Origin of the sequence: Leisingera sp. UBA4491 (genome assembly GCF_002388965.1) — a bacterium.
In the GTDB taxonomy this organism is placed as follows: Bacteria; Pseudomonadota; Alphaproteobacteria; order Rhodobacterales; family Rhodobacteraceae; genus Leisingera; species Leisingera aquaemixtae.
Genome location: NZ_DGNN01000028.1, coordinates 54,804 through 167,333 on the forward strand (window position 1 = coordinate 54,804; position 112,530 = coordinate 167,333).

General features: G+C 65.0%; 106 protein-coding genes, 1 tRNA gene and 1 riboswitch (2 of these 108 running past the window's edge). Of the genes, 35 read left to right on the forward strand and 72 right to left on the reverse strand.

The genetic code is table 11. The features are described 5' to 3' along the window. The 4 genes in view from B2P87_RS16600 to B2P87_RS16615 are tightly spaced (at most 17 nt apart) and all read left to right on the forward strand, a layout consistent with a single transcriptional unit that may run on beyond the window. A protein-coding gene (locus B2P87_RS16600; protein ID WP_058286349.1) for a hypothetical protein crosses the window boundary here: on the forward strand, positions 1-108 show its final stretch. The gene continues 429 nt to the left of window position 1, outside the view; 108 of the gene's 537 nt are visible here — the last part of the coding sequence; the start codon falls outside the window, past its left edge; it ends in the stop codon at positions 106-108. Continuing rightward, complete coding sequence (gene mrdA, locus B2P87_RS16605; RefSeq protein WP_141889480.1) at positions 108-2,054, forward strand: penicillin-binding protein 2; 1,947 nt, start codon at positions 108-110, stop codon at positions 2,052-2,054. Before B2P87_RS16600 ends, mrdA begins: the two co-directional genes overlap by 1 nt. Beyond that, positions 2,051-3,202: a rod shape-determining protein RodA gene (gene rodA / locus B2P87_RS16610; protein WP_058286347.1), complete on the forward strand. Its 1,152-nt coding sequence runs from the start codon at positions 2,051-2,053 to the stop codon at positions 3,200-3,202. Before mrdA ends, rodA begins: the two co-directional genes overlap by 4 nt. Before the next feature lie 17 nt (positions 3,203-3,219). After that, positions 3,220-4,152 carry a 2-hydroxyacid dehydrogenase gene (locus tag B2P87_RS16615; RefSeq protein WP_141889479.1) on the forward strand — a complete coding sequence of 311 codons (933 nt, stop codon included), beginning with the start codon at positions 3,220-3,222 and terminating at the stop codon, positions 4,150-4,152. Between the two features lie 117 nt (positions 4,153-4,269). Here B2P87_RS16615 and B2P87_RS16620 read toward each other — a convergent pair whose 3' ends face one another. The 7 genes from B2P87_RS16620 to B2P87_RS16650 all read right to left on the reverse strand — a co-directional run bounded on the left by B2P87_RS16620 (position 4,270) and on the right by B2P87_RS16650 (position 11,438). Next, on the reverse strand, positions 4,270-6,285 hold the full coding sequence (locus tag B2P87_RS16620) for a M3 family metallopeptidase (protein WP_141889478.1): 2,016 nt from the start codon (positions 6,283-6,285) through the stop codon (positions 4,270-4,272). A gap of 108 nt (positions 6,286-6,393) precedes the next feature. After that, positions 6,394-6,744 (reverse strand): hypothetical protein, encoded by a 351-nt coding sequence (locus tag B2P87_RS16625; protein WP_141889477.1) that lies wholly within the window; start codon positions 6,742-6,744, stop codon positions 6,394-6,396. 21 nt (positions 6,745-6,765) lie between these two features. Further along, a complete protein-coding gene (locus tag B2P87_RS16630; RefSeq protein ID WP_141889476.1) occupies positions 6,766-7,815 on the reverse strand; it encodes a HesA/MoeB/ThiF family protein in 1,050 nt (349 codons plus the stop codon). After that, positions 7,815-8,270 carry a dUTP diphosphatase gene (dut, locus tag B2P87_RS16635; RefSeq protein WP_141889475.1) on the reverse strand — a complete coding sequence of 152 codons (456 nt, stop codon included), beginning with the start codon at positions 8,268-8,270 and terminating at the stop codon, positions 7,815-7,817. The genes B2P87_RS16630 and dut overlap by 1 nt, the downstream gene beginning before the upstream one ends. Before the next feature lie 37 nt (positions 8,271-8,307). Continuing rightward, on the reverse strand, positions 8,308-9,504 hold the full coding sequence (coaBC, locus tag B2P87_RS16640) for a bifunctional phosphopantothenoylcysteine decarboxylase/phosphopantothenate--cysteine ligase CoaBC (RefSeq protein WP_141889474.1): 1,197 nt from the start codon (positions 9,502-9,504) through the stop codon (positions 8,308-8,310). A gap of 222 nt (positions 9,505-9,726) precedes the next feature. After that, a complete protein-coding gene (locus tag B2P87_RS16645) occupies positions 9,727-10,563 on the reverse strand; it encodes a ChaN family lipoprotein (RefSeq protein WP_141889473.1) in 837 nt (278 codons plus the stop codon). Then, a complete protein-coding gene (locus B2P87_RS16650) occupies positions 10,560-11,438 on the reverse strand; it encodes an RNA polymerase factor sigma-32 (RefSeq protein ID WP_141889472.1) in 879 nt (292 codons plus the stop codon). Before B2P87_RS16650 ends, B2P87_RS16645 begins: the two co-directional genes overlap by 4 nt. A 275-nt stretch (positions 11,439-11,713) precedes the next feature. On the opposite strand from B2P87_RS16650, the gene cobU reads away from it, so the two are divergent. The 4 genes from cobU to B2P87_RS16670 all read left to right on the forward strand — a co-directional run bounded on the left by cobU (position 11,714) and on the right by B2P87_RS16670 (position 15,174). Then, the gene (cobU, locus tag B2P87_RS16655; RefSeq protein ID WP_286852976.1) at positions 11,714-12,232 is read left to right on the forward strand and encodes a bifunctional adenosylcobinamide kinase/adenosylcobinamide-phosphate guanylyltransferase; all 519 of its coding nucleotides are present in this window, start codon (positions 11,714-11,716) and stop codon (positions 12,230-12,232) included. Beyond that, a complete protein-coding gene (locus B2P87_RS16660) occupies positions 12,229-12,810 on the forward strand; it encodes a histidine phosphatase family protein (protein ID WP_141889470.1) in 582 nt (193 codons plus the stop codon). The genes cobU and B2P87_RS16660 overlap by 4 nt, the downstream gene beginning before the upstream one ends. Before the next feature lie 58 nt (positions 12,811-12,868). Continuing rightward, a complete protein-coding gene (locus tag B2P87_RS16665; RefSeq protein WP_141889469.1) occupies positions 12,869-13,552 on the forward strand; it encodes a glutathione S-transferase in 684 nt (227 codons plus the stop codon). 113 nt (positions 13,553-13,665) lie between these two features. Beyond that, positions 13,666-15,174, forward strand: coding sequence for a YifB family Mg chelatase-like AAA ATPase (locus B2P87_RS16670; RefSeq protein WP_141889468.1), 1,509 nt, complete (start codon positions 13,666-13,668; stop codon positions 15,172-15,174). Here the strand turns inward: B2P87_RS16670 and B2P87_RS16675 are convergent. The 4 genes from B2P87_RS16675 to rsmI all read right to left on the reverse strand — a co-directional run bounded on the left by B2P87_RS16675 (position 15,163) and on the right by rsmI (position 18,313). Next, entirely contained in the window at positions 15,163-16,071 is a 909-nt protein-coding gene (locus tag B2P87_RS16675; RefSeq protein WP_141889467.1) for an alpha/beta hydrolase fold domain-containing protein, read from the reverse strand. The genes B2P87_RS16670 and B2P87_RS16675 overlap by 12 nt on opposite strands. After that, positions 16,071-17,006 (reverse strand): glutathione synthase, encoded by a 936-nt coding sequence (gene gshB / locus B2P87_RS16680; RefSeq protein WP_058286334.1) that lies wholly within the window; start codon positions 17,004-17,006, stop codon positions 16,071-16,073. The genes B2P87_RS16675 and gshB overlap by 1 nt, the downstream gene beginning before the upstream one ends. 71 nt (positions 17,007-17,077) lie before the next feature. After that, the gene (locus B2P87_RS16685; RefSeq protein WP_058286333.1) at positions 17,078-17,452 is read right to left on the reverse strand and encodes a YraN family protein; all 375 of its coding nucleotides are present in this window, start codon (positions 17,450-17,452) and stop codon (positions 17,078-17,080) included. A gap of 3 nt (positions 17,453-17,455) precedes the next feature. Further along, entirely contained in the window at positions 17,456-18,313 is an 858-nt protein-coding gene (rsmI, locus tag B2P87_RS16690) for a 16S rRNA (cytidine(1402)-2'-O)-methyltransferase (RefSeq protein ID WP_141889466.1), read from the reverse strand. Positions 18,314-18,400: 87 nt separating this feature from the next. On the opposite strand from rsmI, the gene B2P87_RS16695 reads away from it, so the two are divergent. From B2P87_RS16695 to B2P87_RS16715, 5 genes are all read left to right on the forward strand, one after another. After that, positions 18,401-19,567 carry an ABC transporter substrate-binding protein gene (locus B2P87_RS16695; RefSeq protein WP_141889465.1) on the forward strand — a complete coding sequence of 389 codons (1,167 nt, stop codon included), beginning with the start codon at positions 18,401-18,403 and terminating at the stop codon, positions 19,565-19,567. Further along, a complete protein-coding gene (locus B2P87_RS16700) occupies positions 19,527-22,367 on the forward strand; it encodes a [protein-PII] uridylyltransferase (protein WP_141889464.1) in 2,841 nt (946 codons plus the stop codon). Before B2P87_RS16695 ends, B2P87_RS16700 begins: the two co-directional genes overlap by 41 nt. Then, positions 22,364-23,914 carry a murein biosynthesis integral membrane protein MurJ gene (murJ, locus tag B2P87_RS16705; RefSeq protein ID WP_141889463.1) on the forward strand — a complete coding sequence of 517 codons (1,551 nt, stop codon included), beginning with the start codon at positions 22,364-22,366 and terminating at the stop codon, positions 23,912-23,914. Before B2P87_RS16700 ends, murJ begins: the two co-directional genes overlap by 4 nt. After that, entirely contained in the window at positions 23,911-24,498 is a 588-nt protein-coding gene (locus B2P87_RS16710; protein WP_141889462.1) for a Crp/Fnr family transcriptional regulator, read from the forward strand. The genes murJ and B2P87_RS16710 overlap by 4 nt, the downstream gene beginning before the upstream one ends. An 88-nt stretch (positions 24,499-24,586) precedes the next feature. Beyond that, on the forward strand, positions 24,587-24,784 hold the full coding sequence (locus tag B2P87_RS16715; protein ID WP_141889461.1) for a YgaP family membrane protein: 198 nt from the start codon (positions 24,587-24,589) through the stop codon (positions 24,782-24,784). 128 nt (positions 24,785-24,912) lie between these two features. On the opposite strand, the gene B2P87_RS16720 is transcribed toward B2P87_RS16715, so the two are convergent. Next, positions 24,913-25,599 (reverse strand): rhomboid family intramembrane serine protease, encoded by a 687-nt coding sequence (locus tag B2P87_RS16720; RefSeq protein ID WP_141889460.1) that lies wholly within the window; start codon positions 25,597-25,599, stop codon positions 24,913-24,915. Between the two features lie 100 nt (positions 25,600-25,699). On the opposite strand from B2P87_RS16720, the gene trpS reads away from it, so the two are divergent. After that, positions 25,700-26,728 carry a tryptophan--tRNA ligase gene (trpS, locus tag B2P87_RS16725; RefSeq protein WP_058286326.1) on the forward strand — a complete coding sequence of 343 codons (1,029 nt, stop codon included), beginning with the start codon at positions 25,700-25,702 and terminating at the stop codon, positions 26,726-26,728. A gap of 144 nt (positions 26,729-26,872) precedes the next feature. After that, entirely contained in the window at positions 26,873-28,909 is a 2,037-nt protein-coding gene (locus B2P87_RS16730) for an OmpA family protein (RefSeq protein ID WP_141889459.1), read from the forward strand. Between the two features lie 57 nt (positions 28,910-28,966). Here the strand turns inward: B2P87_RS16730 and B2P87_RS16735 are convergent, their stop codons facing one another. The 5 genes from B2P87_RS16735 to paaG are packed head-to-tail and all read right to left on the reverse strand — an operon-like array spanning position 28,967 to position 32,388. Next, positions 28,967-29,179 (reverse strand): hypothetical protein, encoded by a 213-nt coding sequence (locus tag B2P87_RS16735; protein ID WP_141889458.1) that lies wholly within the window; start codon positions 29,177-29,179, stop codon positions 28,967-28,969. Positions 29,180-29,236: 57 nt separating this feature from the next. Then, the gene (locus tag B2P87_RS16740; RefSeq protein ID WP_141889457.1) at positions 29,237-29,833 is read right to left on the reverse strand and encodes a TetR/AcrR family transcriptional regulator; all 597 of its coding nucleotides are present in this window, start codon (positions 29,831-29,833) and stop codon (positions 29,237-29,239) included. A gap of 16 nt (positions 29,834-29,849) precedes the next feature. Further along, complete coding sequence (paaK, locus tag B2P87_RS16745; protein WP_141889456.1) at positions 29,850-31,160, reverse strand: phenylacetate--CoA ligase PaaK; 1,311 nt, start codon at positions 31,158-31,160, stop codon at positions 29,850-29,852. Positions 31,161-31,174: 14 nt separating this feature from the next. Further along, the gene (gene paaI, locus B2P87_RS16750; RefSeq protein ID WP_141889455.1) at positions 31,175-31,600 is read right to left on the reverse strand and encodes a hydroxyphenylacetyl-CoA thioesterase PaaI; all 426 of its coding nucleotides are present in this window, start codon (positions 31,598-31,600) and stop codon (positions 31,175-31,177) included. A gap of 2 nt (positions 31,601-31,602) precedes the next feature. Then, a complete protein-coding gene (gene paaG / locus B2P87_RS16755) occupies positions 31,603-32,388 on the reverse strand; it encodes a 2-(1,2-epoxy-1,2-dihydrophenyl)acetyl-CoA isomerase PaaG (protein ID WP_141889454.1) in 786 nt (261 codons plus the stop codon). A 126-nt stretch (positions 32,389-32,514) separates the two neighbouring features. Between paaG and paaZ the strand changes: the two genes are divergently transcribed. From paaZ to B2P87_RS16770, 3 genes are all read left to right on the forward strand, one after another. After that, the gene (gene paaZ, locus B2P87_RS16760) at positions 32,515-34,545 is read left to right on the forward strand and encodes a phenylacetic acid degradation bifunctional protein PaaZ (protein ID WP_141889453.1); all 2,031 of its coding nucleotides are present in this window, start codon (positions 32,515-32,517) and stop codon (positions 34,543-34,545) included. An 83-nt stretch (positions 34,546-34,628) separates the two neighbouring features. Beyond that, positions 34,629-35,429, forward strand: coding sequence for a PaaX family transcriptional regulator C-terminal domain-containing protein (locus B2P87_RS16765; protein ID WP_141889452.1), 801 nt, complete (start codon positions 34,629-34,631; stop codon positions 35,427-35,429). A 191-nt stretch (positions 35,430-35,620) separates the two neighbouring features. After that, positions 35,621-35,697: transfer RNA gene (locus tag B2P87_RS16770), tRNA-Met, on the forward strand. Between the two features lie 534 nt (positions 35,698-36,231). On the opposite strand, the gene B2P87_RS16775 is transcribed toward B2P87_RS16770, so the two are convergent. From B2P87_RS16775 to B2P87_RS16815, 10 genes are all read right to left on the reverse strand, one after another. After that, positions 36,232-37,041, reverse strand: coding sequence for a hypothetical protein (locus B2P87_RS16775; protein WP_141889451.1), 810 nt, complete (start codon positions 37,039-37,041; stop codon positions 36,232-36,234). A gap of 122 nt (positions 37,042-37,163) precedes the next feature. Then, positions 37,164-37,517: a helix-turn-helix domain-containing protein gene (locus tag B2P87_RS16780; protein WP_141889450.1), complete on the reverse strand. Its 354-nt coding sequence runs from the start codon at positions 37,515-37,517 to the stop codon at positions 37,164-37,166. Positions 37,518-37,752: 235 nt separating this feature from the next. After that, complete coding sequence (locus B2P87_RS16785) at positions 37,753-38,115, reverse strand: helix-turn-helix domain-containing protein (protein ID WP_141889449.1); 363 nt, start codon at positions 38,113-38,115, stop codon at positions 37,753-37,755. Then, the gene (locus B2P87_RS16790; RefSeq protein ID WP_141889448.1) at positions 38,112-38,522 is read right to left on the reverse strand and encodes a hypothetical protein; all 411 of its coding nucleotides are present in this window, start codon (positions 38,520-38,522) and stop codon (positions 38,112-38,114) included. The genes B2P87_RS16785 and B2P87_RS16790 overlap by 4 nt, the downstream gene beginning before the upstream one ends. Further along, the gene (locus B2P87_RS16795; RefSeq protein ID WP_141889447.1) at positions 38,515-39,537 is read right to left on the reverse strand and encodes a phage portal protein; all 1,023 of its coding nucleotides are present in this window, start codon (positions 39,535-39,537) and stop codon (positions 38,515-38,517) included. Before B2P87_RS16795 ends, B2P87_RS16790 begins: the two co-directional genes overlap by 8 nt. Beyond that, positions 39,537-39,989: a hypothetical protein gene (locus tag B2P87_RS16800; protein WP_141889446.1), complete on the reverse strand. Its 453-nt coding sequence runs from the start codon at positions 39,987-39,989 to the stop codon at positions 39,537-39,539. The genes B2P87_RS16795 and B2P87_RS16800 overlap by 1 nt, the downstream gene beginning before the upstream one ends. A 98-nt stretch (positions 39,990-40,087) precedes the next feature. Beyond that, entirely contained in the window at positions 40,088-40,576 is a 489-nt protein-coding gene (locus B2P87_RS16805) for an HK97 family phage prohead protease (protein ID WP_167510230.1), read from the reverse strand. Positions 40,577-40,674: 98 nt separating this feature from the next. Beyond that, positions 40,675-41,934 carry a phage major capsid protein gene (locus B2P87_RS16810; protein ID WP_141889444.1) on the reverse strand — a complete coding sequence of 420 codons (1,260 nt, stop codon included), beginning with the start codon at positions 41,932-41,934 and terminating at the stop codon, positions 40,675-40,677. Beyond that, positions 41,928-42,317, reverse strand: a complete 390-nt coding sequence (locus B2P87_RS20065; RefSeq protein WP_141889443.1) for an HNH endonuclease — start codon at positions 42,315-42,317, stop codon at positions 41,928-41,930. The genes B2P87_RS16810 and B2P87_RS20065 overlap by 7 nt, the downstream gene beginning before the upstream one ends. Continuing rightward, positions 42,314-43,864 (reverse strand): terminase TerL endonuclease subunit, encoded by a 1,551-nt coding sequence (locus B2P87_RS16815; RefSeq protein ID WP_141889442.1) that lies wholly within the window; start codon positions 43,862-43,864, stop codon positions 42,314-42,316. Before B2P87_RS16815 ends, B2P87_RS20065 begins: the two co-directional genes overlap by 4 nt. A gap of 242 nt (positions 43,865-44,106) precedes the next feature. Here B2P87_RS16815 and B2P87_RS16820 point away from each other — a divergent pair, with 242 nt between their 5' ends. Continuing rightward, positions 44,107-44,994 carry a hypothetical protein gene (locus B2P87_RS16820; RefSeq protein WP_141889441.1) on the forward strand — a complete coding sequence of 296 codons (888 nt, stop codon included), beginning with the start codon at positions 44,107-44,109 and terminating at the stop codon, positions 44,992-44,994. Here B2P87_RS16820 and B2P87_RS16825 read toward each other — a convergent pair. From B2P87_RS16825 to B2P87_RS16875, 11 genes are all read right to left on the reverse strand, one after another. Further along, complete coding sequence (locus tag B2P87_RS16825) at positions 44,991-46,202, reverse strand: tyrosine-type recombinase/integrase (RefSeq protein WP_141889440.1); 1,212 nt, start codon at positions 46,200-46,202, stop codon at positions 44,991-44,993. The genes B2P87_RS16820 and B2P87_RS16825 overlap by 4 nt on opposite strands. Positions 46,203-46,584: 382 nt before the next feature. After that, positions 46,585-48,126, reverse strand: coding sequence for a catalase (locus B2P87_RS16830; protein WP_141889439.1), 1,542 nt, complete (start codon positions 48,124-48,126; stop codon positions 46,585-46,587). 114 nt (positions 48,127-48,240) lie between these two features. After that, a complete protein-coding gene (locus B2P87_RS16835) occupies positions 48,241-49,188 on the reverse strand; it encodes a YihY/virulence factor BrkB family protein (RefSeq protein ID WP_141889438.1) in 948 nt (315 codons plus the stop codon). 64 nt (positions 49,189-49,252) lie between these two features. Beyond that, positions 49,253-50,398: a DUF3618 domain-containing protein gene (locus B2P87_RS16840; protein ID WP_058286315.1), complete on the reverse strand. Its 1,146-nt coding sequence runs from the start codon at positions 50,396-50,398 to the stop codon at positions 49,253-49,255. Then, the gene (locus B2P87_RS16845; protein WP_058286314.1) at positions 50,388-50,801 is read right to left on the reverse strand and encodes a phage holin family protein; all 414 of its coding nucleotides are present in this window, start codon (positions 50,799-50,801) and stop codon (positions 50,388-50,390) included. Before B2P87_RS16845 ends, B2P87_RS16840 begins: the two co-directional genes overlap by 11 nt. Then, on the reverse strand, positions 50,798-51,304 hold the full coding sequence (locus tag B2P87_RS16850; protein ID WP_141889437.1) for a hypothetical protein: 507 nt from the start codon (positions 51,302-51,304) through the stop codon (positions 50,798-50,800). Before B2P87_RS16850 ends, B2P87_RS16845 begins: the two co-directional genes overlap by 4 nt. A 278-nt stretch (positions 51,305-51,582) precedes the next feature. Further along, positions 51,583-52,557: a C45 family autoproteolytic acyltransferase/hydolase gene (locus B2P87_RS16855; protein WP_244270207.1), complete on the reverse strand. Its 975-nt coding sequence runs from the start codon at positions 52,555-52,557 to the stop codon at positions 51,583-51,585. A gap of 15 nt (positions 52,558-52,572) precedes the next feature. Further along, positions 52,573-54,033: a biotin carboxylase gene (locus B2P87_RS16860; protein ID WP_141889436.1), complete on the reverse strand. Its 1,461-nt coding sequence runs from the start codon at positions 54,031-54,033 to the stop codon at positions 52,573-52,575. Positions 54,034-54,048: 15 nt separating this feature from the next. Beyond that, positions 54,049-56,811, reverse strand: coding sequence for an ornithine decarboxylase (locus tag B2P87_RS16865; protein ID WP_058286311.1), 2,763 nt, complete (start codon positions 56,809-56,811; stop codon positions 54,049-54,051). A gap of 66 nt (positions 56,812-56,877) precedes the next feature. Then, positions 56,878-57,831 carry a carbon-nitrogen hydrolase family protein gene (locus tag B2P87_RS16870; RefSeq protein WP_141889435.1) on the reverse strand — a complete coding sequence of 318 codons (954 nt, stop codon included), beginning with the start codon at positions 57,829-57,831 and terminating at the stop codon, positions 56,878-56,880. 131 nt (positions 57,832-57,962) lie between these two features. Next, positions 57,963-58,526 carry a TetR/AcrR family transcriptional regulator gene (locus B2P87_RS16875; RefSeq protein WP_141889434.1) on the reverse strand — a complete coding sequence of 188 codons (564 nt, stop codon included), beginning with the start codon at positions 58,524-58,526 and terminating at the stop codon, positions 57,963-57,965. Between the two features lie 207 nt (positions 58,527-58,733). Here B2P87_RS16875 and B2P87_RS16880 point away from each other — a divergent pair, with 207 nt between their 5' ends. Continuing rightward, positions 58,734-59,207, forward strand: coding sequence for a DUF1348 family protein (locus tag B2P87_RS16880; RefSeq protein WP_141889433.1), 474 nt, complete (start codon positions 58,734-58,736; stop codon positions 59,205-59,207). Between the two features lie 63 nt (positions 59,208-59,270). Here B2P87_RS16880 and B2P87_RS16885 read toward each other — a convergent pair whose 3' ends face one another. The 3 genes from B2P87_RS16885 to B2P87_RS16895 all read right to left on the reverse strand — a co-directional run bounded on the left by B2P87_RS16885 (position 59,271) and on the right by B2P87_RS16895 (position 64,424). Further along, positions 59,271-60,254 carry a GlxA family transcriptional regulator gene (locus tag B2P87_RS16885; RefSeq protein ID WP_167510229.1) on the reverse strand — a complete coding sequence of 328 codons (984 nt, stop codon included), beginning with the start codon at positions 60,252-60,254 and terminating at the stop codon, positions 59,271-59,273. Between the two features lie 22 nt (positions 60,255-60,276). Further along, a complete protein-coding gene (locus B2P87_RS16890; protein WP_208764515.1) occupies positions 60,277-62,751 on the reverse strand; it encodes a GcvT family protein in 2,475 nt (824 codons plus the stop codon). Between the two features lie 152 nt (positions 62,752-62,903). Then, the gene (locus B2P87_RS16895) at positions 62,904-64,424 is read right to left on the reverse strand and encodes a trimethylamine methyltransferase family protein (protein WP_141889431.1); all 1,521 of its coding nucleotides are present in this window, start codon (positions 64,422-64,424) and stop codon (positions 62,904-62,906) included. 94 nt (positions 64,425-64,518) lie between these two features. On the opposite strand from B2P87_RS16895, the gene B2P87_RS16900 reads away from it, so the two are divergent. Next, positions 64,519-65,433, forward strand: a complete 915-nt coding sequence (locus B2P87_RS16900; RefSeq protein WP_141889430.1) for a LysR substrate-binding domain-containing protein — start codon at positions 64,519-64,521, stop codon at positions 65,431-65,433. 1 nt (position 65,434) lies between these two features. On the opposite strand, the gene B2P87_RS16905 is transcribed toward B2P87_RS16900, so the two are convergent. The 4 genes from B2P87_RS16905 to B2P87_RS16920 form a co-directional block, all read right to left on the reverse strand. Next, positions 65,435-66,295, reverse strand: a complete 861-nt coding sequence (locus B2P87_RS16905) for a metal ABC transporter permease (protein WP_141889429.1) — start codon at positions 66,293-66,295, stop codon at positions 65,435-65,437. Continuing rightward, the gene (locus tag B2P87_RS16910) at positions 66,295-67,173 is read right to left on the reverse strand and encodes a metal ABC transporter permease (protein WP_141892016.1); all 879 of its coding nucleotides are present in this window, start codon (positions 67,171-67,173) and stop codon (positions 66,295-66,297) included. Before B2P87_RS16910 ends, B2P87_RS16905 begins: the two co-directional genes overlap by 1 nt. Further along, entirely contained in the window at positions 67,173-68,090 is a 918-nt protein-coding gene (locus tag B2P87_RS16915) for a manganese/iron ABC transporter ATP-binding protein (RefSeq protein ID WP_276509274.1), read from the reverse strand. Before B2P87_RS16915 ends, B2P87_RS16910 begins: the two co-directional genes overlap by 1 nt. 99 nt (positions 68,091-68,189) lie before the next feature. Next, positions 68,190-69,092, reverse strand: a complete 903-nt coding sequence (locus tag B2P87_RS16920; RefSeq protein WP_058286302.1) for a metal ABC transporter substrate-binding protein — start codon at positions 69,090-69,092, stop codon at positions 68,190-68,192. Positions 69,093-69,373: 281 nt separating this feature from the next. On the opposite strand from B2P87_RS16920, the gene B2P87_RS16925 reads away from it, so the two are divergent. Both B2P87_RS16925 and B2P87_RS16930 read left to right on the forward strand, forming a co-directional pair. Continuing rightward, positions 69,374-69,778, forward strand: a complete 405-nt coding sequence (locus B2P87_RS16925) for a hypothetical protein (protein ID WP_141889428.1) — start codon at positions 69,374-69,376, stop codon at positions 69,776-69,778. A 27-nt stretch (positions 69,779-69,805) separates the two neighbouring features. After that, the gene (locus tag B2P87_RS16930) at positions 69,806-73,174 is read left to right on the forward strand and encodes a M10 family metallopeptidase (RefSeq protein ID WP_141889427.1); all 3,369 of its coding nucleotides are present in this window, start codon (positions 69,806-69,808) and stop codon (positions 73,172-73,174) included. A 73-nt stretch (positions 73,175-73,247) separates the two neighbouring features. On the opposite strand, the gene B2P87_RS16935 is transcribed toward B2P87_RS16930, so the two are convergent. The 6 genes from B2P87_RS16935 to B2P87_RS16960 form a co-directional block, all read right to left on the reverse strand. Next, the gene (locus B2P87_RS16935; RefSeq protein WP_141889426.1) at positions 73,248-74,819 is read right to left on the reverse strand and encodes an alkaline phosphatase family protein; all 1,572 of its coding nucleotides are present in this window, start codon (positions 74,817-74,819) and stop codon (positions 73,248-73,250) included. A gap of 140 nt (positions 74,820-74,959) precedes the next feature. After that, positions 74,960-75,718 (reverse strand): maleate cis-trans isomerase family protein, encoded by a 759-nt coding sequence (locus B2P87_RS16940; RefSeq protein WP_141889425.1) that lies wholly within the window; start codon positions 75,716-75,718, stop codon positions 74,960-74,962. Between the two features lie 15 nt (positions 75,719-75,733). Next, positions 75,734-76,900 (reverse strand): M24 family metallopeptidase, encoded by a 1,167-nt coding sequence (locus B2P87_RS16945; RefSeq protein ID WP_141889424.1) that lies wholly within the window; start codon positions 76,898-76,900, stop codon positions 75,734-75,736. After that, positions 76,893-78,083, reverse strand: coding sequence for a diaminopropionate ammonia-lyase (locus tag B2P87_RS16950; protein WP_141889423.1), 1,191 nt, complete (start codon positions 78,081-78,083; stop codon positions 76,893-76,895). The genes B2P87_RS16945 and B2P87_RS16950 overlap by 8 nt, the downstream gene beginning before the upstream one ends. Positions 78,084-78,085: 2 nt before the next feature. After that, positions 78,086-79,231 carry an amidohydrolase gene (locus tag B2P87_RS16955; protein WP_141889422.1) on the reverse strand — a complete coding sequence of 382 codons (1,146 nt, stop codon included), beginning with the start codon at positions 79,229-79,231 and terminating at the stop codon, positions 78,086-78,088. Between the two features lie 168 nt (positions 79,232-79,399). Beyond that, positions 79,400-79,933 (reverse strand): hypothetical protein, encoded by a 534-nt coding sequence (locus B2P87_RS16960; protein WP_141889421.1) that lies wholly within the window; start codon positions 79,931-79,933, stop codon positions 79,400-79,402. Positions 79,934-80,170: 237 nt separating this feature from the next. On the opposite strand from B2P87_RS16960, the gene B2P87_RS16965 reads away from it, so the two are divergent. Further along, positions 80,171-80,650, forward strand: coding sequence for a YHS domain-containing (seleno)protein (locus B2P87_RS16965; protein WP_141889420.1), 480 nt, complete (start codon positions 80,171-80,173; stop codon positions 80,648-80,650). Positions 80,651-80,736: 86 nt separating this feature from the next. Here B2P87_RS16965 and B2P87_RS16970 read toward each other — a convergent pair whose 3' ends face one another. The 12 genes from B2P87_RS16970 to miaB form a co-directional block, all read right to left on the reverse strand. Continuing rightward, complete coding sequence (locus tag B2P87_RS16970) at positions 80,737-81,360, reverse strand: (d)CMP kinase (RefSeq protein WP_141889419.1); 624 nt, start codon at positions 81,358-81,360, stop codon at positions 80,737-80,739. Further along, positions 81,357-82,703 (reverse strand): 3-phosphoshikimate 1-carboxyvinyltransferase, encoded by a 1,347-nt coding sequence (gene aroA, locus B2P87_RS16975; RefSeq protein WP_141889418.1) that lies wholly within the window; start codon positions 82,701-82,703, stop codon positions 81,357-81,359. Before aroA ends, B2P87_RS16970 begins: the two co-directional genes overlap by 4 nt. Positions 82,704-82,789: 86 nt before the next feature. Beyond that, positions 82,790-83,566, reverse strand: a complete 777-nt coding sequence (trmB, locus tag B2P87_RS16980; protein WP_141889417.1) for a tRNA (guanine(46)-N(7))-methyltransferase TrmB — start codon at positions 83,564-83,566, stop codon at positions 82,790-82,792. 81 nt (positions 83,567-83,647) lie between these two features. Continuing rightward, positions 83,648-84,313: a hypothetical protein gene (locus B2P87_RS16985; RefSeq protein ID WP_141889416.1), complete on the reverse strand. Its 666-nt coding sequence runs from the start codon at positions 84,311-84,313 to the stop codon at positions 83,648-83,650. A 204-nt stretch (positions 84,314-84,517) separates the two neighbouring features. Continuing rightward, positions 84,518-85,699, reverse strand: coding sequence for a methionine adenosyltransferase (gene metK / locus B2P87_RS16990; protein WP_141889415.1), 1,182 nt, complete (start codon positions 85,697-85,699; stop codon positions 84,518-84,520). 7 nt (positions 85,700-85,706) lie between these two features. Further along, a riboswitch (SAM-SAH riboswitch) is annotated at positions 85,707-85,756 on the reverse strand. A gap of 61 nt (positions 85,757-85,817) precedes the next feature. Further along, positions 85,818-87,317 carry an apolipoprotein N-acyltransferase gene (lnt, locus tag B2P87_RS16995; RefSeq protein ID WP_141889414.1) on the reverse strand — a complete coding sequence of 500 codons (1,500 nt, stop codon included), beginning with the start codon at positions 87,315-87,317 and terminating at the stop codon, positions 85,818-85,820. Next, complete coding sequence (locus B2P87_RS17000) at positions 87,314-88,213, reverse strand: hemolysin family protein (protein WP_141889413.1); 900 nt, start codon at positions 88,211-88,213, stop codon at positions 87,314-87,316. Before B2P87_RS17000 ends, lnt begins: the two co-directional genes overlap by 4 nt. A 22-nt stretch (positions 88,214-88,235) precedes the next feature. After that, the gene (gene ybeY / locus B2P87_RS17005) at positions 88,236-88,748 is read right to left on the reverse strand and encodes an rRNA maturation RNase YbeY (protein WP_141889412.1); all 513 of its coding nucleotides are present in this window, start codon (positions 88,746-88,748) and stop codon (positions 88,236-88,238) included. Between the two features lie 68 nt (positions 88,749-88,816). Continuing rightward, a complete protein-coding gene (locus B2P87_RS17010; protein ID WP_141889411.1) occupies positions 88,817-89,827 on the reverse strand; it encodes a PhoH family protein in 1,011 nt (336 codons plus the stop codon). 144 nt (positions 89,828-89,971) lie between these two features. Beyond that, a complete protein-coding gene (locus B2P87_RS17015) occupies positions 89,972-90,277 on the reverse strand; it encodes a hypothetical protein (RefSeq protein WP_141889410.1) in 306 nt (101 codons plus the stop codon). Between the two features lie 13 nt (positions 90,278-90,290). Continuing rightward, positions 90,291-90,869: an OmpA family protein gene (locus B2P87_RS17020; protein WP_141889409.1), complete on the reverse strand. Its 579-nt coding sequence runs from the start codon at positions 90,867-90,869 to the stop codon at positions 90,291-90,293. 277 nt (positions 90,870-91,146) lie between these two features. Next, positions 91,147-92,469 carry a tRNA (N6-isopentenyl adenosine(37)-C2)-methylthiotransferase MiaB gene (gene miaB / locus B2P87_RS17025; protein ID WP_141889408.1) on the reverse strand — a complete coding sequence of 441 codons (1,323 nt, stop codon included), beginning with the start codon at positions 92,467-92,469 and terminating at the stop codon, positions 91,147-91,149. Between the two features lie 126 nt (positions 92,470-92,595). Between miaB and B2P87_RS17030 the strand changes: the two genes are divergently transcribed. Both B2P87_RS17030 and B2P87_RS17035 read left to right on the forward strand, forming a co-directional pair. After that, complete coding sequence (locus tag B2P87_RS17030; protein ID WP_141889407.1) at positions 92,596-93,465, forward strand: glycosyltransferase family 2 protein; 870 nt, start codon at positions 92,596-92,598, stop codon at positions 93,463-93,465. Between the two features lie 127 nt (positions 93,466-93,592). Beyond that, positions 93,593-94,297, forward strand: coding sequence for a GntR family transcriptional regulator (locus B2P87_RS17035; RefSeq protein ID WP_244940768.1), 705 nt, complete (start codon positions 93,593-93,595; stop codon positions 94,295-94,297). 75 nt (positions 94,298-94,372) lie between these two features. Here B2P87_RS17035 and B2P87_RS17040 read toward each other — a convergent pair whose 3' ends face one another. Further along, on the reverse strand, positions 94,373-95,746 hold the full coding sequence (locus tag B2P87_RS17040) for an ammonium transporter (protein WP_141889405.1): 1,374 nt from the start codon (positions 95,744-95,746) through the stop codon (positions 94,373-94,375). A gap of 378 nt (positions 95,747-96,124) precedes the next feature. After that, positions 96,125-96,841 (reverse strand): SDR family NAD(P)-dependent oxidoreductase, encoded by a 717-nt coding sequence (locus B2P87_RS17045; RefSeq protein ID WP_141889404.1) that lies wholly within the window; start codon positions 96,839-96,841, stop codon positions 96,125-96,127. Between the two features lie 220 nt (positions 96,842-97,061). On the opposite strand from B2P87_RS17045, the gene B2P87_RS17050 reads away from it, so the two are divergent. Next, positions 97,062-97,616, forward strand: a complete 555-nt coding sequence (locus tag B2P87_RS17050; protein WP_141889403.1) for a sigma-70 family RNA polymerase sigma factor — start codon at positions 97,062-97,064, stop codon at positions 97,614-97,616. Next, the gene (locus B2P87_RS17055) at positions 97,617-98,252 is read left to right on the forward strand and encodes a ChrR family anti-sigma-E factor (RefSeq protein ID WP_141889402.1); all 636 of its coding nucleotides are present in this window, start codon (positions 97,617-97,619) and stop codon (positions 98,250-98,252) included. It abuts the gene before it with no gap. Positions 98,253-98,292: 40 nt separating this feature from the next. On the opposite strand, the gene B2P87_RS17060 is transcribed toward B2P87_RS17055, so the two are convergent. Then, a complete protein-coding gene (locus B2P87_RS17060) occupies positions 98,293-99,018 on the reverse strand; it encodes an SDR family NAD(P)-dependent oxidoreductase (RefSeq protein ID WP_141889401.1) in 726 nt (241 codons plus the stop codon). After that, positions 99,015-99,785 (reverse strand): DUF1365 domain-containing protein, encoded by a 771-nt coding sequence (locus tag B2P87_RS17065; RefSeq protein ID WP_141889400.1) that lies wholly within the window; start codon positions 99,783-99,785, stop codon positions 99,015-99,017. The genes B2P87_RS17060 and B2P87_RS17065 overlap by 4 nt, the downstream gene beginning before the upstream one ends. A 124-nt stretch (positions 99,786-99,909) precedes the next feature. Between B2P87_RS17065 and B2P87_RS17070 the strand changes: the two genes are divergently transcribed. From B2P87_RS17070 to B2P87_RS17095, 6 genes are read left to right on the forward strand one after another with little or no spacing between them, the layout of a single operon-like run. Next, on the forward strand, positions 99,910-101,259 hold the full coding sequence (locus B2P87_RS17070; protein ID WP_141889399.1) for an NAD(P)/FAD-dependent oxidoreductase: 1,350 nt from the start codon (positions 99,910-99,912) through the stop codon (positions 101,257-101,259). Further along, on the forward strand, positions 101,198-102,355 hold the full coding sequence (locus tag B2P87_RS17075; protein ID WP_141889398.1) for an SAM-dependent methyltransferase: 1,158 nt from the start codon (positions 101,198-101,200) through the stop codon (positions 102,353-102,355). Before B2P87_RS17070 ends, B2P87_RS17075 begins: the two co-directional genes overlap by 62 nt. Next, positions 102,348-102,839, forward strand: a complete 492-nt coding sequence (locus B2P87_RS17080) for a hypothetical protein (RefSeq protein ID WP_141889397.1) — start codon at positions 102,348-102,350, stop codon at positions 102,837-102,839. The genes B2P87_RS17075 and B2P87_RS17080 overlap by 8 nt, the downstream gene beginning before the upstream one ends. Positions 102,840-102,841: 2 nt before the next feature. Then, positions 102,842-104,068 carry an MFS transporter gene (locus tag B2P87_RS17085; protein ID WP_141889396.1) on the forward strand — a complete coding sequence of 409 codons (1,227 nt, stop codon included), beginning with the start codon at positions 102,842-102,844 and terminating at the stop codon, positions 104,066-104,068. Continuing rightward, positions 104,065-104,613 (forward strand): DUF3833 family protein, encoded by a 549-nt coding sequence (locus B2P87_RS17090; RefSeq protein WP_141889395.1) that lies wholly within the window; start codon positions 104,065-104,067, stop codon positions 104,611-104,613. The genes B2P87_RS17085 and B2P87_RS17090 overlap by 4 nt, the downstream gene beginning before the upstream one ends. A gap of 19 nt (positions 104,614-104,632) precedes the next feature. After that, complete coding sequence (locus B2P87_RS17095) at positions 104,633-106,180, forward strand: cryptochrome/photolyase family protein (protein ID WP_141889394.1); 1,548 nt, start codon at positions 104,633-104,635, stop codon at positions 106,178-106,180. Between the two features lie 36 nt (positions 106,181-106,216). On the opposite strand, the gene phnY is transcribed toward B2P87_RS17095, so the two are convergent. Genes phnY through B2P87_RS17110 form a run of 3 tightly spaced genes read right to left on the reverse strand, consistent with a single transcriptional unit; the run spans position 106,217 to position 110,149 of the window. Further along, positions 106,217-107,665: a phosphonoacetaldehyde dehydrogenase gene (gene phnY / locus B2P87_RS17100; RefSeq protein ID WP_141889393.1), complete on the reverse strand. Its 1,449-nt coding sequence runs from the start codon at positions 107,663-107,665 to the stop codon at positions 106,217-106,219. A gap of 16 nt (positions 107,666-107,681) precedes the next feature. Beyond that, entirely contained in the window at positions 107,682-108,941 is a 1,260-nt protein-coding gene (gene phnA, locus B2P87_RS17105; RefSeq protein ID WP_141889392.1) for a phosphonoacetate hydrolase, read from the reverse strand. Between the two features lie 20 nt (positions 108,942-108,961). Continuing rightward, positions 108,962-110,149: a 2-aminoethylphosphonate--pyruvate transaminase gene (locus B2P87_RS17110; protein ID WP_141889391.1), complete on the reverse strand. Its 1,188-nt coding sequence runs from the start codon at positions 110,147-110,149 to the stop codon at positions 108,962-108,964. Positions 110,150-110,262: 113 nt separating this feature from the next. Between B2P87_RS17110 and B2P87_RS17115 the strand changes: the two genes are divergently transcribed. Further along, positions 110,263-111,159, forward strand: coding sequence for a LysR substrate-binding domain-containing protein (locus B2P87_RS17115; RefSeq protein WP_141889390.1), 897 nt, complete (start codon positions 110,263-110,265; stop codon positions 111,157-111,159). An 80-nt stretch (positions 111,160-111,239) separates the two neighbouring features. On the opposite strand, the gene B2P87_RS17120 is transcribed toward B2P87_RS17115, so the two are convergent. After that, the gene (locus B2P87_RS17120) at positions 111,240-112,274 is read right to left on the reverse strand and encodes an ABC transporter substrate-binding protein (RefSeq protein ID WP_141889389.1); all 1,035 of its coding nucleotides are present in this window, start codon (positions 112,272-112,274) and stop codon (positions 111,240-111,242) included. After that, on the reverse strand, positions 112,244-112,530 hold the 3' portion of the coding sequence (locus B2P87_RS17125) for a sensor histidine kinase (protein WP_141889388.1). 1,099 nt of this gene lie beyond the right edge of the window; 287 of the gene's 1,386 nt are visible here — the last part of the coding sequence; the start codon falls outside the window, past its right edge; the stop codon is at positions 112,244-112,246. Before B2P87_RS17125 ends, B2P87_RS17120 begins: the two co-directional genes overlap by 31 nt.

Consider the following 112,530-nt stretch of genomic DNA (forward strand, 5'->3'; position numbering starts at 1 on the left):
GTGGTGATGACCATCGCCGCCTATCCGCTGGCAGTTTGGGCCAGCCAGTCTATTCTGGGGGTGCGCAAACTGTCCCCGTCCGAAGCCGAAGCCCTGGTGAGCCGCTGATGAAACGCAATCCCAAGGATCTGGATGCCGCACACGGCAAGATGACCCGGCGGGCGCTGTTCCTGGGCGGGCTGCAGCTGGCCTTTGCCGGCGGCCTGGCGGCCCGGATGCGCTACCTGCAGGTGGATCAGGCCGATGAGTTCCGCCTGCTGGCGGAGGAAAACCGCATCAACATCCGCCTGCTGCCGCCCGCGCGCGGCCAGATATTCGACCGCAACGGGCTGATCGTCGCGCAGAACTCGCCGTCTTACCGGATCACCGTGGTGCCGGAGGATGCGGGCGACGTTGAGGCGGTGATTGCCAAGCTCTCCAGCCTGGTGCCGCTGGACCCGGAGGACCTGGAGCGCGCCCGCACCGAGATGCGCCGCTCGCCACCGTTCCTGCCGATCACCCTCGCCGACCAGATCGGATGGGAGGATATCTCCAAAGTCGCCGTGAACGCCCCCGCCCTGCCCGGCGTCACGCCCGAGGTGGGCCTGACGCGGGTCTATCCGCAGCTGGACGATTTCGCCCATGTGGTGGGCTATGTCGGCCCCGTGTCCGACTATGACCTGAGCAAGATGGAAGACCCCGAGCCGGTGCTGATGATCCCGCGCTTCCAGATCGGCAAGGTGGGCTTTGAGGCCCGGCGCGAGGATGTGCTGCGCGGCAAGGCCGGGGCCAAGCGGGTCGAGGTGAACGCCACCGGCCGGGTGATGCGCGAGCTGGACCGGCGCGAGGGGATCTCCGGCGCCGACATGCAGCTGACCATTGACGCGGAACTGCAGAATTATGTGCAGGCGCGGCTGGGCCGGGAAAGCGCTGCCGCGGTGGTGATCGACTGCGAGGACGGGGACATCCGCGCGATCTGCTCCTCGCCCAGTTTCGACCCCAACCTGTTCGTGCGCGGCATCTCGGTTGCCGACTACCGGATGCTGACAGAGGACAAGTACCGCCCGCTGTCCAACAAGACCGTGCAGGGCACCTATCCGCCCGGCTCCACCTTCAAGATGATCACCGCGCTGGCGGCGCTGGAAAACGGCGTGATCGGGCCGGAGGAAACCGTCTGGTGCCCCGGCTACCTCAAGGTTGCCGGCCGCCGCTTCCACTGCTGGAAACGCGCAGGCCATGGGCATGTGGATCTGAACACCTCGCTGAAACGGTCCTGCGACGTCTATTATTACGACGTGGCGATCAAGACCGGGATCGACAAGATCTCCGAGATGGCCAACATGTTCGGCCTGGGCATCAAGCACGAGCTGCCGATGTCGGCGGTGGCCCAGGGGATCACCCCGACCAAGGAGTGGAAGGCCAGCTCCTATGGCAAGGACTGGCTGATCGGCGATACCGCGAACTCCTCCATCGGCCAGGGCTACATGCTTGCGTCGCCCTTGCAGCTGGCGGTCATGACCGCACGGATTGCCACCGGGCGCAGCGTGACGCCGCGGCTGTTGAAGTCGCTGGACGGCGTGGAACAGCCGAGCGGCGCAGGCGAGCCCCTGGCGGTCAGCGGGAACAGCCTGCGCATGGTGCGGCGCGGCATGCATTCGGTCAGCAATGACCGCCGCGGCACCGCCTACCGCTCCCGCATCATCGGCGATGGCATGCAGATGGCCGGCAAGACCGGCACCAGCCAGGTCCGCAACATCACCGCCGCCGAACGCGCGGCCGGTGTGATCCGCAACGAGGACCTGCCGTGGGAACGGCGCGACCATGCGCTGTTTGTCTGCTTTGCGCCCTATGACAAGCCCAAATACGCGGTTGCGGTGGTGGTCGAACACGGCGGCGGCGGCTCCAAGGCGGCGGCTCCGGTGGCACGCGACGTGCTGCTGCAGGCGCTTTACAACGGCACCCCGCCGCTGGAGGCCTACCCCAACGCCGACCGCAGCCGCATCAAGGCGCAGCAGGAGCGGCTGGAGCGCGAGCGCGTCAAGCGGCCGCTGGGCAGCAGGAGCAGCCGGGCATGAGCTATCTTGAGTACCACGCCAAATCGACCCCCACGGGGCTGCGCAAGATCCTGCACCTCAACTGGGGGCTGACGCTGCTGCTGATCACGGTCGCCAGTGTCGGCTTCCTGATGCTCTATTCGGTGGCGGGCGGCTCCTTCAGCCCGTGGGTGGAGCCGCAGGTCAAGCGGTTTGCCCTCGGCCTTGCGGCCATGTTCGTGGTGGCGATGATCCCGATCTGGTTCTGGCGCAACATCTCGGTGGTGGCCTATCTGGGGTCGCTGGCGCTGCTGGTCGCGGTGGAGCTGTTCGGCACCGTCGGGATGGGCGCGCAGCGCTGGATCGACATCGGCTTCATGCGGCTGCAGCCGTCGGAAGTCACCAAGATCGCGCTGGTGATGCTGCTGGCCGCCTATTACGACTGGCTGCCGCCCGAAAAGACCTCCCGCCCCTTGTGGGTGCTGCTGCCGGTGGCGCTGATCTTGCTGCCCACCGCACTGGTGCTGAAACAGCCGGACCTTGGCACCTCGATCCTGCTGATGGCGGCAGGCGGCGGGGTGATGTTCCTGGCGGGCGTGCACTGGGCCTATTTCGTGGCGGTGATTGCCGCCGGCGTGGGGCTGGTCAGCACCGTGTTCCAAAGCCGCGGCACCGACTGGCAGCTGCTGAAGGATTATCAGTTCCGCCGCATCGACACCTTTCTGGACCCCTCGCAGGACCCCTTGGGCGCGGGCTATCACATCACCCAGTCCAAGATCGCGCTCGGCTCCGGCGGCTGGTCGGGGCGCGGGTTCATGCAAGGCACCCAGTCGCGGCTGAACTTCCTGCCGGAAAAGCACACCGACTTCATCTTCACCACCCTGGCAGAGGAGTTCGGCTTTATCGGCGGTGTGACCCTCTTGGTCATCTACATGCTGATCATCCTGTTCTGCATCGCCTCGGCGATTGCTGCCAAGGACCGGTTCTCGTCGCTGGTGATCATGGGCATTGCCATCACCTTCTTCCTATTCTTTGCGGTGAACATGTCGATGGTGATGGGGCTGGCGCCGGTGGTTGGCGTGCCGCTGCCGATGGTGTCTTATGGCGGCTCGGCGATGCTGGTGCTCCTGGGCGCCTTCGGCATCGTGCAAAGCGCCCATATCCACCGCCCGCGGCAATCGCCGCGCTAGAACGTCAGGGAGACCTCATGACCGCCAATGTCCTGTTTGCAGGCCGCGCCGATGGCTGGCCAACCTATGAGCCGCTGCTGAAAGCGGAGCTTGCCCGGCGGGGCGTGGAGGCAGATCTGCGCACCGGCTTCGCGCCAGAAGACGTGGATTACATCGTCTACGCCCCCAGCGGGCCGGTCAGCGATTTCACCCCCTTTACCCGGCTGAAGGCGGTGCTGAGCATGTGGGCCGGCGTTGAGAAAATCGTGCCTGTTGTGCCCGCTTCCGTGCCGCTCACCCGGATGGTGGACAGCGGGCTGGAACAGGGGATGACCGAATGGGTGGCTGGCCACACGCTACGCTATCACCTGGGCATGGACCTCCATATCCGCGGGCTGAACGGGCGCTGGCACCGGCATGTCCCGCCGCTGGCCAAGGACCGGCACGTCACGGTTCTGGGCCTCGGCGCCCTGGGCACCGCCGCGGCCAAGGCGCTGGCGGCGCTGGGGTTCCAGGTCTCCGGCTGGAGCCGCACCCAAAAGGAGATCGAAGGCATCACCTGCCACGCGGGCCCGGAGGGGCTGAAGGTTGCGCTGCGACAGGCTGAGATCGTGATCCTGCTGCTGCCCGACACCCCCGCCACCGAAAACACGCTGAATGCCGAGACACTGGCCCTGCTGCCCAAGGGCGCAAAAGTCATCAACCCGGGCCGCGGGCCGCTGATTGACGACGCGGCGCTGCTGGCGGCACTGGACAGCGGCCAGGTCGGCCACGCGACGCTGGATGTGTTCCGCGTTGAGCCGCTGCCGCCGGAGCACCCCTATTGGGCGCATCCCAATGTCACGGTCACGCCGCATATCGCCTCGGAAACCCGTGAAAGCACCGCGGCCGAAGTCATTGCGGAAAACATCCGCCGCGCGGAGGCCGGCGAGCCGCTCTTGCACCTCGTCGACCGCAGCCTCGGCTACTGAACGGACAAGAGCGGACTGGCGCCCGCTCTTTCATCTTTCCTGAAATACTCAAGTCCCGCTGCCCGGCAGGCGGCTTTGCCGTCGGAAGGGGAGGCAGCGCCCGCAAGGGCGCTTTCCTTACTCCGCAGCCAGCCCGCGGCCTTTCAGCAGTGCCTCCACGCCCGGAAGCCGCCCGCGGAAGGCAACATACAGCTCCGCCGGATCCGCAGAGCCGCCGGTGGAGAGAATATGTTCCTCCAGCGCCCTGGCGCGTTCGGCATCAAAGGCTCCGCCTGCCTCCTTGAAGGCGGCAAAGGCATCAGCGTCCATCACCTCCGACCACATGTAGCTGTAATAACCCGCGGAATAGCCGTCGCCCGAGAACACATGCGCGAAATGCGGCGTCGCGTGGCGCATGGTGATCGCGTGCGGCATGCCGAGTGCCGCAAGCACTTCGTTTTGCTTTTCCATCGGGTCGGACGGCGCCGGACCGTCATGGAAGGCAAGGTCCACCAGCGCAGAGGCGGTATATTCCACCGTCTGAAAGCCCATGTCGAAATTGGACGCCCCCAGCACTTTCTCCAGCATCTCCTGCGGCATCGGCGCGCCGGTTTCCGCGTGGGTGGCAAACTCCTGCAGCACCTCCGGCACCTCCAGCCAATGCTCATACAGCTGGCTGGGCAGTTCGACAAAATCGCGCGCCACCGAGGTGCCCGAAATGCTCTCATAGGTCACATCGGACAGCATCTGATGCAGCGCATGGCCGAACTCATGGAACAGGGTGCGGGCATCGTCCCAGGACAGCAGCGCCGGGTCGCCCTTGGCGAAGTTGCAGACGTTGATCACCACCGGGGCCTGCACATCCGGGAACTTGGCCTGCTGCCGCATGGCTGAACACCAGGCGCCGGAACGCTTGGAGCTGCGGGCAAAGTAGTCGCCGATGAAAACCGCCACATGCCGGCCGTCCCGCGTCACCTCCCAGGCGCGGCAGTCCGGATGGTAGAGCGGCACGTCCAGCGGTGTGAACTCCAGCCCGAACAGCCGGTTTGCGCAGGCAAAGGAGGCCTCGATCATCCGGTCGAGCTGCAGATAGGGTTTCAGCTCCGCCTCATCCAGATCATGCTCCGCCTTGCGGCGCTTCCCGGCGTAGTAGCGCCAGTCCCAGGGCTCGAGATCGCCGTTGATTCCATCGGCCTGCATCATCCCGGTCAGCACCGCGGCGTCTTTCTCGGCCCGGGCCTTGGCCGCCTCCCAGACTTCCATCAGCAGCCCGCGCACCGCCTCAGGCGTTTTGGCCATTTCGGTTTCCAGCTTGTAGGCGGCGAAATTTTCATACCCCAACAGCTGCGCCCGCTCCTCGCGCAATTGCAGGATCTCGGCGGCAATGGCGCGGTTGTCGGTTGCGCCGCCGTTGGCCCCGCGGGCGGCCCAGGCGTTGAACGCTTTCTCGCGCAGGTCGCGGCGCGGCGAGAACTGCAGGAAGGGCGTGATCAGCGAGCGCGACAGGGTGACAACCGGGCCGCCCGCGCCCTTCTCCTCGCCAGCCGTGCGCGCGGCCTTGACCACAAACTCCGGCAGGCCTTCCAGATCGTCCTCGGACAGCTCCATGAACCAGTCGCGCTCATCCGCCAGCAGGTTCTGGGTGAACTGGGTGCCCAAGGTCGCCAGCCGCCCCTTGATCTCCTGCATCCGGGTGTCGGCCGCGCCCTCCAGTGCCGCGCCGCCGCGGACAAAGCCGCGGTGGGTCAGCATCAGGACGCGCTGCTGCTCCTCGGTTAGATCCAGCTCCTCCCGCTGGTCCCAAACCGCCTTCACCCGGGCATACAGCGCCTTATTGGCGGTGATTGCCGAGAAATGCGCCGCGAGTTTCGGGGAGAACTCCCGCTGCAGCTCCTGCCGCTTGGGGTTGCTGTCGGCACCGGCCACGGTGAAGAAGACGCCCAGCACCTGCTCCAGTGCGCGGCAGGGCGTTTCCAGCGCCTCGATCACATTGGCAAAGCCGGGCGGCTCGGCGCTATTGGCGATGGCGCCGATCTGTTCCTTATGCGCCGCCAGCGCCTGCTCCAGCGCGGGGGCGAAATCATCATCGGAAATGCTGTTGAACGGGGCAATTTCAAACGGCGTGTCCCAGCGGGACAAAAGCGGGTTGGACATATGCGGGTCTCCTTTGCAGGCGACGCTAGCGGTAAAGACGGGGGGCCGCAATCACGCTCAGGCGGGGTGCGCGGGCCGGGCCGGCGTATCCGGGTCCGGCTGCCCGGATCAGCCGCCGGCCCCGAGGCTGTGCGCCAATTCAGCCGGGATAATCCGGATCGGAACGCCCGCGATATTGGCCGCGCGGGCGATGCGCCACTCAAAGCGGCCCAAGGTGCCGTCGGTATCAATCAGCGCAACCACCGCTTCCTTGCCGGTGATTTCCGCCGCGAACAGCGCCTGCTGAATGCTGTCCAGGCTACTGCGCTTGTCGAGACCGAATTCAATGACGCGGTTGCGGTTTTCGCAATCGGTCCGGATGGATGCCGCCCCGCCGGGATAGGTGAACTGATGCACCGTCTCCGGCTGGCCGCCGAACAGGGCGCCGCACAGCAGCGCGATGTAGTAGGCTTCATTCATGGAAGGTTCCGGGCGGCCAGGTCAGCTCTGTCCGGGACCGCTGCAGACCGGGCAGCCCTCGCGCCGCGACAGGCGGATCTTGCGCGTCTCGCCATAGAGCCCGTCGTAGATCAGCATTTCCCCCCGCAGCACCTGGCCCGCGCCGGTGATCTGCTTGACCGCCTCGACCGCCATCATCGCCCCGACAACCCCCGGCAGCGGGCCGGCCACCCCGGCCTCGGAGCAGCTGGGTGCCAGACCGGCCGCAGGCGCCTCCGGGAAAATGCACTGGTAGCACGGACCGTCCTGGGCCGGGTGAAACACGCTCAGCTGCCCCTCCCACTGCGACAGCGCGCCTGAGATCAGCGGCTTGCCCAGCGTCACGGCGGTGCGGTTGGCCAGATAACGGGTCTCAAAATTGTCGGTGCCGTCGAGGATCAGATCATATTCGGCAAACAGCTCCGCCGCGATGTCATCGCTCAGGCGGCGGTTGTAGGGGCGCACCTCCGCATAGGGGTTCTGCGCCTCCATCGCGGCCTGGGCAGAGAACACCTTGGGCGTGCCGATGTCCTTGTCCCGGTGAATCACCTGGCGCTGTAAATTGGCGTTGTCGACCACGTCATCATCAATCACCCCGATGGTGCCAACACCGGCGGCGGCCAGATACTGCAGCGCAGGCGCGCCCAGACCGCCTGCGCCGATCACCAGCACCTTGGCCTGTTTCAGCCGTTTCTGCCCCGGCCCGCCCAGCTCGCGCAGGACGATATGGCGGGCATAGCGGTCAAGCTCGCTTTCGGTGAAGGTTCCTGCGGGCTGGGTCATCTGCGTGTCCTGGGGCTGGGCGCGGGTCTTCAAAGCCGCCACGATACGCGCATAGAAACCGGCCACAAGGGCAAAGCCGCCCAGCATCAGCCAAGGCGCGGCTGAACCGCCGGTGCCTTCGCGCAAGGGATGCCCGTCCGGCAGGGTCAGCTGCACTGCTAGCACGGCGGTGAACAGCACCGCCAGCAGCCCAAGGCGCAGGTTGCGCGGCAGGCCCAGGAACCGCCCGCCCCACCAGATCAGCGCCGCCAGGATCAGGATCCGCAGCATCAGGCCTGCCCGGTCGAGCCAAAGCCGCCCGCCCCGCGGGGCGTTGCGGACAGCGCCTCCGCCCGTTCAAACCGCGCCTGCAGGACCGGCGCCACCACCATTTGCGCAATGCGGTCGCCATGCGCGATCTGAAACGGCTCCTGCCCCGCGTTCAGCAAAATCACCCCCAAGGGCCCGCGATAATCGCTGTCGATGGTGCCCGGCGTGTTGGGCAGCGTGATCCCGTGTTTCAGCGCCAGCCCGGAACGCGGCCGGATCTGCACCTCATAGCCTGCCGGGATCTCCACACGCAGCCCGGTGGGCACCAGCGTGCGCTCCCCCGGCTGCAGCACCAGAAAGCCGCGGTCCGGCAGGTTGGCCCGCACATCAGCCCCCGCCGCACCGGCAGTCTCATAGGAAGGCAGCGGCACATCCCGGTCCGCAGCTTCCTCATGGATCACACGGATCGTGACCATCCCCGCTCCCCCTTCATCTTTCCAAAAATACTCAAAATCACCCGGCCAGCGCCGCGGCAATCCGCTCTGCCAGTTTGCGGGCGACCTCATCCTTGGCCATGCGCGGCCATTCCTCGGCGCCGCCGTCAGAGATCAGGATCACCGCGTTTTCGCTGCCCCCCATGATGCCGGTCGCGGGCGAGACGTCATTGGCGACGATCCAGTCGCAGCCCTTGCGCTTGCGCTTGGCGGAGGCGTTTTCGACCACATCGTTGGTTTCCGCGGCGAAGCCGACCACCAGTCCGGGACGGCCTTCGCTCATCTGCGAGACGGTCTTCAGGATGTCGGGGTTTTCCGCGAACTCCAGAACCGGCAGCCCGTCCTTGGATTTCTTCAGCTTGCGGTCCGAGGCGCTGGCCACCCGCCAGTCCGCCACCGCAGCGGCAAAGACCCCGGCGTCTGCGGGCAGCGCCGCCTGCACTGCGGCCGCCATCTCACGGGCGCTTTCCACTGGCACCACCTGTACCCCCTCAGGGGGCCGGACCGCTGCCGGGCCCGTGATGAACACCACCTCCGCGCCCAGATCGCGCAGAGCACGGGCCACCGCCGCCCCCTGCGCCCCGGAGGAGTGGTTGGCGATGTAGCGCACCGGGTCGATCGGCTCATGCGTGGGGCCGGAAGTGACCAGAATGCGCTTGCCCTTCAACGGCCCATCCGAGAGCTTGGCCGCAATGGCGGACAGGATCTCCTCCGGTTCCGCCATCCGTCCTGGGCCGAATTCGCCACAGGCCATGCTGCCCTCGTTGGGGCCCACAAGGGACACACCGTCGCCTTTCAGGATCTCAAGATTGCGCCGGGTGGCCGGGTGCTCCCACATCCGCACGTTCATCGCGGGCGCCAGCAGCACCGGCGTGTCGGTGGCCAGCAGCAGGGTAGAGGCAAGGTCGTTTGCATGGCCTTGCGCCATCTTGGCCATCAGATCCGCGGTGGCCGGCGCCACCACCAGCAGATCGGCGCTGCGCGACAGCTGGATATGGCCCATCTCGGCCTCTGCGGTCAGGTCGAACAGCTCCTGATGCACAGGCGTTCCGGCCAGGGCCGACACCGACAGGGGCGTCACGAATTCGGCACCGGATTTGGTCAGCACCGGCGTCACCCGGGCGCCTTGATCCTGCAGGCGGCGGATCAGTTCCAGCGATTTATAGGCCGCGATGCCGCCGCCGATGATCAGAAGAATATGTTTGCCAGCCAGCATTTGCGCGTCCTCGCCCGGTTTGCCGCGACTGTACTGCGCCGAAAGGGAAGTGTGAAACGGTTTTCCCGGCCCGGCGCGCCGTCCCAAGGGCAGAGGCAATGGCTCCCGCCCCCGCGCGGCACGGGCCTGCGGCCCCTGCCGCTGGCGGCGTTGGGCCGGGCGCCGCGCTGCGCACGGCGCGGTCCGGGGCAAACGCACCGCCGGCCGCTTGCGCAGGACGACTCAGTTGCTGTTCTGAAACGCCAGACAGGGATCGGGACGCTCTGCCGCCGGTGCATCCAGCACCAGATCGAAACTGCCGCTGATCTGCCCGTCCTCCGACTGGCCCAGGCTGCGGATCCGGGCCTCGGGGCGGGCCTTGGCAAGGTACACCGCCATTCCGCGGTCCGCGCGGGCGTGGCCATTGCCGGTGATGACTGCCACCGGGCCGCCGGTCTCTGCCAGCGCCCGGTCCGCGGCAGCGGCCAGACTGGCGTCGCGCAGGCGCTGGATGTCCACCAGAACCGGCAGCATCTCGGCCGGCATCGCGTTGCAGTGACTGGCCAGCTGATCCCCCTCGCGCGCCGCCTGTTCGGCAGCGGGCAGCGGCTGATCCAGGCCAAAGCGCGCGGCGGCCTCTGCACCGAAATAGGCGGCGGCACCCTGCTCCAGCGCCCGGGCAGCCTCTGCCCGCGGCACCAGCGCCCCGTACTGGCGGGCGCCCTGGGCGGCCGCAAAGACCGGCGCATAAAGGGAAAACTCCGGCCAGCCGGACTGCGCCCAGTCCAAGGCTTGCGCAACCTGCTCCGCATCCGCCAGCGTTGCCGGGTTCAGGCTCTCTGCCTGCTCTGCCGTGATCATCTCCCAGACCACGGCCTTGGGCTGCAGCTCTGCCAGCAGCGCAGCCTGCCGCTGGTGATGCACCGCGTTGTCATGCACCTCGCCGAGGATCGCCACATCTGCGCCGCGCAGCAGTCCGGCCGCCGCCGCCAGATCGCCGGCGCGGGCGCCAGACAGGCCAAGCGCCGCCAGAACGGCGGCGCTTGCCAAAGTTTTCAGGACAGTCAGCCGCTTTCTCATGAAAGCAGTTTCTGCACCTCCCGCGATTGGCTTTCAAGGCTCTTGCGCATCTTCTGGAACGCACCGGCCTCCAGCTGCCGCACCCGCTCCTTGGAGAGGCCCAGCTCCGTGCCGAGGCTTTCCAGCGTGCGCGGACGGTCGCGCAGCTTGCGCTCGGTGATGATAAAGCGCTCGCGGTCGTTCAGCGCCTGCAGCGCCGTGACCAGCCACTTGCGCAGCTGGCGGCGGTCGTGCCGCTCCTGCACCAGATCTTCGGCTTGCGAGGCATCATCCTCCAGCGCGTCGATCCATTCGCGGCCCTCCTCGTCGGTGGACTGCACCGCGTTCAAAGAGAAGTCAGCCCCCGACAGGCGCCCCTCCATCATCTCCACATCGCGCAGCGGCACACCGATCTCGGTGGCGATCTTCTGATGCAGCTGGTGCTGATCCAGCGGCACGCCCGAAGACCGCGCCTCACGCTCCAGCTGCGCCTGCACCCGGCGCATGTTGAAAAACAGCGACTTCTGCGACGAGGTCGAGCCGGTGCGCACCATCGACCAGTTGCGCATCACGTAATCCTGGATCGACGCCTTGATCCACCACACCGCATAGGTGGAGAACCGCACGCCGCGGTCCGGATCGAACTTGTCTGCCGCTTTCATCAGGCCCAGGCCTGCCTCCTGGATCAGGTCGTTCATCGGCGCCCCGTAGCGCTTGAACTTGGCGGCCATGGAAATGGCCAGGCGCATATAGGCGTTGATAAGCCTATGCAGCGATGCAACATCGCGGTCATCGCGCCAGGCATAGGCCAGACGGCGCTCGGTTTCGGCATCCAAAAGCTCTGCCTTCATTGCCTGCCTCGGCAATGGGTTTTCGAGTGTTTGATCAAGTGCCATGTGATTTCCCCCCGGAAACTAATTAACAAACTGCCGTCTTGAGGACGCGCACGGAACAATGGGGGCCCGGTTTATAAAGACCGGCAGCAACAGCACAGCGGATGCGACTCGCGGCTCATCCAAAGGCCAAAATGGGAACGTTAAATTTTATTTTGGCCCCTGCGCAGGCTTACCCGGCCTTAATAAGTGGAACCCCGGGATGCTGCGGTCTCTTGTGTTCACCGGGCCCTGCGGATACCCACAGGAACGGCTTCGGACTTACAGGTTAGCAAGAAATGCCTGCAAATGTAACTTTTATTCTTGGGGGGGCCGCCTCAGGGAAATCGGCCTATGCCGAGCAGCTGTGCTTAAACTCCGGGAAAAGCAGGGTTTACTGGGCGACTGCGCAAATTTTCGACAGTGAGATGCGCGCTAAAGTGTCCCGCCACCTCGAACAAAGGGGTTCAGGCTGGGCCACTGTTGAAGAACCGGAAACAGCGGCCAGGGTTCTGGGCGTTCTGGAGCCGGGCCAGATCTGCCTGATGGATTGCGCCACCATGTGGCTGACCAATCATTTGCTGGCAGATCACGACCTGCAAGCCGCCCAGGACGGGCTGCTGGCGGCGGTGGACCAGTGCCGGGCGGACCTGGTGATCGTGTCCAACGAAACCGGCCTTGGCATCGTGCCAGAGAACGCGCTGGCCCGCCGGTTCCGCGAGGCGCAGGGGCGGCTCAACATCGCGCTGGCGGCGCGAGCGGACACCGTGGTGCAAGTGACCGCGGGGCTGCCGCTGGTGCTGAAAGGGGCGTTATGATCACCCGGCTGTTCCTGATCCGGCATGGCCCGACTCATGCCAAATCCATGGTCGGCTGGTCGGATCTGCCCGCCGACCTGTCCGATTCGGCGGCGCTGGCGCGCCTGTCGGCCTATTTGCCTGCAGACGCGCTTGTGGTGTCCTCGGACTTGTCCCGCGCGGCAGAGACCGCCACCGCCATCCAGGGGCAGCGCCAGCGCCTGCCGCATGTGCGGGCGCTGCGCGAGATCCACTTTGGCGCCTGGGAGCTGCGGACCTGGGCAGAGGTCGACGCCGAGGACCCGGAGCGCATCCGCGCCTATTGGGAGACCCCCGGCGATGTGACACCGCCCGGCGGCGAGAGCTGGCACCAGGTCTGCAACCGGGTGAATGCGGCTGTTGACGGGCTGATCGGCGCGCACCGGGGCCGCGACCTGATTGTTGTCGGCCACTTCGGCCAGATCCTGACCCAGATCCAGCGGGCGGAGCTGCTGACCGCGGAAGAGGCCTTTGCCCACCGCATCGACAACCTGTCGGTCAGCGAAATCTCCCATGGCCCGGACGGCTGGCGGACGGGTGTGATCAATCACCTCCCGTGACGGGTGCCATCACAAACATTCCATTTCAACATGTTACGCCCGGCGCTAGCCTGCTGGCATGGCTTATGAACTTTATATCGGCGACCGCATGTTCTCCAGCTGGTCCTTGCGCGGCTGGCTCATGCTCGAAAAATTCTCCCTGCCCCATACGGTGCATATGGTGGGGCTGTATTCCGGCACCATGGCGGATGACATGGCGCATCTGGCCCCGGCCCGGCTGGTGCCTGCCCTGCGCACGCCCGAGGGCACGGTGATCGGCGAAAGCCTTGCCATTGCCGAGACGTTGGCGGAACGGCACCCGGAGGCCGGCCTTTGGCCGTCGGATCCGGCGCAGCGGGCCACGGCGCGCTGGCTGGCGGCGGAGATGGCCGCAGGCTTTGGCGCGCTGCGCGGCGGCTGCCCGATGCAGCTGGCGCATGTGTACGAGGGGTTCGAGGTGCCGCCCGCGGTGCAGGCGGACCTGGAGCGGATCGAAACCCTGTTCGCCCATGCCCGCAAGGTCTCGGGCCACAGCAGCGGCTATCTGTTTGGGGCGTATTCGCTGGCAGATGTGTTCTACACCCCGGTGGCCGCGCGGATCACGGGCTACGGCCTGCCGGTGTCCGCTGAAACCCGCGCTTATTGCAAGCTGCTGCTGTCCGACCCGGCCTTCCTGCAATGGCAGAGGCAGGCGCATGAGGTCAGCTATGACCCGGAACCCTACGCGATGGATCTGCCGCGGCGGCCCTGGACGCTGGACTGAGCCTGCCGCGAGCGCGAATTCTGCGTGAATTCGCCGTCCGCCGCGCTCGGCGTTAACGACTCGGAAACCACGATTGCCAAGCATTTCTCCCTGCACCAGGAGGGTTGGGAGAGATGACCGCACGGTCCTACACAGTTGCCTTTCAAGGGGTTGACGCCCGGCTGGTCGAGGTGCAATGCGCCGTCGCCCCGGGCCTGCCCGCCTTCTCTGTCGTCGGTTTGCCGGACAAGGCGGTCCAGGAAGCGCGCGAACGGGTGCGCGCGGCTTTTGCGGCGATGTCCATCGCCCTGCCCTCGCGCCGGATCACGGTGAACTTGTCGCCCGCGGACCTGCCCAAGGAGGGCAGCCATTTCGACCTGCCGATTGCGCTCGCCCTGCTGGCCGCCATCGGCATCATCCCGGCGGAAAAAACCGAGGAGACCATCGCCCTGGGAGAGCTGTCGCTGGACGGCCAGCTGATGCCGGTGACCGGCGCCCTGCCCGCCGCCGTCACCGCGGCGGAGGAAGACCGGCTGCTGCTCTGCCCGAAACCTTCGGGGCCGGAGGCGGCCTGGGTCGATGCGGCGCAGGTGATCGGCGCCGCCACGCTGACGGAGGTGGTGCAGCATTTCACCGGCCAGCGGCGCATTGAACCCGCCGCCCCCGGCGAGGCGGTCAGCGGCCTGGGCGGCAAGGACCTGCGCGATGTGAAGGGCCAGGAGACCGCCAAGCGCGCGCTGGAAATCGCGGCTGCCGGACGCCATCACATGCTGATGATCGGCCCGCCCGGCTCCGGCAAGTCGATGCTGGCGGCGCGGCTGCCCTCGATCCTGCCGCCGCTGTCGCCCGCGGAGGCGCTGGAAACCTCGATGATCCATTCCCTGTGCGGGCTGATCGACGACGGCGGCATCAGCCGCGCCCGCCCGTTCCGCGAACCGCATCACACCGCCTCGATGGCGGCGATTGCAGGCGGCGGGCGGCGCGCCCAGCCCGGCGAGATCAGCCTGGCCCACAACGGCGTCTTGTTCTTGGATGAGCTGCCGGAATTCGCGCGCCCGGTGCTGGAAACCCTGCGCCAGCCGCTGGAAACCGGCGAGGTGATGGTGGCGCGTGCCAATGCCCATGTGAAATACCCCAGCCGGTTCATGCTGGTGGCCGCCGCCAACCCCTGCAAATGCGGTTACCTGGCCGATGCCAACCGCGCCTGTTCCCGTGCGCCGCTTTGCGGCGCCGACTACCTGGGCCGGATCTCGGGCCCGCTGCTGGACCGCTTCGACCTGCATCTGGACGTGCCGCCGGTGGCTGTCGCCGACCTGGAACTGCCGCCCGGCGCCGAGGGCTCTGCCGGCGTTGCCCGGCGGGTGGCAATCGCGCGGGAGATGCAGACCGCCCGGTTCCGTGACCATCCCGGCCTGCGCCAGAACGCCGATGCCGAGGGCAGCCTGCTGGAGGAGATCGCCGCGCCCGACGCCGAAAGCCGCAGCCTGCTGGTCCGCGCCGCGGAACGCTTCGGCCTTAGCGCGCGCGGCTATCACCGGGTGCTGCGGGTTGCCCGCACCATTGCCGACCTGGCCTGTGAAGAGCGGGTGCAGCGCCAGCACTTTGCCGAGGCGCTGAGCTTCCGGCTGCCCTCAACCCGCTGAGCCGCCGTCCAGCACCGCGACCGCAAAGACGGCCGCCTCCTCCAGCGCCGCCTGCCCTTCCGGCAGGTGCCCGGCCATGAACTGCCAGACATGCGGCACATCGCGCCACAGGGTCAGGCGCACGCTGCCGCCCGCGGCCTGCAGCCGCTCTGCCATCCGCTCGGCATCCGACAGCAGCACTTCGACGTCGCCTGCCTGAATCAGCACCGGCGGCGGGCCGGGAAACTCCGCAAACAGGGGGGAGGCGCGGGGATCAGCGGGGTCCGCGCCCGCCAGATACTGCTCGATAACCTCTTTCATCCGCCCAGCGGGGATGATCACATCCTTGTCCCGGTTGGCCTGGATGCTGGCCCCGCTCAGCGTCAGATCGCACCAGGGGGAAAAGGCAATCACGCCCGCCGGGCGCTCGCCCCTGGCCAGAAGCCCGCCCAGAAGCGCCAGCGCCAGCCCGCCGCCTGCGCTGTCGCCCGCCAGCAGGATGTCCCCCGGCCCGTAGCCCATCCGGCGCAGCGACTGCCAGGCCGTCATCGCGTCATCATAGGCGGCCGGAAACGGTGCCTCCTGCAGCAGCCGGTAATCGGGCACGGCGATCTCGGTGCCTGAGGCATAGGAAAGGCGGGACAGCATCCCCTGATAGGCGCGGGCGCTGCCGGCCAGATAGGCGCCGCCGTGCAGGAACAGGATGATCCGCCTGCTGCGGGTCTGCCCGGCAGAGACCAGATACAGCGGCACCGGCGCGGGCCGCCGCAGCACCCGGGTATAGGGCAGCGCCGGGCAGAACAGCGGTGCGGTCAGGTCAAAGACCTTGCGCACGAACTCCGGGCTGCCGGTCAGCCGCAGCGCCGGCTTCAGGCCATAGCGCATCCAGGCATTTATGGCCCGGCGCTGCCAGCTCATCAGCGGATCTTGGCTTCGATCGCCTGCCAGACCTTTTCAGCGATATTCACCCCGTCAAACCGCTCCAGCTCCTGAATGCCGGTGGGCGAGGTCACGTTGATCTCTGTCAGGTAGTCGCCGATCACGTCGATGCCGACAAAGACCTGCCCCTTTTCGCGCAAGAGGGGCCCGATGGCGGCGCAGATTTCCAGGTCGCGCTCGCTCAGGCCGGTCTTCTCGGGGCGGCCGCCCACATGCATGTTGGAGCGGGTCTCGCCCGCTGCCGGCACCCGGTTGATGGCGCCCACCGCCTCGCCGTCGACCAGGATCACCCGCTTGTCGCCGTTGCTGACGTCAGGCAGGAATTTCTGCACGATCAGCGGCTCGCGGCTGAAGCCGGTGAACAGCTCATGCAGCGAGGTCAGGTTGCGGTCGTTTGCGTCCAGCCGGAACACGCCCGCCCCGCCATTGCCGTACAGCGGCTTCAGGATCACATCGCCATGGACCTCCTTGAACGCCCTGATGGTCTGCAGGTCGCGGGCGATGGTGGTCGGCGGCGTCAGATCCGGGAATTTCAGAACCAGCAGCTTTTCCGGGTAGTTGCGCACCCAGAACGGGTCGTTCACCACCAGCGCCTGCCCCTTCAGCATGTCCAGAAGATGGGTCGAGGTGATGTAGTGCATGTCAAACGGCGGGTCCTGGCGCAGCCAGACCACGTCGAACTCCGCCAGATCCACCTCGCGCTCCGGGCCCAGAACCGCCGGCGCATCCGCCACCCGCTGCACGGTCATGTCATGGCCGCGGGCGGTGATGCGGCCCTCCTGATAGGCCAGATGGTCGGGGCCGTAGAAGAACAGCTCATGACCGCGCGCCTGCGCCTCCTCGGCCAGGCGGAAGCTGCTGTCCGCGTTGATGTCCACGCCCATGACCGGGTCCATCTGGAAGGCGATTTTCATGGCAGTATCCCTTGTAAACTGGCCAAATACATGGCCCACCCTGCCCTGGGGTTCAATGGGTCAGGCGCGGTTCAATCCATGCCGAAAGCGTTTTCGATGATTTCCACGGCGCCGGTTGCGTTGACCAGCGCCGCGTCAAACCGCACTGGTGTGAGCTGGCCCTGCGGCGTGCTCTCCAGGTACTGCCCGGCGCTGGCATAGATGCGTTCCGCCTGCCGCGGGGTGATCCGCTGCGCCGCACCGGCGCTGGTGGCGCTGTGCTTCACCTCCACGAACACCAGCCCGTCCGGGGCGCGCAGGATCAGGTCGATCTCGCCGCCCGCCCCGCGCCAGCGGCGCTCCGCCACGGTGTAGCCGCGGTTTTCATAATGGCGGGCAACGATCTCCTCCGCCGCCTCGCCCGCCAGATGGGCGCGGGCACCGCGGTGCTGGCGGGCGCGGGCCAAGGCTCAGCTGTCCTTCGCCAGCTGCAGCGCCAGCTGATAGACCTTGCGCCGCGGCAGCCCGTGCATTTCGGCGACAATCCCGGCGGCATCCTTGACCGAGTTGCCCTGCAACGCGGCCTGCAGATCGCTTTCCAGATCGCCCTCGCTCACCTCCGATTCCTGCGCGCGGTCGACCAGCAGCACGATCTCGCCCTTGACCGGCCTGTCTTCCAGACCGGCAGCCAGCTCCGCCAGCGGCGCGCGGCGCACTTCCTCGAACTTCTTGGTCAGCTCGCGGCACAGCGCCGCCGGGCGGTTGCCCAGAACCGCGGCCATATCCGAGACCGAGGCGGCAACCCGCTTGGGCGATTCATAGAAGATCAGCGTGCCGGGGATTTCCCGCAGCTCCTCCAGCCGCTTGCGCCGGGCGCCGGCGGCGTTGGGCAGGAAGCCTGCAAAGAAGAAGGCGTCGGTGGGCAGCCCCGCCAGTGTCAGCGCCGTGGCCGCCGCCGAGGCGCCGGGGGCGCAGGTCACCATGTGGCCCGCCTCCGCCGCGGCCCGGCTGAGGCCGAAGCCCGGATCGGCAATCAGCGGCATCCCGGCCTCGGAGGCGTAGGCCACCGATTTCCCCTCCGCCAGCGCCTCCAGCAGCTTGGCGCGCGCGCCGCTGCCGCTGTGATCGTGGTAGGCGATGATCCGCCGCCCGCCCAGCGGCACCCCGTGAATCTCCATCAGCTTGCGCAGCGAGCGTGTATCCTCAGCCGCAAGCACATCGGCTGAGGCCAGCACATCCAGCGCCCGCAAGGTAATGTCGCGGGCCGTGCCGATCGGCGTGGCGACAAAGTACAGCCCGGGGGACAAAATGACATTCTGGTGATTCAACGCTGGACCCGCCTTTTTGGTCGTTTATGATCCGTCCTTAAACCCACACGGCGCAACCGCGCCGGGAGAACGGAGTTTCAAGCCATTATGTTTGCTGTTTTCAAACGGGCCCGCAAGGCGGCACTGACAGCTGCCGCGGCACTTTCTGCCATTGCCCTGACTGCCTGTGATCCGGTTGCCATCAGCACCGGCCCGACGATCAACACCTCCAAACCGGTGCCGGTGGCGCTGCTGGTGCCGCGCGGCTCCGCCCAGCAGGGCGACCGGGTGCTGGCCCAAAGCCTGGAAAACGCCGCCCGCCTGGCCATCGGCGACCTGCAGGGGGCGCAGATCGACCTGCGCGTCTATGACACCGCGGGCAACCCGGCAACCGCCTCCACCGCGGCGCAGCAGGCGCTGGACGACGGCGCCCGGGTGATCCTGGGCCCGGTCTATGCCGAGGCCGCCAACGCGGCCGGCATCGCCGCCCGCCAGCGCGGCGTGAACGTGCTGGCGTTCTCCAACAACCCGGCGATTGCCGGCGGCAACGTGTTTATTCTGGGGCCGACCTTCGACAACACCGCCCGCAGGCTGACCAGCCTTGCGGCCCGCAACGGCAAGCGCAACATCCTGATTGTCGGCGGCAATGATGCGGCCGGCGCCGCAGGCCGCGCAGCCATCCAGCGCGCCGCCAGCGAGACCGGCGTCAGCATCAAGGGCAGCGTCGGCTACGACCTGTCGCAGCAGGGCGTGATCAATGCCATCCCCGCCATCCGCAGCGAAGCGGCCGGCGCGGATGCGGTGTTCCTGACCTCGACCACCGCAGGCGCGCTGCCGCTGCTGGCGCAGCTGATGCCCGAAGCCGGCGTCGATCCGGCTGTGACGCAGTATATCGGCCTGACCCGCTGGGACATCCCGCCGCAAACCCTGACCCTGCCCGGCGTGCAGGGCGGCTGGTTCGCCCTGCCGGACCAGAGCAAGGTGCAGCAGTTCAGCGCCCGCTACCAGGCCAGCTACGGCGCCGCACCGCATCCGATCGGCAGCCTCGCCTATGACGGCATCGCCGCCATCGGCGCGCTGGTTGCAGCGGGCAAATCCGACGCCCTGACCGGCGGCGCGCTGACCCAGGGGGCAGGCTTCCAGGGGGCGGGCGGCATCTTCCGCCTGCGGCCCGACGGCACCAATGAGCGCGGCCTGGCGGTTGCCACCATCCAAGAACAGAAGGTCGTGATCATTGACCCAGCCCCAAGAAGCTTCGCCGGCGCAGGCTTCTGAGGCCTCTGTCCGGCCCCCGCGGCGCGCTGCCAACGGGTTTCCCGAACCGCTGGGGCCGCTGATCTGCGGCCCTGCGGACATCTTCGATGCCGCCGCCGTCCGGGCGCAGATTGACGCATCGGCGGCGGGTTGCACCCCGGCAGAGCTGCGCGGCGAGACGGTGAAAATCCTGCGCGCGGCCAACAAGGCCGGGCGCGCAGTCATCGCCGAAGCCTTTGCTGCCAAACCTTTCGCGGCGCGCGAGCTGACCCGCTCTTACACCTTCCTGACCGACGGTCTGGTCACCACCGCGCTGCATGTCGCCAGCGGCCTGCTGCACCCGCTGGCCAACCCGACCCGGGGCGAGCGCATCGCGGTGATGGCGGTCGGCGGCTACGGGCGGGGCGAGATGGCGCCGGCCTCGGACGTCGATCTGCTGTTTCTGACCCCCTACAAGATCACCGCCTGGGCGGAGAGCGTGATCGAATCCATGCTCTATATCCTGTGGGACCTGCGGCTGAAGGTCGGCCACGCCAGCCGCACCATCAAGGATTGCATCCGGCTGGGCGCCGAAGACTACACCATCCGCACCGCGATGCTGGAGCACCGGTTCCTGGCCGGGCACGCGCCGCTGGCCAAGGAGCTGGACAAACGGCTGCGGGCAGAGCTGTTCTCCAAGGATGCCGAACAGTTCATTGAGGCAAAGCTGGCCGAGCGCGACGCGCGCCACCTGAAACAGGGCCAGCGCTACGTGGTTGAACCCAACGTGAAAGAGGGCAAGGGCGGCTTGCGCGACCTGCAGTCGCTGTTCTGGATCGCCAAGTACCTTTACCAGGTCAAGGATACCGAAGACCTGGTGCCGCTGGGCCTGTTCCGCGCCGAAGAGATGGAGTTGTTTGCCAATGCGGCAGCCTTCCTGTGGGCGGTGCGCTCGCATCTGCATCTGGCCACCGGCCGCGCCACTGAACAGCTGACCTTTGACATGCAGGTCGATGTCGCCGCGCGCATGGGCTATGAAGACAAGGCCGGCCGCCGCGGTGTCGAGCTGTTCATGCAGGATTACTTCCGCCACGCCACCCGCGTCGGCGACCTGACCCGGATTTTCCTGACCAAGCTGGAAGCCAGCCACCAGAAAGGCGCGCCGCTCCTGGAGCGGATCTTCCGCCGCCGCCCGCGGACCAAGGCCGGCTACCGGGTGGTGCATAACAGGCTGGACGTGACTGACCCGCAGGCGTTTTTGCAGGACAAGCTGAACCTGCTGCGGCTGTTCGAGGAGGCGCTGCGCACCGGCATGCTGATCCACCCGGACGCGATGCGGCTGGTGACCGCCAACCTGAACCTGATCGACGAGAATATGCGCAACAACAAGGAGGCGCAGCGGCTCTTCCTTGATCTGCTCTTGAAGCACGGCAACCCGGAGCGCGCCCTGCGGCGGATGAACGAGCTGGGCGTGCTGTCTGCCTTCCTGCCGGAGTTTGAGCCGATCGTGGCGATGATGCAGTTCAACATGTACCATTCCTACACGGTGGACGAGCACACCATCCAGGTGATCGCCAATTTCGCCGCCATCGAGCGCGGCGAGCTGGAGGATGAGCTGCCGCTGTCCTCGGAGGTGCTGCGCAAGGGGCTGAACCGCAAGGTGCTGATGGTGGCGATGCTGCTGCATGACATCGGCAAGGGACGTGCGCAGGACCATTCGATCCTGGGCGCCCAGATCGCCCGCAAGGTGGCGCCCCGGCTGGGGCTGAAGCCTTCGGAATGCGAGACCGTGGAATGGCTGGTCCGCTATCACCTGCTGATGTCGGACATGGCCCAGAAACGCGACATCGCCGACCCGCGCACGGTGCGCGATTTCGCCAAGGCGGTGCAGACCGTCAAACGGCTGGACCTGCTCTTGCTGCTGACCGTCTGCGACATCCGCGGCGTTGGCCCGGACACCTGGAACAACTGGAAAGCCGCGCTTTTGCGGGCGCTTTACGGCCAGACCCGCGCCGCGCTTGAGGGCGGCATGGAAGCGCTCAACCGCGAGCACCGCGGCGCGTCGGCCAAGAAAGCCCTGCGCCAGGCGCTGCCGGACTGGTCCAAGGCCGACCTCAAGACCGAAACCGCCCGCCACTACCCGCCCTACTGGCACGGGCTGCATGTCACCGCGCATGTGGACTTTGCCGAAATGCTGCGCGAATTCACCGCCAAGGGCGACCCGGGCGAGGTGATGATCCGGCTCTATCCTGACGTCGACCGCGACGCCACCCGCGCCTGTTTCGTGATGGAGGATCACCCCGGCATCTTTGCCCGCATCGTCGGCGCGCTGGCGCTGGTCGGGGCGAATGTGGTGGACGCGCGCTCCTACACCACCAAGGACGGCTATGTGACGGACGCGTTCTGGATCCAGGACAGCGAGGGCCATCCCTTCGACCCGATGCGCCTGCACCGGCTCAAGCAGATGATCGAGAAGACGCTCAAGGGCGAGGTGATCGCCCGCGATGCGCTGAAATCCCGCGACAAGATCAAGAAGCGCGAGCGCGCCTTCAAGGTGCCCACCCATATCACCTTCGACAACGAAGGCTCGGAGATCTACACCATCATCGAGGTCGACACCCGCGACCGCCCGGGCCTGCTCTATGATCTGGCGCGCACCCTGGCCGCCGCCAATGTCTATATTGCCAATGCGGTGATTGCGACCTATGGCGAACAGGTGGTGGATGCCTTCTATGTCAAAGACATGTTCGGCTTGAAATACTATTCGGCGTCCAAGCAGCGGACGCTGGACAAGAAGCTGCGCGAGGCGATTGCCGAGGGCGCAAAGCGGGCGGATATATGAAGCCAATCAGATTGCTTTCGGGGTTCCTGACCGTCGGGTTCTGGACGCTGGCCAGCCGCGTGCTCGGCTTTGCGCGCGAGATCCTGATCGCCGCCTTCATCGGGCCGGGGCCGGTGCTGGACGCCTTTATCGTGGCCTTCCGCCTGCCCAATATGTTCCGCCGGTTTTTTGCCGAGGGCGCCTTTAACGCGGCCTTTGTCCCGGCATTCTCCAAACGCTACGAAGCTGGCGAAGACGCCACCGCCTATGCGCAGCAGGCCTTCAACCTGCTGGCTGCCGCGGTGCTGGCGCTGGTGGGCCTGGGCATGGTGTTCATGCCGGGGCTGGTCTGGCTGACGGCCGGCGGTTTTGTCGGCGATGCGCGGTTCGATATGGCGGTGGGTTTCGGCCATATCGTCTTTCCCTACATCCTGTTCATGTCGCTGGCGGCGCTGTTTTCCGGGGTACTGAACGCCACCGGGCGCTTTGCCGCCGCCGCCGCCGCGCCGGTACTGCTCAACATCTTCACCTGCGCGGCCATGACCGCAGGCGCGCTCTTGGGCGGCGAGGTGGTCACCTGGCTGGTCTGGACCATTCCGGCGGCCGGCGTTGCCCAGCTGGCGCTGGTCTGGGCCGCTGCTGACAGGGCCGGGATCCGCCTGCGCCCCGGCCTGCCCCGCTGGAACAGCGAAATGCGCAATCTGGTCCGGGTTGCCGTGCCTGCCGCGCTGGCGATGGGAGTCACCCAGATCAACCTTGTGGTTGGGCAGTATGTGGCCTCCGACATCGAAAAGGCCGCCAGCTGGCTGTTCATCGCGGACCGCCTGTATCAGCTGCCGCTCGGGGTGGTGGGCATTGCCGTCGGCATCGTGCTGCTGCCCGCCCTGTCGCGCCGCCTGCGGGCCGGCGACGGCGCAGGCTCGCAGGACGCCCTCTCGCGCGCCGGGGAGTTCTCGCTGCTGCTGGCGGTGCCCTCCGCCGTTGCCTTCATCACGGTGCCGCTGCCGCTGGTTTCGGTCCTCTATGAGCGCGGCGCCACCGGTCCCGAAGACGTCGCCGCCATCGCCATCGCCGTTGCCATCTATGGCGCGGGCCTGCCCGCCTTCATGCTGCAAAAGGTGCTGCAGCCGCTTTACTTCGCGCGCGAGGACACCCGGACCCCGTTCCACTATGCGATGGTGGCGATGGCGGTGAACGCCGCGCTTGCCTTCGGCCTCAAGCCGGTGCTGGGCTGGATCGCCCCCGCCATTGCCGCCTCTGCCGCAGGCTGGGCGATGGTGGCGCTCTTGGCGCTCGGCGCCCGCAGCATGGGGGAGGAAGCCCGGTTCGATGCCCGCTTCCGCCGCCGCGCCTGGCGCATCCTGGCGGCCTCTGCCGTGATGGGCGCGGTGCTGTTCACGGTGGCGCAGACCGCGGGCTGGCTGTTTACGCTGGAGTACTGGCGCTACCTGTCCCTGCTGGGGCTGGTGGTGCTGGGCGGCGTGGTCTACTTCGCTGCGGGCCAGGCCCTCGGCGCCTTCCGGCTGTCGGAGTTCCGCAGCGCCCTCAGCCGCCGGAGACAGGCATGAGCCGCCTGTCCTGCGCCGCCGGCACCGTGCTGTTCCGCCCGGGGCAGGACTGCCCCGGCTTTGTCCGCCTCACCGCCGGCCGCATCAAGGTCACCCTGACCGCCGCCAACGGGCGCGAGGTCGTGCTGTACCGCGTCGGACCGGGCGATGTCTGCCTGCAGACCTTTGCCTGCCTCACCGACGGCCGCCCCTACGCGGCGGAGGGCGTCGCGGAAACCGCGCTGGAGGGCGAAATCATCCCGCACGCCGCCTTCCGAGAGGCGATGTCGCGGGACGGGGACTTCCGCAGCGAAGTCCTGACCGCCGTCGCCCGCCGTTTCGCCGATTACGAGCAGCTGGTCGAGGATGTCGCCCTCACCGGTTTTGACGCCCGCCTTGCCCGCGTGCTTCTGCGGCTGGCACAGGACAGCGGCGATCTCGCCATCACCCATGACGCGCTGGCTGCCGAAACCGCCTCAGGCCGCGCTTTCGTCACCCGCCGGCTGCGCGAATTCGCCCGCCTTGGCCTGGTGGAAACACAGCGCGGGCACCTTCGGATCCTGGACCGCGCCGGGCTGGAGCGGGTGGCTCAGGATGAAACCTGAGCTTTGGTGACACTGTCACCGACAGCCCCCCCTGCCGCGGTTTAAAATGGGCTCAGAAATTTCAACCTGAGTTCGAAAGGACCACGCAATGCCCCGTAACGAAGGCACCCTCGACCGTGCCCTGCGCATCCTTCTTGGCCTGATCCTGCTGTCGCTGGTGTTCATCGGCCCGCAAACCCTGTGGGGCCTCATCGGCCTGGTGCCGCTGGCGACCGGCATTATGGGCTACTGCCCGGTCTACCGGATCCTCGGCCTGAACACCTGCCCGCTGAAGAAACAGGGCTGACCCGTCCGGCCAGTCACACAATCACACCAGCGCCGTCAGGGGCAGTCCTGCCCCTGCAGCGCGCTGCCCGGCCCAACGGCTGGCGGTGCCCCGCCAGGGGCGCGGGCAGCGGGCGGGAGCGCGCCGCTTCAATCGTGGCGGATCCGGTTGCGGATCCGCGCCCAGCCGCCCGGCGCCAGGAAGAACGACAGGCCGAACCCGGTGGCAAAGCCTGCCAGATCCGCCACCCAGTCCTTCTGGCCGCCAAACAGCAGTCCGAACAGCAGCTGCGCGCCCATCAGGAAGGCAATCAGCGTGAACGCCCGGCTCTGCTGCGCCCCGACCGAGGCCAGCGAACGCCACAGCAAAAAGGTGAACGCCCCGATCAGCCCGTAAACCGCCGGAAACCCGCCGATCAGGGGCTGGCCGCCGCTGACCAGCAACGCATAGCCCAGCGCGCCGCCGGCGCCGGACAGGATGAAGATGACCACCATCGCCAGATCGCCCATCACCTCGCCCACCATCTTGCCCATCGCCAGCACAAAGACGCAGACAAACAGCGCGTGGGTAAAAGCGCCATGCACGAAAGTGTAGGTCGCAAACCGCTTCAGATGCTCCGGCAGCCAGCGGCCGCTGTCCTGCATCCACCAGAAGATCTCGCTGGAGAACGCATAGGACTGGATCGCCTCCAGCCGCCAGCCGATCGCCTCCGGCCCGCCCAGGATGCCGCGCGCGCCCAGCGAAAACACGGCCTCGATCCCGATGATGATCAGGACCAGCGCCACCACCGCGGCGGGCAGAGGGTTGAGGGGGGCGTTGTGGGGCTGGCTGCTCATCCGGACTCCTTGCGGCACGGAATCCCCCGCGCCTGTTGACCTATCCTGGCCCCATGGGTAAGCGACGATGGTGCATAATTCCAGACGGGAGTTTCCGGCCATGAGCGAAACCAGCTTCACCCCGCGCGTCTTTTCGGGGATCCAGCCTTCGGGCAACCTGCATCTGGGGAATTACCTCGGTGCGCTGAAGCGCTTCGTCGACTGGCAGGCCAAGGATATTGAGACCATCTACTGCATGGTCGACCTGCATGCGATCACTGTCTGGCAGGATCCCGCGGACCTGAAGAAATCCACCCGCGAGCTTTGCGCGGGCTTCATCGCCGCCGGCATCGACCCGGAAGAATCAATCCTGATCAACCAGTCCCAGGTGCCGGAACATGCGCAGCTGGCGTGGATCTTCAACTGCGTCGCCCGTATGGGCTGGATGCAGCGGATGACCCAGTGGAAGGACAAGGCCGGCAAGAACCAGCAGAACGCCTCGCTGGGCCTGTTTGCCTACCCGGCGCTGATGGCGGCGGACATTCTGGTCTACCACGCCACCCATGTGCCGGTGGGCGAGGACCAAAAGCAGCACCTGGAGCTGACCCGCGATATCGCGATCAAGTTCAACCACGACTTCGGCGTCGATTTCTTCCCGGAGACCGAGCCGGTGATCGAAGGCGCGGCCACCCGCGTCATGTCCCTGCGCGACGGCTCCAAGAAGATGTCGAAATCGGACCCCTCCGACGCCTCCCGCATCAACCTGACCGATGACGCCGACGCCATCGCCAAAAAGATCCGCAAGGCCAAGACCGACCCTGATGCCCTGCCCTCCGAGGTTGAGGGGCTTGAGGGGCGGCCCGAGGCGCGCAATCTGGTCAATATCTACGCCGCGCTGAACGAGCAAACCGTGGAACAGGTGCTGGCGGATGCCGGCGGCAGGCAGTTCTCGGAATTCAAGCCGATGCTGGCGGATCTGGCCGTCTCCAAACTGGCGCCGATCTCGACCGAGATGGCGCGGCTGATGCAGAACCAGGACGAAATCGACAAGATCCTGTCCCGCGGCTCGCAGCGCGCGCGCGAGATCACCGCGCCGATCCTGCGCAAGACCTATGACATTGTCGGCATGGTTCCGCCCGTCAGCCTCTGACGCGCCGCGCAGCTGGCGGAAAACGGCCAAAGTCCAGCCGCCCCTCCCGGGGCGGCTTCTTTTTTGCCGGAACGGCGGGAAACTTTTCCTGCCCTCAGCGGTTACCCCCCTACGGCCCTGTGCCGGAACAAGGAAGGAACCGCAATGAAACCGGGAATTTTCAAATCGACCACGGCGCTGGCAGTGATGGTCTCGCTGGCAGCCCCGCTGCCCGCCCTGTCGCAGGACAAGGGCAACAAGCGCTTCGACCTCACCCAGATGACCAGCGCCGAAATCGGCGACCTGGTCGACCGCTGCAGGAAACGCGCCGAGCGGCACCAGAAGAAGCTGGCCGCCGGCGGGGAAGTTCAGGAAAAATCCGGCCGGATCGCCAAGTTCTGCCAGGCCTACGGCACTGGCGCCTTTGACGCGGAGCTGCCGGGCGAGCTGCAATCCGCCACCGTGCTGGCCAGCGTCGCGGACATGACTGCCGAAGCCGAGGCCGCGGCGGCTGTTGAAGCTGAGGCCGGCGCGGACGCGCAGGTTGAAAGCGGTGCAGACCCCCAGCAGCAGGCGGACGGCACCGAACCGGCCCAGGCCGAAACCGCAGCGGAGGCCGCTGCTGACGCGAACGCCGAAGCAGAGGCTGCCGCAGAGGCAGAGGCCGCCGCGGAGGCACAGGCTGCCGCGGAGGCTCAGGCCGCCGCAGAGGCACAGGCTGCCGCCGAAGCTGAGGCTGCTGCCGAATCCGCAGCCGCTCAGGAAGCCGCAGAAGCCGCAGCCCTGGCAGAGGCTCTGGAGCAGGAGGCCGAAGCTCAGGCCGCCGCTCAGGAAGCGCAGGCCGAAGCACAGGACGAGCAGGCCGAGGCCCAGGCTGAGCAGCAGACCGAAGCTGAAGCCGGTCAGCAGGACGCCGCCCAGGCTGAGCAGGAGACCGAAGCGCAAGAGGATCAGCCGGCAGAGAATACAACCGCTGAAGACACCGCAACCAGCGCCGAAGCCATTGCCGCCGATCTGGCCCGGTCGCAGGGCGATGCAGGCGAGACCCCCGACAATCCGGAACTGGTAGAGATGGACAGCCAGGCCCAGGCTGACGCCCAGGCCGAAGCCGAGACGGAAACCGCAGCCGCCGCAGCCGCCGCCGCAGAAGGCAGCGAAGGCGACGCTCAAGTGACCGAAGAAACGGTCACCGAGGAAACCGTGCGCAGCTCGGACGAGGAATTCGAAACCGAAGTCGGCGCGGACACCCAGGCCGCGGCAGAAGCTGCTGCCCCGCAGGCCAATGCCGCCCCGCAAGACGATGACAGCGGCCTGTCCAACTCGCAGCGCAACGCCCTGCTTGGCCTTGGCGCCCTGGCCATCGGGACACTGCTCAACAACGGCGGCAAGGTCGTGTCCAACTCCGGCGACCGCGCCGTCGTGGAACAGGACGGCCAGTACCGCATCCTGAAAGACGACGATGTGCTGCTGCGCCAGCCGGGCTCGAACGTGACCACCTACCGGTTCCAGGACGGCTCCACCCGCACCGTGGTGACCCGCGAGAACGGGGTTGAGGTGGAAACCATCCGCTCCGCCGAGGGCCGGGTGCTGCGCCGCACGCGCATCCTGCCGGACGGCCGCAGCGTGGTGCTGTTCGACGACACCCAAAAGGCCGAAAAGGTCGTTGTGAACGAGCTGCCGCAGGTTCAGGACAACCGCCGCGCCTTCTCCAGCACCGGTGCCGTGTCGGCACAGGACCTGGCCGCAGCGCTGGCCGCGCAGGACGCTCCGCAAATCGACCGCCGCTTCTCGCTGGTGCAGGTCCGCAACATCGACGCGGTGCGCCGCCTGGTGCCTGTGATCAACGTGGACTCGGTCAATTTCGACACCGGCTCAGCAGTGATCCGCCCGCAGGAGGCCGAAGAGCTGGCCGCCCTGGGCAACGCGCTGCGCGACCTGATCGAGCGCAACCCGGGCGAGGTGTTCCTGATCGAAGGCCACACCGATGCGGTGGGCGCAGCGACCTATAACCTGGCGCTGTCCGACCGCCGTGCGGAAACCGTGGCGCTGGCGCTGACTGAGTACTTCGATGTGCCGCCGGAAAACATGGTGGTGCAGGGCTATGGCGAAAGCGACCTGGCCGTCAGCACGCTGGACGCCGAGCGCGCCAACCGCCGCGTCGCCGTGCGCCGCATCACCCCGCTTCTGGGCAGCGAAAGCTGATCCGCAAGCCTGAACAGCTGCACCCGGCGGGCCTGCCCCGCCGGGTGCTTTTCACATCTATTCCGCCGGTGTTCGGGGCCGGGACAGCAGCCCGTATTTCAGCGCAAACGCCCTGAACGAGAACCGGCGCCTGCCGGTTTTTGCGTGAGTCTTCCCGCCCAGGGTGCGGTCGAACTCATACATGCCGATGGCGCGCTCGGCGCAGCCGCAGGCCTCGCCCAGACCGACCTTCTTGTAATAGAAACTCTCGAAGCTCTCAGGTTTCTGCATCACATCCTCCCTTGGCGGAGAAAGCTAGTGCGAAACAGCAGAACCGCAAAAGCGCCGCTACAGCCCCTTGACGCCATGCAGGGTCAGATCCGCAACCAGCCGGGCGTAATCCTCCCGCGCCTTGGAGCCGGCGCCGGTATTCCACATGTAATACCAGTTCAGCATCCCGAAGACCGACATGGTGGCGCCGCGCAGCTTGGCGCTGTCGCCGTCAAAGATCTCGGGCGCCACCGCCAGCAGCGCATCACTCATGAACTGGACCATCTCGCGCTGATAGCCGCGCAGATGCTTCTGCTGGTCCTCGGGCAACGACCCCATTGCGCCCAGCTGCACCTGATGCTCATGGTCCGCGCCTTGGTAAGCCAGCAGAATTTCCGAGACGATGCGGCGCAGCCGCTCCTGCGGGCCATAGCCGTCCAGCTCTACCTCGCAGACCCGGTCGCGCAGGTCGCTGAGGTAGGTGTCAAGGAGGCCGAAGAGAACGGCATCCTTGCTGTCATAGTAATGGTAGATGTTCGCCTTGGAGATCCCGCACTCCCGCGCCAGCTGGGTCATCGACGCGCGGTCATAGCCTGCTTCCGCAAACACTTTGGCTGCGGACTTCAGGATCTGCGCGCGTTTCTGATCATGGTCTTTTGCGATCGTGCGGGCCAAGGCTCACTCTCCCGGGTCAGGACTTGCTGCGGTTGTCGACAACGCGCTTGGCCTTGCCCTGGCTGCGCTCGACGGATCCGGGGTCGCCTACAATGATCTCGGTGGAAACGCCAACCATATCCTTGATCCGCTTGGTCAGCATCCGCGCCGCCGCGGTCTTGCTCAGCTCATCCGTGGCATCCGGGTTGGCCTCCACATAGACCCGCATCGCGTCCATGCGGCCGGATTTATAGAGCTCGATCTGGTAATGCGGCGCCAGCCCGCCGGTCGCCATCAGCTGCTCCTCCACCTGGCTGGGGAAGACGTTGACGCCGCGCAGGATGATCATGTCGTCGCTGCGGCCGGTGATCTTCTCCATCCGCCGCATCGTGCGCGCGGTGCCCGGCAGCAGCCGGGTCAGGTCGCGGGTGCGGTAGCGGATCATCGGCAGGCCTTCCTTGGTCAGCGTGGTGAACACCAGCTCACCCATCTCGCCATCCGGCAGCACCTCGCCGGTCGCCGGGTCGATGATTTCCGGCAGGAAGTGGTCCTCCCAGATGACCGGGCCGTCCTTGGTCTCGACGCATTCATTGGCGACACCCGGCCCCATGATTTCGCTGAGGCCGTAGATATCGACCGCGTGCATATCAAACGCTTCCTCAACCTCCCTGCGCATCGCATCGGTCCAGGGTTCGGCTCCGAACACACCCACCTTGAGCGAGCACTCGCGCGGGTCCATGCCGACCTTGTGATACTGCTCCAGAATGTTGAGCATGTAAGAGGGCGTCACCATGATGCCGTCGGGTTTGAAGTCGGTGATCAGCCCGACCTGCTTTTCGGTCTGGCCGCCCGACATCGGAACGACAGTGGCGCCCAGCCGTTCGATCCCGTAATGCGCGCCCAGGCCGCCGGTGAACAGGCCGTAGCCATAGGCGTTATGCACCATGTCGCCCTTGCGCAGGCCGGAGGCACGCAAGCTGCGCGCCACCAGATCCGCCCAGTTGCTGATATCATTGGCGGTATAGCCGACCACGGTCGGCTTGCCTGTGGTGCCGGAGGACGCATGCAGGCGCATGATCTCACTGCGCGGCACCGCAAACAGGCCGAACGGGTAATTGTCGCGCAGGTCGTTCTTGTAGGTGAAGGGGAACTTGGCCAGGTCCTTCAGCTCCTGCAGGTCGTCCGGATGCACGCCCGCCTCGTCGAAGCGCTGCTTGTACATCGCCACGTTGTCATAGGCATGGCGCACCGACCATTTCAGCCGCTCCAGCTGCAGGTTTCGGATTTCGTCGATCGAGGCGATCTCGATCGGGTCAAGATCGCTCTTGTTCGGGGTCAGGTCTTCCATGGCGTCCTCCACACCTATTCGTCAAACAACTGGCCTTTGACCGCCCGGGAAAAGCCCCGGAACTCGGCGATCTGCTGGCCGTCCTGGTTGGTCACTGTCACGTCATAGATGCCGCTGCGCCCGGTCAGGGAAATCTCGCGCGCCGTGGCGATCAGCGTGTCGCCCAGCCGTCCCGGCGCGGTGAAGCTGATCACGTTGTGCTGCGCCACCGTCGACTGGTTGCGGCTGTTACAGGCAAAGGCGAAGGCGCTGTCAGCCAGCATAAAGGTCACACCGCCGTGGCAGATGCCGTGGCCGTTGCAATGGTGCCGGGCGATGGTCAGCTCCAGCGTCGCCTCGCCCTCGTCCACATGGGTGATCTCCATCCCCGCCCATTTGGACGCATGGTCTTCGGCCCACATGGCGGCGGCGGATTTCTCGGCGCGTTCTTTCGGGGTCATGGTCATTTGCCCTTGAACACGGGCGCGCGCTTTTCCAGGAAGCTGGCGACGCCTTCCGCATAATCGGCGCTTTCGCCGCAGGTCTTCATCGCGTCCGCCTCGATCTCCAGCTGATCGGACAGCGTGTTGACCGCCGCCGCCTGAATGCACTGTTTGGTCAGGCCCAGGCCCAGCGTCGGGCCATTTGCGAATTTTTCCGCCATCGCGCGGGCCTCGGCCAGCAGCTCGGCATCCGGCAGCGCCTTCCAGATCAGGCCCCAGTCCTCGGCCTTCTTCGCAGGCAGCGGCTCAGCGGTCAGCGCCAGCCCCTTGGCGCGCGCCTCGCCCAAGAGCCGCGGCAGATGCCAGCTGCCGCCGGTGTCCGGGATCAGCCCGACCTTGGAAAACGACTGGATGAACTTGGCGCTCTCAGCGGCCAGAACCACGTCGCAGGCCAGCGCCAGATTGGCTCCTGCCCCGGCCGCCACGCCATTCACTGCGCAGATCACCGGGAAGTCCAGTTCACGGATCAGCCGCACCAGCGGCGCATAGAACTTGCGCACGGTCTGGCTCAGGTCCGGCGGCCCGTCCATCTTGCGCGGGTCGCGGTCGCCCAGGTCCTGGCCGGCACAAAAGCCGCGCCCGGCGCCGGTCAGCAGCACCGCCCGGGCACCGCCGTCACGCGCGGCCTCAAGTGCTGCGCGCAAGGCATTGTGCATTTCTTCGTTGAAACTGTTCAGCCGGTCCGGACGGTTCAGGGTGATCTCCACCCAGGTTCCGTGATCCTCCACCAGAATCGTATCGCTCATCGCTCCCTCACCCTCTCAGCGGCGCATTGACAAATTCCTTGCATAAACCGACCGGACGGTCAATATATCTCAGCATCGGATTCCAGCCAGCCGGCCCCCTGCCGGCCTGACGAAAAGGACACCATCATGAGCCTTCTAGAGATTTCCAGCTTTGCAGCGGGTCAATGGGTCGCACCGGGCGCGGGCGCCCGCAACATCGCCAGCGCCATCACCGGCGAGGTGATCGCCAGCGCCGGCAATGACGCGCTCGACGTGCAGGCGATGCTCGACTACGCCCGTACGGTGGGCGGCCCCGCCCTGCGCAAGCTGACCTTCCACGACCGCGCCCGGATGCTGAAGGCGCTGGCAGGCCACCTGAACCAGCACAAACAGGCGCTCTACGATCTGAGCTTCAACACCGGGGCCACCCAGTCCGATCACATGATCGACATCGACGGCGGCATCGGCACCATGTTCGTCTTCGCCTCCAAGGGCCGCCGCGAGATGCCGGACGCCCATGTCTACCTCGACGGCGATGTGGAGCAGCTCAGCCGCAACGGCACCTTCCTGGGCCAGCACATCTGCACCCCGCTACGCGGCGTTGCGGTGCATATCAACGCCTTCAACTTCCCGGTCTGGGGGATGCTGGAAAAACTCGCCCCCACCCTGCTGGCAGGCGTCCCGGCCATCGTGAAACCAGCCACCAACAGCTGCTATGTGACGGAGCTGGCCGTGAAACTGATGCTCGACAGCGGCATCCTGCCCGAAGGCGCGCTGCAACTGGTTTCCGGTGGCCTCGGCGACATGCTGGACCATCTGACCATGCAGGACGTGGTCAGCTTCACCGGCTCCGCCAACACCGCGCTGAAACTGCGCGCGAACCCGGTGATCCTGGAAAACTCGGTCCGCTTCGTGGCCGAACAGGACAGCCTCAACGCCTCGATCCTGGGCCCGGACGCGCAGCCCGGCACGCCGGAATTCGACCTGTTCGTCAAGGAGGTCAGCCGCGAGATGACCACCAAGGCGGGCCAGAAATGCACCGCCATCCGCCGCATCATCGCGCCGCAAGCGCAGGTGGACGCGGTGATCGAGGCCCTGTCCGCCCGCCTGGCAAAAACCCAGATCGGCGACCCGCGCCTGGAAACCACCCGCATGGGCGCGCTGGTCTCCAACAGCCAGAAACACGACGTGCTGGAAAAGGCCGCGATCATCGGCCAGGAGGCAGAGCGTGTCTTTGGCGACCCGGACAACTTCTCCGTCGATGGTGCAGACGCCGACAAAGGCGCCTTTGTGCCGCCGATGCTGTTCCACTGCGCCGACCCGGACAACGCCCAGCGGGTACACGACACAGAGGCCTTCGGCCCCGTCTCCACCATCATGGGTTACCGCGATCTGGACCACGCCATTGATCTGGCCAACCGCGGCCAGGGCTCGCTGGTGGCCTCGGTCATCACCCATGACTCTGCTGTCGCCCGCGACGTCGCCATCGGCGCCGGCGCCTACCACGGCCGCCTCTACTTCAACAACCGCGACTCGATGAAGGAATCGACCGGCCACGGCTCTCCCCTGCCCCATATGGTGCACGGCGGCCCGGGCCGTGCCGGCGGCGGCGAGGAGATGGGCGGCGTGCGCGGCGTCAAACACTACATGCAGCGCACCGCCATCCAGGGCTCGCCCGACATCCTGTCCGCGATCGGCGAAAAATGGGTCCCCGGCGGCACTGAAGTCAAAGGCCCCGCACACCCCTTCACCCGCAAGTTCGGCGAGCTGGCGATTGGCGAGACCCTGCACACCGCGCCGCGCACCGTGACGCTGGAGGATATCGAGACCTTCGCCCATTTCACCGGCGACACCTTCTATGCCCACATGGACGAGGAAGCCGCCAAGCGGAACCCGTTCTTCCCGGGCCGCGTGGCGCATGGCTACCTGCTGCTGTCCTTCGCCGCGGGCATGTTCGTGCAGCCGGACGAGGGCCCGGTTCTGGCCAATACCGGCCTCGACTCCCTGCGCTTCATGAAGCCGGTTTCGGCGGGCGACAGCATCAAGGTGCGCCTCACCGTCAAGAAGAAGACCCCGCGCAACGAGGAATACGGCGAGGTGCGCTGGCACGTGACCCTCACCAACCAGGACGATGAGATTGCGGCAGAGTATGAGCTGCTGACGATGAACGCTTATTGAGACTGGCAAAAGCGGCACGCAGCCCCGCTGCTGCCAACCGCCCGGACTGGCCTTACCGGTCCGGGCGAACTATATTTATCCCTATGAACGAACAGCATAACCCTTGGTTCGACACCACCGTCCAGCAGCTGAACGACCCGCAGAACCAGCGGGTCTGGTCGGTGATCGTATCGCTGTTCGGCGATCTCGCGCAGGACAAGGGTGCCCGCATCAGCGGCAGCGCCCTGACCCGCATCATCACCCCGATGGGAATCAAGCCCGAGGCGATCCGCGTGGCGCTGCACCGGCTGCGCAAGGACGGCTGGATCGAAAGCGCCCGCGCGGGCCGCGCCTCGGTCCACTACCTGACCGAATACGGCCGCAACCAGTCCGCCGCGGTCACCCCCCGGATCTACGAGCGCCGCGCCGCCGCCCCCGGCGACTGGCACCTGCTGATCGCCGAAGACGGCGCCGGGCAGGCAACCCTGGACGACGTGCTGCTGCTGTCCAATTACGTCGCCGTGAACCGCACCACCGCGCTTGGCCACGGGCCGATGCCGCGCAACCTGGACGACCTGCTGGCGGCCGGCGTCAACAGCATGCGTGTGCCCTGCTGGCTCAAGGCCCGGCTGTTTCCAGAGCACCTGCAGGACGCCTGCGCCACGCTGCAGCGCGACCTGCAGCAGATCGCTGCGCCGCCTGCGGGCCTGACGCCCGCGCAGACCGGAACCCTGCGCACGCTAATCGTGCACCGCTGGCGCCGCGTGGTGCTGCGCCACCCGGACCTGCCGCCCAGCTTCCACCCCGAGGACTGGACCGGAGAAACCTGCCGCGCCCTTGTGTTCCAGCTGCTCGACCGCCTGCCGCGGCCGGAGCTGTCCGCGCTGGACACCCAAGCCGACTGACCCCCGGCCGCGCAACAATCCGATCGCACCGCAGCACGGCCCCCGCAGAGGCCCGCTAGGGTGGAGGCAAGTCCCTGTATTCGTGCCACTTTTCACTCTCGCCAGAAAAAATCAGGAAGAATCTGCATTTCCCGGTCTTTTCTGCTTGACCCCACCGGCGGCATTCCTTAAATCGCGTCCACACGGCGAGCGGCGGAGTAGCTCAGTTGGTTAGAGCAGCGGAATCATAATCCGCGTGTCGGGGGTTCAAGTCCCTCCTCCGCTACCAATTTTCCACGTAACATCTTGAATTTACTCGGAAAAGCTTAGGGATGCTTCCCTTCTTCCCACTTTCTACCCCTCACTGAGCGCCTAAAGAGCCGGGCGGTTTTGTCGCAGTTTACCCACCCTTTTGAGGCGTCGCACCCGGTGCGAAACCGGGAAGCAGCGCAATCAATATGAGCGACTGACACCACACATGGCAGGTGCACAGAGTGGAGCGCAGAGCGCGAGCCAAGGAGAAGCCCGCTGAGCGGCCAAACGCCTCAACAGCGCCCCCATGTGCCCCTAACCAGCGAAGCGCCCGCCAGCGGCGCTCTCAGCGCCTCTCAGGAGTCCACCAGCATGCGAGAGTAAGGTGCAGTACGGGGCCGCTCGCTCAAGAGCAGCAGGTGGATGGCACTGAAAGATACAGACTCAAGAGTGATCCTGTAACAAGGCAAGCTAGCCGCTTCAGCGGCGGCGCTTGCCATTCATTACAGCTTCTCTAGTGACACTATTAACTTCTTATCTGAGGTAATAACTAGAGTATCTGTAATGTATATTAGTTATGAGAAGTCTCAGAAAAGGTAAAAAGGTCACTTCCTAGAGCTTCCTGCATCTTAGGATGGTCAAAGTAAAAGCGTTGCGCGGCTACGTGAGGAAACCTGCGAAGGAAGCTCATCCTCGGCTTTTTCCACGTCCACCACTCACCCCGTTGTTTGACGTCGTTCCACCGTCGAAATTGCCCGATATCCACATCCTGTAGCAGCCAGGCTGTGCGCAGCGTGTGATTTGCAATCGCGTCGCTCACAACAACCTCGACACCTGCCTCTCGAAGTAACCAAGCCGCCTCTAACTCCAATTTCACAGCGTCCATGAATGCAGGCCAGCCCTTGAGAGTGTAGTTGAAAATCTTAACCTGCCACCCTTCAGGCCAAGTCTCAGCCAAGCCCCTGATCAGGCCCCAATCTCCCCGCGGTGTCACTTTCCACTTCTCTGGCTCCTCTAAGGTGGCCATGTGCTCCCGATAGGCTTTAGCCATAACGTTTGCAGTCAGCTTGAGCTTCGCCTCTTGTGGATCAAGCTCCCCACCCACTCGCAGTAGCACAACTTTTTCCTTCCCCCAGCCACGGCCTTGCGAGAGGATTGGAGGCTCCTTGATGAGCCGCTTGAGGGAACTCAACGATAATCCTGCCATTTCTGCCCACTCAGTCAGGGGCAAGGCGGGCGCCCACGTTTGCCCCTTCCAGTCATGGCCGTCCGTCTCCATCCTCGAAAGCAGCAAGCCACACAGCTTGTCATGCTTTTCTTGGAAGTCCTTGCGCCGCTTCGGGCGCCCGTCACCATTGCCTTCGCATTGCCTGTTCGACATACTGATGTTCCTCTTGGAGGCTGGGTCTTAGACCTGCCTCTTAGCCACGGGTATTGAGAGTTCCTGTGCTGAGTTGACCCCTGCCGTTGCCGCGGTGGGGGTTATTCATTTAGAAGTCATCTTCAGCTTTCTGACGGCTTAGCCCCCCGCATCAGGCGCAGCTCACTAGCCTCAACGTTGTGGGCCTCTGTGTTCGCCGCCGTGCGGTACTCATAGCTTTTGTGAACCCTGCGCCGCTCAATCAGTTTCTTTTCTACCAGCACCCTGATTGCCGCACTTACGGTATTCACGGAAACGCTGCACATTTCCGCCAAGGCCCGCTGCTCAACAGGCACCCAACGAGTGCCTTCAGAAACTGAATTGAGCAGCAACCAAACCCTGTGTTCCAAAGCTGTTGTTAGTTTGAGCAAGCGCATGTCAGCCCGCACTGCTGCCATGTACATTTCCTGCTCGGCCCGAAGTCCCTTCAACATCATGCATCCTCTTTTTTAGGGGGGACCACGTGTAGCAGAAAAGCAGCTCAATCGCAAATTTTCAGTGTGAGGATACGGGAAATAATCGTTGTGTACCAATAGGTTCACAAGCATCTGACTCGCTGGAGCCATTGACAGAGTAACGCTACCTGATAGAAATCTTAAGCCAAGTAATCGGTTGGCTTGGCAACCTTACAGCGTGGGTGCCCCTGCCGTTCCATTCGGCAGGGGTTCTTTTTTACCGGCGCTTGCGTTTGCGGACTGCTTTGCCCGCACCCGGTGCGGAAATCACACCGGCTTCGGACAACATCACGCGCAACAGAAGCCAAAGGGGCATTTGGTAGCCCTGCGCCAACTTCCCCAATGTGCGGACACCCGGATTTAGCTGCTGCCCGCGCTCATAGAATGCCAGTTGAGAGCTAGAAATATCCACGCGCCGCAGCACCTCCACCCGCTTCATGCAGCGCTCTTTCCTCCACTCCGCCAGCAGGCATTTCAGGTTCATAGGCACCTTCGGTTCCGGCTTATCCTTCAGCAGTTCTGCAAGTTCATCCTGAACGCCATAGGCCGCGGCCATTTCCAGCAAGAAGTCCTTTGTCATGGTTCATCACTCCTAACGCGCGGCGCGTCATTGGCCGTCCAGCGACGCACCTCCAGTTTGAAGCTGGCGGAAAGGCTATCCCGGCCCAAAGCCTCGTCCACCACCAGCCAAGTACCGTCTGTTGCCAGCACTGCCTCCGGCGCTTGTGACAGCGGCTCGCCGTAGAGTGTCAGAACCCCCTGAGCTGTTTTGCCGTCGGCTCCGGTCTCTTTCCATTCCAAAGCACCGGCCAAGGTTTCCAGCCAGTCAAACACAGTTGCCGTGTCTGACTTCGCAAGGCGCCGCTCCTCCTCCGTCAGGCCGGACAAATCAAGCGGCACCTTGTCCTTTCGATAGAGGCGGTATCTCTGCATCAACGGACTGTGTTTGGCGGCCCGCCGGAAAGCCTGCGCGATGTGGTCATTCATCGCCCCAGCCCACCAGTGACATAGCCTTGTCCACTGGCACGCCGGACTTAACCAGCGTGCCCACAGCCCGGGCACGCCCGGCAACATCAGCGCTCATCATCGACCCGCTGTCCATTTTGGAAACCCCCACCTTTGCCAGCTCAGGCAAAAGCTGCCGGGCCAGCGGCTCAATGGTCTGGAGGACAAAGAGCCGGTAAGCTTCCCGCATAGCCCCGGCGTTTCCGCTGGCAGTCACCAGCGCTGGCGGTATGCCCGCCGCCGCCAACAACCGCGCGTGCAAGCCATCCGCCGCCGGGTTCAAATCTGCCTTCTGTAAATCAGGGGTCAGCTCCACCCGCTTGAACTCATGCCCCCGCGGCTGGCCTGTATTTGTGGCAAAGTCCGCCTTGCTGCGGATAGCCGCCAAGGTACCCCCGCCCTTGAGCCCCCGCAGGGCCGCCGTCTGCTGCTCCTCCGGCACCACATCAGGGAACGGCAGCAAGCCACGCCCAGTCCATTCCAGCGCTCCCGATACCGCCCGCTCTATCTCCGCCATCAGCCGCGGGCTGGAGCCCATCATCTGAAATGGGCTGCGCCCCCGCCAAGGCTGCTCCGAAGAAGGGTTCACTACCAGCTTGAGCACTTCCCCTTCGATGGCACGCACGGTTTCCGTTTCCGCCGGGCGGGCGATGTGAAGATGATAGCGTCCCCGTCCAAGTTCGTCCCAGTAGGCGGCCCGGTGCAAGCTCAGGTCACTGCCATCAACACGGATGTGCCAGCAGCTTTCGCCACGCAAACACAGGTCCGACCCGATTGCAGCCAGCACGTCCGCCCGCAGCGGCCCAGCCTCCGGCGCCGGGTCCAACATAGAGAACCCGCGGGACCAAAAACCTGCACAGGTGGCAACCGTGGCACTGAGTGCGGCGCTGCCGTCAGAAAGGAGATTTGCTTGCCGCCCGGCCACATATTCCGCCGTAACCGAAGGAAACGCCGCCCGCTCCTCCCGCTCCAACTCACGTTTCTTGAAAGGCCACATCAGAACCGGACCTCCCCGGCCAGAAGCATTCCCGCACCAGATGCACGGAACAGCCCGGCCAGCGCCTCCCGGGTCAAGCTGCTGTCACCTGCATTGATCTGGCGGAACTCCCGCCGCACAGGGGTATGAATGAGCTGATACAGGGTCAGCGCCCGCACAGCCTCAATCACATGCGGCGCCGGTTCGCCCGGCTCTACTGTGCCGGTTTGCGTAAGCCTGTACCGGCCAGCATTCAGGCCGGTGACGACGCCAGCGTCAGGGATGTATGCCGCAGCTTCGGCAGCCCATGCGGAACCGTCCCAGCTCTCAACCGTGACTGCCGCAGGGAAGGGATAGCGGGGCCATTGAACCTCCCCGGGCTCCTCCAGCACCGCCACAGCCACAGAGGCGTTCACAGGCCAGTACAGGCGCCCTGTGAAGGTCTCAGCCAGCGCCCAAGAGGCCCCAATCATGGCCGTTGCCCTGTCATTGGCCACACCAGCCTCAAGAGCAACGCTTACAGCATCCGGCACAGTGGGCAGAGCCCCCCGCGTTTGGGAGAAATCGGTAATCATGGGAGGATGATCCTTTCAGTTCGCACCGGGTGCGCTGCGGTTTGCAGAGCCCGCAATTCCGCCTCGCTGTCGCCGTAGGCAGGCCGCGTCACCAGCGACAATTCATAGAGCACCAATTGCAGCAGCGTGCGGATGAACACAGAGGGGTTACCCGGTTCCGGGTCCAACCTTTCATTGTCCGGCACGGTCTCTTTCGGCGGCACCCGGAAGCCCGGCGAGATACCCGTGACCAACCCCGCGCCCAGCAGCGTAAGCGCATCCCGCACGTGGGTCACATCTTCAAGGCCGGGCTCAATGATGGCCTCAAACGTCAAAGCTTCGGCGGTATCCTTGAGCACCAGAGACCCCGCCTGCCGTGACGCCAAAGGCCGGTCGAAGCTGTGCCCGAATAACAGGTTCACCTCTGCATCCGGGTCGGTCAGCGTGAAGTCAAAGGCCCCCGGCATGATGCGTTCCTTGCGCACTTTGCCCCGGTCGCTCAGCACCGCCAAAGACCCATAGGGGAAACGGCCCGCAATCCGGGGGCGCTTACCCTCGCGGCGGACCTCCAAGCCCGCCGCTGGCCAGATCGCGCGCCGCTCCATTACGCGCGGTCCTGCACGCCAGTGAGTTTGAAGTAGTGCGTAGCCGTGCGCTGGATCAGCACATCAAGGAAGGCAAACATGGTCAGTGCCACCTTGCCTGTCTTGCTTTCGCTGTACGGGTCCACAATCAGTTCAGGGCTTCCCCACGTCGGCACATAGGCGTTGTTGCTGCCCGCACCGAAGTAGACAGTGGACGCCCCCTTGTCGGTGGCGTCACGTGCACCACGGGCCGACACCTGAGAGGACCACAGCATGCCGAAGCCCGCGGACTTCAAGCGGTCCAGCTCGGATACGGCGGTGCCGCTCACCAGCGTATCGGCAAGGGTCTGGTGCACGATGGGCGCCCCAGCAATCCGCACCTGCGCCGGGTCGCTCAGCTTGGCCGTTTCCTGAATTTCCGTGGCGCGCAGCAGGAACTCCGAAAAGCTGGCCACACCATCCAGCGCGGTTGTGCGCCCAGCGGTCAGCACGCTGTCAAAGCCTGCCGGTTGCTCATCGGCGCCCGTGCCTTGGAAAATGGCAAGGTCAATGCCCTCGCGCAGCACTTCGGACAGGTCACGCCGCAGAATGGACGGCAGCGCACTGTTCTGACGGATCGCCTGCCGGGTCAGCAGATAACGCCCCGTTGCCGTGTGCATGGCAGGGCTCTTGCTAGTGGTGCTGATCGCCTGTGCGTCCGCACCATTGCCCTCAGCCACCCACGAAAGGCCGGTGCCGCCAGTGATTTCCGGGAAGGTGGGGGTGCCCGTGACTTGCAAGACATTGACCCCGAAGCGGCCCGCCGCGGAGTTTTCAAAGAAGCGTTCAAGGGCGTTCATCACCGGGCGGCTTGCAAGCTCCTGCGATGTGCCGGCGGCTGCATCTGTGGCAACGTCTGCCCGCTGCTCCAGTGCTTCCCACGGAAAGCGGATACCCTTCTGCCCTTGGCCATGGCGCTGTTCAAGTTCTTGGCTCACTTCGGCCTCACGGCCTGCCAGCGGCTTGCCATCGACCTGTGCCGCGATGACCGCGCTCAGATCGAACGAACGGCATTCCCGGTCAAAATCATTGGCGGCTTTGTCCGGCTCTTTGATCTGTTCGCGCTCCGCATCTTCCACCAGCAGCGCCGCCCGCAGCTCCACCTCCGCATTCTGGTAGGCATCGGTCAGGCTGCGCAGTTCTGTGCGGCCGTCATCGCTGACTTCATCGGCCTTCTGAATTTCGGCCATGCGCTCGCGCCGTTTCGATTGCGCAAGCTGGATTTCTTGAGATTTCAGCATTTGGGGTTCCTTTTCCCATCGGAGATTTCAGGAATGCCCGCGGCGGCTATGAACTGCTCGCGCCCTCGGACGTTGGTGCGGCGCGGGGGCCTCGCCGCCAAAGTTCTCCCGGTATCTTCACCGGGCCCCCGCGCCTTACCCCGCCGTTCACCGTTGGTTTTGGTGGTGTGGCAGGATTGGCAAAGGTATTGCAGGTTACTGGGGTCATAGACGTGCAGCCCATGCACATCCTCTTGAGCGCGCGGCTGGATGTGATCGACCTCGCCGTGCATGCCCAGGTACGTGAAACAGTGCTCACAGCGGAAAGATGCGCGATGCGCCACAAAGGGGCGCACGCTGTCCCGCCATGTTGTGTTTTTCAGGGGGCGCGGGTTGTACCTCATAGGACCTCCACCACGTATTCAGGAACAACAGCCTCCCGGGCGCGCAGCATGGCGGAGCACGCCAGCACCAGACTGGAAGCAACATCAATTCGGGCGTGCAGGTGGCTCTTGGCCAATTGGCAAGCGCCGGTCGTGCTGACCTTCACGTCTGCCTCAGCAAGCGCAGCCTCCAGCAGAATGGACCGCTGCATTTGGACAGCCCCGGCAATGAACAGCTTGCGGGTTGCCCGAATGTCCTGATCGCCGTCTTTGGGACCTGTGCCGCGGTAGATGACTGGCCACGCCAACCGCGCCCGCGACAATGCAGTTTCAAATTCGTGCTGGCGGTATCGGTCACAGGAGACAGACGCGATTGGGTGATTGCCGATGCGGGCAATCAGTTCCGGCAGAAATTCTTGCAAGTCTGACACGCTGCCAGAGGTTTCAATCAGCTCACCCGCTTCCGCGCAGCGGTGCCATGTATCGCCCACTTGGTCACGCTTACCGCGGGCCAGCAGGTCAATATCCGCACCCGGAAAAGCCCCCAGCACCTTAAGCAAGCCGGAGTGTTCATAGGCGATGGTGGCAGCGGTCATGGAAGCACTGCCGCCCAGATCAATCCCGACGTGAACAGGCTCACCGGGAAGCGGCTGCAGTGCCTCCTTTTTGTAGGCCTTCCGCAGAGTGTCATAGTCCAGCAGCAATTCGCGCGATGGCGAAAGCGGCTTGTTCAAATGCCAAGCCTCAAACTCGGCCATGCTGCCGGACTGTTCTGCCTTCGCATAGGCATCTTCCATGAAACGGAATGGCTTGATCTTGCCAAGACCCGGGGTCGCCTTGTGCCAAATCTTAGGGTCGCTGGAGTCGTCGCCCTTTTCCGCGGCATAGAGCGTCACATGCGTGCGCTTGTCAGGCCGTTCTATCAGGTCGTTATAGCTGGGGCTGTCGCCGCGCGTGCCGGTCAGAATGAGCTGGCCATTGCGTGCGGAGAGAGCGTCAAAGAACCCGGTGATAAGCTCGCCTTGGTTCTTCCCAAGCAGGCCCGTTTCATCAATGACGGCTAGGTCAAGGTCCGCACCGTGACCCTGCGCCCGGGTACCAGTGCTCAGCCAGAGGGTACCCCCGTTAATGAACAGCACGCCCGGCTTGGGATCGCTCCGGCGGCGCATGTCATCTTCGCGGCCCGCAGTCTCCAGCAAGGCAGCCATGGCCTTGGCAATGTACAGGGCATGCTTTTCCGTGGGCGCTGCAATCGCCCCGTTAAACCCTTTGATGTGGATAGGGCTGTCCGAACACATCAGCCCCAGAATGAGCGCAGCCAGAAGCGTGGACTTACCCAGCTTGCGCGGGGTGGAGTAGATGCAAGTCCGCCATTTGGGGCCGTCCGGTTCCCGGGCAAGAAAGGCCCGAACAAACCGTAGCTGAAAGGGCTGCAGAATGAACGGCTCGCCCGCATTCATCCCCGCAGGGATTTTGAAGTTCTGAGAAAGCCAGAACGCAAAGCGTTGCTCCAGAGGAGCCCGCTTTCGTTTCCGCACCGGGTGCGCAAAGGGGTTCAATGCGTTCATGTCCGTAACCCACGAGAGACAGCAAGGCCCGCCTCCGCTCCGTATCTATCCTCCTCCCGTGAGGTGCCCGGCAGGGTTCCCTTGGGAGGTTTTGGCGTAGTATCACGGTATCATAATACCCCACATGAAGCACAAGTGGGGTTCGGGAAATACTACTTTTTGGCTTGCGCTTGGATGCTTCTCTACCGAAACTCCGCTGAACAACTGGGCCAACCTAGTTCGCAACTAGCTAGTGAGCAAAAATGACAGAGAATATACTGGGACAGAGGTTTTCACACACTTACCTAACTAAAGGCGCCCCTGAAAAAGACAGCAAGAAAGCACGTTTCAGACTTGCAAAGCTGTGCGAAAAGTCATGCCCACCACCTTCGTTTGGCAGGTATGGCGACGCTTTTGATTATAACAAAAATGCGCAGGATGCGATTGAACAGGAGTTAGGCATTTGTTTTTCAAGCGCTTCTCAGAGCGGGACTCTATTTCCACGGTGGGATTGGTACTTCAACAGAATAACCGTTCTGGAAATGCTCGACACAATCACAGTAGTCGGCAACTCGCTTCACAGACAATATATTCAGAGCAGCCGGCGCGAACTATTTATTTCAGGCGCCAGAAAGATACTTAAAGAAGAAAATCTAGCGTACGAGATTGACGGCAGCGGCAGCATTCACCCGCTAATTGATAGCGCATTCAGCTCAACGATGCAGTCAGCAATTGTTGCCCTCAATGAACCTAGGTATGCAGCAACTGCCCAAACCCTTGAACAAGTTGATAGCTGCCTCTTACAGGACCCACCGAACTACATCGGAGCAATCCGCGCAAGTTTCGGCGCATGCGAAAACTTGTTCAAGCTCATGTACAAAGTACTCAAGCTTGATGCGAGAGCGGCAGGCGACAAAATCGGGAAGGATCAACAGGCCTTCTACTCCGGGCACCCTGTACTGAATGCAGCCAGCGCCAAAACTTTGGAGGGATTTAAAGATTGGGTCAACGCGGCTCACAACTACCGCCACGAACAAGGTGTTGAAGAACCCAATCAGCCTACGGAGGAAGTAGCCATACTAATCATTTCCCAAGGGCTCTCGTACGTTCGCTGGCTGGCTCAAATAGACAAGAAAAAGCAGAACACCTAACAAACCTGCTGAAACGCATGCTGCGCCCACTGTGCTAGTTCGCTCCGGCGCTGTTCAAACAGATCGGAGCGGGCATAGGCATTGCGGACCTTGCTGCCGACGACATGAGCCAAGTTCAGTTCTGAAATCTCATCGGAGTGCGGGCTGTTCTCCTGAGCCCATGTCTTAAACGTGGTGCGGAAGCCATGTGTAGTGAAATCGGTGCGCCCCATACGTTTGTAGAGAGCTGCAAAAACCACGTCAGATTGCCGCTTACCCTGCGGGCTAGGAAAGATCAGATCGCCCTCCCTTTCTTCTGCACGTACTGCCTTGAGGATCGCTTGAGCCTGCGGTGACAAGGGAATGCGGTGCTCTCGCTTCATCTTCATCCGCTCCTTCGGCACGGTCCATACATCGCCTTCAATTTCATCCCAGCGGGCGCCGCGCGCTTCACCCGAGCGGGTGCCAGTCAAAATAAGGAACTCAAGGCAGCGGGCAGACATACCGCGGCGCTTCTTCAATTCGACCATGAATGCGGGCAGGTCCGGCCACGGCATGGCCTTCCGGTGTTCGACTTCCGGGCGCACGCTTGGCAGCGTGTCCTTGGATATGTCGCAGGGGTTCGGGCCGTGGTATTTCTCAGTGTCGATTGCATATGCAAACACCGCGCTCATGCGTTGTTTGACCCTCTGCGCGGTATCACGCTTTGAGTTCCAAATCGGCTTGAGCACTTCTAGCACATCCTGCTTCCCTAGGTAGGCAATTGGCCCGTCGCCCATTACGGGGAATACGTAGTTCTCAAGGCTGGCAATCCATTTGTCAGCGTGCTTCTGGCTTGTCCAAGAGGACCGGCGCATTTCAAAGACCTCAAGAGCCACATTCTTGAAGGTCTCTTGTACGTGGGTCTGCTGCCAGTTTTGCTTTGCACCTTCACGCTCAGCCTCAGCCTGCGCCAGAGGGTCCACACCCAAGTCAATCAGCTCTCGGATTTCACGTGCCCGCCCCCTAGCAAGTTCCAGAGGCAGCAAGCGGAGGGGACCCAGCCCCATGTCTCGCTGCGTACCATAGAGCCGGTACCGAACCGCCCAGCTCTTAGCGGGCGGCCTCTTTCCGCGTGGCTTCGAAACATTCAAATAAAGCCCGTTCCGAAACCCGTCGAAGTACCGGCCCGGCTTCTTGATGCGTTCGCAATCGCGCTGCGTGAGAAAGTCTTGGCTGTAACGCGGCATTTCCTTCCCCTCTTTTCCCCTCAAAAGGCAACTTTAAACCTCTGGGCACAGACGGCCCCAATCAGGGAAATCTCGTGAGAAACCGGAAATTTGTAAACCTTTCGGTACACTTACGGGACTCCTGACGAACGAAGCTACCCATGCAACTACCGAACTTCAAGTCCCTCCTCCGCTACCACCCTTCCCCAAAATCCGGAAAAACCAGCAACCGCCTGCAAGGCCTGCGCCCTGCGCTTGCTATCCGCGCGCAGCGGCTCCAGCCGCACGCTGAAGCTGGCTGGCTGGCACCTGCCTGACGCCCCCGGCGCACTCGCGGATGCTTCTGCCAGCGTGCAAACGGGCCCCGCTAAGGGCCCGCTGCCTGCCAGTGGCAATGCGGTTTCTATCCGCCAGTCCCGCTGCCGCTGATGCTTTCGGCCGAGGCCAGACCCGGCGCTTCCGACGCGCCGCCCAGCTTCTCGCGCACAGCGGCCTCGATCCTGCCGCCGGTCTCGCCGTCGATGTTGCGCCAGTAATCGAACGCCCGCTGCAGCACCTTCTCGCTGACACCGTCGCTCAGATGCCCGGCCACATTCGACACCAGCCGGTCGCGGGCGGCATCGTCCATCACCTCGCGCACCAGCGTGCCGGCCTGACTCCAGTCATCGTCGTCTTCCCGCAGCGTGTAGGCCTGGCGGACCATGCCGCCGTCCGTATGCCACAGGCCGGCCTCGGGGCCAGCGGGGGGCTTTGCTGCCGGCCCGCCATAGGAATTGGGCGCATAGACCGGATCCGCAACCTTCTGCGTGCGTCCCGCCCCGTCCTTGGAATAGCTGTAGACCGGGCATTGCGCCTTGTTCACCGGGATTTCCTTGTAGTTCACGCCCAGCCGCGCCCGGTGCGCGTCCGCGTAGGAAAAGCCCCGAGCCAGCAGCATCTTGTCCGGCGACAGCCCAACCCCCGGCACCATGTTGTTCGGCTCAAACGCCGCCTGTTCGATTTCCGTGTGGAAGTCGGTGGGGTTCCGGTCCAGCACCAGTTTCCCGACCTCGATCAGCGGATAATCCGCATGCGGCCAGACCTTGGTCAGATCGAACGGGTTAAGGCGGTAAGTCTTGGCATCCTCATAGGGCATGATCTGCCATTTTAGCGTCCAGCTGGGCGGGTTGCCGTCGCGGATCGCATTGAACAGATCGCGCCGGTGATAATCGCCGTCGCTGCCGGCCAGCTTGTCGGCCTCCTCCTGGCTCAGGTACGCGTTGCCATCCCCCTGATCGGTGTGGAAGTGGAACTTGACCCAGAACTTCTCCCCCTCGGCATTCACCAGCGAGTAGGTGTGGCTGGAATAGCCGTTCATCTCGCGCCAGCTCTTCGGGATGCCCCGGTCGCCCATCAGATAGGCCACCTGATGCGCGCTTTCCGGCGACAGGGTCCAGAAATCCCACTGCATGTCATGGTCGCGCAGGTCGTTGTCGGCGCGGCGTTTCTGGCTGCGGATGAAATGCTGGAACTTGAGCGGATCGCGGATGAAAAAGACGGGGGTATTGTTGCCCACCATGTCGAAATTGCCGTCCTCGGTGTACATTTTCACCGAGAAGCCGCGCGGATCGCGCCAGGTGTCGGGGCTGCCCCGCTCGCCGGCCACTGTCGAGAAGCGGACGAGGGCATCGCATTTCGCGCCGGGCTGAAAGATCTTGGCCTTGGTGTATTTCGACACGTCCTGCGTGGTCTCGAAATAGCCGAACGCGCCGCCGCCCTTGGCGTGGGGCTGGCGCTCCGGGATGCGCTCCCGGTTGAAGTTTGCCATCTGTTCGATCAGGTAATGATCGTTGAGCACAATCGGCCCGTCCGGCCCCACGGTCAGCGAATGCTCGTCGCTGTGAACGCGCTGGCCCGCATCGGTGGTGGTCGGGGGGGTGCCCTTGCTGTCGTTGGAGCTTGTCATTCCAGACCTCTCTTCAATCACTGTGGAAAAACGTGTCGCTGCAGCGGTAAGGTCCCTGGGCGCCGCCGCTCTCGCCCGGTGCGTTTTTGCCAGGAGCCGGCAGCTCCGGCTGCCTCAGCTGCCCTGCGGCGCGCCCAGCTTGTCGGCCTTCACCGCGCCGCGCTCGCCCATCGGCTCATCCGGGCCGACGGTTGTGTCATAGGTCGTCTGCGCCTCGACTTCGGCGTTGATCTCGGCCCCCAGCAGCACGATGAAGGCGGAAATCCACAGCCACATCAGCAGAACAACAACCCCGGCCAGCGCGCCGAAGCTTTCGTTGTAGGAACCGAAGTTGCCGACATAAAACGCAAACCCGGCAGAGCCTGCCAGCCACAGCACACAGGCGGCAGCCGCGCCGGGCGACGTCCACAATAGCTCGGGCTTGTCGCGCGAGGGGCCATAGCGGTAAAGCACCGCAAGCCCGGCCATGGTCATCACCAGCAGCACGCCCCAGGCCAGCAGCGTGCCCAGCGCTTCGGTCACGGGGCCTGCGTCAACCAGCGCGATAACAGACGGAACCGCCAGCGTCGCCAGCAAGCCCATCAGCAGCCCGGCAATCAGAAACAGCGTCAGAACAAGGGTAACAAAGGTCTTCATGAAGAACCCGCGCTTCTCCTCCTCGTCATAGGCCACGTTCATGCCTTCGATCAGGCTGTTCATGCCCTTGGAGGCCGAATAGAGCGCAATCACGATACCCGCCACCGCGGCCAGTCCCAGCCCGCCTTCCCGCGACCCTGCAACCTGGGTCGCCTGGCCGACGATAATCTCCATCACCTCGTCCGGCACGACCCCTTCAAGCTGCGAAATCTGATCGACGATCTGGGCGGGCTCAACCATCAGGCCGCCGATCGCCAAAAGCGCGGTGATCGCCGGGAACAGCGCCATCAACCCGTAAAAGGCCACACCGGCAGCTATCAGCCCCACGTGGTCCGCGGCAACCTCGTCCTTGACCCGCAGGGCGATATCCTTCCAGCCCTTGGGCGGGATCCTGTACGGTGCTTCCGCGTGCCTGCCGCGTGCCATGGCGCGTCCTCCCCGTCCGTTTCATGCAAAGGCGGAGGCTGCCGAGGCAGCCTCCGGGCCCGTCTTACGATGAAGGCTTGCCAAGATCCTTTTCCTTGGCCTTGTCGGCAGCCGCTCCGGCGATGCGCTTGCCGGCGGACTTCAACTCGTCGGCAGCAGCTTGGGCTGCGGTCTTGCCTTGCGGCGCCGCGCTGTCCATCGCCTCACGCTTCTCGCTGGCGATGGTTTCAGCTTCCTTGCGGGCGGCCTGCATCACCGCGACGGCCTTCTCCTGCTCTTCGCGGAGGATCGCTTCGGCCCGCTCCGTCATCTTGTCGCTGTAGGCGCCCAGCATGTCATCTTCGGTGCGGGTGCGCGGCAGCGCACCGCCGATGGCTGCGCCCAGCGCCAGCGCCAGTGCCCCCGCAACCAGCGGCTGGCGGTTGTAGAAGTCCGCCGACTGGCGCGACCCGGAGGCCAGCGCCTCTGCGGCCTTGCGGCGGGCATCAATAGCGGCCTCGCGGGCCGCGATCACGCGGGCCTTGGCCTCTTCGGACAGGTTCTCGGTGCCTTCCGACAGGCGGGCGCGCATGCGGGCAGCGCTGAGCCGGGCGGCTTCTGCAGCGGAGGATGCGCCGTCACGGACCGATTGTCCGGCCGCTGCGGCCTTGTCCTTCGCGGCTGCGCCAGCATCCTTGACGGCAGAGCCCGCCGCCGAGGCCTTGTCGTGCAGCGCCGATCCTGCTGCAGACGCCTTGGCCTGCGCCGATGCGGCGGCGCCGGCGGCGCGGTCAGCCAGGCTGCTGCCATCGTCATCATCGTCGCGCGCCCAGGCGGGAACCCCTTCGGTGCCGCCCTTCATGCGCGGATCGGGGCGCGTCACCAGCGTGCCGCTGGAGGCGTGCCCGCCATAGCTGCCGCCTGCCCGGCGGTCTTCCCAGCCGCTGTCACGGCCGGCACCGCTGCGGCTCGCGCCGGAACGGCCCTGGCCGAAGATCATCCAGGCCAGCCCGACGCCGGTCAGCACCACCGCCGCCGGGTTTTCCTTGACGGTCCGGGTGATGGCGTTGCCGATCTCGCCGCCGTGCTCACGCAGCTGTTCGCCCAGCTGCTGCACAACCCCGTCGACGGAAAACTTGTTCTGCAGGTGTTCAAGGTTGCTGGTCAGCTGCGCGCGATCCCGTTCAATCTCGCGCTCAATCTCGTGAACAGAACGGCTGTCATTTGTCATTGTACGTCTCCTTAATGGATTGCGCGTCGCGCTTCACGTTTTCAGCGGTGCGGGTCGGGGCCAGGCTCGACAGCTTGAGGTCGCTGGTGCCCTTGGCGATCATGCCAAAGGCGATGGCGGCAAAGGCCACGCCCACCAGAAGGGCTGCCCAGCCCGGGTCCATTCCGGCTTCGGTCAGCCCGGCGGACAGCGCCGCGGCGAGGACGTTCAGCGCCGTCAGCGCCACCACGACGCCGCCGACGATCAGGCCCAAGGCAACGGCCGCGCGGTTCATGTTTTCGCCGATCTCGGCCCGCGCAAGCGCCAGCTCGTTGCGGATCAGCGAGCTGATGTTGTTCAGCGCTTCGGACACGATGCTGGCGGCATTCGGCGATCCGCCAGGTCCGGGATTTGTCTGTGTCATTTCGGATCTCCCACGTTCTGCGTGACCGGATAGCCGCCCGCCGGTTGCGCGGGGCTGGTGGCGGGGGCAGCCGCGGACGGGTGCGCTGCAGGGAGCTGCGGTGTGTCCTGATGGCTGCTGTCCGACGCCTTGGCAAAGCGCGCGGCGGCAAAGCCCAGCAGCGCAGCGCTGCTCAGGAACATGACCGGATTCTTGCGGGCGAAATCCGAAACCGAATGGACCATGTCGCCAAGGTCCTGGTTGCGGATCGAGTCTGACACATCGGCCAGGGTGCCGGCCACCTGGCCGATCGCGCGTTCATGCGGCGAGCCGCTGCGCATTTCGTTGGAGGCGGAGCGCAGGGCCGAGGCGACGGATTTCACCTCGTCGGCGACGCTTTCCTTGGCGGCTTCGGCGCGCAGCTGCGCCTCCTTCTTGGCGGTTTCAGCAGCGGTTGCCGCGGCGGACTTGGCCTCTTCGGCAACGTTTTTTGCGGCGGCTTTCACTTTGTCTGTTCCGGACATCTGAATACTCCCTCTGATCAGGCGATAAAGTTGAGCAAGGCGAGAACGACGACAACGACGCCAATGATGTAGAAGATACTGTGCATGGCTTCCTCCCCGGGCTGTATCGGTCGGTTCGATACATGGACAACTCACAGCACACCCGGTCAGTTCCAATTTTCCCGGAACGTGCAGCCTTTTGATGCGGGGATAAGCGGGGGGCCGCCGGCGGCGGGGCAGCTCAGCAGTCTTTCAGACAGGGGATGGTCCGCCACCGGCAGACCGGACCGGCCCGGCGGCTAAAATACCGGCACCTGCACGGCCAAGGTGCGCTCGTCAAACGCCATCAGCGGCATATGCCAGACACTGCCCGGCCAGCGGAGCTCCATCTCAAGCTTGCGGGGCCGGTAGACCGCCGTGTAAAGCGTGCCGAAACCCTCGCTGAAAGCCGAGGAATACAGCGGCGGCTTCAAAAACGCGCCGATGAATTTCTCTTCCGACTCCACATGCAGCGTCAGCCGCTGCAGCAGAAACCGCTCCCGCTCCACGGTCGCGGTAAAGCGGGCATGGCTGTCCCACTCCACTTTCTCCTGGTGGTTGGTGGCGACTGATACATGTTTCAGCACCGCCTTGCGGTCGGGCGCCATGAAGGCGGTCAGGAACTTGCGGTCCCGGTCGACCACGGTGACGTTATAGCTCATATGCGTCGGCAGACGGGACAGCGCCGCGCCGGCCTCCTCTGCGGTTTCGCAGGTCTGCAGCACATAGCGCAGGATCAGCGGCACGCCGAAGCCTTCGCCGACCACCCGGCGGCCGCCGAAGGTCAGCGACACCGCCAGCCCGGCATCGTTGATCCCGTCCACCAGCCCCCACAGGCTGTCGCTGGTGCCCAGCACCGCGCGGCCCAGCCATTCGGTGCGCATCACCACCCCGTCAAAGGCATGCGGGCTGTAGTCGTAATTGCGCACCAGAACCGGCTCCGGCCCGGGCCACAGCGCCTGGGAACAGGCCGACAGATAGGGCGGCGGGCAGTAGAAACTCAGAAACCGCGCCGCATGATCCGCGCCGCCCGCCAGGCCGCACAGCTCCTCATAAAGCGGCAGCAGCTCCGGCATATGCCGCTTCAGCGCGTTGACGCTGTCCAGGTAACCGGGGCGCGCCTCCGGGCCTTCGCGGACCCACCATTTGTGATAGTCGGGCCAGAATTCCCGGAACAGCCCGGCCCACTTGGGACCGGGCTGGGGTTCGTCGATGGCGCGCCAGCGGATGATCATGCCCTCACAGCAGGCCTACATGATCTTGAAGGCAGGATCGGCCACCACCGGCCCTGCCTCCTGCATCGGCAGCGGCCGCGCTTTGACATTGCTCTTGATGGCGTCGATCCAGCGCTTGCCGCGGTCATTCAGCTGGAACCCCGGCGTCATCGACCGGCCGCGGGTCACCAGAATGCCGATGTCGGCGCCTTCATACCGGTAATCGCCCGGCTGCAGGATGCGCAGGAAAAACGCCTCCTGCTCGCTCTCGACCGCACGGCGGTGATAGTCGAAGCGGTCGAACTGGACGGTGCCGTCCTCGGCCATGCGGTAAATGCCGGTCTCCGGCACCTCCGTGGCGATATCGACGGAATCATCCGTGTGCTTGATCACCATCTGCGACCAGCTGTCGATCATCTTGGGATCGGCCCAGCGGTCGTTCAGCTCTGCCACGTCCAGCTTGAACTTCTTCTTCGAGAACTCCAGCAGATGGAACAGGAACAGCGGCGCGTCCGCATGGGCAAAGGCCGCGTGGTTGGTCATCGAGGACGCGCCGGTGATGCGCGGGTTCAATTCACCCAGCCAGATCTCCCCGGTCTTCTTGTCGATCAGGAAATCCAGCTCGAAATAGCCGCGGTAGCCTTCCTTGCGCAGCTGCTCGCCGAACTTGAAGGTCAGCTCGCGCGCCCGTTCGCGGGTCTTGGGCGGAAACGCGGTCGAAAAGATCTCGTTGCCGCACCAGCCGCCGCGGTAGGGGGTCAGCTCCTTGAAGCCGACCAGTTCCGTCATCAGCGGCCCGACGATGGTGCCCTCCCTGGTCGCGCAGGCCTCGATCGCCGAGCCGCGGCAATCGATCCGCTTCATGATCTTGATCTCGCCCTCGCCCACGATCTCATGCTCGTGGCGGCGGAAATCGGCCTCGGAATTGATGAAGAAGGTGGTGTGCCCGCTGTCGCCAAAGGCGGATTGCAGCACCACGTCATGGCCGATGCCCGCCTTTTCGCAGGTCTTCTTCAGATCCTCGTAATCCTTGACCTCCGCCAGCACGTTCGGCACTGAAGGCACCCCCGCCTTATTGCCGATCCGGACCGTTTCGATCTTGTTGTCCATGCTCTGGCGCAGCTTGGCGCTGGGGAACCAGACCTCGCCGCCCAGTTCCTTGGCCAGGCGCTCGGTCTCCTCGTCGAACATCAGGAACACGAACTTGGGCTTGCCGCCCCGCCCTTTGATCCATTCGACCACCTCCTTGTGCTGCAGAAGGTAGTTGTTGATATCCTCGATCGACTGGAATTCGGCGTGCGGCTGCTCGGACGGGCAGAACACGTTGGGATGCTTGCCGCCATAGCAGTCAATGTAACATATGTATTTGAAATTCTTGCACCATTCATCCAGCCCCAGCAGGTTGAAATTGGTTGCCGAGACGAAATACACAGGGTCCTCGTTGCGGTGAAAGTGCCGGCGTATTTCAGAGATATTGTTCAGTGCTGCAGATGGCATGCCTTATTTCTCCCTTCAGAAAATCTTGTGCCGGGCGGCGTTCAGCTTCAGCCGCGCCTGATTGGCCTTGGCCTGCTGTTTCAGGGCCTCCTCGGTGAACACGCGCAGCCCCAGGTCGGCCCGGTAGCCGTGGATTTCGCTGACGTCCAAGGCCCGCATGAAGGCCAGGATTTCCTGGCTTACGACCTGCCCCGGCACCAGGATCGGAAATCCCGGCGGATAGGGGATGATGAAAGAGGCTGAGACCACCTCCTGGCCGCTTTCCATCGCCGCCTTGATCGAGCCGTCCAGCTCCAGATAGTCGCAGTTGTTTTCCTCATAGCTCAGGAAAAACGCCGAGCGAATGTCCCCCTCGGGCGTTTCCGGAGCAGAGCGGAAAGCATCGTGAAAGCGGCTGAAGTCGGGCAGCGGCGGCAGGTCGTGCATCAGGTTGGACACCCGCTTCTCGAAGCCGCGCTTTTCCATCATCGAGGCGTCGTCCAGCAATTCGTCCAGGTCGGTGGCAATTTCCACCAGAACCTCGATCAAATAGGCCACCGAAGACCGCGTGGTGCCGATGTTGGTCATGAACAGCACCGTGTTGCGCGAGGTCTTGTTGATCTGGATCCCGTATTTATCCATCAGGATCTGCGTCTTGAAGGTGTCGCCGTCCCAGCCGGTGCCGCCCACCGCCAGCGTCACCCGGGTCGGATCCAGCACGAACTCGTCATGCACCAGGCTGTCCCAGACATCCGACCAGCCGCGCTCGGGATCGTAATAGCTTTCCAGCCCGCTTTCGCGGTGCTTGCTTGGGATCATGTCGGCGGCGGTGAGGATCCTGAAATACTTGCTCAGCCGCGGATGCGTCATGATCGCCCGCCGCATCGCCATCGCCGCCTCCACCTGACGGTGGACGAATTCGAACCCCTCCAGCTCCACCTGCCGCCGCCCCACGTCCAGCGAGGCAATGATCTGGTAATTCGGCGAGGTCGAGGTATGGGTCATGTAGGCTTCGTGGAAACTCACCTCCACTTCGCCTTTGAAATCCTGGTCATTCACGTGGATCATCGACCCCTGCCGCAACGAGGTCAGCGTCTTGTGGGTGGACTGGGTGGCATAGGTCCGCACCCGCGCGTCCGGCGGCGGCAGCAGCCGGGTGTTCAGCCACTCCTCCTCGCTGGCATCCTTCAGCTGCTTCTGCTGCTCCTCCCAGGCTCTGGCATGGGCGTCGCTGCGCAGCCGCTCGCGCAGCACATTGGCGGCGTTCATCGCGGTCCGCTGCCGGTACAGCGGGCTGAACCGGGCAAAGGCAAACCAGGCCTCGTCCCACAGGAAGATCAGGTCCGGCTTGATCGCCAGGCATTCCTCCATCACCCGCTCGACGTTGTAGACGATGCCGTCAAAGGTGCAGTTGGTCAGCAACAGCATCCGCACCCGGTCCAGCTTGCCCTGCGCCTTGAGGTGCAGCAGCATGTGCTTGACCTCCCGCAGCGGCACCGCGCCGTACATCGAGTATTCATTCAGCGGATAGCTGTCGAGATAGACCACCTGCGCCCCCGCCAGCACCAGCCCGTAATGGTGCGACTTGTGGCAGTCGCGGTCCACCAGCACGATATCGCCGGGCCGCACCAGCGCCTGCACCACGATCTTGTTGCAGGTTGAGGTGCCGTTGGTGGCAAAGAACGTCTGTTTCGACCCGAAGGCGCGGCTGGCCTGTTCCTGCGCCTGCTTGATGGGCCCGTGCGGCTCCAGCAGGCTGTCCAGCCCGCCGGAGGTGGCAGAGGTCTCGGCCAGGAAAATGTTGGAGCCGTAAAACGCCCCCATGTCCTGAATCCAGTGGCTGCGCGAGACCGACTTGCCGCGGCTGATCGGCATCGCGTGAAAGACGCCGGTCGGCTGTTTGGAATACTCCACCAGCGCCGTGAAGAACGGCGTCTTGTAGCGCGCCTGCACCCCCCTCAGGATATTGAGGTGGAGCTCCATGAAATCTTCCTGATTGTAAAAGACCCGGCGGCAGATCCCCAGATCATGGCCTGCGATCTCTTCGACCGAGCGGTCGGTGACCAGATAGGCATCCAGCTCTGGCCGGACATTCGCCACCAGCCGGCACAGCGCCGGGCCATGGTCAAGCGAGCGGACCGCCTCGATGCCCTCGGTGCCGCCGGCCCAGTCCAGGTAGCGGGTCAGCAGCGACATCTCCATCTTCGAGTCGAACTTGAGGCCCGGCCGCACCACGATGGCTTGAATGTTGTAGTTGAACAGGATCCCGATCAGCGCGTCCTGCAGGCTGGGCACCACCACGGTTTCATAGTGGAAAGGATCTTCCGGGCGCCGCATCTTCTTGAAGTTGCTGTGCAGCCAGCGCTCCTGATGCTCGTTGACGTTGTCGACCACCAGCACTTCGAAATAAGGCTTGGCCAAGGCCCGCGCCTCGGGCGGCTGGATGACCTCGTCCTCATGCTCGTCCGCATCCGCCGAGTCGCGATCCAGCGGCACATGCCGCCGCCGGTAGGCGCCAGTGGACAAGGCGCGGCAGATGCGCTGCACCGAAAACGCCACATCAGCGTAATTGCCGTGCTCGAACTGGCGCCGTATCTGCTCAAATGCCTGCACACCGGGAAAGGCCCAATACGTCTCAATCGGGCCCAGTAAATCAAACAGCGCCCGGACATTCGTCACGAGCGCTGCTTCACGTTTCGGTTTTCGGGCACTGGCCAGGGCTTCGGTTACTTCTCTCAGCGTTGTCCACTGATCGTGACGCAGCTGGATCGCCGAGTAATAGTCGCCCATTACTTGCATATGCACCTCCCATCCTGGTTATCGGCGGGAGATCAAAAGGCTCTGGCTATTAAGAAATGAGACTGATCAACCGCCTGCTTTTCTTTCAGCGTAGTGTATCGGATGCAATTCGGCAAACCCGTTTGCGCCGTCGCCCGGTGCGCGGGCATTCAGACCCGCCTGCGAGCCCTGCACCGGAATCTCCAGCGGCCCCAGCGTATGCAGGTAAGCATCCGCCCCGCTGGTGCGGTCGTACACCGGGAAATCCGCCTCCCGGTCGCGGAAGCTTTTCAGCACCTGGCCCAGCCCTTTCAGGCCGACCTCGCGCTGGCGGCGCACCTGGTCAAGATCCAGCTCCAGCGGGAACATGTCCTCATGGCGGCCCGACTGGTGCAGCACCGTGGCCGACGGATCAATGATGCAGGACTGCCCCACGCCCCCGGCGCCCAGCCCGTTCACATCGACGACAAAACACTGGAACTGCGCCGCTGTGGCGCGGGCGATGGACAGTTCGGCATCCCGGTCCGCCGTCCCGGTCAGCACCGGATGCAGCAGCACCTCGACCCCCTGGCTGGTCAGCTGGCGGGTGGTTTCCGGGAACCAGATGTCATAGCAGATCGACAGGCCGAACCGGCCTACGTCGGGAATGTCGAACACGCAGAATTCGGTGCCCGCTTCCACGCCTTGCTCATACGGGCGGAACGGGAACATCTTGCGGTAGACCGCCACCACCTCGCCCTGCGGATTGATCACCGAGGAGGTGTTGTAGATCTTGCCGGTGTCCGTGATCTCGAACATCGACCCGGGCACCACCCAGATCCCGTGTTTCACCGCCGCGGCGCAAAACCGCTCAATCGCCTCATTGTGCAGCGGCTGCGCATATTTGGTCAGCGGCCCGTAGGGCGCCAGTTCGCTGAACACGGCCATCTGCGTCCAGGGAAAGCGCGCCATCAGCACGTCGATCCGGTGTATCATTGCGTCGACATTCGAATGCAGCGCGTCCACGTGCATTTGGATGCCCGCGATGGAAAATGGGGTCATTCGGCCCGTACTCCGTTGGCGTTTCTGTCCGCGATGGTACAGGATTGCCGCAGCAGCCGCCATCCCGCGCAGCGCGGGCTGACGCGCAGACAGGGCAAGTGTTGCGCGCAGGCCGGCAAACCGCCTGACGGCTAGCCGATTGCCTGCTCGATCAGCGCCGCAGCAGCGGCGCGGGCATCCCGGGCCGGGGCGCTGCTGTGGGTCAGGGCGGCCAGCACAATCGCGCCCTCCTTCAGCACCATCAGCTGCCGCGCCAGCGCGTCCGGATCCCTGGCCCCGGCCCCGGCCGCCAGATGCGCGAAATGCGCCTGCAGCACCTGCTTGTGGTCTGCCGACTGCAGGTTGATCGGATCGTCCGGCGACTGATACTCGGCGCTGGCCTTGATAAACATGCAGCCCTGAAACCCGGGCTGTTCGAACCATTCCTGCAGCACGTCAAACAGCGCCTCCAGCTGGCCGCGCGGGGTATCCGCCCGCGCCTCCAGCCGCGTATAAAGCCAGGTGCGGAAATCCTCGTCCCGCAGTTTCAGAACCGCCAGGATCAGCTCCTCCTTGGAGCGGAAGTGCTTGTAGATCGAGGTTTTCGACACCCCGGTCTCCGCCGCCACCAGATCCATGCCGGTGGCGTGAAAGCCGTTCCCATAGAACAGGTCCAAGGCTTTCCGGACCAGCTCGCCACGTTTGTTCGGCCTCATTGCACCTCCAGCGGGGCTGTTTCTGCACCGATCAGTTAATATTATTTTTATAACAAACGTAAAGCTAACCAACGAAAAGAAAATAACTTTCCTCAGGAACTGGAACGGCTCACGCATCTGTGCGGACAGAAGCCTGTCTTTGGCCTTGAATCCCTTTACCGATCTGTTCACTTTGCCCCTCACAACTTAACAGATCGGTAAACAAACATGACAGAAGCTCCCCGCCCCCCGCTGCCGCCCTTCACCCGCGACACTGCCATCGCCAAGGTCCGCGCCGCCGAAGATGCCTGGAACAGCCGCAACCCCGAGGCCGTTTCGCTGGCCTATACCCTGGACACCAACTGGCGCAACCGCGCCGACTTCCCGCAAGGGCGCGCGGCGGTGCAGGACTTCCTCGCCGCCAAATGGGAGCGCGAGCATGAGTACCGGCTGATCAAGGAGCTGTGGGCCTTCACCGCAAACCGCATCGCCGTGCGCTTTGCCTATGAGTGGCGCGATGCCACCGGCCAGTGGTACCGCTCCTACGGCAACGAAAACTGGGAGTTTGCCGAGGATGGCCGCATGGCGCACCGGTTCGCCTCGATCAACGACCTGAAGATCACCGGGGACGCGCGCCTGTTCCACTGGCCGCAGGGCCCGCGCCCGGCAGACCACCCCGACCTCAGCGGCCTCGGTCTCTGACAGCCCCCTGCGCAGACCCTTGGCCGGGCAGCCCTTCCGCCCGGCCGCCTGCCGCAGATCCGCCTAGAACGGCCGCTCCTGATGCGGCGGCTTGCCGGAATAGCGGCGGTAGACCTTGGCGAAATGGGTCTGGCTGTTGAACCCCGACGCCAGCGCGATGTCGATGATCCGCATATTGGTCTGCAGCAGCAGGCTGCGCGCGTAGTCCAGCCGCAGCCGGGTGTAATAGACCTTGGGCGTGGTCTGCAGATACTTGGAGAACAGCCGCTCCAGCTGGCGCACCGACAGGCCAACCAGACCGGCGATGCGTCCCGGGGTCAGCGGCTCCTCCAGATTGCCGCGCATCAGGCTCAGGGCCGCGGCCAGTTTTTCATGCCGCACGCCCGCCCGCCCGAACTCGGACACCGTCTGGTCCTGACTGCCCTTGCGCGCGGCGGAACAGACCATCAGATCCGCCGCCGCCGTCGCCACATCGCCGCCGTGACGGTCCGCAATCAGGTCCAGCATCATGTCCGCCGTGGCCGTGCCGCCGGCGCAGGTGATCAGCTTGCCCTCCACGGTGAACAGCGAGGTCCGGACCTCCACATCCGGGTGCATTTCGGCCAGCGTGGCGCGCTGCGCCCAATGGGCGGACGCCTGGCGCCCCGACAGCAGGCCCGCCCGCGCCAGCGCCATGACACCGCCGCCCAGGGCCGCCATCACCAGCCCCATGCGCTGCGCCTTGCGCAGCCAGCCCAGCACCTTCAGCGGGATGCCCGGCTCCACGCCCTGGCCGCCGCAGACAAACACCATGTCGCCCCGCGCCAGCTCCGGCAGGCCGCCGTCCACCGCCACCCTCAGCCCGTTGGGCGCAGTGACCGCCAGCCCGTCCCCGCTGACCACGCGCCAGGCATAGCGCGCGGTCCCGCCGTAACTGTTCGCCGCCTCCAGCGCTGCCACCGCGCTGGACAGGTCCAGCGGCGAGAAGGTCGGCAGCAGCAGGAAGATGCAGCGGCAGGCCGGCACGGCCCCGACCGCCTCAGAGACCGTCCGCATGGGGTGGCTCATGGTCTCCGCCCCCCTGCCCGGCTCACGCGCGCATCTTGGCGCCGCCCGCGTCATAGACCGGCGCGCCCAGCACTTCGGCGTCATACATCTCGCCCAGGATCTCCACCTGCAGCCTGGTGCCGGCCGCCGCGTGCTGAGCCGAGACATACCCCATCGCCATCGACGCCTGAGCGTGATGCGCATAGCCGCCGGAGGAGATGTAGCCCACCGCCGCGCCATCCTTCAGGATCGCCTCGTCGCCGGACACATCAATGCCATCCACACCGATGGTCATGGTGACCAGCTTGCGGCTCGCACCGGCCTCGCGGGCCTTCAGCGCAGCCGCCTTGCCCACGAAATCCTTCTTCCAGTTGATGAAGGCATCCATGCCACTTTCCACCGCATCGAAATCCGGGCGGAAGTCCTGCGTCCACACGCCCCAGCCCTTCTCCAGCCGCATCGACATCAGCGCCCGCGCCCCGTACCAGCGGTAGCCCAGACCGGTGCCCGCTTCCTCCACCGCTTCCGCCAAGCGCAGCAGGTACTGCGGCTTGCAGTAGATCTCATAGCCCAGCTCGCCGGAGAAACTGATCCGGTTCAGGATCACCGGCACGCCGCCCACGAAAGTCTGGCGCAGGTCGCGGAACTTGAACGCCTCGGCAGAGACATCCTCACGGGTGATCCGCTGCAGCAGCTCCCGCGATTTCGGACCCGACAGCGCGATGCCGTGCCAGTCGTCGGAGACATTCTGATAGGACACATCTTCCGGCAGATCCTTCTCAAACCAGCGGCGGTGCGCCTCCTGCATCGCGCCGGAGCCGAACAGCATGAAATGCTCTTCGCCCAGGCAGGCCACGGTTAGATCGCCATACAGCTTGCCCTTAGGCGTCAGCATCGGCGTCAGCGCCAGGCGGCCCGGTTTCGGCACATACCCCGCCAGCACCCGGTCCAGATAGGCCCGCGCGCCCGCGCCCTTGAATTCATGCTTGGCAAAGTTTGCAATCTCGATGCCGCCCACAGCCTCGCGCACGGCTTTGACCTCACGCGCCACATACTCATGCGAACGGTTGCGCTCGAATGTCGGCTCCTCATGCGCATCTTCCGGCCCGTCGGCAAACCACAGCGCGTTCTCCAGGCCAAACCCCTGCCCCATCCGCGCGCCCTTGGCGACCAGCCGGTCATACAGAGCAGTCGTCTTCTGCATCCGCCCCTTCGGCAGCGTCTCGTTCGGGAAGGTCATCACGAAGCGCCGCTCGTAGTTCTCGGTCGATTTCACGGTGCCCCAGTCGGGGGTTGCGAACTCGCCGAACCGCGCCACATCCATCGCCCAGACGTCGATGGACGGCTCGCCGTCGATCATCCACTCCGCCATGGTCAGACCCACGCCGCCGCCCTGGCAGAAGCCCGCCATCACGCCCACCGCGCACCAGTAGTTCTTCATGCCCGGCACCGGGCCGATCATCGGGTTGCCGTCAGGTCCGAATGTGAAGGGTCCGTTGATCATGTCCTTGATACCCGCCTCGCCAATCGCGGGAATGCGCTCAAACGACATCTCCAGACGGTCGGCAATGCGGTCCAGATCCGGCTGCAGCAGCTCATGCCCGAAGTCCCACGGCGTGCCGCCAACCTTCCAGGGCGTACCCTTCGGCTCATACGTGCCCAAGAGCATCCCCTGGCGTTCCTGCCGGAAGTAGATGTTCGCCTCATAGTCGATCCCGGCCGGCAGGCGGGTCGGGTGGTTTGCCACCGCGTCGATCTTGTCGGTGATCAGGTAATGATGCTCCATCGGCTGCACCGGCAGGTTGATGCCCTGCATGTGGCCGACTTCCCGCGCCCACAGCCCGCCGCAGTTGACGATATGCTCCGCATTGATCACCCCGCGCGGGGTGGTCACATCCCAGCTGCCGTCGGCGCGCTGGTTGGTCGCAGTCACCGGTGTGTGAGTGAAATACTGCGCACCGTGCACCTTGGCCGATTTGGCAAAGGCATAGGTCGCGCCTGAGGGGTCCAGATCACCGTCCTGATCATCCCACAGCGCTGCGAGGTAGTGTTTCGGATCAATCAGCGGGTGACGCTCTGCCACTTCCTTGGGGCTGATGAATTCCTGGTTCAGACCCATGTAACGCGCCTTTGAACGCTCCCGCTTCAGGTAGTCGTACCAGGTTTTGTTCGACGCCAGATAAAACCCGCCGGTGATGTGCAAGCCCACAGAATGGCCCGAGGTCTCCTCGATCTCCTTGTACAGATCAATGGTGTAGGATTGCAGGCGCGAGATGTTCGGGTCCGAGCTGATGGTATGGATCTGCCCCGCTGCATGCCAGGAGGAGCCGGAGGTCAGCTCGTCACGTTCCAGCAGCACCACGTCCTTCCACCCGAACTTGGCCAGGTGAAACAGGATCGAGCAGCCAACCACACCGCCGCCGATGATCACCGCCTTGGCGTGGCTCGGCAGCTTCTTGTCGCCGGTGCTCTCCTCCTTGTGGATGTTGAGCGTCGATTGGGCAAAATTGTCTGACATGGATTTGTCCTCAGGTCCGGGGCAAAGCGCGGGCATTGCGGCAAATGGCACCCAGGGGGTGCACAGGGGGTGTACGGGGGGTGCACAGGGGGTGCCGGGGCAATCCGGCCCGTCCTGCATAAGCTGGAGAAATGGGTGAAGAATTCCTTACCTCAGTACCACGCATCCGGGATCTCCTCTTTGCGGCGGGCGACATAGGCGGCCAGTTCCTCCTTGACCGACGCATCCATCGGCGGAGCCTGATACTCGTTCAGCATCTGGTTCCAGCGCTCATAGGCGCGCTGGCGCATGTCCTTGCAGCCGCCCTCTTCCCAGCTTTCGACATTCTCGCTGTCGCTGAGCTTCGGCTCATAGAAGGCCGTCTGGTAGTTGCGCATGGTGTGGCCGGACCCCAGGAAATGCCCGCCCGGCGCCACCTCGGCGTAGGCATCGCGCGCCATAGCCTCGTCGCTGGTGTCCAGCCCCTGGCTCAGCACCTTCTGGTATGACCCCAGCCGGTCTGCATCCATAATCAGCTTTTCAAAACCAGTGCACAGCCCGCCCTCCAGCCAGCCCGCCGAATGCAGCACATAATTGGCGCCGGCCAGCATGGTGGAATGCATCGAGTCTGCACTCTCATAAGCCGCCTGCGCGTCCTCGATCTTGGAGGCCGTCAGCGACCCGCCGCAGCGCAACGGCAGCCCGGCGCGGCGGGCCAGCTGGCCGATGGCGTAGTTCGACACCACCGGCTCCGGCATCCCAAATGTCGGCGCGCCGGATTTCAGCGACATCGACGACAGGAAGTTGCCCAGCACAAACGGCGCGCCGGGCCGGACGATCTGGGTAAAGGCGCAGACCATCATCGCCTCTGCCATCGCCTGCGCGACTGAGGCGGCGGTGGAGACCGGCCCCATCGCGCCCGTAAGGATAAACGGCACAACGATAATTCCCTGCCCGCGGGCGCAATAGGTGCGCACCGCCTCGGTCACCACCTTGTCTACCAAAAGCGGCGAATTGGTGTTCACATTGCCCATGATCACGCAGTTCTCGTCCATGACCTCGCGCCCAAAGACGATCTCCGCCATGTCGACGCTGTCCTGCGCCCGGGACATCTCCGTGATGGCGCCCAGATGCGGTTTGTCGCTCAGCGTCATATGGGAAAACAGCATGTCGAAGTGGCGTTTGCTCACCGGCACGTCGCAAGGTTCACAGATCACGAACCCGCCGTGATGCAGGTTCGGATGCATATAGGTGAGCTTCACCAGCTTCTCAAAAGCCGCCATGTCGCCATAGCGCCGCCCACCCTCCAGATCGCGCACGAACGGCGCGCCATAGATCGGCGCAAACACCTGATTGGTGCCGCCGATAGTGACGGACCGCGCCGGATTGCGGGCCAGCTGGGTGAACTGCCGCGGCGCCTTGGCGCATAAGCTGCGGATCCACTGCGCATCCGCGCGGATCGTGTCGCCGTCGATCCTGGCGCCTGCTTCTCTCCAGATCCTGAGCGCCTCCGGGTCGTCGCGGAAGGCAATGCCGACCTCCTCGAAGATCCAGTCCACCTGGGCTTCCAGCCGGACCAGCTTCTCCTCGTCCAGCACGTCAAAGAACGGCAGGCTCCGCCGGATAAAGGGCGATGCCGGAGCGCCCGCGGGGGCGGTGTTTCTGTCGCGGGATGCGCGGGCGCGTCGGGCCATGGGGGTCTCCAGTCGTCAAAAGCTGCGTAACGATACGGTCCGCGGCCTGCGTTGTGACGGTTGAAAAATCTGATGATTTGGATAATTCAGAGTTATGCAAGATCTGTGGAAACTCCTCACCAGCCCCCGCCACCTGATCGTGTTTGAAGCCGCCGCACGGCACGCTTCCTTCACCCGCGCGGCTGAGGAACTGAACGTCCAGCAGCCGGCCGTCAGCGCCGCGATCAAGCAGATGGAAGCATCGTTGGGCGTTATTTTGTTCCGCCGCGGCCACCGCAAGGTGGAGCTGACCGGCGCAGGCATGCGGCTTTACACCGATGTGTCCAAGGCGCTGGAGGACATCCTCTCCTCCGCCAAGGCGGTGCGGCAGTTCGGGCGCAATGACCACGTAACGCTCAACTGCTCCTCCGCTTTTGCATATTACTGGGTGATGCCAAGACTGACCCGGCTGCATGAGGCGCACCCCGACATCGACCTGCGCCTGCAAAGCTCAGACCGGGAGCCGGACATCAATACCGAAGGCATCTCATTGGCGGTGCGCCGCGGCAACGGCACCTGGCCGGACTGCCATTCCGCCCTGATCGCGCCGGAGGTGATCTTTCCCGTCGCCAGTCCGCGGGTGATGGCCGCCGCGGTCAACCTGGCGACGGTGCCGAACCTGCTGCACGAACGGCTGATCCATCTGGAGGAACCGGTCCGCGAGCGGCCCAGATGGCAGCAATGGTTTGAGCACTTCGGCGTCACCGGCCGCCCGCCCGCCGCGGGCATGCGCCTCAACGACTATGCGCTGGTTCTGCAGGCCGCGATTGCGGGCGAGGGCTTTGCCTTCGGCTGGCAGCATGTGACCGAGCCGCTGATCAAACAGGGGCTGCTGGCCGCCCGCAAGGACTGGTCCTGGACCACCGGCGCGGGGTTCTATCTGGTCTGGACCAAGACCCAGGATCTGGTCCCGAACGCCGAACTGGTACGGCAGTGGCTGCTGGAGATGGCAAAGCCCGGGCCCGCGTAATTCACGCGGGGCCGGCGGTTTCCTTGGCGCGCTGCATTGATGTCTTGCGGGTCAGGTACAGCCGCCGCGCAAAGGCCAGCACAAACAGAATGGTCAGGATCAGCACGATGGTCGGCGCCGGCGCGCTGTCGAGGAAGAAGCTGGCATAGGTGCCCGCCAGCATCGAGAACATGCAGACCAGCACCGAGACCCACAGCATGGTGCTGAACTTGCGCACCACCAGGAAGGCAATCGCCCCCGGCGCGATCAGCAGCCCGATCGCCAGGATCAGCCCCGCCGCCGACAGCGTCGCCACGATGGTCAGCGACAAGGCCGCCAGCAGCCCGTAATGCAGCACCGTCACCGGCAGGCCGCAGGCCTGCGCCTGCGCCGGGTCGAAACTGTGCAGCAGCAGGTCCTTCCACTTCAGCACCAGCGCAGCCCCCACCGCCAGCGAGATGATGCCCGCCGTCCACAGCTCATCCCGCTCCACCCCCAGCATATTGCCGAACAGGATGTGATCCAGATGGGCGTTGGTCTCCAGCCCCACGTACATCACGATGCCAAGCCCGAACATGCCGGAGAACACCACCCCCATCACCGTGTCCTGCTTGACCCGGCTGTTGCCGGACAAGAACCCGGTTGCCACCGCGCACAGCATACCGGCGGCAAAGGCGCCGATGATCAGCGGGAAGCCCAGCACATAGGCCAGCACGATCCCCGGCAGCACGGCGTGGCTGACCGCATCCCCCATCAGCGCCCAGCCCTTCATCACCAGAAAGCACGACAGCAGCGCGGTGGGCACCGACACGATCAGGGAGATCAGAAAGGCGTTCTGCATGAACGCGAACTGAAATGGCATCAGCAGTGTATCAAGATCCATCACACGGCCCTCTGTTGGGCGGCGGGGCCGCGCTTCAGCGCCTCGCGCGCCTTGCGCTTGGCCGCCAGCAGCCCGTGTTTCGGGGCAAAGACAAACACGATCAGGAAGATCAGGGTCTGCAGCGTCACGATGATGCCGCCGGTGGCACCATCCAGGAAATAACTGGCATAGGCCCCGAAGAAACTGGTGGCCGCGCCGATGAATACGGAAACCATGATCAGCCGCGGAAAGCGGTCGCACAGCAGATAGGCGGTCGCCCCCGGCGTCACCACCATGGCAATCACCAGAAACGCCCCCACCGTCTGCATCGCCGCCACGACAGAGGCCGACAGCAGCACAAAGAACACCGCCTTCAGCAATCCGGGACGCAGCCCGATGGTGCGGGCGTGGTTTTCATCAAAGAAAGTGACCATCAGGTCCTTCCACTTGGCCAGCAGCACCGCCAGCGACACAAAGCCGATGATCGCCAGCTGAGCCGTGTCCTCCGGCGTGATCGCCAGGATATTGCCCATGGTGATGGTCTGCACCGAGACCGACATCGGGCTGATCGACACGATAAAAAGGCCAAGCCCGAAGAAGGACGTGAAGATCAGTCCAATGATCACATCGACCTTCAATCCGGACCGTTCCGACAGGAACAGCATCGCCCCCGCCGCCAGCCCGCCGGCGATAAAGGCGCCCAGCGCGAACGGCAGGCCCAGGATATAGGCCCCCGCCACCCCCGGCACCACCGAATGCGAGAGCGCATCGCCGATCAGCGACCAGCCCTTGAGCATCAGATAAGACGACAGGAAGGCACAGACGCCGCCAACCAGCGCCGAGACCCACATCGCATTGGTCATATAGCCGTAGGTGAACGGCTCCAGCAGATAGTCCATCATTGCTGGCTCCCGTCCTCGCGCTTGCTGTCGCTCGTCTGGGTCTTTTCGCCGTACTGGACAAAGGGGCGCTCGTCATCGGTCAGGATGGTGACCTCGCGGGTGTCGCCGTCGTCGTGCAGCGCCTGGCCGCCCAGGGTGAAATGGCGCAGCACGCCGCCAAAGGCGTGTTCCAGGTTCTCGCGGGTAAAGGTGGTCTCGGTCGGGCCGGACCCCAGCACCGTGCCCTTGACCAGCACCGTGCGGTCGCAGAATTCCGGCACGCTGCCCAGGTTATGGGTGGAAACCAGCATCACCCGGCCCTCGTCGCGCAGCTCGCGCAGCAGGGCGATGATTTGCTCCTCGGTCTTCACGTCCACGCCGGTAAAGGGCTCGTCCAGCAGGATCACCTGCCCGTCCTGCGCCAGGGCGCGGGCCAGGAACACCCGCTTGCGCTGGCCGCCGGACAGCTCCCCGATCTGGCGGTGGCGGAAATCCTGCATGTTCACCCGGCGCAGCGCCTGATCGACGGCCTCATGATCGGCCGCCTTGGGCCGGCGCAAAAACCCCATGTGGCCGTAGCGGCCCATCATCACCACGTCTTCGACCAGCACCGGAAAGGCCCAATCGACCTCCTCCGACTGCGGCACATAGGCGACCAGGTTCTTGCGCAGCGCGTCCTTCACGGACATGCCAAGGATGCGGATTTCGCCCTGCGCGGCCGGGACAAAGCCCATGATCGCCTTGAACAGCGTCGATTTGCCCGCGCCATTGACCCCGACCAGCGCAGTCACGGTGCCGCGGGGAATGTCAAAGCTGGCGTTCCACAGCGCTGTATGGCCGTTGCGGTAGGTCACCGTGACGTTCTTGGCGGCAATCCCGCCCTCCGCGGCTGCGGCGCTGGTGTTCATGATGTGGGTCTCGCTGGCATCAAGCATGGGCTGTCCTGCAGAGTTACACACAGAAATTGTGCTTTGTGAAATGAAACGCCCCGCAACTTGCGCTGCGGGGCTCTTTGGATATGCGAAAATGCGGTCTTAATTGGTCACTTCGGTCAAACCGCGGGCCACGGTCTGAGAGGTGACCTTGAGCAGGTCCAGATAAGTCGGCACCGGGCCGTCCGCCTCGCTGAGGGAGTCGACATAGAGCTCCCCGCCATAGGCCACGCCGGTTTCCCGCGCCACCTGCTCTGCCGGGGCGGTGTTCACGGTGCTTTCGCAGAACACCACCGGGATGTCGTTGGCGCGCACGCCATCAATCACCGAACGCACCTGCTGCGGCGTGCCGACCTGATCGGCGTTCATCGGCCACAGGTACAGCTCCTTCATGCCGAAATCGCGCGCCAGATAGCTGAAGGCGCCTTCGCAGGTCACCAGCCAGCGCTTGTCCTCGGGGATCTCCGCGATGGCACGGCGCAGCGGCTCGATGGTGGCGCGCAGCCTGTCCTTGTATTCGCCCGCGTTCTTGACATAGACCGCGGCGTTTTCCGGGTCGTGCTCGGCAAAGGCTTCGACGATGTTGTCGATATAGATCAGCGCGTTATCCAGACCCATCCAGGCGTGCGGGTTGGGCTTGCCCTCGTAAGAGCCGGCCGCGATCGGGATCGGGTCGATGCCATCGGTCAGGGTCACCGACGGCACGTCCTTCAGGTTCGACAGGAACTGTTCAAACCACAGCTCCAGGTTCATGCCGTTCCACAGGATCAGGTCGGCATCGGACGCCCGCACGATGTCGCGCGGCGTCGGCTCATAGCCGTGGATCTCTGCGCCCGGCTTGGTGACCGAGACGACTTCTGCGGCATCGCCTGCCACATTGGCCGCCATATCGGCCAGCACGGTGAAAGTGGTGACCACCTTCATCTTGTCTTCGGCCATGGCAGCGCTGGCGGCAGCGGCCGCAATCGCGGCGGCGGAAACCGTCTTGAGCAGGTTCGAAAGCATTCGATTCTCCGTTCTTGAAGATGTCTTTGCAGCATCGTTATTGCAAATCATTCGCAACTGTCAATGAAATTGAGAATGATTTGCAAAAACAGGCCGCGGCCCCGGGCAAGACGCGCGTTCGTGCAGGCCCGCTTAGCAAAGGGTTAACGCCGGTTAACGCCGTCTAAATATTGCCCGGATCCCGGCCGTCATTTCGCCCGAATCCGCCGCTAGACCTGACAGGGCAGCCAGAACGGCGCGGGACTGAACCTGATCCTTCAACCGTCTGAGCGAGCAATTCCATGATCTCACCTGGGACCCTTTCCGGCTGTTCTGCCGCCATCTGGCTGCTGGTCACCGGCTCCGCCGCGCTTGGCAGCCCGGTGCAGAGCATTGAGCTGCACTGCGGCAAAGCCCTGCAGCAGCCGCTGTGCGACGCCTTGGCCGGCGCGTTGAGCGAAAGGTTTCCCGGCGCGGCGGTGTCCGCTGCGGACGGTCAGACCGGCCCCGCCGATCTGACCCTGCGCTATGTCGGGCACTCCCAGACCGCCGACTGGATTTCAGGATACCTGGAGTGGCAGCACCGCGATGGCCGGTCCGGCCAGGGCCCGGCCATCGAACAGTCGGTCATGGACGGTCATCTGACTGCGGACAGCATTGCGGACTTTGCCGGCCACCTGGTCGGGCAAACCGAATTTCCCCTTTAAACCAAAGAGCTAGTTTGGAGCACGGTCATGTGTGAATATTGCGGTCAAGCCAATCACAGAATTCCCGAAGCCACCGGCAGCAGCGGCTCTGGCACCGGCACCGGCACCGGCGATGCCGGCGGCAAGCCGACGTATACGGTCGACCAGATCGCCCAGTATCTGTACCAGGGCTTCTGGGAGGATACCGGCCGCACCCAGCGCTCCTTTGATGTGCAAACCGGCGGGCAGCTGACGGTCAACCTCAGCGGGCTGAATGCAACCGGCAAGGAGACCGCCCGCAAGGCGCTGGAAAGCTGGACCGCGCTGACCGGGATCGAGTTTGCCGAGACCACCGGCAGCGCCAAGATCACCTTTGACGACAACAACTCCGGCGCCTACGCCAGCTCCACCGTCAGCAACGGCACCATTCTCAGCTCCCATATCAATGTGGACGACGGCTGGTCCGCCTACGGCAACTACTACCTGCAGACCTACATCCACGAGATCGGCCACGCCCTGGGGCTGGGCCACACCGGCAACTACAACGGCAGCGCCAGCTATGGCTCCGACGCGCATTTTGCCAATGACAGCTGGCAAATGTCGATCATGTCCTACTTCAGCCAGTCCGAAAACACTGCCGTCGATGCCTCCTTTGCCTATCTGGCAACGGCGCAGCTGGCTGACATCGCTGCGGTCCACCATCTCTATGGCACGCCTGTAAACGTGGAAACCGGCGACACCACCTATGGCGACGGCCAGACCACCGGCCGTTTCGGCATGGATCTGAACGGCGGCTGGGCGGTGGCGATTGTCGACAGCGGCGGCACCGACGTGATCAACCTCGGCTTGCGCAGCTACAATCAGACCCTGAACCTCAATGCGGGCACCTTCTCCAGCCTCAATGGCAAGACCGGCAACTTCTCCATCGCCAGCGGAACCGTGATCGAAAACGCCATCACCGGCAGCGGCATAGACAGCATCACCGGCAACGCCGCGGACAATGTTCTGGACAGCGGCGCCGGCAACGATCAGATCTCGGCAGGCGGCGGCAACGACACGCTGATCGGCGGCACCGGCGCGGATTACCTGACCGGCGGCGCGGGCGCCGACCGTTTCGTCTACCGGCAGCTGGGCGAGTCCGGCGACTCCATCGCCGACTTCAGCCTCGCCGCCGGAGACCGCGTCGATGTCAGCGCCCTGCTGCAAGAGATCGGCTATACCGGCACCGATGCGGCAGCCGACGGCGTCGTCTCGCTTCAGGCCGGCAGCGGCGGCTCCTGGCTGAAGATTTCCCACAACGGCAGCAGCACCCTGCTGGTGTTCCTGGCCGGTGTTGATGCAAACGCCGATGCGGCAGAAATCATCAACATCTCCGCCGCCCCGGACCCCGATCCGGAGCCCACACCGGACCCGGACCCAACCCCGGACCCGGATCCCACCCCGGACCCGGAACCAACCCCGGACCCGGATCCCACGCCGGAGGTCATCGACAACATCTATACCTTCACCAACAGCTTTGTGCCGAACTGGACCAGCGTTCTGGGCACCGTCACCGACACCAATGGCGGCACCGACACCCTGGATCTGAGCGCCGTGACCTATACGTCCTCGATCAACCTGCAAAGCGGCGTGTCCGGAACCATCGGCTCCAAAACGCTGACGGTCAGCGAGGGCTCGGAGATCGAGAACCTGATCCTGGGCAGCGCGTCTGACAAGGGCTACGGCAACAGCGCCGCCAACCTGATCGAAGGCCGTGACGGCAACGACCAGCTGTTCGGCCTGGACGGCGACGACACCCTGTCCGGCGGCAACGGCAGCGACAAACTGTATGGCGGCCTGGGCAGCGACAGCCTGGATGGCGGTGAGGGCCGGAACCAGCTGTACGGCGAGGACGGCGACGACACCGTTCTGGCAGGCGGCGGAAGCGACAAGATCTACGGCGGCGCCGGAAACGACAGCCTCAACGGCGGCGGCGGCCGGAACCAGCTGTACGGCGAGGATGGCGACGACACCGTTCTGGCAGGCGAAGCAAGCGACAGAATCTACGGCGGCGCCGGAAACGACAGCCTGGACGGCGGCGGCGGCAGCAACAGGGTCGAAGGCGGCCTGGGCGATGACGCCATCGTCACCGGCAGCGGCAGGGACCTGCTGGACGGCGGCGACGGCAATGACACAATTTCCGCCGGCGATGGCTACAACAAGGCCGATGGCGGCCTCGGCGATGACCTGATCAGCACCGGCAGCGGCAGAGACCAGATCAAGGGCGGCGACGGAAATGACACGATTGCCGCCGGCGACGGCTACAACAAGGCCGATGGCGGCCTCGGCGATGACTCGATCAGCGGCGGCAGCGGCAAGGACCAGTTCATCGGCGGCGACGGAAATGACACCCTGTCAGTCGGCGAAGGTTTCAACAAGGCCGATGGCGGCGCGGGCCACGACTGGATCACCAGCGGCAGCGGCAAAGACCAGTTGATCGGCGGTGACGGAAACGACACGATCGACGCAGGCGATGGCGACAACAGGGCCGATGGCGGCGAAGGCCACGACTCGATCACCAGCGGCAGCGGCAAGGACCGGATCAAGGGCGGCGACGGAAACGACATAATTGCGGCCGGCGATGGCGACAACCAGGTTTCCGGCGACGATGGCGACGACGTGATCACCAGCGGCAGCGGCAAGGACAGGATCAAGGGCGGCCTCGGAGATGACACCCTCTCGGCTGGCGGCGGCGACAACAAGCTGGACGGCGGCGACGGCAATGATGTGATCACCAGCGGCAGCGGCCGCGATAAGGTGAAAGGCGGCAATGGCGGCGATCTGATCGAAACCGGCGCGGGCGCTGACAATGTCAATGGCGGCGCAGGCAACGATACGATCCAGGCCGGCGCGGACGCCGACAAAGTCATCGGCGGCGACGGCGGCGACAGCCTGGATGGCGGCGACGGAGACGACAAGATCAGCGCCGGCAATGGTGATGACACCGCCGATGGCGGCGGCGGCGCGGACAAGATCAATGGCGGTGCCGGCAATGACACCATCCGCGGCGGCAGCGGCGATGACATGATTGACGGCAGCGCCGGCAGCGACCGGCTGGAAGGCGGCGCCGGGGCCGATATCCTGAAAGGCGGCGCGGATGCGGACGTGTTTGTCTTCGCCTCTGCCGAAGACGCAGGCGACATCCTGCGCGACTTCAGGCTAGGCGACGGCGATGCCCTCGATATCAGCGGCCTGCTTCTGGAGCTGGACACCAGCCTGGAAGACGCCCTGTCCAGCGGCAGCCTGTCGCTGAGCAGCACCAAGGAGGTCTGGCTGCAATACGACGCCGACGGCGAGGGCGGCAGCGATCCGCTGCAAATCGCCTGGGTGAAAGGGATCAACTCCAGCAATCAGCTGACCGAAGACTGGTTCATCTGACCCGGTGAACCGCGCAAGGCCCGGCTTCCGGACAGGACCGGGCCTTGCGCCGCGCCGGCGGCCCGGCCTGCGCTCAGCCCCGCGGCGCCTGAAACCGCGGTACGGACCGCGCCCCGTCCGCGGTGATCGACACCAGCGACAGCGTGTGGTCCATGTTCTTCATCCGGTGCCGCAGCATCAGCCGTGTCAGCCGGTTGAGATCTGCCGCATACTCCGGCTGCCCGGCCACGTTTTCCATCTCTCCCCGCCCCTCCGCATCAAACAGCATCGGCGGCAGGTCGGCGGCAAACTCCACCAGGGTAAAGCGCCCGTCCCGCAGGATCCCCAGGCTGCTGTCGCTTGGCGTGGTGCCAAGCGCCTTCTGCCACAGCGTCGGCTTCAACGGTTCTGAGAAATCCAGCTCCGAGAAGGAATACTGCCGCCAGTCCTGCGGCACCTCCCCGCGCAACAGCGGCAGCAGCGACCGCCCGTCCATGGCGTTCGGGATCTCCTGCCCCGCCCAGTCCAGAATGGTCGGCGTCACGTCGATCGACTCGGTGATCTGAGGGACGCAGGCGCCGGCGTTGCCCTCGTTGCCCGGCATCCGGATGATCAGCGGCGTGTGATAGGCGGCGTCATAGACCGTCATCTTGCCCCAGGCGTGCCGGTCGCCCAGCATTTCGCCGTGGTCGGCGGTGATCACCACCATGGTGCTGTCATACTGGCCCGTGTCCTTGAGGAATTGGATCACCCGCCCGGCATGGTGGTCCACCTCGGTGGCCAGCCCCAGATACACCGCGCGCAGGGTGCGGATGGTGTCATCCGTCGGCTCCAGATCCGGGAAGCCTTCGACAAAACCCGCCGCCGTGCTGCTGCGCAGTGCCGGATCAAAGAACGGATGCAGCGCACCTTCCTGCTCCGGCGTGTCCAGCCGCTGCGGCAGCGGCAGCGAGGCCGGGTCATACATGGTGTTATAAGGGGCCGGGGCCACCAGCGGCGGATGCGGGCGGATATAGGTCAGATGCGCGAACCAGCTCTCCTTGTGATAGGCCGCCATCTTGCCCAGGAAGGAGTCGGTGAGAAACGCGGTATCGCTGTCCTCTGCCGCGTAAAGCGCCGGATCGTTCAGCCGCGGCGCACCGCCACCGGGCGAAACCGGCTTGTAGACATCCCAGTAGTTTTCGAACTCATAGCCCCGGTTCATCAGATGCGACTGCCAGGGATAGGACATCTCCAGCCGCATCTCGGTCATCTCGTGGAAGCCGTTCATCGGAAACTCATAGGTGCGCAGCGCCGGGTCGTTGGCATCAAAGGCGCGCGGGTCCTGCGCGGTGTCGGTATAACCGAACAGCATCGGCAAATAGCCCGCCTTGCGCATCTCGGTGGCAATGTTGGGGGTATCGTGGCGCAGCGGCGTGCCATTGCGCACCGACCGGTGGTTCATCGCATACTGCCCGGTCAGGATCGACGCCCGCGACGGCCCGCAGGGGTTGGTCACCGAGTAATGCCGCTGGAACGACACCGCCTCCTGCATGAAGGCGCGGATGCTGGGCAGCTCCACATGCCTGGCCATCGCCCCGAACACGCAATCCGCCCGCAGCTGATCAATGATGATAAACAGGACGTTGCGGGTCGCGGGGCGGTTCTGGGGAGGGGTGGCAGGCATCCGGGTGTCCTTGCGCGGCACAGGTCAGGGTTCGGCTGTCAAACTGTGATGATCCGGACGCGGATTTCAAGCGCGGACTGCACGGCCCGGAGGAACAGCCTGCCGCGAATTGTCAGCTGGCAATTCCCGTAAAATTCTACCTATCCGGCCGCCAGACCCCGGGCGAACAGCCTGCCGAACTGCGGCTGGGGGTCCGTGATCCCGGCCAGCCGCAGCATGTGCCAGGCCAGCGCCTGATTGCTGGAGACCACCGGCACCCCGGCCGCCGCCTCGATCTGCGGGATCACCCGCAGGCAGCGCAGGTTGGTGCAGGAGATCACGATGGCGTCGCAGTCCGCGGCACTGGCCACCTGCTGCGCCGCCGCGGCAATCGCCGCCTCGGTGATCCGCGCCACCACCCGGTCGTCCATTTCCTCAAACGAGCCGAAACCGGCGATTTCGAACCCCGCCTCTTCCAGCTTCTGCCGCATCTGCGCCGAGACTTCCGGCAGATAAGGCGTGACAAACCCCAGCCGCGCGGCCCCCAGCGCCCGGCCCGCGGCGATGATCGCCGCCAGCGGGTCAGTGACCTTGGCCCGGGGCAGCACGGTCTGCACCGCCGCTGCCACCCTGGCCGAGCCGATCACCGTTGACGCAGACGTGCAGCCATAACCGATCACGTCGAAATCCGGGGCGGAAGGAAACAGCCGGGCAGAGTCCGGCAGATCCGCCTGCATCCGCGCCAGCGTCTCCGGGCGGACTTCGGGCACCATCGGAATGCGGCTGTGATAGAGCGCCACGCCGTCCTGCGCCATCATCCGGGCGAACTCCGGCTCCAGCGTCTCATCGGTTTCCAGCACGATCACCCCCAGCGTGGCGCGGGTGCCGATGCCTGCATCCGTGTCAAAGGGCAGTTTCATGGCCCAAGGCCTCCTTCAGATTACCGGCAGCTCGGGGGCGGCGCGGGCTGTCAGCAGCTCTGCCCCGTCCGCGCGCACCACGATGTTTTCCTCATGCACCATGATCCGGCCATCGCCATAGCTCAGCGAAGGCTCCAGCGTCAGCACCATGTTTTCCTCGATCACCGTCCCGTCAAACGCAGCGTGCGAGGGCCATTCGGTCAGCTGCATGCCCAGCCCATGCCCCAGCCGGCCCACGTCGCCGCCCTGACCGTCCATCCCGGCGATCACGGACTGCATCGCCTGGAACAGCTCGCGGCAGGTGGCACCCGGTCTGGCGGCAGCAATCCCGGCCTCGGTCGCCCGCCACAGCACGTCATAAGCTTGGCGCGACAGGTCATCGGCCCGGCCAATCGCAAAGTTGCGGTCGAAGTCGCAGAAGTAGCCGTCCCAGGTGGCGCCGGTGTCCAGCATCACGATGTCGCCCGCCTGCAGGGGCCGGCCGGTCGGCGGCGAGATCACGTCGCTGTAGCCGCCCTGACCGGCGCCGCCGACCAGATAGGGCACATCGTCCGCGCCCTGCGCCAGCGCCTCGCGCCGGAAGGCGCGGAACAGATCCTCAAACGGCTGGCCTTCACGGGCGATCTGCGGCACCTGCGCAAAGGTGCGCGAGCCGATGGCGCAGATATGGCGCAGTTTTTCGATCTCGGCGGCGGATTTCACCATCCGCAGGCTGCGCACCAGCGGCGTGGCATCCGCCACCTTCAGCCCCGGCAGCCCCGCCATCAGCCGCTCATAATCGCCCAGCGGCATCCTGAGCGACGTCTCGTGCCCCTTCAGGATGCCGATAGAACCGCCACGGGACGCAATTGGCGACAGCAGCTCCGTCAGCAGGCTGAGGCCGTCATCCTTGGGCGCGGGCGCGCTCCAGGTGCGGATGTCCTCGATCCAGGTGCGGCGCATCAGGTCGGCGCCGATCTCCGGGATGATGGCAACGGGCTCGCCTGCGGGCGGCACAAACAGGAACCACGGCCGGGTCGGGCTTTGCCAGAACAGCGTGTGGAAGCCGCTGAAATAGCGCACCTCCGGCTCTGTCAGCAGCAACAGCCCGTCCAGACCCTGCGCCGCCATCAGCGCCTGCGCCTTCCCGGTGCGGGCGGCGAATTCCGCCTCCGGAAAGCCGCGCGCGGGCGTCTCAGACATGGTCCTTGCCTTCCATGATCGCGGCAAAGATCGCGGGGTCCGTAACCCCCTCAGAGCCGATCAGCAGCACGCGGGCGTTTTCATCCAGCCCCAGTGTCTTCTTCATCTCAGGCGACTTGCACGCCGCGATCAGCGCCGCCAGCCCCGCCACCGCGCTTTCGCCGGCCTCCACCGCGGGATCGCCGGTTTCGCCATTGGCCAGCAGCCGCACCGCGGGGGCCACGATGCTGTCGGGAATGGTCACGAAATCGGTGGCTTCTTCGGCCAGGATCTCCCAGGCCATTTCCGACGGCTCGCCGCAGGAGAGGCCCGCCATGATGGTTTCTTCCTTGATGGCGAAATTGGTCGCCTTGCCAGCCTTGGCGCTGTCGAACAGGCAGGCCGCCAGTTCCGGCTCGACAATCACCACCCGCGGGGACGCCGCACCGTAATACTGCCGCAACGCCGCCGCGACTGAGGCCGCCAGCCCGCCGACCCCGCCCTGCAGGAACACATGGGTCGGGGGCTGCTCCAGCGCCTCGCAAGCCTCGCGGGTCATCACGCTGTAGCCGGCCATCACGTCGCGCGGCGGCTCGGTGTAGCCGTCCCAGGAGGTGTCGGAGACCACGAACCAGCCGTTTTCCTCCGCTTCTTTCTTGGCCAGCAGGACCGAGGCATCATAGTCGCCGTCGATCCGGATCACCTCGGCGCCCAGATCGCGCATCGCCGCGGCGCGGCCCTCGCTGACCTCGGCATGGATGTAGATCCGGCAGGGCGCGCCGAACCGCTGGCAGCCCCAGGCCAGCGAGCGGCCGTGGTTGCCGTCGGTGGCAGAGACCAGGGTGATCCCGGTGCAGGCGTCCTTGTGGACGCCCTTGCGGATCTCCTCCAGGCTGACGTCCTGGCCCAGCTGCTTGCTCAGCTCCCGCTGCAGCACCCGCAGCGCCGCATAAGACCCGCCCAGCGCCTTGAAGCTGCCCAGGCCGAACCGCGGGCCTTCGTGCTTGTAGTCGATCCGGGCGACACCGATCTGCGACGCCAGCCCGGACAGGGACACCAGCGGCGTTGCCGCATACCCCTCCCAGGCGGTGATTTCTGCCTGAGCCTTGGCAAAGTCCTGTTCCGACAGCACGCTATAGGCCGCCTCGCCGGGTTTCGGGTTTCCTGCCGTGTGGCGCAGGGCAACAGCAAATTGTTCAAGCATCGTCAGTCCTTTCCCGCTGGCAGCCGGTCCCGCACCAGCTGCACCCAGACCTCCGCGCCGATGGGCAGCAGAGCGTCGTTGAAATCATAATCCGCCGCATGGAGCGGCTGGCCGTGCGGCCCGTCTTCGCCATTGCCCAAGAGCAGGAAGCAGCCGGGCACGGCGTTGGCGAAATGGGCAAAATCCTCCGAGAAGCTCATCGGCGGGCGGTTGCAGATCACGGCGCAGCCCGCAGCCTCTGCGGCGCGATAAACGGCCTCCGCCGGGCCTTGGGCGTTGATGGTTTCCACGAATTCGGTGTTGAAGCTCACCTCCGCCTTCACCCCGTGGGTGGCCGCCACACCGGCGGCGATCTGGCGCATGAAGCGTTCCACCGCGGCGCGGTCCTCCGGCACCCGGGCGCGCACGTCGCCCTTCAGCACCGCATGGCCCGGCAGCACGTTGCGCTGGCCGTCGGTCAGAAACTCGGTCACGGAAACAACCGCCCCCGCCCCCGGCGCCAGCTTGCGCGACACGATGGTTTGCAGCGCCAGCACCATTTCTGCGCCGACGGTGATGGCGTCCACGCCCGCCTGCGGCATCGAGGCATGGCCGCCCTGCCCCTTGATCGCGATCTCAATCAGGCTCTCGCTGCTGCAGATCTGGCCCGTCCGGGTCGAGACCTGTCCCACAGGCGCGCCCGGCAGATTGTGGATGGCATAGACCTCCTCGATCGGGAACCGCTCCAGCACGCCCTCGGCAATCATCGCCTGCGCGCCCAGGCCGTGTTCCTCGTTGGGCTGGAACAGGAACACCACGGTGCCGTCAAACCCCTGCTCCTGCGTCAGCCGTTCGGCGGCGCCCAGAAGCATCGTCATGTGGCCGTCATGGCCGCAGGCGTGCATCACGCCCGGCGTTTCAGAGACATAATCATGGGCAGAGGTTTCGCTGATCGGCAGCGCATCCATATCGGCCCGCAGCCCGATGGCGCGGTTGCCGGTGCCGGCCCGCAGCAGTCCGACCACGCCCGCGCCCTCATGCACCTCCAGCCCTAGAGCGCGCAGATGCGCCGCCACCCTGGCCTTGGTGCGGTCTTCCCGGAAGCCAAGCTCCGGGTGCCGGTGAAAGTCCCGGCGCAGCGCTGTCAGGCGGTCCTGAAAGCTGGTCATAGGCGCTCTCCAAGCTGTTTGAGGCGACTTTAGGCCGCCGCATCCAGCTTGACGCATATTATTCCGGCCCGAGGGTGACGAAATTGATCGAACCGCCGGGCAATCGGGCTGAATTTCGTACTCTGCCCCGGCGCGGCGCCAACGGTCCTTGACGGATGGCCCAGCCCGCTAGATTTCCTCGCCTTTTTCCAGCAGCTCCTCGATCAGCTGACGCTGGATCCCCGGGCTGTCGCCGCCTCCGAATTGCAAGGCTCCCCCGGTGTAGAGCGTGCCATAGGTGCGGGCGATATTCACCGTCTGCCCCAGGCCCGAGATCAGCTGGTCCTTTTGCAGCGCGGACAGCGGGTGGATGAACACCGCCCACAGCTGGCCGCGCGCCACCGCATAGCGCGCATCCAGCGCGGTGTCGAAATTGGCCTGCATCATCCGCATCAGCTCCTCCGCCGTCAGCCCCTCCGCCGGGCGCAGCGGCACCATCGCCCGCATCCGGTCCGCTGCCGGATCGGTGACCACCAGCACCGGCACCCCGGCGATGGTCAGCTGAAAGCCCGGGCCCACCGGCTGCGCCGCGCCGTCCAGGGCAAAGAGGATGCGGCCCAGCCGTTCATAGGTCATCGGCGGCTCCGGCTCTGCGCCCGTGTCCTGCGCCAGCGCGGGCGCAGCCAATACGCAAGCAATCACAAATCTCAGCAGCCAGGCCATGACGGCACCTCCCCCTTTTGACGCTGCCTTTCAGGCTAATGCGCTGCCGCCTGCGGCTCCATGCACAGTTGGGTGAGGCACCGGCAGGCGCGCAGCCCGGAATTTCAGGACGATCTGCAAGATCACCGGGACGGATGGAGATTAAACGTACAGCGCTTCGGACTTAGCTTCGTATCACTGGGCTGCACAGCCGCCCGGGACATCTTGAAACCGCATACAGATCCGATGAGGACCAACATGAAAACGCTTCTGACAACCGCCCTGATTTCGCTGTCCGCCGTGCTGGCCGCGCCCGCCTTTGCCGCCGACGAGGTCAATGTCTCCAACGGCATCTCTGCCGGCGGCGCGCCGCTGGGCGCGCATGGCGTCGATCTGGTGGCGCTGCTGGACAGCCGCAACCCGGTGGAAGGCGTGGCCTCCTATTCCGCCACCGTGGACGGCGCTTCGTATTATTTCGCGTCTGAAGAAAACAAGACCGCGTTCGAGGCCAGCCCGGCGAAATACCTGCCGCAGCATGGCGGCTTCTGCTCCTACGGGGTGTCAGTCGGCAAGAAGTTCGACGGCGACCCGGACCAGTATCTGGTGCATGACGGCAAGCTGTTCCTGTTCCTGAACGCCGCCACCCGCGCGGCCTTCCTGGAAGACGTCGCAGGCACCGCCAAGACCGCGGACAGCCAGTGGGCCGAAATCAAGCACGTGGCGGTCGGCGCGCTCTGATCCCGCGCAGGCCGTGTCCCGCCGGGCAGGCTTTCCCACCTGCCTCTTGGCCCGCAGCTGATGTCTCAGTTGCGGGCGTATCCGCGTCAGTCCGCGGGCTGCATCCGGCTTTCGATCACGGCCAAAGCCCGGGCCAGCGCTTCTTCGATGCTCAGGTCGCTGGTGTCGATCAGCACCGCGTCATCGGCCGGTTTCAGCGGCGCCTCGGCGCGGTTCATGTCGCGGTCGTCTCGTGCCTTCACGTCGGCCAGCACTTCGGCCAGGGTGATCACCTTGCCGGCCGCCGCCAGTTCCAGGAACCGCCGCCGGGCGCGCACCTCGGCGCTGGCGGTGACAAACAGCTTCACCTGCGCATAGGGGCAGATCACCGTGCCGATGTCGCGCCCGTCCAGCACCGCGCCGCCCGCCCGGCGGGCAAAGGCGCGCTGAAAGTCCACCAGCGCCGCGCGCACTTCGGCAATCACCGCCACCTTGGAGGCCGCCTGCGCCACCTCCGGCCCGCGCAGGTCCTCTCGTGCCAGATCCTGCGGTGTCAGGGTCTGGGCCGCCGTGACCGGCGCCACGCCTTCCAGCATCTTGGCGCCGACCGCCCGGTACAGCAGCCCGGTATCCAGGTGGCCGAAGCCGTAATGGGCCGCCACCGCCTTGGAGATGGTGCCCTTGCCTGCGGCGGCCGGTCCGTCGACCGCTATGGTAAAACTCTTGCTCATGTGCGTTCCAGCCTGGCCCCCAGATTGCCCATCAGGGTTTCAAAGATCGGGAAGGAGGTTGCGATCGGGCTGCCGTCATCGACCGAGACAGCGTTCTGCGCGCCCATGCCCATCACCATGAAGGACATGGCGATGCGGTGGTCCAGGAAGCTTTCGCAGGTGCCGCCGCCCGGAACGCCGTCAATGCCGAGGCCGGTGACCGCCCACCAGTCCTCGCCTTCCTCGACCGCGACGCCATTGGCGCGCAGGCCCCTGGCCATCGCGTCGATGCGGTCGCTTTCCTTGACCCGCAGTTCCTTCACACCCGCCATCATGGTCTTGCCCTCGGCGAAGGCGGCCACCACCGACAGCACCGGGTATTCGTCGATCATCGAGGCGGCGCGCTCCGGCGGCACTTCGATACCCTTCATATTGGGCGAGTATTTGGCGCGCAGGTCGGCCACCGGCTCGCCGCCCTCCTCGCGCATGTTCTCGAACGTCAGGTCGGCGCCCATGTCCTGCAGGGTGTAGTAGAGGCCCGCGCGGGTCGGGTTGAGGCCGATGTTCGGCACCAGCACGTCTGAACCGGGGGTGATCAGCGCGGCGCAAACTGGAAACGCCGCGGAAGACGGATCACGCGGCACCGCGATCACCTGCGGTTTCAGCTCCGGGCGGCCGGTCAGGGTGATGACGCGGCCCTCATCGGTGTCCTCGGTGGTGATCTCGGCGCCGAAACCGGCCAGCATCCGTTCGGTATGGTCGCGGGTGGCTTCCTTCTCGATCACCACGGTCTTGCCAGGCGCGTTGAGGCCCGCAAACAGCACTGCGGATTTCACCTGCGCCGACGGCACCGGCACCTCATAGCGGACCGGAACCGGATCCGCCGCGCCGATGATGGTCATCGGCAGCCGCCCGCCGGAGCGGCCTACGGACTGGGTGCCGAACAGCGCCAGCGGGTCGGTGACGCGCGCCATCGGGCGCTTGTTCAGAGAAGCGTCGCCGGTGAAGGTCGCGGTGATCGGAGAGGTCGCCATAACGCCCATGATCAGCCGCACGCCGGTGCCGGAGTTGCCGCAGTCGATCACATCGTCCGGCTCCGCAAAGCCGCCGACGCCAACGCCGAACACCGACCAGTTGCCGCCGCCATGGTTCACCACCTCGGCGCCAAAAGCCTGCATCGCCTTGGCGGTGTCCAGCACATCTTCGCCTTCCAGCAGGCCGGAGATCTTCGTCTCCCCCACCGACAGCGCGCCCAGGATCAGCGACCGGTGCGAGATCGACTTGTCGCCGGGCACCTCCGCCACGCCCTTAAGCGGGCCAGAGCGGTGCGAGGTCATCGGGATGGGCGTGCCGTGTCCGGACATGGGGCTTCCTTCGTCTGTCGGTCGTTCGTCTGTTCGTTTGCGCTATCGGTAACGGATTGGGTCTGGCCGGTCCAGCGTAATTGGCCTCAGCCCAGGCGGCGGAAGGTCAGGTAATGCGGCGTGCGGCCTTCGCGCAGAGCCTTCTGCTCATAGCGGGTGGAGATCCAGTCCTGCCAGGGCTGGCGCCAGTCTTCGGGGCCTTCGGCCAGCCATTCGAAACCGGCCTTGGGCACCTCCTCAAGCGTCTGGCGCACGTAATCGGGGATATCGGTCGCCACCCGGAAGATCGCGCCTGGCTTCAGGCAGCGGGCCAGCGGTTCCAGATGCTCCTGCGTCACAAACCGGCGGCGGTGGTGGCGCTTCTTCGGCCAGGGGTCCGGGTACAGCAGGAAGGCGCGCGAGACCGACCCCGCGGGCAGCACATCCATCAGGTCGCGGGCATCGCCCGGGTGGATGGCGATATTGTCCGCGCCTGAGTTGCGGATCTTGCCCAGCAGCATCGCCACGCCGTTGATAAAGGGTTCGGCGCCGATGATGCCGGCATCCGGATTGCTGACGGCCTGATGCACCAGATGCTCGCCGCCGCCAAAGCCGACTTCCAGCCACACATCCCTGCCGCCAAACAGCGCGCCGAGGTCCAGCGGCGTGCGCTCCGGGTTCTCCTCCCAGCCGACGGCGCCGGGGCTGAGCTTGGCCAGATCCTCGTCCAGATAGCGCTTCTGGCTGTCCTTCAGCGTCTTGCCCTTGAAGCGGCCGTAAAAATTGCGCCAGGGCGCGCCGCTGGCGTGTTTCTCTGCCGCATTGGTGGCGGCGGGCTGGGCATCCTTGGACTGGTCGTCGCGGGGCTTCTGGTCGCCGGACATGCGTCTGGGCTCCTGTTCGAGGCGGTATTTGAAAGGCTGGCCGCTCCTGTGCCGCAAGCAGGCCTTGGGGTCAAGCCGGCGTCAGCGCGGCTGGCGCTGCGGCCCGGGCAGAACCTCCCGCAGAACGCCGGCGGCGATCAGGCGCAGGCGGCTGGGATACCACTCCCCGTCGGGGCCGGTGCGCAGCGTCTCGATGGCAAAGGCAGGATCGACGCCGCGCGCCACCATATAGCTGAGATGGTCGTAGATCTCGCGCTGGGTGTCTTCATAAATCCACGAGCCGAACTCAAACGGGGTCGACCAGCGCTGCGCCTTGCGTTCGCTGCGGTAGTATTCGTGCACCGCCTGCGCCGGCCAGTTGCGCTGGTGGAACCCGATGCGGGAGCCAAGCGTCATCCGCCGCCGGTTGCCGGCCAGAAAGACATCGACGCAGGCGCTGATGCATTCGCCGTCGATCAGGGTGTCCAGCCCGTAGTCCAGCACCAGCGCGGCAATCTCCTCGCCCGCAAAGACACTGCCGCCGATGCTGTTGAGCTGCAGTTCGGTGATCTGCGGCGTCTGGGCCAGGATCTCCTTCAGCTTTTCGGCATCCTCGTCGGTGATCTCCGCCTGCTCGCCTTCCACGTCCGTTCCGGTGTCATAGACAAGCGTCTGGCCCTGCAGGCTGAATTTCTGCGGCAGCGTTTCCCTGGCGGCCGCGGACAGCGGCAGCGCCAGGCAAAGAAAGGCAATTGTCAATCGCAGCATCGCAGCCCCAAAAAGCTGAAGAAGTCCACCCGATACTATGGCGCAGCCGGGCGGCCGGCTCCAGCCTGAACACGTCAGGAAGGCTGCCGGTGCGCCGCGCCCGGCGGGCGCGGCGCGTTGCCTGAATGTGCCGGTCCGGGCGAAAGTACCCCGGACATGAAAAGAGCGGACCCTGCGGCCCGCTCCCCCTTTGTGCCAATGGCCTCAGACCGCTTTTTTCAGCGCCTCGGCCAGATCTGTGCGTTCCCAGCTGAAGCCGCCGTCAGCCTCCGGCTCGCGGCCGAAGTGGCCATAGGCCGCGGTGCGCTGGTAGATCGGCCTGTTCAGACCCAGGTGCTGGCGGATGCCGCGCGGGGTCAGGTCCATCACCTGATCAATCGCCTTTTCGATGGCAGCGGGCTCAACTTCGCCGGTGCCGTGGGTGTCGGCATAGATCGACAGCGGCTTGGACACGCCGATCGCATAGGACAGCTGGATGGTGCATTTGTCCGCCATCCCCGCGGCCACCACGTTCTTGGCCAGGTAGCGCGCAGCATAGGCGGCCGAGCGGTCCACCTTGGTCGGATCCTTGCCGGAGAACGCGCCGCCGCCGTGCGGGGCCGCGCCGCCGTAGGTGTCGACGATGATCTTGCGGCCGGTCAGGCCCGCGTCGCCATCCGGGCCGCCGATCACGAACTTGCCGGTCGGGTTCACGTGCCAAACGGTGTTCTCGGTCAGCCAGCCGTCGGGCAGGGTTTCGCGGATGTAGGGTTCGACGATGGCGCGGATGTCATTCGAGGTCAGCGAGTCGTCCAGATGCTGGGTCGACAGCACCAGCGAGCTGATGCCCACCGGCTTGCCGCCTTCATAGATAACCGACAGCTGCGATTTCGCATCCGGGCCCAGCGCCGGCTCGGTGCCGTTTTTGCGCACCTCGGCCAGGCGGCGCAGGATGGCGTGCGAATACTGGATCGGGGCCGGCATCAGCGCGTCGGTTTCATTGGTGGCAAACCCGAACATGATGCCCTGGTCGCCGGCGCCTTCGTCCTTCTCGCCCGAGGCATCGACGCCCTGCGCGATATGGGCGGACTGCTCGTGCAGCAGGTTGGTCACTTCCACCGTCTCGTGGTGGAATTTCTCCTGCTCGTAGCCGATGTCCTTGATGCAGGCGCGGGCGATCTCGTCGATCTTGCCCATGTAGTCGTGCAGCTTGTCCTGATCGGACAGGCCGACTTCGCCCCCGATGACGACACGGTTCGTGGTGGCGAAAGTTTCAGCTGCCACACGTGCTTCGGGCTCTTCCGCCAGGAAAGCGTCCAGCACTGCATCGGAAATGCGGTCGCAGACCTTGTCCGGGTGGCCTTCGGAAACCGATTCCGAAGTGAAGGTGTAGTTCATACGGGTCATGAAAGAGTGCTCCATTGAGGTTCAGCCCGCCACGCCAGGAAGCCGTTGTGGCAGGTATCGGGCCGCATTACGCGGCAAGACCGCGCGGGTCAACTTATATTCGGATAGAGTTAATCAGCTATGAGCGCAGCGCAAGGGGCCGGCGGCGGAAGAATGCGGCAAATGCCCCCAAAAGACACAGCAACAGAACCGGCCAGTCGCCGGTGCGGCTGTGGAGCGTCGGCGGCAGCGCTTTTGGCAGGCTTGCGTCGATGTATCCGGCCTCCCCCAGCGGCAGGCTGTCCAGCAGCGCCCCGTCCGGCGCGATCATGGCGGAGACGCCGGTGTTGGCGGCGCGGATCATCGGCAGCCCCTGCTCCAGCGCCCGCATCCGGGCCTGCACAAGATGCTGGTACGGGCCGGACCGGGTGCCGAACCAGGCGTCATTGGTGATCTGCACCAGCATTTGCGGCCGGGTTTCGGCGGCGTTCACATCCTGAGGGAAAACAGCCTCATAGCAGATCAGCGGCAGGGCGCTGCCGACCGGCAGCTCCATCACCTGCGCGCCGGGTCCGGCGGCATAGCCCGCGCCCGCCTGGGAGGCAAATCCGTAGATGCCGAACCGCGCCAAGACGTCTCCGAACGGCACATATTCCCCGAACGGCACCAGATGCGCCTTGTCATAGGTGGCGGCAGCCATGCCGTCGGCGTCCAGCAGCACCGCGGAGTTATAGTAGGCGCCTGCCTCCTCGCGCTGGATGCCCAGCAGGACCGGCACGCCGCCCGCGCTGTCCGAGATGACCCGCAGCGTGTCCCCGGCATAGTTCAGCAGCTGCGGCACCGCGGTTTCCGGCCAGACGATCAGGTCGGGGCGCGGCGCCCCTGCCGAAAACGCAACGGAGCGGCGGACAAATTCCCAGCGGTGGTCCGGGTGCCATTTCAGGTTCTGCGGTGCGTTGGGCTGAACGATTCGCACCGTCTTGCCGGTCGGCGCGGCCTGCTCTGGGGCCGGCACGGCGGCGGCCGCAGCCGCGGACAGGACCAGCGGCGCGGCGGCGGCAACCGGCGCCTGCCGGATCAGGGCCAGCGGCAGGAAGGCCGCCAATGTCAGCAGGCCCAGCCCCTGCGGCCCGATCCAGGGCAGCAGGTTCGCGGCCGGCGTATCGATCCAGAACTGCCCGAAGCCCGCCCAGGGAAACCCCGTCAGCAGATAGGCCCGGGCAAATTCCGCCAGCGTCCACACCGCCGCCAGCACCGGCACCCGCCAGGCGCCGCGGCTGAGCCGCGCGGTGAGGCCAAAGGCCACGCCCCAGAACAGGGCAAGGCCCGCGGCCAGGAACACCAGCGCAAACGGCGCCATCCAGGCGTGGCGCTCCGGGTCGATTTGAAAGGGTTCGATGATCCACGACAGGCCAAAGGCGAAATACCCCAGCCCGAACAGCCAGCCCGCCAGCGCCGCCGTGCGGGCCGAGGCGGCCTGCAGGACCAGCCAGCCGGCCGCAGCCAGCGCCACCGGCAGCCCGAACAGGAGATGCCAGGGGGCAAGCGACAGCGACAGCAGCGCACCGCCGCCCACCGCCAGCGCGGCCGGCGCCAGCCGGAGCCCGCGGGCCGCCCGGCGCAGCCCGAGTGACATCATGCGGCGGCGTCCGGCAGCCGCACGCGCAGCCGCTTGATCCGGCGCGGGTCGGCGTCGATCACCTCAAACTCGGCCCCTTCAGGATGTTCGATCACCTCGCCGCGGGCGGGCACCCGGCCCGACAGCATGAAGACCAGACCGCCCAGGGTGTCGATTTCTTCTTCATCGACCGCGTCATGGCTGGTCAGGGACTGGCCGATCTCGCTCTCGAATTCCGGAAGCGGCGTGCGGGCCAGGGCGATGTAGCTGCCCGGCTTCTCCTGGTACCAGGTCTGCAGCTCGTCGGCGTCGTGCTCATCCTCGATCTCGCCGACCACCTGTTCGATCAGGTCCTCGATGGTCACCAGACCGTCGACACCGCCGTATTCGTCGATCACCAGCGCCATGTGGCGGCGCTCGGCCTGCATCTTGGTCAGCAGCACCCCGATCGGCATCGACGGCGGCACAAACAGCAGCGGCCGCAGCATCCGCTGCAGGTCGAACTCAGTGCTGCCGCCATTGAAGCCATGGGTGAGCGAGAAATCCTTGAGGTGGACAAAGCCCAGGGGCGTGTCCAGCGTGCCCTCGTACACCGGGATCCGGGTAAAGCCGCTTTGCCGGAAGATGCCGACCAGGTCGTCCTTGTCGATGGTGACCGGCACCGCAGCAATCTCGGCGGAGGGGATGGCCACGTCTTCCACCCGCAGCCTGCGCAGATTGATCATGCCATGCGCGCCGGAGCCGGCGGCCGGCCGATCGCTGCCTGGGTCGTCTTCTGCCTGCGGTTCCGCGCCGAACACGCTGAAAAGCCGTGCCCAGAAACCGGTTTTCTCGGTGGCCGGCGCTTCTGGCGCCGTGCCGTTCATGTTCTGCAGCGCGCCCTGCGCCGCGTTAGAACTTCCTTCTGTGTCGCCCATCGGTCCTATCCAAAAGCCCCGTCTAAGAGGCGTCCTCAGTCATATATGGGTTTGCGATACCCATTTTGCCAAGTATCAGCACCTCAATCCCTTCCATTAATGCGGCATCGCGGTCACGGATGTGATCATAGCCCAGAAGATGCAACAGTCCGTGAACGATCAGATGGCGAGCATGGTCGGCCAGCGGCTTGCCTGCCTCCGATGCCTCGCGGGCGCAGGTGCCATAGGAGATGGCGATGTCCCCCAGCGGGATTTCGCCAGTGAAATCAGGCTCTGGCGGCACCGGCGTGCCGCCGTCCGTGTCCGGGGCGCGCTCCTCTGCGGGCCAGCTCAGCACATTGGTCGGCACGGGTTTTTCGCGGAACTCCGCGTTCAGCCCGGCGATCTGGGCATCGTCGCAGCCCAGCAGCGAAATTTCGCACATCTCTGCATCCAGCCCGAAATGGGCCAGGACGGCAGCAACGGCCTCCTCCGCCAGCGGCTCGAGCCCGGCCTGCTGCCAGCGGGCGTCTTCGATGGTGATGTCGAGCGTCATGGATATCTTCCGGAAACGGGGGCCAGCCCCCGCACCCCCGGGATATTTCGGGCAGGAGAAACGCGGGGTCAGGCCGGCATGGCGTCTGCGTCATAGGCCTCGATGATGGCCGCCACAAGGGGGTGGCGCACCACGTCGCGGGCGGTGAAGTAGTTGAAGCTGATCTTGGGGATGGATTTCAGCAGCCGTTCGGCATCGGCCAGCCCCGATTGCACCCCGCGCGGCAGGTCGACCTGGCTGCGGTCGCCGGTGATCACCATGCGCGAGCCTTCGCCCAGGCGGGTCAGGAACATCTTCATCTGCATGGTGGTGGCGTTCTGCGCCTCGTCCAGCACCACAAAGGCATTCGACAGCGTGCGGCCGCGCATGAAGGCCAAGGGCGCGATCTCGATGCGTTTTTCCTCGAGCAGCTTGGCCAGTTGCTTGCCCGGCAGGAAGTCGTTCAGCGCGTCATAGAGCGGCTGCATGTAGGGATCGACCTTGTCCTTCATGTCGCCGGGCAGATAGCCGAGCTTCTCGCCCGCCTCCACCGCCGGACGGGACAGGATGATGCGGTCGACATGGCCGGTGATGAACATCGAGACCCCCACCGCCACGGCCAGGTAGGTCTTGCCGGTGCCGGCCGGGCCGATGCCGAAGGCCAGCTCATTCTCGAACAGCGAATGCACATAGGCCTTCTGCGCCTCGGTGCGCGGCTCCACCAGTTTCTTGCGGGTCTTGATCTCCACCCGGCCGCCGCGGAACATCTGCAGCTGGCCGTCGGGTTCGGCCTCGTCAGCCTCCTGGCCCATGCGCAATTCGCGGTCGATGTCGCCGCTTTCGACGCTGCGGCCGGTTTCCAGCCGGTCGTAGAGAGCCGTCAGCACGCCGGCCGCCTGTTCGCGCGCCGAATCTTCGCCCATCACCGAGAGCTGGTTGCCCCGGCGGACGATCTGCACGCCCAGTTTTTGTTCGATGTCAGCCAGATTGCGGTCGTATTCGCCGCACAGGTCGATCAGCAAGCGGTTGTCGGGAAATTCCAGAAGCACTTCATGGGTTGCGGTCTGGTCTTGCGCGTCATTCAGGGCACCGATGGCCAAGCTGATCTCCTCATTCCAAGGTTGCCCTTTCAGTTTGCCGCCCCTGTTCCGTTTGCGCAAGCATCAGCAGCGGAAATTCACTCAATTGAAACAAATCAGCCGCCCCGAGGGGCGGCTGCAGGCAGCGGCGCTTGTCTGCTGCGGTCAGATCGGATCCCAGAGGGTCGAGCCGTTCTTGAACGGGCCGGTTGCCACATTGCGCGGCAGGTTGCTGTTGCAGACCGGCTTGCCATCGGGCGTGCGGCGCAGGTCGGCATAGCCCTCCAGCCCGTCATCAATGATCCAATGCTCGCAGCCATTGGGGTCGACCCAGATGCCTGCGGTCATGTTCGACAGGGTCGAGGAGCTGCCATCGCCGAAATGCCCGTCGGAGGATTTGTCGGCGCCCGTAGCACAGGCTGAAACTGCGGCGGCGGCGGCAAGGAGGAAGGCCGTTTTTACTGCTGTCATCGTCTGTCTCTCCTCAGCGCAGGCAATAGATTTCGACACGGCGGTTCGTTGCCATGTTGGCGGCGCTGGTGTTTGGCACCCGCGGTTCGCGTTCGCCGTAGGCCCGGACGTCATTGACCCGTGCGCCCGCCGAACGGGCCACCTGTGCCACCGCATTGGCGCGGCGCTGCGACAGGCCGATGTTGTATTCGTCCGAGGCGCGGCTGTCGGTGTGCCCGGCAATCACAAAGGAGCGGGCGCCGTCGGTCCTGGCCTTCTGGAAGAATTCGGTCAGGCGTTTGCGGCCAGCGGCATTGATGTGATGCTTGTTGGTGGCAAAGAACTGGTCGGACGGCATCACGCCGCAAATGTTGCCGCGGCGGCAGACCGGTTTGCCGTCCGGGGTGACATGCGGCGTCATAAAGCCCTCGGCGCCATCGTCCATCACCCAATGCTCGCAGCCGTCCGGATCGACCCAGATGGTGGGAACGTAGCGTTCGCCCTTGATCGTCCGCTGCTGGGACTGCGCGCCGGCCGGCGCGGCGGCGATGCTGAGCGCAGCCGAGGCAGCGGCAGCCAGCGCAATCACCTTGTTCAATTTGAAGTTCGACACAACCAGATTTCCTTCACCTAAGTTCCCCAGGGTGTTAGCCGCATTGGTGCCCACCGCTCAGGCCTGACAGCAGAATTAACTGAAATTGATACTCTATATCTGTTAAATTTCTGTTTTTAGCGCGCACGCTGATTGCGCGCCACGGACACTTGGCGCGTGCGGGACAGATTGTGTCTGAGCAAGATGCAGGAAGGACACACCCGGTTCGCGCCGGGCGGCCGCGGCGGGCCTTGGGGAACCCGCCCGCGACAGGAGATTCGCGGGTGCCGCGGCAGGCTTAGCCGATCAGCTCGCCCGCCAGCGAATTCGCGCCCGAGGAGACAATCCGGACCCGCGCCAGCTCTCCGGCGTCCCGGTTGCAATCGGCGACGTGGACAGCGTGGAGGTAATCGGACTTGCCCACCATCTGGCCCGGCAGGCGGCCGGTTTTCTCAAACAGCACGCCAACCTCGCGGCCGACCATGCTGTCCTGCACCTCGCGCTGCTGCCGGGTGAGCAGAGCCTGCAGCCGCTGCAGCCGGTCGTCTGCCGCAGCGGGGTCGACCTGGGGACGCTCCGCCGCCGGGGTGCCGGGGCGGGTGGAGTATTTGAAGGAATAGGCGGTGCCGTATTTCACCTCTTCCACCAGGTCCATGGTGGCCTGGAAATCCTCTTCGGTTTCTTCCGGGAAGCCGACGATGAAATCGCCGGAGATCAGGATGTCGGGGCGCGCGGCGCGGATGCGCTCGATCAGCCGGATATAGCTTTCGGCGGTGTGCGAGCGGTTCATCCGCTTGAGGATCTTGTCGGAACCCGCCTGCACCGGCAGGTGCAGATAGGGCATCAGCTTGGCACAGGTGCCATGCGCCTCGATCAGGTCGTCCTGCATGTCATTGGGGTGCGAGGTGGTGAAGCGGATGCGCTCCAGACCGTCGATCTTGTCCAGCTCCCAGATCAGCTGCGCCAGGGTCAGGTCGCCGTTGGGGCCGGCGCCGTGGTAAGCGTTCACGTTCTGGCCCAAAAGGGTGATCTCGCGCACGCCGCGCTCCACCAGGTCCCGGGCTTCGCGCAGGATGCGGTCCGCCGGGCGCGACACTTCGGCGCCGCGGGTGTAGGGCACCACGCAGAAGGCGCAGAACTTGTCGCAGCCTTCCTGCACGGTCAGAAACGCCGTCGGGCCGCGCTTGGCCTTGGGGCGGTTCTTCAGCTTCTCGAACTTGTCTTCCTCGGGGAAATCGGTGTCCAGCACCTTCTGCCCCGCACGGGTCTTCGCTTCCATCTCCGGCAGCCGGTGATAGCTTTGCGGGCCGACCACCAGATCGACCAGCGGCTGGCGGCGCATGATCTCCTCGCCCTCAGCCTGGGCGACGCAGCCCGCGACGCCGATTTTCAGGTCCGGCTTCTCGGCTTTCAGCCCCTTGAAGCGCCCCAGTTCGGAATAGACCTTCTCCGCCGCCTTTTCCCGGATGTGGCAGGTGTTCAGCAGGATCATGTCGGCGTCATCGGCGGATTTGGTCTCGACATAGCCCTCGCCGCCCAGCGCTTCGGCCATGCGTTCGCTGTCGTAGACATTCATCTGACAGCCATAGGTCTTGATAAACAGCTTCTTCGGGGCGCTCATGAGTCTCAGCCTTTTAGCCTGATCCGGGGTCAGCGGCCTGCCATACAGGCAAATGCCGATGCTTGCAATGACGCCGGAATTACCCGATTTTGGCCGCAAAGGCCAGAAAGGCAGGGGCAGACGGGCATGATGCATTCTTCGCTGGAGGATTTCCTGAAGCAGGGCAAGACGCTCTTGGCCGAAGGCCCGGTGGCGCTGGTGTTCATCGAGGATGAGGTGGAGATTGCCACCACCCTGCGCCACCACCTGCAATGCGGCTTCAAAGCGGTGGCCGCACTGATGCCGGATGCCTTCGACCTGCCGCAGGACGTGCGCGCCAAGGTGCACCGGGTGCCGTTTGACTGCGGGCCGGAGGGCGCGGTCACCGATGCCGTCAACGCGGTCATTGCTGCGGCGCGGCCGGGCTGCTGGCTCTATTACTGCTACAACGCGGAATACCTGTTCTACCCGTTCTGCGAGACCCGCAGCATCGGCGAGATGCTGACCTTTCACACCGAGGAGCGGCGCGATGCCATGCTCAGCTATGTGATCGACCTTTACGCGGGCGATCTGGACAGCTGCCCCGGTGCGGTGTCGCTGGAAACTGCCCATCTGGACAAGTCCGGCTATTACGCCCAGGCGCGCACCGACCCCGCAACCGGCCAACCCCACGAGCGGCAGCTGGACTTTTTCGGCGGCGTGCGCTGGCGGTTCGAGGAGCACATCCCCCCGGCCAGCCGCAAGATCGACCGGATTTCGCTGTTCCGGGCCAAGCCGGGGCTGAAGCTGCAGCAGGGCCACATTTTCAACGATCCGGAATACAACACCTATGCCTGCCCCTGGCATCACAACCTGACAGCTGCCGTCTGCTCCTTCCGCACCGCCAAGGCGCTGAAGCGCAACCCCGGCTCCACCTTTGATATCGCAACCTTCCGCTGGCACAATTCCGCGCCGTTCGAGTGGCACTCGCGCCAGCTGCTGGATCTGGGGCTGATGGAACCCGGGCAGTGGTTCTGAGCGGCTGACGCCCGGCAGGCCCCCCTGCCCGCGTGCCCAGGCCGAAGCGGCGGGATGCCGCTTCCCTGCCCGGGGATTATGTGTATTCTTATAGGTGTTAAATTTCTTTATGACCCTGAGAGGCACCATGGCAGCACCGCGCCAGAACATGAGCTACCGGGATATCAAGCAGGTCGTTCTTGACCGGATCCAGAACCGGATCTGGGCGCCCGACAGCCTGCTGCCGAGCGAGACCGACCTGGCGGAGGAGTTTTCCAGCACCCGCACCACCGTCAACCGGGCGCTGCGGGAACTGGCCGAGGAAGGCTTCCTGGAACGCAAGCGCAAGGCGGGCACAAGGGTGCTGAATTCGCCGGTGCGCAAGGCGCAGTTCTCGATCCCGCTGGTGCGCGATGAGATTGCCGGAACCGGCGCGGAGTACCGCTATGCGCTGGTGGAGCGCAGCGTGGCCGCCGCCCCGGCCTGGCTGTCGGCGCGGCTTGATCTGCCGCAGGGCCAGGAGGTGCTGCATGTCAGGTGCATGCATTATGCGGACAACGCCCCCTTTCAGTACGAGGTCCGCTGGGTCATCCCCAGCAGCATCCCGGAGGTGCTGGAGGCGGATTTTTTGCACTCGGGCCCGAATGACTGGCTGGTGCAGAAAGTGCCGTTCACCAATCTTGAGCTGAGCTTCATGGCCACCAAGGCGGATCAATCCGTGGCGGAGTTTCTGGATGCGCCGCTTGGGGATCCGGTGTTCACCGCGGAACGGATCACCTGGCTGCGCGGCAGCCCGGTGACGCTGGCCAGGCTGTATTTTGCGCCGGGATACAAGCTGACCACGCATCTTTGATGCCCGGGCGGGAGCCGGCCCGGCCACGGAAAAAGGCCCCGGCAGATGCCGGGGCCTTTGCGGTTGCGGGCGGGATCAGGCGTTCTGCGCGCTGTCCGCGTGGGTGAGCACGTCAGGCTCCAGATCCCAGATCTTGCCGTCCAAGCCCTCGATCTGGTCGTCCTCATGCACCCGCAGGCCCACGGTGCGCTCCAGGATGAAGGACAGGATCAGCGCCGTGACCACGCCGGTGCCGATGCAGGCAGCCGTGCCCGCCAGCTGCATCACCAGCGAGATTTCCCCGTGCTGGAACGCATAGGCGCCCTCTTCGATGCCGAAGTAGCCGCCGCGCGGGGTGCCGGCCTTGAAAATCCCCAGCATGATAATCCCGAAGACGCCGGCGCCGAGGAACAGCGGGAACAGCTTGTGCTCATCAATGCCGCGCTTCAGCGTGAACTCATACACCGCGTAGGCCACAAACGGCGCCGCAAGGCCGACGATGAAGGCCTGCCAGGGCAGGTAGACATCGAAACCCGACGCCCCGGCGACATAGCCCGCCAGCGGGCCAAGCAGGGTATAGGCGTATTTGCCGGTCGAATAGGCAATCAGCAGGCCGGTGATGGCGCCGCCGGCCCAGACCATCGCGTAGTTGTTGATCGCGATGCCGACGCTGGTGTCGGCCATGGTGACGCTGACTGCCAGCGCTTCGGGATCAAAGAAGAACAGGCAGGACAGGATCACCATCGGCAGCCCCGCAAAGATCAGCAGGAGGCCCGGCGCGCACAGGCCGATGCTGGGCGCCAGATAGGCCGAGATCCGCGGGTGAGGTGCCATCATGCCGGGGCGCGCGCCCAGTTTCGGCGTGAACACCAGCGCCATGCCCGCAGGGAACAGATACACGAAGCCAACGCCGAAGAAGTCGTGGAAGCCCGCATTGGTCAGCGGCCCGACCGACCCCCAGGTCGCCCAGCTGAGCGCCGAGGACACAACGGTCGCCACGATGCAGGTGATGAAATAGGCCGGCGCCTTCATCCGCTCCGACACTGCGAAGTGCAGCAGGATGTTGATGATCCCGGCAAACACCGCCAGGAAGAAGATGAAAATCTGGAAGGTGTTCAGCCCCGGAAAGGTCCCCGGATCGGTGTGATGCGCCATGGCGTTGGTCATCGCGCCGCCCAGCCACCAGTCGTTGATGGAATCCATCATGGTCGCGCCTTCCATGATGTAATACTGCCCGGCCCACAGGCCGAACCCGATGATGTAGTAGGTTGCAAACCCCAGGAAGAAGCCCAGCGTCTTTTCGATGGTCGAATTGAACAGGTTCCTGCGGCGCGCGGTGCCCGCGTCGATCAGCAGAAGCCCGACAACCACCAGAATTGCCCCGACGATCCCCGATGCGTACAGAATGTTCTGCACCAGCGAGTTCAGAGTGACTTGCTGAGCAAATATTGTGCTCACGTCCAATGACATTTGAATTTTCCTCCCGGTTCATTGCCATTTTGCCGAGTGTGTTGCCTCGGCTTTTATCTCCCGGCGTGCGCAGCCGCGTCAGGCGGGGCGGGCCGGTGTTCAGCGCACCAGATCAGGGCCGATGTGCGGACTCATCTGGTCTCAAGAGAATGATGCGAGTAAGAAGGCGCATCACAAAGACATTTTTTATTTTCCGGAAATGTTTTTTACCCAGAGTGCGCATTTGCGGCGGAGCCTGCCGCATACGGCCAAGCAGAGGGAGGCATTGTGCCAGAAATTTGGGCTCCGCTTCCGCGACGGGGACGCCCGCCCCCGATCACGATCCCGCCTTTGGCCCCGGGTAAAGGCCTTCGGGGCAGCTCTGGCGCTTGCGGCGGGTCAGGGTTCGATAAGGCTGCCGTCCCAGGCGAAACACTGGCCGCTGTCGTCAGGCGTCAGGGCGGCGATCACATCCAGCATCCGGGACACCGAATACTGCGGCGAGAAGCGTTTCTCCGGGGCGACGTTGCGTAGGAAGGGCTGGGACAGGCCGCTTTCCACCGTGCCGGGATGCAGCCCGGCGGCAATGGCCTGCGGGTTGCGGCGGCGGATTTCGATCGCGGCATTGCGGATGATCATGTTCAGCGCGGCCTTGGACGCCCGGTAGGAATACCAGCCCCCCAGATGGTTGTCGGAGATGCTGCCGACACGCGCGGACAGGGCGGCTAAGACCCCCCGCCGGTCCCGCGGCAACAGCGGCAGGAAATGCTTGGCGGTCAGGGCCGGGACGACCGTGTTGGCGGTGAACAGCGCCAGGAGTTTTTCGGCGCTCAGCTCCCGCAGCGACTTTTCCGGCATCAAATCCCCCTGATGCAGGATCCCCCCCGCCACGATCATCAGATCAACCGCGCCCGCCTTGGCGACCTGTTCCGCCGCGGCTTTCAGGCTTTCCTCGTCCAGATAATCCACCGGCAGCCTTTGCACGCCCTCCGGGACGGGGGCATCCGGGTTGCGCGACAGGCTGTGGATGCGGGCGTGCGGGTATTTGCGGGCCAGTTCGCCGACAAAGGCCGACCCGATCGCCCCGGACCCGCCGCTGACAACAATATTGCGCATAAGCAGTCACCTTCCTGAAAGCTGTTTGCAGCTGTTACGCGCCGCCGCCGCAGGCGGATCAGTTTGCCTGCACTGCCGGCATCTGCCCCGCGTAAAAAATGCGATAGCCCGTGATCCAACTTTCCCAGCGCTCCGTAACCGGACTATGCTGACACTAAACTTGGATAGGCCGCCCGGAAAAACCGCTGTGCTTCGGGCATCCCCTGAGGGCAAAGCAGTAGTGTCAAGAGACAAAACCTATTCTGAGCTGACCGTCTGGCTTTTGGCTGTGCGCGACCACCGGGACCGTGCGGCGTTCGGCGACATGTTCGATTTCCTGGCCCCGCGGCTCAAAGGGTTCATCATCCGATGCGGCGCGCGGCCTGCGCTTGCCGAGGAAATCGTCCAGGACGTCATGCTGACGATCTGGCGCAAGGCGGCGATGTTTGACCCGCACAAGGCGCAGGCGTCGGCCTGGATCTACCAGATCGCCCGCAACCGCCATATAGATATCGTCCGCAAGGAAAGCCGGCCGGTGCCCGATGAACTGGGAGAGGATCCCGGAACCGAGCCCGACGCCAGCCAGATCCTCGCCCTGGAGCAGGAGGCCCTGCACCTGAAGCAAGCGATCCAGCAGCTTCACCCCGATCAGAAGGAGATGATCGAAAAGGCCTATATCGGGGATTTGACCCATCAGGAGATCAGCACCCAGACCGGCTTGCCGCTGGGAACAGTAAAGTCGCGTATCCGCCTTGGCCTTGGGCGGCTGCGCAAGGAACTAAAAGGATTGCGTTGAATGCCTGCAATCACACATCACATCCCCGATCCGATGATCGCGGCCTATGCGTCCGGCAGCCTGCCGCACGCCTATTCCATGGTTGTCGCCAGCCACCTGTCCTATTGCCGCGACTGCCAGGCGGCGCTTGGCGCGCATCAGGCGGTTGGCGGCGCGCTGCTGGAAACGTCCGCTTGCGCGGCCTTGACGCAGGACGCAAAGCCGAAACTGATGGCGCAGCTGGACGCCCCCGCAGCGCCGGAGCCGGTGTATGACGCTGCCGGTATCTACCCCGGACCGGTGATGCAGTCGCTGAAAGGGCGGCCGCTGCGCTGGAAGACGCTGGGGATGGGGGTGAAACAGGACATCCTGTTCGAAGATGCGGCGGGATCCGCCCGGCTGCTGTATATCCCTGCGGGGCAGGCGGTGCCGGATCACAGTCACAACGGGCTGGAGCTGACCCTGGTGCTGCAGGGCAGTTTCAGCGACGAGACCGGGCGGTTTGGTGTGGGCGATGTCGAAATCGGCGACGAGAACCTGGACCATACGCCGGTTGCGGATGCCGGCGATCCCTGCATCTGCCTGGCGGCCACCGACGCGCCGCTGCGGTTCAAGGCGCTGATGCCGCGCCTGCTGCAGCCGCTGTTCCGGATCTGAGGCCCGCACGCCGGGGGCGCCGCCCGTGCGGCGGCCCCGCTTACTTTCCGCGGTAGACCAGCCAGTCGGGCAGCAGCTCAAACGCTCTGATCGCATAGGAAAAGGGACGCGGGAAATCCGTCCGGAACCGCCGCGACCGCATCGCGGACACCACATGCCCGGCGGCCTCCTCAGGCTCCATCAGCTGCGGCATCTTAAAGCTGTTCTTGTCCGTCAGCCGGGTTTTGATAAAGCCCGGATTGACCACGCGGACGGTGACGCCGCTGTCCCTCAGGTCAAGGCGCATGGTTTCCGCCAGGCTGATCAGCGCCGCCTTGCTGGCGCCATAGCCGATTGAGGCCGGCAGCCCCCGGTATCCCGCCAAGGACCCGACCAGGGTGATATCGCCGCGCCCGGCCTTCACGAACGCCGGCACGATCTGCCCCAGAACCCGCAGCGCGCCGGTGAAATTCACGTCGCTCATCCCCAGCACCGCGTCCGCATCCCAGTCCTGGGTCCGCATCGGCTCGTAGGCGCCGGCGTTGTAGACCAGCGCATCAACCGGACCGGCCCGGCGGGCAGCCTCTGCGACCGACTCCGCATCGGTCACATCCAGCGGCACCGCCCGCGCCTGCGTCAGTTCCTGCGCCAGCTCCTCCAGCGCGTCTTCGGACCGCGCCGACAGAACCAGCCGGGCGCCGGCCCGGTCGAGCTTCCGCGCCACCGCGCGCCCCAGCCCGTGACTGGCCCCGACCAGCCAGATCGTCTTGCCTGCAAAGTCTGTCATGCTCCGCCTCCGGAAAATGTCGAACTGTCGGAAATCAGCGGCTTTGGCGGTGGCGGCTTGCGCAGGAACGGCGCCCGCTTGATCCAAAGCCTGAGCGCCTGCCAGTAAATCAGCGCCACCACGCGGGCCGCCCCGAAGGGCCTGCGCAGCGCGGCGCGCAGCAGGCCGCCGGATGTCACCGGGCGGCGCGGCCCGTCCAGCGTGGCCAGCACGCCCTCGGCCCCGTTGGTATAATAAATCCGTATGTTGAACGCCTGGTCCGTCATCCCGAAATTGAACCGGTAGCGCCCGGCGACCTGCTGAAACGGCGAGACATGCATCAGCTTCTCCGCTTCGATCACATCGCTGCGCCGGATCGGGCGGAAGTCCGGGTGCGCCGCGAAATAGCAGTGGCGGTGGCCAAAGGTGTTGTTCACCTCCGCGATAAAGGCACGCGGGCTGCCGTCCCGGACTGCAATCCAGAAACTGACCGGGTTGAAGTGAAACCACAGGAAGCTCGGCTGGGTCAGCAGCAGCAGCTGGGCGCCCTCCAAAGGAAAGCCGCGCCGCTCCAGCTCCTCCCGGAACCACAGGATGCCGCGGCCGCAGCCGCGCGGGCCGCCGTGGCGGCGGTCGTGGATCGAAAACAGATTGAAGCGGTTGCGCGACAGCAGCGGCGGCGCACCACTGGTCATATCGGTCAGAACGTAGTCCACGCCATAGCGGAAGGCGTTTTTCAGGCGCCCCCGGCGGGCATGAAATGTCTGTGCTGAAACATGCTCAATCATGCACCGGTTACGCAGGCGCCGCCGCCCCGGATCACCCGCAAGCACAGTTTTATCGCGAAAGCGGTGATCCGCTTTCTTGCCTGCGGCGTATCCGGTCCAAACAACAGCAAGGGAAAACCGTCGCATGCTGGATCAAACTCAGGGGCCACGCCGCAAGATCGCCATCGCGGGAGGCGGTATTTCCGGTCTGTCCGCGGCGTATTATCTGGCGGTCAGCCATGACGTCACCTTGTTTGAGGCCGCCCCCCGGCTGGGCGGCCATGCCCGCACCGTTCTGGCGGGCAAGAACGGCGACCAGCCGGTCGATACCGGCTTCATCGTGTTCAACTATGTCACCTACCCTTACCTTACCCGGCTGTTCCGCGAGCTGGACGTGCCGGTGATCAAAAGCGAGATGAGCTTTTGCGCCAGCATCGACGACGGCCGCCTGGAATACGGGCTGAACAGCCTGCGGATGCTGGCGGCGCAGAAGCGCAACCTGGTGCGGCCGCAGTTTCACAAGATGGTCGCCGATATCGTGCGCTTCGGCAAACGGGCCGAGGCCGCCGCCACCGATGACGACAAGACCATTGGCGAGCTGGTGGAGGAGCTGGGCCTGGGCAGCTGGTTCCGCAACCATTACCTGATGCCGATGTGCGGCGCGATCTGGTCGACCCCGGTCACCGACGTCGATGCCTTCCCGGCCAAGTCGCTGGTCCGCTTCTTCCGCAACCACGCGCTGCTGGCGGGCACCGGCAAGCACCAGTGGTGGACGGTCAAGGGCGGCAGCATCGAATATGTCCGCCGGCTGGAGGCGGCGCTGGTTGCGCGCGGCTGCGAGATCCGCACCGGCAGCCCGATCCGGCAGGTCACCCGGCAGGCGGGCGGCGTTTCGGTGCAGGCAGAGGGCGCAGACCCGCGCCTGTTCGACGACATCATCCTTGCCTGCCATTCCGATCAGGCGCTGGCCATCCTGGCGGCAGATGCCACACCGGCCGAGGCCGCAGCGCTGGGGGCGATCCGCTATCAGCCGAACACGGCGGTTCTGCATTGCGACGAAGGCCAGATGCCCAAGCGGCGCAGCTGCTGGTCCAGCTGGGCCTACCGCAGTCAGGACGGCGGCGTTGGCGTCACCTACTGGATGAACCGCCTGCAAAGCATCCCCGAAAGCGATCCGCTGTTCGTGACCCTGAATCCGAGCCGCCCCATTCCTGCGGACAAAGTCTATGACACGGTGGAATTCTCGCATCCGGTTTTCGACAAGGCGGCGCTGCGGGCGCAGCACCAGATCCGGGCGATGCAAGGGCAGAACAGGACCTGGTTTGCCGGCGCCTACAACCGCCACGGCTTTCACGAAGACGGTATCGCCAGCGCCATGCGGATTGTCCGCATGATGAACGCTCTCCCCTCCTCTTTGGTCAAAGGAACGGATCATGGCCTTCACGGACAAAGCCCTTCAGTCGCAATTCCTGAACACCTGCGCGCGACTGCGTGAGGGGCGGCTGACGCTGCGCACCCCGGATGGCGCACGGTATGAATTCGGCGACAGCGGCCCCGAGGCCGAGATGCAGATCAACGACTGGGCCGCGGTTTCCGCGATGGCGGCGCACGGCCAGGTCGGGCTGGGCGAAACCTATGTGCAGGGCTTGTGGGACACCCCGTCGGTCGATGCCCTGATGCAGCTGGCGATGCGCAACCGGGATCACCTGGGCAGCTACGATCAGGCCAGCCCGCTGAACCGCGCCAAATTCCGCATTGTCGACACCCTGCTGCGGGCCAATTCCAAACGCGGCGCGCGCAAGAACATCCGCGCCCATTACGATGTCGGCAATGAGTTCTACCAGCTGTGGCTGGACGATGGCATGACCTATTCCTCCGGCCTGTTCGCGGCGGAGGGCGATGATCTGGCGCAGGCGCAGACCCGCAAGAACGCCCGCATTCTGTCGCGGCTGGGGGATGGCGAGCAGGTGCTGGAGATCGGCTGCGGCTGGGGCGGTTTTGCCGAACAAGCCAGTGCCGAGGGCCGCGATGTGACCGGCGTCACCATCTCGCGCAACCAGCACAGCTATGCCGAAAGCCGCCTGGACGGGCGCGCCGACATCCAGCTGCGTGATTACCGCGACATCGACGGAAAATTCTCCAGCATCGTCTCCATCGAGATGATCGAGGCCGTGGGCGAGCGGTATTGGCCCAGCTATTTCGCCAAGCTCAAGACGAGCCTGGCTGAAGGCGGCCGGGTGCTGCTGCAGGCGATCACGGTGCGCGATGACTTCTTCCCGACCTACCGCACCTCCTCCGACTATATCCGCCAGTATGTCTTTCCCGGCGGCATGCTGCTGTCCGACCAGATGATCGCGCAGCAGGCAAGATCCGCCGGGCTGCAGGTCGCGGACAGTTTCGCCTTCGGCCAGGATTACGCCCGCACCTGCCGGATCTGGGCAGAGCGCCTGGCCGCGCAGAAGCGCCGGATCACAGAGCTGGGCTATGGCGAGGCGTTCTTCCGCAACTGGCAGTACTATCTGGAGATCTGCGCCGCCTCCTTTGCCATCGGCCACACCAATGTGGTGCAGGTGGAGCTGGCCCATGCGTAAGCTGCTTCTGACCCTGTGCCTGCTGGCGGTTCCGGCGGCAGGCTTTGCCTCCCCGGTGCAGTCGCTGCTGCCGGGGGCCGAACAGCGCGGCGCGGCGACGTTCCGGTTCCTTGGTTCTCCGGTCTATCAGGCGCGGCTGTTCACGCGGGGCGCAGCGCCTTTGGACTGGTCGCAGGATTTCGGGATCGAGCTGACCTATCAGCGCCGGCTGAGCCAGAAGGATCTGGTCGAATCCACCCTGCGCGAGATGCGGCGCCTGGGGCATCCCGCCCCGGCCCGCGCCCGGTTCGAGGCCTGTTTCCAGGCCGTCTCCCCCGGCGACCGCTATCTCGCCGTCAGCCAGGGACCGGACCGGGTGACGTTCCTGCGCAACGGGCGCACCGCCTGCACCCTGAGCCAGCCCGGTATCAAGCGCGGCTTCATGTCGATCTTTGTCGGCGCAAACACCCGCTCTGCCCGGTTCACCCGCGCGCTTCTGGGCTGATGATGCTGTATCCGCGCGTCAGCCTCTATGCGATGATGCTCGCCTCGGCGGGGATCCCGCTTTATATTCACCTGCCGCAGTTTGCCTCGGTGACATTGGGGATCGGGCTGGGGGCGCTTGGCGGCATCCTCTTGGCGATCCGCCTGTTCGATCTGGTTCAGGACCCGCTGATCGGCTGGGCCATTGACCGCTGGCCCGGGGCGCAGCTTTGGTTTGCGCTGGCGGCGGCAGGCGGTCTGGCCGTCGGCTTTCCGCTGCTGTTTGGCCTGACAGCGGGCCCGCTGGTGGTGCCTAAGCTGGTCTTGATCCTGCTCTTGCTGTTCTCGGCCTACAGCCTTGGCATGATCCTGCTGTATGGCCGCAGTGCCACGCTGGCCAAACACTCCACCCCGCGCGAGCTGATGACGCTGGCCGCCTTCCGCGAGGCGGGAATGCTGAGCGGTGTGATCTTTGCCGCCATCGCGCCGGCGGTTCTTGTGGCGCTCGGAGCCGCAGGACAGGGCTATGCCGCCTTTGGCCTGACCCTGGGCGGCTTTGCCCTGCTGACCGCGGCGGCCACCCGGCCCATGTGGAGCCGCCCGGCCGTCACCGGCCAGCCGCTGTCGGCGATGGCGCTGACCCAGGCCGGCGCGGTGCGCCTGCTGGCGCTGGCGGTGCTCAACAGCCTGCCGGTGGCGCTGACCTCCACCCTGTTCCTGTTCTTTGTCGAGGACCGGCTGAACCTGCCCGCTTATGCAGGGCCGCTGCTGGTGCTGTTTTTCCTCTGCGCCGGGCTCAGCGTGCCGCTGTGGGCGCGCCTCAGCCAGCGGATCGGGGCGAAACAGACCTTGCTGATCGCCATGCCGCTGGCCATTGCCAGCTTTGCCGGCGCAGCCTTTCTGGGGCCGGGCAGCCTGCTGGGCTTTGCGGTGATCTGCGCGGTGTCGGGCGCCACCCTGGGCGCTGACATGGTGCTGCTGCCCGCCATGTTCAGCGTCGCGCTGACCCGCGCGGGCCTCAACGCCTCCGCCGCCTTCGGGATCTGGTCCTTTGCCGGCAAGCTGGCGCTGGCGCTGGCCGCCGCCCTGGCGCTGCCGCTGCTGGAACAGCAGGGCTTCCAGCCCGGGGCGGACAACAGCCCGCAGGCGCTGAGCGCGCTGGCCCTGGCCTATGCCGTCCTGCCCTGCGTTCTGAAAACCGCCGCCTTCGCCTTTGCCCTGACCCTGCCATCAGAAAGAGCAACCGCATGAAACTCCTGACCCTCGCCCTCGCCCTCATCGTGCTTGCGATGATTGCAAAAACCTACTTGTTCAGCTTCCGCTTCCAGTCCCCGGAGGATTACGCGGACACCGGCCCGCAGTTCATCCTGACCAAGCACCTCTCTGGCGAGATCCTGTCGGAAGGGGTGATTTTCGGCCCCACCGGCAAGATGGCCAACAGCTTCACCGCCAGGATGGTGGGCGAATGGGACGGCGACACCGGCACGCTGAGCGAAGAGTTCACCTATTCCAACGGCGTTACCCAAAGCCGGAAATGGTTTCTCACCCTTGGGCCCGGCAACACGTTCACCGCCACAGCCGATGACCTTGCCGGAGAGGCCAAGGGCATCGTGTCCGGCTCCACCGTGCAGCTGACCTACGAGATCATCCTGCCCGAAAGCGCAGGCGGGCACACGCTGCAGGCCACCGACTGGCTGTATCTCACCGCAAACGGGGTGATCATGAACAAATCGGAGATGCGCAAATTCGGCCTCAAGGCCGCGGAGCTGGTCGCCACCATGCGGCCTGCCAGCTAAGCCCCGGCGGTGACACCCGATGACCGCCTCTGACGATCAGCCCGCCGGCCGCAGCCTCATCCTCATTCTGGGCGATCAGCTCAACCGCAACATTGCCGCGCTCAAGGACGCAGACCCTGACCGCGATATCGTCCTGATGGCGGAAGTTGCGGAGGAAGCCGGTTATGTCCGGCACCACAAGAAGAAGATCGCGTTCCTGTTTTCGGCAATGCGCCATTTCGCCAAGGCACTCAAGGAGGACGGCTGGCAGGTGCATTACGTGCGGCTGGACGACCCGGACAACACCGGCAGCCTGACCGGCGAGGCCGACAGGCTGCGCGAGACGCATCCGGTTGCCCGCGCGGTTGTGACCGAACCCGGCGAATACCGGCTGAAATCTGCCTTTGAGGACTGGGCGGAGGCGGCGGATATTCCCTTGGATATACTGCAGGACAGCCGGTTTCTGTGTTCCCATGAGCGGTTTGGCGAATGGGCCGAGGGCCGCAAGCAGCTGCGGATGGAGTATTTCTACCGCGAGATGCGCCGTGAAACCGAGCTGCTGATGGACGGCGATGAGCCGGAGGGCGGCAAATGGAACTTCGATCAAGAAAACCGCAAGCCCGCTGAGGACGGCCTGACGCTGCCTAAGCCGCCGGAAACCAGCCCCGATGAGATCACCGAGGAGGTTCTGGATCTGGTCGAGGCGCAGTTCGGCGGCAACTTCGGCACCCTGCGCCCGTTCTGGTTCGCAGTGACCCGCGAGGATGCGCTGGCGGCCCTGGAGCGCTTCGCCGAGGAGGCGCTGCCGAACTTCGGCGATTATCAGGATGCGATGCTGGAGGGGGAGAAGTTTCTCTACCACTCCGTCCTGTCGCAGTACATCAATGCGGGTCTGCTGGAGCCGCTGGAGGTCTGCCGCCGGGTGGAGCGGGCCTATTACGCGGGCGATGCCCCCCTCAACGCGGCCGAGGGGTTCATCCGCCAGATCATCGGCTGGCGCGAATACGTGCGCGGGATCTACTGGCGCAACATGCCGGGCTATACCGGGAAAAACTTTCTGGAGGCCATCCGTCCCCTGCCCGGCTTCTACTGGACGGCTGACACGGACATGGCCTGCGTGGCGGCTGCGGTCAGCCAAACCCGCGACGAGGCCTATGCCCATCACATCCAGCGGCTGATGGTGACGGGGAATTTCGCCATGCTGGCGGGCGTCGATCCGCATCAGGTGCATGAATGGTATCTGGCGGTCTACGCCGACGCCTATGAATGGGTGGAAGCCCCCAATGTGATCGGCATGAGCCAGTATGCCGACGGCGGCCTGCTGGGGTCGAAACCCTATGCCGCCAGCGGCAATTACATCAACAAGATGTCCGACCATTGCGCAGGCTGCCGCTACAGCGTGACCAAGAAGACCGGCGAGGAGGCCTGCCCGTTCAACCCGCTGTACTGGGATTTCCTGGTGCGCAACCGGGACAAGCTGCGCAACAATCCGCGCCTGAAACGGGCCTACAGCACCTGGGACAGGATGTCCGGGCCGCGGCAGCAGGAATACCTGGACAGCGCGCAGAAGGTGCTGGACAGGCTTTGAGCGCAGGCGCGGGGCGGGCCCCGCCCGGGCCGGGGGTCAGTCCGGCCAGGGCAGCGAATAGGTCTTCACATTGGTGAAGAACTTCATCGCTTCGATGACCCCTTCCTTGACCCCGTTGCCGCTGTCCTTGATGCCGCCGAACGGGGACATTTCGATGCGGTAGCCGGGCTGCTCCCAGATGTTGCAGGTGCCGACGTCCAGCCCGTTGATATAGGCAATCGCCCGGTTCAGATCGTTGGTGCAGACGCCCGATGACAGGCCGAACTGGGTGGAGTTCGAGATCCGCATCACCTCTGCGTCATCATCCGGCACCCGCACGATCGGGATGATCGGGCCAAAGGTCTCCTCCATCACCAGCTCGCTGCCGTGCGGCACCTTGTCCACGACGATCGGCGGCAGCAGCGCCCCCTGACGACCGGGGTGATAGAGGATTTCGGCGCCCTCCCGTTCCGCCTGCAAAACCCGGTTCTCGAACAGTTCGGCCGCCTGCTCATGGATCACGCAGCCCAGTTCCGTTTCAGGATCCTGCGGATCGCCAAACCTGATCTTCCGCGCCTTTTCCAGCACCAGCGGCACGAAGCGGTCCGCAACGCTTTCCTGCACCAGGATGCGCTTGATGGCCGTGCAGCGCTGGCCGGAATTGCCGGTGGCCCCGGCGACGGCGATGGCGGCGGCCTTGTCCAGATCATCATCGGACAGGTCATTCAGCACGATCAACGGGTCGTTGCCCCCCAGCTCCAGCGCCTGGCGCCTATAGACGCCCTTCTCGGCGATCATCTTGCCCACCGGCACGCCGCCGGTGAAGGTGATGATGTCGATGTTGTCATTGGTGATCATCTCATCACCGATGTCCTGCGGCCAGCCGGTCACCACCTGGAACATCTCCGGCGGCAGCCCCGCCACATAGAGGATATCGGCCAGCGCGATGCAGGTCAGCGGCGTCAGCTCCGTCGGCTTGCAGACCATGCAGTTATTGGTGGCAATCGCCGGCGCGACCTTGTGGCTGACCATGTTCAGAGGGTGGTTGAACGGGGTAATGGCCGAGATCGCCTTGACCGGCTCGCGCTTGGTGAAGATCTTGCGCGCCTTGCCGTTGTGGGTCAGGTCGCAGGAGAAGATCTCGCCATCATCCTTCAGCGCCTCCGCCGCGGCGAACTGAAAGACGTCCTGTGCCCGCTTGGTCTCATAGATCGCATGCTGGCGGCTGATGCCCAGCTCCAGCACCAGCCATTCGGCCAGCCAGCCGCGCTTCTCGCCGATCAGCTCCCCGGCCCGCTGCAGGATTTGGCTGCGCTCATAGCGGGTGAGCCTGGGCCTGTAGTTCGCCGCAATCTCAAACGCCATGCGGGCGTGCTCTGCCTGCCCCGCGGGCACGGTGCCGACCACCTCGCCGGTGTAGGGGTAGTGGACCGGCACGCTTGCTTCGGTAAAAACGGCCTCGCCGCCGATGCGCATGCCCTCGTTGCGGATTTCGATACTGGTCATAGCGTCCCCCGTTGGTTCACAGCGCCGCCGCGGTGCAGGCGTAGAAGAAAGCGTCAAAGTTGCGCAAAGCCTCAGGCTGCTCCGGCAGATCCAGAACCCGGTTCACGATAAAGGGCACCTCCTGTTCCGTCAGCCCGCCATGGCTGCGCAACGGCTCCTTCAGCGCGGCCAGATCATGGCGGTGGGCCGAAGTGCCAATGGTGACGTTCTCGCCGGAGATCACCACCAGATGGCCGATCCGGTCCTTTGGCAGCTCAAAGCGGCGCACGGCCTCATCCTGATCCAAGACATGGGTGATCCCGTCCAGGCCCTCAATCTGCGCGATGATCCCGCGCATCTCAACGCCATCGGGCAGGTAGACAGTTGCGAAAGACCCCAGCGCGCCGTGGTGGACGACATAAGGATCGGTAATCGGCAGGATCACCCGGGCCTTTCCCGCGCCCAGGCTTTCATCCAGATAATCCTGCAGGTAAACCACATTGGGCGACCCGTCGGCGTGGTGCTTGGGCTTCATGCCGTGATCGGCAGTCACCACGATGGCCGCGCCCGTTTCATCCAGTTGCGCCAGATACCTGTCGAACATCGCATAAAAGTCCAGCGCGCCCTGCTGGTCCGGCGCGAACTTGTGCTGGATGTAATCTGTGGTCGACAGATACATCACGTCCGGCCGGAACTCCTGCAACAGCTTTACCCCGGCGGCAAAGACGAACTCGCTCAGCTCCGCCGAATAGACCTCCGGCACCGCCATGCCGAGCCATGCGCTGGCGTTATCAATGCCGTGCTCCGCCTTGGTGGTCTCCCCCGACCGCTCCGAGGAGAACGCGACCGCCCGGTTCTCGTCGAACCTGAGGCCCGCCCCCAAAAGCGCCCGCAGCTTGTCCTTGGCGGTGACCACGGCAACCCGGCAGCCCGCCTCGTAGAATTGCGAGAAGATGGTGGGCGCGCGCAAAAACCGCACGTCGTTCATCATCACCTCCTCGCCTGTGTCCGGGTCGATCAGGTAGTTGCCGCAGATCCCGTGCACCGCGGGCGGCCGGCCCGTCGCGATGCTGAGGTTGTTGGGATTTGTGAAGGACGGGATCACCGAATGCGCCAGCCGGTCCGTGCCGGTCTCGCGGATCCGCTTCAGCGTTGGCATCAGCCCCTTGGCGATGGCCGTCTCCAGGTACTCCGGCTCGCAGCCGTCCAGGCAAATGGCAATCGCCGGAACCTTGGGCGCCGGATAGCTGCGCCCGTTGGCGGTGACAGGCCCGGTGAAGGGGGTTCCAGTGGTCATATCTTGAAGTCCTTTGTGTCTCAGGCGGCCAGCTTGGCGCGTTCTTTCAGGGCCGCAGCGGGCGGCGCCGCGCTGGCGACCCCCATTTCGGCCAGGGTTTCCTTGGCGGCGGCCACAACCCGCCGCATCACATGTTCGTCCATCTGCCCGATGCAGCCGATGCGGAAGCTGTCCACCACCGTCAGCTTGCCCGGGTAGAGGATAAAGCCCTTCGCCTTCATCAGATCGTAAAAGCGGCTGAACTCGAAGTTACGGTCCGCAGGGCAAAAGAATGTGACGATGATGGGGCTCAGCCAGCGGCTGTCCAGCAGGGTCTCAAACCCCAGCTGCCGCATCCCCGCCACCACCACATCGCGGTTCCTGGCATAACGCGCGCCGCGCGCCGCCACCCCGCCCTCCGCTTCATGCGCGCGCAGCGCCTCCAGGAAGGAGGCCGCAACATGCGTCGGCGGCGTGAACCGCCACTGGCCGGTTGTCTCCAGCGCGGCCCATTGCGCATGCACATCCAGGGACAGCGAATGGCTGTTACCCTCGGCGGCCTCGATTTCCGCCTTGCGGGCCAGGACAAAGCCAAAGCCGGGCACCCCTTCGATGCACTTGTTGGCCGAGGACACCATCGCCTCAAACCGGATCTGCGCAGGCTCCAGCCCGATCGCGCCGAAGGCCGACATCGAATCTATCAGCAGCTTGCGCCCCGCCGCATAGACGGCCTCCGAAATCTCTGCGACCGGGTTCAAAATGCCCGAGGAGGTCTCGCAATGGACCGCCACCACATGGGTGATTGCGGGGTCCTGCGCCAGGATCTGCGCCACCTCCGCGCCGCGCGGCGGCAGGTAGTCGCCCTTGTCCAGCACCGCATGATCGCGGCCCAGATACCGAAGCGTCTGCGCCGCGCGCTGGCCGTAGGCGCCGTTGGCCAGCACCAGCGCCTTGCCATCGCGGGGAATGAACGAGCCCAGCATCGCCTCCACCGCGAAACTGCCCGAACCCTGCATCGGCACGCAGTCGAACGCTTCCGCGCCTGCGCCCAGCAGCGCCAGCAGGCGGCGGCGGATCTCGCGGGTCATGGCGCGGAAATCATCGTCCCAGCTGCCCCAGTCCCGCAGCATCGCCTGTTTCACCGCAAAGGACGTGGTCAGCGGCCCCGGCGTCAGCAAATAGGGCTCGCCCAGCCGGGGCGGTTCAAGCGGGTCCGTCGAAACACTCATCTGCAATCTCCCAACGCAGGTTGCCCGCATCATTGCCGCCGGGATTTCCATATGTAAAATTGCAAAAAACGATCCACTCATAGGCTCAGCCTATGGAAAAACAGGGCCCCGCCATGCGCCATTCCCAGCTCAAGGCCTTCCACCATGTCGCCCTCCTCGGCGGTTTCTCCCGCGCGGCAGAGGCCCTGAGCCTCACCCAGCCCGCGGTCTCGGAACAGGTGCGGAAGCTGGAGCAGGACCATGATGTGCTGCTGTTTCACCGCGAGAAGAAGCGGGTCATCCTGACTGGCGCGGGCGACAGGCTGCTGCAGCTGACGAAGCATTATTTCGAGGTCGAGAGCCAGATCGCCGACCACCTGTCCGAGAGCGGCGCTGCGGCCGGGGGCGAGCTGCGGATCATCGCCGATTCCGCGCAGCATCTGACCGGCTTTCTGGGGCCGTTTCAGCAGCGGTACCCGAATATCACCATTTCGCTGCGGGCCGGGAACACCGGCGCCATCCTGGATGAACTGCGGGCCTACAACGCCGAAATCGGCGTCGTGGGCAGCCTCACCCCGGGCAAGGACATGAGCGTTCTGAACCTCGGCGCGACCGCGATCACCGCCTTTGCCGCGCGCGGCCTGCTGCCGGCCTCGCAACGGACGCTGACGTTCAGGGAGCTGGCGCACCTGCCGCTGGTGTTCCGCGAAGACGGATCGAAAACCCGCGAAAAGGTCGAAGCGGCCGCCCGCGCGCAAGGGATCACGCTGAAGCCCGCAATTGTCGCCGAAGGGCGCGAGGCGGTGCGGGAGCTTGCCGCCTCAGGCGCGGGCGTCGGCTTCGTGTCGGCGGCAGAGTTCGGCCATGACAGCCGCCTGGTGCAATACCGGCTGCAGGGGGCTGGTCTGGAGATGAGCGAAAGCCTAGTCTACCTGACCCAGCGGCGCGACGTGAAGGTGATCCGGGCCTTCATGGAGTTCGCAACCGGCCTGCAGGCACAGAAAGCCGCCGCAGCGCAGCCGGGGGTATAGCAGGGGCTGTCTTTGCGCCACCGGCGGCCCTCGCCCCCACGGCTCAGCCCCGGCGCCGGCGGATCATCCGCGGAACCGCGTTATTGCTTGCGCACGGCGCTGAACCATTCTGCCATGAAGCGGCGGCGCTTCTCGGCGTCCAGATAGACCAGCAGGCCCGGCCCCAGCTGAATCGGCCGTTTCGGGCTGGCGCTGTCCACAAAGGCAACCGGCGGCTGCGCGAACGGATAGTTGGCCGCTGGCGGCTGCGACCAGGCCGCGGCAGCCAGATGGTCGGCAAAGCTGCGCGCCAGACCGGGCTGCCGCCCGCCCTTCAGCAGCACGGCAGAGCGCATCATCAGATGGGTGTAATCCTCGGGGTCGATCACGATGATCTTGTCCGCCAGATCCCGCCGGGCCCGCGCGTAACTGCCCAGAACGTTATAGGCCACCAGGATCTCCCCGGACGCGACGCTTTCGATCATGCTGGAGGAACAGCAGAACAGCTGCGGATCCAGGCTGCCGATGACCTCCATCAGCCGCCAGTAGGTTTCCGACGTGCGCGCATCCTGGGTCGCAAAGAGATACCCCAGCCCGCTCAGCGAGACATCATAGGTGCCCACCTTGCCGCGGAACCGCTCCGGCTGCGCGCGCAAGAGCGAAATCAGGTCCTGCCGCGTGCGCAAGGCTTCGCCGCCCGAAAACGCCGCCGCCGACACGACGATGGAGGCGGGCTCCAGGGAAAAGGCGAACACATGGTTGCGCCACTCGCCCCATTCCGGGATCAGCGCAGTCGCCGCTGAGCGGTGCGGGCGGGTGAACCCGTCATTGGCCAGCTTGGTCTGCAAGTCCATGGCCGAAGACAGGGCCACGTCGAACGGCTCCTGCCCCTCCAGCACCGCCTTCATCACCTCGCTGCTGTTGGCCACAGTGTATTCGATCGCCGCCTCCGGATGCTCCTCCAGAAAGCTGCCGATCAGCGGCTCCAGTATGGCCGTGTCCGTGGTCGAGATCACCCGCAGCGGGGTGCCGTCCTCGGGGCCGATCCAATGCCGTTCCTCCACCTCGAACCCGGCTGCCGCTGCCGCCGCGAGGGCCAGTATGGTCAGCAGAGCGGAAAACAAAGCGTGACGCATGCGCCTGCTCCTGTCTGGCTGTTTTCGATAATCAGGCGGCCGCCGTGGGCCTCGGCCACCTCGCGGGCAATGGTCAGCCCCAGCCCCGAGCCGATGGTCTCCCCCGCATTGGCGCCGCGGACGAACCGTCGGGTCAGGGCCTCGGTGTCTTCGCCCGCAAAGCCGCCGGCCTCATCCTCCACTTCGATATTGCCCCAGCCGCCATTGCGGACCGTGCGCACCCGCACCGTCCTGTCGCGTCCCGAATACTTGATGG

Coding starts and splice junctions, on each gene's coding strand:
- B2P87_RS16845 (WP_058286314.1), bottom strand. CDS start 50,801: ATGACACAGACAAATCCCGGACCTGGCGGATCGCCGAATGCCGCCAGC.
- B2P87_RS16775 (WP_141889451.1), bottom strand. CDS start 37,041: ATGTCGAACAGGCAATGCGAAGGCAATGGTGACGGGCGCCCGAAGCGG.
- B2P87_RS16650 (WP_141889472.1), bottom strand. CDS start 11,438: ATGGCACTTGATCAAACACTCGAAAACCCATTGCCGAGGCAGGCAATG.
- B2P87_RS17055 (WP_141889402.1), top strand. CDS start 97,617: ATGCCTGCAATCACACATCACATCCCCGATCCGATGATCGCGGCCTAT.
- B2P87_RS16920 (WP_058286302.1), bottom strand. CDS start 69,092: ATGCTTTCGAACCTGCTCAAGACGGTTTCCGCCGCCGCGATTGCGGCC.
- B2P87_RS16665 (WP_141889469.1), top strand. CDS start 12,869: ATGGCTTATGAACTTTATATCGGCGACCGCATGTTCTCCAGCTGGTCC.
- lnt (WP_141889414.1), bottom strand. CDS start 87,317: ATGATGTCACTCGGGCTGCGCCGGGCGGCCCGCGGGCTCCGGCTGGCG.
- B2P87_RS16905 (WP_141889429.1), bottom strand. CDS start 66,295: ATGGATCTTGATACACTGCTGATGCCATTTCAGTTCGCGTTCATGCAG.
- B2P87_RS17065 (WP_141889400.1), bottom strand. CDS start 99,785: ATGATTGAGCATGTTTCAGCACAGACATTTCATGCCCGCCGGGGGCGC.
- B2P87_RS16790 (WP_141889448.1), bottom strand. CDS start 38,522: ATGAATGACCACATCGCGCAGGCTTTCCGGCGGGCCGCCAAACACAGT.
- B2P87_RS16985 (WP_141889416.1), bottom strand. CDS start 84,313: ATGCTGCGATTGACAATTGCCTTTCTTTGCCTGGCGCTGCCGCTGTCC.
- trmB (WP_141889417.1), bottom strand. CDS start 83,566: ATGTCCGGCGACCAGAAGCCCCGCGACGACCAGTCCAAGGATGCCCAG.
- B2P87_RS17115 (WP_141889390.1), top strand. CDS start 110,263: ATGCGCCATTCCCAGCTCAAGGCCTTCCACCATGTCGCCCTCCTCGGC.
- B2P87_RS17090 (WP_141889395.1), top strand. CDS start 104,065: ATGAAACTCCTGACCCTCGCCCTCGCCCTCATCGTGCTTGCGATGATT.
- B2P87_RS16935 (WP_141889426.1), bottom strand. CDS start 74,819: ATGCCTGCCACCCCTCCCCAGAACCGCCCCGCGACCCGCAACGTCCTG.
- B2P87_RS16940 (WP_141889425.1), bottom strand. CDS start 75,718: ATGAAACTGCCCTTTGACACGGATGCAGGCATCGGCACCCGCGCCACG.
- B2P87_RS16925 (WP_141889428.1), top strand. CDS start 69,374: ATGATCTCACCTGGGACCCTTTCCGGCTGTTCTGCCGCCATCTGGCTG.
- B2P87_RS16785 (WP_141889449.1), bottom strand. CDS start 38,115: ATGACAAAGGACTTCTTGCTGGAAATGGCCGCGGCCTATGGCGTTCAG.
- aroA (WP_141889418.1), bottom strand. CDS start 82,703: ATGTCCGGACACGGCACGCCCATCCCGATGACCTCGCACCGCTCTGGC.
- B2P87_RS16715 (WP_141889461.1), top strand. CDS start 24,587: ATGCCCCGTAACGAAGGCACCCTCGACCGTGCCCTGCGCATCCTTCTT.
- B2P87_RS16855 (WP_244270207.1), bottom strand. CDS start 52,557: ATGATCATCCGCTGGCGCGCCATCGACGAACCCCAGCCCGGTCCCAAG.
- B2P87_RS16820 (WP_141889441.1), top strand. CDS start 44,107: ATGACAGAGAATATACTGGGACAGAGGTTTTCACACACTTACCTAACT.
- B2P87_RS17110 (WP_141889391.1), bottom strand. CDS start 110,149: ATGAGTGTTTCGACGGACCCGCTTGAACCGCCCCGGCTGGGCGAGCCC.
- B2P87_RS16625 (WP_141889477.1), bottom strand. CDS start 6,744: ATGAATGAAGCCTACTACATCGCGCTGCTGTGCGGCGCCCTGTTCGGC.
- B2P87_RS17095 (WP_141889394.1), top strand. CDS start 104,633: ATGACCGCCTCTGACGATCAGCCCGCCGGCCGCAGCCTCATCCTCATT.
- B2P87_RS16895 (WP_141889431.1), bottom strand. CDS start 64,424: ATGGCCCGACGCGCCCGCGCATCCCGCGACAGAAACACCGCCCCCGCG.
- paaZ (WP_141889453.1), top strand. CDS start 32,515: ATGAGCCTTCTAGAGATTTCCAGCTTTGCAGCGGGTCAATGGGTCGCA.
- B2P87_RS16825 (WP_141889440.1), bottom strand. CDS start 46,202: ATGCCGCGTTACAGCCAAGACTTTCTCACGCAGCGCGATTGCGAACGC.
- B2P87_RS16645 (WP_141889473.1), bottom strand. CDS start 10,563: ATGAGAAAGCGGCTGACTGTCCTGAAAACTTTGGCAAGCGCCGCCGTT.
- B2P87_RS16735 (WP_141889458.1), bottom strand. CDS start 29,179: ATGCAGAAACCTGAGAGCTTCGAGAGTTTCTATTACAAGAAGGTCGGT.
- mrdA (WP_141889480.1), top strand. CDS start 108: ATGAAACGCAATCCCAAGGATCTGGATGCCGCACACGGCAAGATGACC.
- B2P87_RS16710 (WP_141889462.1), top strand. CDS start 23,911: ATGAGCCGCCTGTCCTGCGCCGCCGGCACCGTGCTGTTCCGCCCGGGG.
- B2P87_RS17000 (WP_141889413.1), bottom strand. CDS start 88,213: ATGGGCGACACAGAAGGAAGTTCTAACGCGGCGCAGGGCGCGCTGCAG.
- B2P87_RS16915 (WP_276509274.1), bottom strand. CDS start 68,090: ATGCTTGATGCCAGCGAGACCCACATCATGAACACCAGCGCCGCAGCC.
- B2P87_RS16850 (WP_141889437.1), bottom strand. CDS start 51,304: ATGTCCGGAACAGACAAAGTGAAAGCCGCCGCAAAAAACGTTGCCGAA.
- B2P87_RS17080 (WP_141889397.1), top strand. CDS start 102,348: ATGCGTAAGCTGCTTCTGACCCTGTGCCTGCTGGCGGTTCCGGCGGCA.
- B2P87_RS16815 (WP_141889442.1), bottom strand. CDS start 43,864: ATGAACGCATTGAACCCCTTTGCGCACCCGGTGCGGAAACGAAAGCGG.
- cobU (WP_286852976.1), top strand. CDS start 11,714: ATGCCTGCAAATGTAACTTTTATTCTTGGGGGGGCCGCCTCAGGGAAA.
- B2P87_RS16870 (WP_141889435.1), bottom strand. CDS start 57,831: ATGACCCCATTTTCCATCGCGGGCATCCAAATGCACGTGGACGCGCTG.
- paaG (WP_141889454.1), bottom strand. CDS start 32,388: ATGAGCGATACGATTCTGGTGGAGGATCACGGAACCTGGGTGGAGATC.
- B2P87_RS17035 (WP_244940768.1), top strand. CDS start 93,593: ATGGCAGCACCGCGCCAGAACATGAGCTACCGGGATATCAAGCAGGTC.
- B2P87_RS16960 (WP_141889421.1), bottom strand. CDS start 79,933: ATGGCCTGGCTGCTGAGATTTGTGATTGCTTGCGTATTGGCTGCGCCC.
- B2P87_RS17075 (WP_141889398.1), top strand. CDS start 101,198: ATGGCCTTCACGGACAAAGCCCTTCAGTCGCAATTCCTGAACACCTGC.
- gshB (WP_058286334.1), bottom strand. CDS start 17,006: ATGAAAATCGCCTTCCAGATGGACCCGGTCATGGGCGTGGACATCAAC.
- B2P87_RS16800 (WP_141889446.1), bottom strand. CDS start 39,989: ATGATTGGGGCCTCTTGGGCGCTGGCTGAGACCTTCACAGGGCGCCTG.
- B2P87_RS16810 (WP_141889444.1), bottom strand. CDS start 41,934: ATGCTGAAATCTCAAGAAATCCAGCTTGCGCAATCGAAACGGCGCGAG.
- B2P87_RS16675 (WP_141889467.1), bottom strand. CDS start 16,071: ATGAGCTGGCAGCGCCGGGCCATAAATGCCTGGATGCGCTATGGCCTG.
- ybeY (WP_141889412.1), bottom strand. CDS start 88,748: ATGACGCTCGACATCACCATCGAAGACGCCCGCTGGCAGCAGGCCGGG.
- B2P87_RS17030 (WP_141889407.1), top strand. CDS start 92,596: ATGATGCATTCTTCGCTGGAGGATTTCCTGAAGCAGGGCAAGACGCTC.
- B2P87_RS16875 (WP_141889434.1), bottom strand. CDS start 58,526: ATGAGGCCGAACAAACGTGGCGAGCTGGTCCGGAAAGCCTTGGACCTG.
- B2P87_RS16780 (WP_141889450.1), bottom strand. CDS start 37,517: ATGATGTTGAAGGGACTTCGGGCCGAGCAGGAAATGTACATGGCAGCA.
- B2P87_RS16890 (WP_208764515.1), bottom strand. CDS start 62,751: ATGTCAGACAATTTTGCCCAATCGACGCTCAACATCCACAAGGAGGAG.
- B2P87_RS16730 (WP_141889459.1), top strand. CDS start 26,873: ATGAAACCGGGAATTTTCAAATCGACCACGGCGCTGGCAGTGATGGTC.
- B2P87_RS16660 (WP_141889470.1), top strand. CDS start 12,229: ATGATCACCCGGCTGTTCCTGATCCGGCATGGCCCGACTCATGCCAAA.
- B2P87_RS16840 (WP_058286315.1), bottom strand. CDS start 50,398: ATGACAAATGACAGCCGTTCTGTTCACGAGATTGAGCGCGAGATTGAA.
- paaI (WP_141889455.1), bottom strand. CDS start 31,600: ATGACCCCGAAAGAACGCGCCGAGAAATCCGCCGCCGCCATGTGGGCC.
- B2P87_RS16930 (WP_141889427.1), top strand. CDS start 69,806: ATGTGTGAATATTGCGGTCAAGCCAATCACAGAATTCCCGAAGCCACC.
- B2P87_RS16900 (WP_141889430.1), top strand. CDS start 64,519: ATGCAAGATCTGTGGAAACTCCTCACCAGCCCCCGCCACCTGATCGTG.
- coaBC (WP_141889474.1), bottom strand. CDS start 9,504: ATGCTGGCTGGCAAACATATTCTTCTGATCATCGGCGGCGGCATCGCG.
- B2P87_RS20065 (WP_141889443.1), bottom strand. CDS start 42,317: ATGAGGTACAACCCGCGCCCCCTGAAAAACACAACATGGCGGGACAGC.
- rodA (WP_058286347.1), top strand. CDS start 2,051: ATGAGCTATCTTGAGTACCACGCCAAATCGACCCCCACGGGGCTGCGC.
- B2P87_RS17060 (WP_141889401.1), bottom strand. CDS start 99,018: ATGACAGACTTTGCAGGCAAGACGATCTGGCTGGTCGGGGCCAGTCAC.
- B2P87_RS16830 (WP_141889439.1), bottom strand. CDS start 48,126: ATGACAAGCTCCAACGACAGCAAGGGCACCCCCCCGACCACCACCGAT.
- B2P87_RS16620 (WP_141889478.1), bottom strand. CDS start 6,285: ATGTCCAACCCGCTTTTGTCCCGCTGGGACACGCCGTTTGAAATTGCC.
- B2P87_RS17070 (WP_141889399.1), top strand. CDS start 99,910: ATGCTGGATCAAACTCAGGGGCCACGCCGCAAGATCGCCATCGCGGGA.
- B2P87_RS17085 (WP_141889396.1), top strand. CDS start 102,842: ATGCTGTATCCGCGCGTCAGCCTCTATGCGATGATGCTCGCCTCGGCG.
- B2P87_RS16950 (WP_141889423.1), bottom strand. CDS start 78,083: ATGCTTGAACAATTTGCTGTTGCCCTGCGCCACACGGCAGGAAACCCG.
- miaB (WP_141889408.1), bottom strand. CDS start 92,469: ATGAGCGCCCCGAAGAAGCTGTTTATCAAGACCTATGGCTGTCAGATG.
- murJ (WP_141889463.1), top strand. CDS start 22,364: ATGAAGCCAATCAGATTGCTTTCGGGGTTCCTGACCGTCGGGTTCTGG.
- B2P87_RS16965 (WP_141889420.1), top strand. CDS start 80,171: ATGAAAACGCTTCTGACAACCGCCCTGATTTCGCTGTCCGCCGTGCTG.
- phnA (WP_141889392.1), bottom strand. CDS start 108,941: ATGACCACTGGAACCCCCTTCACCGGGCCTGTCACCGCCAACGGGCGC.
- B2P87_RS16865 (WP_058286311.1), bottom strand. CDS start 56,811: ATGCAAGTAATGGGCGACTATTACTCGGCGATCCAGCTGCGTCACGAT.
- paaK (WP_141889456.1), bottom strand. CDS start 31,160: ATGGAAGACCTGACCCCGAACAAGAGCGATCTTGACCCGATCGAGATC.
- B2P87_RS17015 (WP_141889410.1), bottom strand. CDS start 90,277: ATGACAGCAGTAAAAACGGCCTTCCTCCTTGCCGCCGCCGCCGCAGTT.
- B2P87_RS16860 (WP_141889436.1), bottom strand. CDS start 54,033: ATGCCATCTGCAGCACTGAACAATATCTCTGAAATACGCCGGCACTTT.
- B2P87_RS16670 (WP_141889468.1), top strand. CDS start 13,666: ATGACCGCACGGTCCTACACAGTTGCCTTTCAAGGGGTTGACGCCCGG.
- B2P87_RS16835 (WP_141889438.1), bottom strand. CDS start 49,188: ATGGCACGCGGCAGGCACGCGGAAGCACCGTACAGGATCCCGCCCAAG.
- B2P87_RS16765 (WP_141889452.1), top strand. CDS start 34,629: ATGAACGAACAGCATAACCCTTGGTTCGACACCACCGTCCAGCAGCTG.
- B2P87_RS16910 (WP_141892016.1), bottom strand. CDS start 67,173: ATGGACTATCTGCTGGAGCCGTTCACCTACGGCTATATGACCAATGCG.
- B2P87_RS16795 (WP_141889447.1), bottom strand. CDS start 39,537: ATGTGGCCTTTCAAGAAACGTGAGTTGGAGCGGGAGGAGCGGGCGGCG.
- B2P87_RS16720 (WP_141889460.1), bottom strand. CDS start 25,599: ATGAGCAGCCAGCCCCACAACGCCCCCCTCAACCCTCTGCCCGCCGCG.
- B2P87_RS17120 (WP_141889389.1), bottom strand. CDS start 112,274: ATGCGTCACGCTTTGTTTTCCGCTCTGCTGACCATACTGGCCCTCGCG.
- B2P87_RS16885 (WP_167510229.1), bottom strand. CDS start 60,254: ATGAGCCACCCCATGCGGACGGTCTCTGAGGCGGTCGGGGCCGTGCCG.
- dut (WP_141889475.1), bottom strand. CDS start 8,270: ATGGTCACGATCCGTGTGATCCATGAGGAAGCTGCGGACCGGGATGTG.
- trpS (WP_058286326.1), top strand. CDS start 25,700: ATGAGCGAAACCAGCTTCACCCCGCGCGTCTTTTCGGGGATCCAGCCT.
- B2P87_RS16945 (WP_141889424.1), bottom strand. CDS start 76,900: ATGTCTGAGACGCCCGCGCGCGGCTTTCCGGAGGCGGAATTCGCCGCC.
- B2P87_RS17045 (WP_141889404.1), bottom strand. CDS start 96,841: ATGCGCAATATTGTTGTCAGCGGCGGGTCCGGGGCGATCGGGTCGGCC.
- B2P87_RS16630 (WP_141889476.1), bottom strand. CDS start 7,815: ATGCTGCGGATCCTGATCCTGGCGGCGCTGATCTGGTGGGGCGGGCGG.
- phnY (WP_141889393.1), bottom strand. CDS start 107,665: ATGACCAGTATCGAAATCCGCAACGAGGGCATGCGCATCGGCGGCGAG.
- B2P87_RS16955 (WP_141889422.1), bottom strand. CDS start 79,231: ATGACCAGCTTTCAGGACCGCCTGACAGCGCTGCGCCGGGACTTTCAC.
- B2P87_RS16880 (WP_141889433.1), top strand. CDS start 58,734: ATGACAGAAGCTCCCCGCCCCCCGCTGCCGCCCTTCACCCGCGACACT.
- B2P87_RS16615 (WP_141889479.1), top strand. CDS start 3,220: ATGACCGCCAATGTCCTGTTTGCAGGCCGCGCCGATGGCTGGCCAACC.
- metK (WP_141889415.1), bottom strand. CDS start 85,699: ATGACCCGTATGAACTACACCTTCACTTCGGAATCGGTTTCCGAAGGC.
- B2P87_RS17040 (WP_141889405.1), bottom strand. CDS start 95,746: ATGTCATTGGACGTGAGCACAATATTTGCTCAGCAAGTCACTCTGAAC.
- B2P87_RS16695 (WP_141889465.1), top strand. CDS start 18,401: ATGTTTGCTGTTTTCAAACGGGCCCGCAAGGCGGCACTGACAGCTGCC.
- B2P87_RS16970 (WP_141889419.1), bottom strand. CDS start 81,360: ATGAGCAAGAGTTTTACCATAGCGGTCGACGGACCGGCCGCCGCAGGC.